Genomic DNA, 111,808 nt, shown 5'->3' with positions numbered 1-111,808 from the left:
GCCGCGGACGGCTTCTGCTCGTCCGAGCAACCGGCGACCGCCAACGCCAACGCGGTCGCCATCGCGACCGACAACGGTCGCATCACCTTGCGCAATCTGATCCCCTCCCAGGCCGGGCTCAGCCTACCGGTGGCAGCCGGAAAACCCGCCGAAAAGTGTTAGCACTCTCCATAGTCGAGTGCTAATCTGGCGGTGCACAGTAAAGCTGCCTGCCAGGGTGGCGGGCTTGCGTTCAGCGATGCAGGAGGTGAGTACTGTGCTTCGCTTCGATCCGTTCAGTGACCTTGATGCCGTGACCAGGGGCTTGCTGACCAGCCAGTCTGGTACCGATCGCAGCCCCCGATTCATGCCGATGGATCTCTACAAGGTCGACGACCACTACGTGCTGACCGCAGATCTGCCGGGTGTCGATCCCGGTTCGGTCGACGTCAGCGTCGACAACGGAACCCTGACACTGACCGCGCACCGTTCGGCGCGCTCCGCGGACTCGGTGCAGTGGTTGGCCAACGAGCGCTTTTTCGGCACCTACCGCCGGCAGTTGTCGCTCGGCGAGGGCATCGACACCACGAAGATCTCGGCCACCTACGAAAACGGTGTGCTCACGGTGACGATCCCGCTGGCCGAACGGGCCAAGCCGCGCCGCATCGAAGTCGCCCATTCCGCGGGCAGCCAGCCCATCGAACCGACGACCGTCGACGCGGGCTGACGCCCACCGGGTTCGCGGGCTCCGGCTCGGCCGTCAGGAATGGCGGCCGAGCCGGAACCTCAAGTTGTTGCGCACCGCAGGCCATTCGATGTCCAGGATGGAGTAGACCACCGTGTCCCGGCGGCTCCCGTCGGGCAGCAGCTGATGGCTGCGCAGGACCCCGTCGAGCTTGGCGCCCAGGCGTTCGATAGCGACCCGGCTGGCCTGGTTGAAGAAATGGGTGCGGAATTCGACTGCGACACAACCCAGTTGGTCGAAGGCGTGGGAGAGCAGCACCAGCTTGGTCTCGGTGTTGACCCCGGTGCGCCGCGCCGACAGCGAATACCAGGTGTGGCCGATCTCGAGACGACGATTGGCGGCGTCGACGTGGAACAGGCTCGACGATCCGACCACCAGCCCGTCGGCGCGCCGCCGGATCACGTAGGTGACGCCCTCGTCGGCGTCTTGCATCGCCAGCATCCGCCTAGCCCACTCCCCCGCGGTGGCGGGGCCGGGCGCGCTGGTGAACCACAGCGCACCGAGCTCGCCGTCGGCTGCGGCGGCGGCAATCTCCGGGACGTGCGAATCGTGCAGCGGCTCAAGTGAAACCCACTGCGGACCGATCAGGGTGACCGCTTCGACGAACCGGCTCATCGCCGCCGGGCCAGGGTGGTGATCAGCGCGAGCGCCGAGGACACCAGTGCCCCGACGGCGCAGACCGCCCCGATGTAGAAGCCGTACCCGGCGCTCACGGTGCCACCGACGTTGAGGTGGTGGTACCAGTAGGTGAGGATGGCGACCAGTACCGAGATCACCAGCGCGACCGCCGCCGCCAGCCGGGGCGACAGATCGCGGGCCACCATCGCGCCCGCCACGACCAGCGCCGAGGACAGCAGCACGATGAGCTGGCCCGCGCCGAAGCGCGGCGGCAATACGATGCTGCCGAGCGTCCCGCCGATGGCGCTGGCGTGTCCACCGCCGTGCACCGACGTGGTCAGCCAGGGCAGCCAGGCGCTGACGGACAGCACGGCCGCGAACAGCGCGACCAACCAGCCCGTACGCAGGTATGCCATGGTTCGACCCTAACCCCCGTCGGCCAGCATGCCCGGGCGCCGCATCGACAACGTCCGGTCCAGCTCGAGACGGGCCAGGAAGTCCCCGCCGTGGCCGACCACGACCGCCGCCGATCAACCGCAGCAGCGTGGCGTCGAGATTCTCGAGCGCGACCGTGCCGTCGGGCCACACGAAATCGAGATCGATCAGGGTGACTGCGGATTCGGTAGGCATGGGTCTCCAGAGTGTTTAGCAGCAGCGGCGACCGAGTGAGCGGCGCTGTGATCCACGGCGGAGACCGTCCTTTCCTGGGGTAGAACGGCCACGCTACTGACGAGCAGAGGTGGCCGGCAACCGATTTATCGGCCGGCAGCCGATCCGGGCCTCGAGCGCTCTGCCCCAGTTGGTTCCAAGCAGGACCAGGACCGCTCCCCCGGCGCCGATCGCCGTCAGCGGGTCGCCGCCCAGAAGAACACCGACGGCCGCAGCCCACAGCGGTTCGGTTCCCAGCAGCAGGCTCACGCGCGTCGGTGAGGTCCGCCGGAGGGCCCAGGTCTGGATGACGAAGGCGAATACCGTGCCTACCACTGCCAGATATCCGGTGAGAAGCCAACAGCGCACATTCCATTGGGCGACAACCTCACCCACCGCGGTCCCGGTGAACCGCGACGCGACCCCGAACACCGACAGGCCGACACCGAGTTGGACCAGCGTGACGCGCGAGGAATCGAGAGTGCGGTTCGCCGACAGCCGCGCGATCACTGTAACGTGCACAGCCCGGGCGGCGGCGGCCGCGACGATCAACAGATCGCCTAGGCACGGCGCGGTCAATCCGCCGGCCTGAGTGAGCAGGACGACGCCGACGACAGCGACACCGGCAGCCGCGTAGAAAGCACCGGGAAGTGCTGTGCGCCAGACAAATTGCGCCAACATCGGTGTCATGATGACGGTCAGCGAAATAATCAGTCCCGCATTGGACGCCGACGTGCGGCTGACACCGAAGGTCTCCAGTGCGAAGACCGCACTGAGGACCGCCCCCGCCAGCAGTCCGAGTTCCAGTTCCTGCCGGGTGATACCCCGTATCCGGGGTGCCACCATGACAGCCAACACCGTTGCCGCGAGGCCGAATCGGACCACCAGGAAGGCGAACACGCCACCCGGTTCGACGACCTCCTTGGCCGCCAGATAGCTCGATCCCCATATGACGGCAACGGCGAGCACCGCGGGATCGACGGATCGGTGGGAACGAATGGCACTGCCCTCTTCTATGACTGTTCGGGCGGACAGAGTCCATGCTCGCCGCCATCACACTCATTAGACAAGCGATACTTTCTGTACGGAATAAGTAGAATCCCTACATGAATGTCGAGCGGCTGCGCCTGCTGCGCGCACTGGCCGAACGGGGAACGGTGCACGCCGCGGCCGACGCCATGTCGCTGACACCGTCGGCCGTCTCGCAGCAGCTGAAGATCCTGCAGCGCGAAGCCGGTGTACCGCTGATCGAACCAGCCGGCCGGCGGGTGCGACTCACCGACGCCGGCGTGGTGCTCGTGGCAAGGGCCGACGAAGTCCTGGCCGCGCTGGATCGCGCGCAGGCGGACATGGACGCCTACCGCAGCACGCCACGGGGCACCGTGCGGGTCGCCATGTTCCCCTCCGGGGCAGCCATGCTGCTCGCGGGTCTGATCACCCGTGCCGCGGCGATCGGTGTCGATGTCGTGGGCCGCGACGTCGACCGACCCGCCGCCGATGCACCGGCGCAGCTCGCCGATTTCGACGTCGTCGTCACCCACCGCGACGATCGCGACGCCGCCCCGTGGGGTCCCCGCATCGATGCCACCACCTTGCTGCGCGAGCCGCTCGACGTCGTGCTCCCCCCGGACCATCGACTCGGTGCCCGCACCCGCGTGCCGCTGCGTGAACTGGCCGGTGAAGCGTGGATCGGCGTGGAGGGCGGCCTGATGGTCGACGACGTGCTGCGATCGCTGGGCGCGACGTCCGGGGTTCATCCGCGGATCGTGCAGCGAGTCAACGACTTCCGTGTGGTCGAAGAACTAGTGCTGGCCGGTGTGGGTATCGCACTGCTACCGCGTCACGTGCTCACCGCACGGGAGCTGACCCGAAGGCCACTCAGCGGGGTCCGCATCGGTCGCCGTATTGAAGCCGTCACCCGCGCCGGGTCCACCAGCCGTCCCGCCGTCGCCGCGGTGGTCGACATCCTGCGGGCGCTCGCCCACGACATCGTCGAGAACGACACTCGGCCGCACTGACCGCCGGCGGGCGCTAGATTGGCGCATCAAGGCCCGCCACGACCACCGAACGAGGACGGCACATGACGGAACTTCCCGACTGGGTTCGCCAGCTGGATCTGCGCCCACACCCCGAAGGGGGCTATTTCCGCGAGACCTGGCGCAGCGAGTCGGTGATCGGCGAGTCGGCGCTGCCGCCGGACTACAACGGTCCGCGCAACGCCGGCACGGCGATCTATTTCGTGTTGATGCCGGGCCAGCAGTCGGCGTGGCACACCGTGCGCAGCGCCGAATTGTGGCTCTATCACCGCGGCAGCCCGTTGTTGCTCGAAGTGGGCAGCGAACGACACAGCGCCACAACACATCTGCTCGGACCCGACATCAGCGCCGGCCAGCGGCCGCAGGTTGTGGTGCCACCGGGGCATTGGCAGCGGGCCAGTCCCCGTGACGACGAGCCGACCCTGGTCAGTTGTGTCGTCGTGCCGGGGTTCGACTTCGCCGACTTCGCCCTGGCCGCCGACTGACCCGGCCGGAGTAGCTAGCCGCCCAGGATCTGCACGGCGGCCGCCACGAGTTCGGCATTGCCCGGCGCCGGGGAACCGTCCGGCATCACCACAGTGTCCTCCAGACCGATGCGGGTCTGCAGGCTCAGCTCACCAGCGTGGCGCAGCAGCGGCCAGCAGCTGTCGTCGAGCCCGTGCAGCAGCACCGGCGCCGGCGATTCCGCCCGGCGGATTCGGGCCAGTAAGTCGTCGGCGGTCGCGGCGTCGCCGTCGGCCTGCAGCTCGATCATCACCCGCAGGCAGTGCGGAGCGACCGCGGAGCGGGCCCACGCCTCGGCGGCCTCGGCGTGGAAGATGCCGACCTCCACTCCGAGTCCGCGGCTGAGCAACAGTTCCGCAAGCTCCTCAGAGCCGGGCTCATGCCAGTTCACCGACGCGAAATCGGGCAGCACCGACCACGACTCGACCGCGCGCAGCCGCTGCTGCGGATCGGGCAGTGCCCAAAACCCGGTGGTCACGCCCAGCGGGAGCCCGGGCACGGCGTGCCGTACGGCGCTGACCGCCGCGCCGACCACGTCCGCTTCCAACGAATCCACGCCGTCGACTGTCTTGGGATGAAGGTGCACCGCCTGCGCTCCGGCACGGTGGGCCGCGGCGGCGGCGTCGGCCAGCTGCTCGGGCGAGACCGGCAGGCCGGGATACTGGTCGGGGGTGCGGGCGCCGTTGATGCACGCTTTGACGTAAGGGATGTTGGACATCCCTCAATCTTCACCCGTCACGGCCGAGCTTTCCGAAGTAGCGTCTCCTCATGCACGGCCACACCATCGTCTGCGGTGATGACGCGCTCGCGATGCGCATTATCGACGAGCTGAACAATGCCGAGCTCAGCGTGGTCACGCTGCAGTCCCCCGACGGCCTGGAGTCGGCCGGGATCGGCACTGCCGACGCGATCATCTGCGCCGACGACGACGATGCGCTGAATTTGGAGATCGCACTGCTCGCTCGGCAGGCCAACCCGCGGGTGCGGGTGGTGACCCGGCTGGCCAACAGCGTGTTGCGCAACGCCATAGCCGACGACGACGGTCCCGGCGCTGTCCTGGACATCGCCGACCTGGCCGCCCCGTCGGTGGTCGAGGCGCTGCTGGAGCGCACCACCCACACGATCACGGCAGCCGGCGTCGACTTCGTGGTCTCCGGGGCAACGGCCAAGCAGGAGGGCACGCTGCGCGAGATGTACGGGGATCTGGCACCGGTCGCCATCATCCGCGGCGAGAGCTCTGAGAACCCCGGTGAAGTGATCGCCTGTCCCGGCCGCGACCAACGCGTGCATCCCGGCGACTGGACCGCCATGATCGGCACCGCTGACGAGCTGACCGAGCGGGGCATCAAGATCGCCAAACCGATTCCGTCGGCGCCGCGGGAACGGCCGCTGGTGATTCGCGTCGCCGATGCGGCCCGTGCCTTCCGCGGCGATCTCAACCCGATGTTCTACAAAGCGCTGGCAGTGTCGGCGTCGCTGTTGGTCGGGTCGACGATCCTGCTGCGCTTCGCTTACAACCAACCCGGAATGAGCTGGGTCGACGCACTGTACTTCTCCGCCGAGACCATCGCCACGGTGGGCTACGGCGACTTCAACTTCCTCAACCAGCCGACGTGGCTTCGGCTCTGGGGCGTGGGGATGATGTTCGCCGGGGTGGCCACCACCGCGATCGTGGTGGCGTTCGTCGCCGACGTGCTGCTGTCGCGCCGGCTGTCGCAGGCGGCCAGCCGGCAGAAGATCCGGCATTTGCACCGCCACGTGGTGATCGTCGGCCTCGGGTCATTCGGCATCCGGGTGGCCGGCGTTCTCAAGGCCGCCGGCCACGACGTCGCGGTGATCGAGCGCAACGAGGACAACCGCTATCTCGCGGCGGCCGCCGAGCTGGAGCTTCCGGTGATCTTCGGCGACGCCACACTGCGCCAGACCCTGGAGGCGGCGCGCCTCGACGACGCCCGCGCCGTCGCGGTGCTGACCCAGGACGACATGGTGAACATCGAAACCGGCATCGTGCTGCGCGAGATGCTCGGCCCGCGCACGGTGCCGGATATGCGTCGCCCCGACGTCCCGATCGTGTTGCGCATCTATGACCGGGCGCTGGGTTCGGCGGTGGGTCACCGGTTCGGCTTCGCCTACGTCCGCTCCACCGTGGACCTGGCCACACCATGGTTCATCGGCGCCGCGATGGGACTGGACGTGCTCGCGACGTTCTCGGTGGGACAGAGCTCGTTCATGGTCGGCGGGGTGCGGGTGCTCCCCGACAGCGAACTCGACGGGATCCGGATGTTCGAACTGTCCACCCAGACCCGGGTGATCGCCATCGAGCGCGACGGCGTACCCCTGCGGCTGCATCCGCGCCGCGACACCCAACTTGTCGCCGGGGACACCGCCTATCTCGTCGGGCCGTACCGGGAGCTGCTGAACACGCTGCGCAAGGGCGAGCGGGCCTCGCAACCGGGCCGGTTCAGCCGGTCGACGCTGGGCTGAACGCCGCACCGCTAGCGCTGACCTACTCTCTTGCTCATGATGCGGGGAAACCGATGAGCGAAAGCCGGGGCCGGGACGACGTGCGCCGCCGCTTCGAGGAGCGCTACCGGCGCCTGGAGGAATCCCGTCGGCTCGCCCCCGTAGCGGCGCTGGTCGCCCGCTTCACCGAGATCGACGGTGGCACACAGGGAGCCGTAGTCTCCACTCAGCTGTTCACCACGGTCATCCCGCTGATCATCATCGGTTTCAGCTACATCTCCGGGTTCGCCGACAACGCCAGCCCGGGCACCATCTTCGTGCGGCAGTTCGCGCTGCAGCATCCGCTCAACGACCGGGTCCGGGAGGCGTTCGGGAACTCGGCCGGGCTGCGGCCGGACTGGACGCTGATCGGCGTCGCCGGGTTCATAATCTGGGGCATCCCGATGGCGTCGACCATCGCGGGGATCTTCGCCAAGGCCTGGCGGCGTGCCCAATACGGTCTGGTTGCCCGGCTTGTCCGCGGCACGGTGTGGTTTGGCTTGTACCTGGTCTCGATCACGCTGCGCGAGCGCATCACCTTCGGCGGGCACGCAACCGGATCGGTTCGGGTGTTGTTGTTCGCGGCGGGCCTGGTGCCGGTGTGGATCTTCTGGTCGCTGACACCGGCGCTGTTGGTGCGCGACGGCGGGCGGGGCTGGACGCATCTGGCGCTGGGTGGGCTGGCCGGCGTTCTGATCGACGGCATCGCCATCCCGCTGGGCGCCCGGCTGCTCTTTCCTTCGCTGTTGCACGACTGGGACGGTTTCGGGCCGATCGGCGTGGCGATGGCGCTGTTGATCTGGTGTGGCGTGGTGGGCACCGGATGGGTGCTCACGGCGTGCATCGGCGCACTGTTGTGGGAACGCTCGGCGCCGTCGGCGATGGTGGTCGAATCGCAGACCGCGAGCGTCAAGGGCTGACCGTCCCGTCGCCAGTCCCGTCGCCAGTCCCGTCGCCACCGGCGGTCCCGCCCTGCGCGAGCAGACACAAAATCGCAGCGAATCAGCGTGTCGGGCATAAGTTTGTGTCTGTTCGCGAGGTAAGGCCGGGGCGCACAAAAGGTGGGCCGGCGGACGAGGGAGAACTCCGTCCGCCGGCCCAAGGCGCGCGTCGTGGGGTGCTAGTGCCGACGCGCGACAATCAGGGGGATGCTGACCGTGTGGGCCAGCGCGGTGCTCACCGAACCGAGCAGCATCCCGGCGAATCCGCCGCGACCATGGCTGCCGACGACCAGCAGCTGGGCGTCGCGGGCTTGCTCGGCCAGATAGCGGGCCGGCTGGTCGCGGACCACCACCCGGTGCACGGTGACGTCGGGGTAGCGCTCGGCCATTCCGGCCAGCCGCTCGGCGAGCACTTCCTCTTCACCCGAGGCGACGGCCGACCAATCGACGCCTGGGACGGCGAACAGGCTGTCGTCGCTCCACGCGTGTACCGCCACCAGGTCGACACCGCGCCGGGAAGCTTCGGCGAAGGCCAGTTCGGTGGCCGCCACCGATGCCGGCGACCCGTCGATACCGACCACCACCGGCAGATGACCGGCCGGAACCTCCCCGTCGTGGACCACCACAACCGGGCAGTGCCCGTGGTGGATCAGGCCGGTGCTGATCGATCCCAGCAGCCCGCGGCGGAACGCGCCCATCCCGCGGCTGCCGACCACGATCAGCTCGGCGTCCTTGGACAGGTCGACCAGGGTCGGGACCGGTGTCGCGTGGTAGACGTCGGCACCGACACGCACCGGGACGCCGGACTCGGCGACGACCTGGTCGACCACCTCGCGGGCATCGGCCAGCACCTGGCGGGCCTGGGTGTCCTGCCACTGCTCGAACTCGACCGGGACCGGCACCAAGACGTTGGTGACGGCCGGAGAGGGGGCCACGTGCACCAGCCGCAGCGCGAGGTTGCGGCTGCCCGCCTCCTGCGCGGCCCAGCGCACCGCGGCGTTGGACGCCGCCGAGCCGTCGACGCCGACGAGAATCTCGCCGAAAGCGCCTGCGGTGTGCCCCATCTGGAGTCCCCTCGGTCCGGTGCCCCGCCAGTCGCGGTGCCGCCTATGACGATCCACCATCGAAGGGGCCCCGCACCAGCGGTCCTGGACCCCGACTCGCACGGCTATGGTCAGGTGTTTTTGGGACCAAAGTCCCTACCGAGCACCTCCGGTTTCACGCTGTACTGCGGTGTGATCAAGGTGTTCCTGGTCGACGACCACGAGGTTGTGCGACGCGGTCTGGCCGAACTCCTGGGCAGCGATCCCGAACTCAGCGTGGTGGGCGAGGCGGGCAGTGTCGCCGAGACCATGTCTCGCATAACCGCGGCCCGCCCGGACGTCGCGGTGCTCGACATCCGGTTGCCCGACGGCAGTGGCATCGACCTGTGCCGTGAATTGCTGGCCGCGCAACCGGAGTTACGCTGCCTGATCCTCACCTCGTTCACCGACGAACAGTCCATGCTCGACGCCATCCTCGCCGGCGCGAGCGGATATGTGGTCAAAGACATCCGCGGCATGGAACTGGCCGAAGCCATCAAAGCGGTCGGTTCGGGAAAGTCGTTGCTGGACAACCGTGCAGCGGCCGCGCTGATGTCACGGCTGCGCAAGGACACCGAGCAGGACGAGCGGCTGCGTGACCTGTCCAGCACGGAGCGGACGCTGCTGCAGTTGCTCGGCGAAGGGCTGACCAACCGTGAGATCGGTCAGCGAATGTTTTTGGCCGAGAAGACAGTGAAGAACTATGTCTCGCGGCTACTGACGAAGCTGGGGCTCAGCGGCCGCACCCAGGCCGCGCTCTTTGCCGCCGAGACGATGCGCCGCACCGATGTTTGATCTCGACGTCCGCGACGGGCTGGTCGATGCGATGCTGGCCATCTCGTCCGGGCTGGAGCTAGAACGCAAGCTACACACCATCGTCCACACCGCAATGGGTTTGGTGCATGCGCGCTACGGTGCCGTGGGCGTGATCGGCACCGAACCACAGCCGGTTCTGGAGCGCTTCGTGTTCGAGGGCATCGACCAGGAGACCGCCGAGAAGATCGGGCCCCTGCCCGCCGGGCACGGCATGCTCGGCGTGTTGTTGAACACCCCGAAAGTCATTCGTGTCGACGACCTTTCGAAGAACCCCGCGTCGATCGGCTTCCCCCCGCATCATCCGCCGATGCGCAGCTTCCTCGGCGTCCCCATCCGGATTCGCGATCAGGTCTATGGCAACCTCTACCTGACCGAGAAGGCCGACGGCGCGACGTTCACCGAGGCCGACGAGGTGTTGGTGCTCGCACTCGCCGGTGCGGCAGGCATCGCGATCGACAATGCGCGCCTCTACCAGGCCGCCAACACCCGGCAGCTGTGGATCGAAGCGACCCGCGATATCAGCACCGACCTGCTGGCCGGCGACGACCCCATCGTCGTGCAGCGGGAGATCGTGGCCAAGGCGACGGCGCTGACCGGTGGCGACTTCAGCTTCTTCGTCACGCCTGGCGATGCGGGTGAACTGGTGGTCACCGCATCGACCCGCGACGAGCTGCTGGGCCGGCGGCTGCCCACCGGCGGCACGACCGTCGGCCTGGCTATCGCCGACTGTGTTCCATTGCGGCTCAGCGACTTTCGCGACCTAAGTGGCGACGGTCTGCCGGCACTTGTGTTGCCGGTGTGCGATCCCGAGACCGCGATCGGCGTCCTGGTATCTGTTGCCGCACCGGGCAGACCATTCACCGAGAACCAGCTGGACATGGCATCGGCGTTCGCCGGTCAGGTGGGTCTGGCCCTGCACCTGGCGACCGCGCAGCGGCGCATGCGAGAGCTCGACGTGCTCACCGATCGCGACCGGATCGCCAGGGACCTGCACGACCATGTGATCCAGCGACTCTTCGCGGTGGGCCTGTCGTTACAGGGGGCGCTGAGCGCCGACCAAGCCGAGGGCAACCGCCGGGTCACCAGCGCCCTGGACGACCTGCAGGACGTGGTCCAAGAGATTCGCACCGCGATCTTCGACTTGCACGGCGGCACCGTCACCCGGCTGCGTCAGCGCATCGAGCAGGCGGTGACCCAGATGACGGTCGATTCCGCGGTGCGTCCTGCGGTGCACATCAACGGGCCGCTGTCGGTGGTCGACGCGGCGCTCGCCGACCACGCCGAAGCGGTAGTGCGCGAGGCGATCAGCAATGTGGTGCGCCACGCGGGTGCCCGCTCGGTCACGGTCTCGGTCGCCGTCGACGACGAGCTCACCATCACCGTCAGCGACGACGGGGTGGGGATCGGCGGGGATATCACCCGCAGCGGGCTGACGAACCTGGCCGGGCGCGCCCGCGAGTGCGGCGGACACTTCGCCATCTCACCGCGCCCGGGGGGCGGCACACGGCTGGTGTGGTCGGCGCCGCTGCCCTGAGACCGGGCCGGCTACGCCGAAATCTCGACAGCCGGCTGTCCAGCAAACAGAGTGCGACAGTAGCGCTCGACGAACAGCGGGACGAACTCCCGGATCCGGGCGTCGTCGAACCGACCGTGGACGCTGTCCACGGTCTCGGCGATGACGTGATCCGGGACATACGGGAACAACTCGGTCAGGCGGCCCACGATCTGCGCGATCTGGCGCTGCTCCTCGGCACGTTCCACGCGGGACATCATCAGCCCAAGTACGCCATCCGCGCAACCATCGGTTCGACGCCGAATGTCGAGAAGCCATCCATACGGTGAACACACAACTGCACCGGCGCAGCAGGTTACACCCGGTCAGCGACCGTTGTCGGGGTCGGATACAGTTCGCCCGTGACACCACCGAGCCATCCGGACGCCGGTTACCGGGCGCCCGACTCCGCGAATCGGCTTCAGGCCGAACACTTGCGGGAGATGCTGCGCGCGCAGTGCGAGCAGCTCGACGCCGACCTCGCCACCTACGGGGCGGCACTGGAGCGTTACCAGCGCCGCGGTGAGCAGACGCAGGCCCGGCGCATCCGCGGAATGATCCGCGGCGCCGAGCGCGAACGCCGGTCGGTGCAGGACCTCATCGCCGGGCTCGAACGCCGGTTCCTCGGCGGCGAGGCGGCGCGCACCGATCAGGCGCGACACCCCTCGGCCGGCCCCGTCCGCCGCGTCGTGCAACGAGCCCACCCCTACCCGACCCCGCGCCGAGTCAGCCAGACCTGAGTCAGCTTGGCGCGAAGACCGTCACGAACCGGTTCAGCGACTCCTGGATGTCGCCGCGCAGTGCCCCGGCTACCAGCATGCCGATCGGGCCGAACAACGCCGGCCCACCTAGGTGGACGTCCATGGTCACCACCGAGGAGTCGGCGTCGCGGTCGTGTGGCCGCACCTTGCCCATCAGCTTGACCTTGACCCCGCCGACACCGACGCCGTTGAGGGTCATCGCCTCCGGCGGTTTGAAGTGGACGATCGTCCACTTGACCCGGTTGGCCATGCCCTTGACCTCGACGATGGACTCCACCACGGTGCCCTTGTCCAGGGTGTCGGGCAGCTTGGAGCGCCACACCCGGTGGATGCTCAGCCAGTCCTTGTAGCGCGACAGGTCGGAGGCGTGCTGCCAGGCCTGCTCGGGAGGCAGCGGAACATCTACCGACACCGAGAGTTTCGCCACCGTCAGCCCTGCTGTTCGCCGGAGTCGGTCCGGTTCGCCTCGACGGCGTTGCGGGCAGCTTCCTGCATCTTGTCGACGGCGCCCGAGTACTTGCCCTGGGTCTTCTCGTCGATGACGTCACCAGCCTTCTCGATGGCCTGCTCCACCTTGTCGGCGTTCTCGGCCAAGACCTGCTTTGTCTTGCCGAGGGCCTTGTCGAGGAATCCCATCACTGTCCCCTCTTTCAGTCGATCATCGGTTCAATTTTGCCCCGTGGCTTCGCTTCGCCACAAAATCCGCGGTTCACCCAGCACCCGGCCCTGCACCCACCAGATGATCTCGATCAGGCCCGCCGCCACCAGCCCCAGCGCCAACCCCACAGCGGTCACCTCGAGGTTGGACGGATCGAGCAGGAACGTCTCGCGGGCCAGCGGTATGGCGAAGATCACGACATAGGCCAGCCCGGATACGGCCACCAGTGCCACCCGCCACCATTGGTAGGGCCGGGCCACGACGGCCAGCACCCACAGCGCTCCCATCAGCAGGGTGATCAGCGCGGCGGTGGAGGCCTGTGTCTGCTCGACGGTCGTCGCGTTGCGGCCGTGGTAGGCGATCAGGTACGAGGAGAACGTCGCAAGGCCGACCACGACACCCGACGGCAGCGCCGAGGTCATGACGCGGCGGACGAACCCGGTACGTGCGCGCTCGCTGTTGGGTGCCAGCGACAGGATGAAGGCGGGGATGCCGATGGTGAACCACGCCGCGATGGTGACGTGGATCGGCTGGAAGGGATACAGCAGCGGTTCGGTGCCGAACAGCTTGTGCGAGAGTCCCGCAAACCCGACCAACAGCGCCAGGAGCACCGAGTAGACGGTCTTGGTGAGGAACAGGTTGGACACTCGCTCGATGTTGCCGATCACCCGCCGGCCCTCCCCGACCACATAGGGCAGAGTGGCGAACTTGTTGTCCAGCAACACGATCTGGGCCACCGCGCGCGATGCCGGGCTGCCCGACCCCATCGCCACCCCGATGTCGGCGTCCTTGAGGGCCAGTACGTCGTTGACGCCGTCGCCGGTCATTGCGACGGTGTGGTCGCGCGACTGCAGCGCGTGCACCATCGCGCGCTTCTGGTCCGGGCGCACCCGGCCGAACGTGGTGTACTCGCCCATCACCTGGGCCAGTTCCTCGGGGTCGGACGGCAATTGTCTGGCGTCCATGGTCTCGCCATCGAGACCCAGCGAACCGGCGACCGCCGCAACCGACACGGCGTTGTCGCCGGAGATCACCTTGACCGAGACCTGCTGGGAAGCAAAGTATTCCAAGGTCTGCCGGGCATCCGGGCGGACCCGTTGCTCGAGCACCACCAGCCCGGCGGGGGTGACCCGTCCTGGCGCCTGCGGACTGTCCACCGGCTCGTCGCTGGCGCCGAGCAACAGCACCCGCAACCCGCGGGCACCGATCTGTTCGGCCTGCGCGGCAATCGGTGAAGCCGCGTCGAGCAGGACATCGGGGGCACCGATGAGCCAGTTGCCGTGCTCGCCGTAGGACATCCCACTCCACTTGGTGGCCGATTTGAACGGTGCAATGGCTGTCGCTGTCCATCCCGGCGCGTCCGGATAGGCCTCCGCGATGGCCTGCATGCTGGCATTGGGTCTGGGGTCGTCAGCGGCCAGCGAGGCCAGCACGTCGGTAAGCCGGTCGGTCTGCTCCGCGCCCACCGCGGTCAGCTCGGACAGGCGCATGCCGTTCTCGGTGAGCGTGCCGGTCTTGTCGGCGCACACCACGTCGACGCGGGCCAGTCCCTCGATGGCGGGTAGTTCCTGGACCAGACACTGCCTGCGGCCCAGGCGAATCACGCCGACGGCGAAGGCGATCGACGTCATCAGGACCAGCCCCTCGGGCACCATCGGCACCAGTGCGCCGACCATCCGCAGCACCGATTGCTGCCACCCGACCGAGGTCGTGAACAGCTGGGTGTAGATAACCAGCAGACCGGTGGGCCACAGCAGGTAGGTGATGAACTGCAGGATCTTGTTGATGCCGCTGCGCAGTTCGGATTTCACCAGGGTGAACTTGCTCGCCTCCTCGGCGAGCCGGGCTGCGTAGGCTTCGCGCCCGACCTTGGTGGCGCGGTAGGCGCCGCTCCCGGCGACCACAAAGCTGCCCGACATCACCGGATCGCCGGCATGCTTGGCGATGGCGTCGGCCTCGCCGGTCAGCAGTGATTCGTCGACTTCGAGGGCGGCTGCCTCGAGCAGCTCCCCGTCTACGACGACCTGGTCGCCGGGGCCGAGTTCGATGACGTCATCGAGCACCACCTCGTTGGGCGCCAAGGCTTTCGTGCCGGACTGCCGTCGCACGGCCGGCTTGGCCTGCCCGACGATGGCGAGGTTGTCCAGGGTCTTCTTGGCCCGCAGCTCCTGGACGATGCCGATGCCGCTGTTGGCGATGATCAGCAGCCCGAACATGCCGTTGATCAGCGAACCGGTGGCCAGCACGATCAGCAGCAGCACGCCGAGGATGGCGTTGATGCGGGTGAACACGTTGGCCCGCACGATCTCCGATACGCTGCGTGACGCCCGGGACGGAACGTCGTTGGCCTTGCCCTGCGCAACGCGGGCGGCTACGTCGGCGTCGGACAGGCCGGTGGCGACATCGACGGTCATCTGGTGAAAGTCCCCATCTTGTCCTCGTCGTAGTACTCCAGGGTCAGCTTCTGGCCGTCGAACGTCGCCGTGGAAACGCTTCCCGGAGGGGAGTTCTCGTTGACGAAACCGAAGGTGAACACATCGCCGTCCCAGTGCGTGAGCGCCACGGTGTCCGGTCGCGGTCCCAGTGAGAGCGTCAGCTTGCCCCCGGACTCGGAGACCGTGGCCGCTCCCCAGTAGTCGTTGCGGTAAGTGCCGGTGTAGGCGGCGAGCGGCTTGGCCGGGGCGGGGGCGGCCGGTGGCGCCTTGCCGACCAGCGCACCGACCGGTCGGTCCATGTCGGCGAATGCGTCACCGTAGAGCTTGCGCCAGTCCTCACGGACCTCGCCGAATTGGACGAGGTCGGCGAACTCCGCGGTGAGGGTCTCGGGGATCCCCGACGGGGTGGCGTTGGTCAGCGCGACGATCGCGACGTCGGCCGAGGGGATGGCGACGAAGTTGGTTCCGGCGCCGAGTTCGAAGGCTCCCGAGTGGCTCAGTTGGACCCGAGCCGCCGAGGTGGTGCCGACGTTGAATCCGTAACCGTAGAAGCCGCTGCGCATCGCGGGTTCGCTCGGCGGGCTGGACACGATCTGCGGTGTGACCGCGGGCAACAGCGCGGCCGGCTCGACGATCTGCCTGCCGTCGTAGGTGCCGTCCGCCAGCACCATGGCCAACCAGTGGGTCAGGTCGTTGACCGAGGAGCTGACGCCGCCCGCGGGGGCCTCGGGATCGGCGTCGCGCCGGTAGAGCGGCTGGTACTTGCCGTCGACGTGGATGTGCCCGAGGGCCTTGTCCGTCCTGGCTTCGTAGTCGGCGAACCGGGAGCTGGTCGAGGTCATCCCCAGCGGCCGGTAGAGCACCTGCTCGCTGAGGTCCTCCCAGGACTGACCGGCCCCAGCGGCGACCGCTTCAGCAGCCGCGGTGATTCCGAAGTTGGTGTAGGCGTATGAGATTCGGAACGGGTTCAGCGGCAGGGCGCGCAGTCGCTGAAGGATGTAGCGCCGGTCGTAGCCCAAATCCTCCAGCTTGTCGCCGGCGTGATCGGGCAGACCGGAGCGGTGCGAGTAGAGGTCGCCGATGGTGACCATCCTGGTGACCGCGGGGTCCGACAGCGCGAACCACGGCAGCTTGTCCACCACCGGGGTGTCCCAGCCGATCGCGTTCTGGCCGACTTGATGGGCGATCACCGTGGCACCGATCGGCTTGGACACCGATGCCAGCTGGAACACCGTGTCCGGATCGACCTTGTTGCCCGGTTCGTCGGCCGGCCTGCTGGTGTCCTTGACTCCGAAGCCTTTGGCGTACACCGTCTTTCCGCCGTGAACGACGGCGACAGCCATGCCCGGAATGCCCGAGGACTTCATCAGCTCGTCGGCGATGCCGTCCAGTTTGGCCACCGCGGCGGCCACCGCGTTGTCCGGCAACGCCAGCGCAGGGACCAGCGGGGGCGGCTGATCCGACGCGGGCTTGGCGGGCCCGGATGTGGTGGCGGTGTGGGTCGCGCTACACCCGGTCAGGACAGCCAGCAGGACGACGATCGCGGCGCTTCTTGCCAGTGCGGACATGACATGCACCGTAGTGCGTCAGAGCTGCCACCAGCGTTCTATTGCCGCCCCGGCGGGGGTCGGGCCGACGACCCGGCCGCCGGGTTTCGGAACGGCGACCGGCACGCTAGCTTCGTCGGCGGCCACCAACAGCCGCTCGACTGGCTCGGCCCACGGATGCGGAGCCAGCCGGAAGGTGCACCAGTGGATCGGGATCAGCAGCCCGGCGTCGGTCACGTCCCGGTGGGCGCGCACCGCCTCTTCGGGATCCATATGGATGTCCGGCCAGGCCTTGTTGTAGGCACCGATGGGCATCAGGGTCAGGTCGAAGGGGCCGTGGTCGGCGCCGATGCGCGCGAAGCTGTGGGTGTAGCCGGTGTCGCCGCCGAAGTACACCCGGTGGCGTGGGCCGAGGATCGCCCAGGACGACCACAGGGTGGTGTCGCGGGACAGGAACCGCCCGGAGAAATGCCTCGCCGGTGTGCACACCAGCCTCAGGTCACCGATCCGGGTCTGCTCGTCCCAGTCCAGCTCAATGATGCGTTCGGCCGGGACCCGCCACTGCCGCAGATGGGCTCCGACGCCCAGCGGGACGACGAAGGGAGCGCGCTGGGTGCGGACCAACGCCAGCACGGTGTCCATGTCGAGGTGGTCGTAGTGGTCGTGGCTGACCACCACCGCGTCCAGCGCGGGCAGGGCCTCCAACGGCTCGGGCACCGGATGCAGCCGCTGCGGGCCGACCGTGCGGGACGGGGAGCAGCGCTCGCTGAAGATCGGATCGGTTAGCACCCGATAGCCGTCGAGCTCGACCAACACCGTCGAATGGCCCAGCCAGCGGACGGCGAGCTCGGCAGCGCCGGCCGGCTCGTGCTGTTCGGCCAGCGGGATGGTTCCCTGCGGGCGGCTGACCGAACGAGACGACAGCATGTCGAACAGGATCAGCCGGTTCTCCTCGGTGTCCAGCCGCAGCGGCGAGGCGGGATCCAGATTGTGGAAGACCCCGTCGCGGTAGTGCGCCGAACCGTCGGCGACCAGCCGGATCGCGCCGGGACCGGCGCCGAGTGAGGCCGGGGTGTCGTGCAGAGCGCGCAGCACCCACCCGCCGGCGGCCAGCGAGGCCGTCCCGGCAGCTAGTCGCAGCGCCGCCCGACCGGAGGGCAGGAGCGAAGCGACCCGGGGAAGGCCGGAGGGCAGGAGCGAAGCGACCCGGGGAAGGCCGGAGGGCAGGAGCGAAGCGACCCGGGGACGACCGGACACAACTCAGGCGCCCTTGAACTTGGCCGGCCGCTTCTCGATGCGCGCCACCTGCGCCTCGATGACGTCCTGGCTGCCCCACGCCTTGTCGAACAGCTCCTTGTGGGTGGGCCACTGCTCCTCGTAGGCGCCGTCGTCGTTGAGCACACGCTTGGAGGCCTGCAGCGACAGCGGCGCCAGGCCCGCGATCTCGGCGGCCCAAGCCTGTGCGTCGGCCACGTCACCGATCCGATTGGCCATCCCCGTCATCAGAGCGGTCTCGGCGTCCAGCTTCTCGGCGGCCAGCAGCATCCCGCGCGCCCGGCCGTAGCCGACCAGCGACGTCAGCCGGCGCACGCTCCAGTTGTCCAACGCCAGGCCGTATCTGGCGATCGGGAACTGGAAGTACGCACCCGGTGCCACCACCCGCAGATCGCAGATCATCGCCAGCTGAACGCCGGCACCGATCGCCGGGCCGTTGATCGCCGCGATGACCGGCACCGGGACCGCGTCGATGGCTTTGTTCAGCGCGATCGCCCGGTCCGGGAAGTCGGCGGCGAAGACGTCGCCGGACAGGTCGGCGCCGGCACAGAACACCGTTCCTTGGCCGGTCAGCACAATGGCGCGGACGTCGTCCTCGGCGGCCTTCTGCACCGCTTCCCGCAACGTGTCGACGAGCTCGGAGTTGAGCGCGTTGCGCCGCTCCGGCCGCTGCAGCTCGATCGTGGTGACATCCCCCACGCGGTTGATACCGATCATGGGCACGAGCCTACTGGCCGGTTAGCCTCGTCTGGTGAGCCGGATCGGGGCGGTGCAGATGCGCGACGCCGCGCTGGACCCGGGATCGTTCCGAAGCTGGGACGACACCCCGCTGACGGTCTCGGCGGACGCTGCCTACACCCGCGAGCTCGAGCGCGCCCGCGCCGCAACCGGTCTCGACGAGGCCGTGCTGACCGGCGAGGGCACCGTGTTCGGCCGACGGGTGGCCGTGGTGGCCTGCGAGTTCGACTTCCTGGCCGGTTCGATCGGGGTGGCCGCCGCCGAGCGCATCACCGCCGCGGTGCAGCGCGCGACGGCCGAGCGCCTGCCGCTGCTGGCCTCGCCGAGCTCGGGCGGCACCCGCATGCAGGAAGGCACGGTGGCGTTCCTGCAGATGGTGAAGATCGCCGCCGCGGTCACCCAGCACAAACGGGCGCATCTGCCGTATCTGGTCTACCTGCGCCACCCCACCACCGGCGGGGTGTTCGCCTCATGGGGTTCGCTGGGGCACATCACCGTCGCCCAGCCAGGCGCCCTGATCGGTTTCCTGGGCCCGCGGGTGTACGAGCAGCTCTACGGTGAACCGTTCCCGCCGGGTGTGCAGACCGCCGAGAACCTGCTGCGGCACGGTGTGATCGACGCGGTGGTCGGCATCGAGGCGCTGCGCCCGACGCTGGACCGGGCATTGACCGTCATCACCGACGCACCGGGCCCACCGCCGGCGGCGGTTCCCGACGAACAGATCCCCGACATTGCGGCGTGGGACTCCGTCATCGCGTCGCGGCGGCCCGACCGGCCCGGCGTGAGCTGGTTGCTGCGCGAAGGTGCCACCGACCGGGTGCTGCTCTCCGGCACCCACGGCGAGGCGGCCAGCACGGTCCTGGCGCTGGCCCGTTTCGGCGGCCAGCCCGCCGTGGTGGTCGGCCAGCGCCGGGTGGTCGGCGGTGTGGTCGGTCCCGCGGCGCTGCGCGAGGCCCGCCGGGGCATGGCGCTGGCCGCCGGGCTGCGACTGCCGCTGGTCCTGGTGATCGACACCGCCGGGCCGGCGCTGTCCGCCGAAGCCGAACAGGACGGGCTGGCCGGCGAGATCGCCCGCTGTCTGTCCGACCTGGTGACCCTGGACACCCCGACGGTGTCGGTGCTGCTCGGCCAGGGCAGCGGCGGCCCGGCGCTGGCGATGGTCCCCGCCGACCGGGTGCTGGCCGCCCAGCACGGCTGGCTGGCACCGCTGCCCCCGGAGGGCGCCAGTGCCATCGTGTTCCGCGACACCGACCACGCCGCCGAACTTGCTGCCGCACAAGGCGTTCGGTCGGTCGAACTGCTGCGCAACGGCATCGTCGACGCCATCGTCCCCGAACACCCCGACGCCGCCGACGAACCGGTGGAGTTCGCGCACCGACTCGCGGCCGTGATCGCCCGGGAGATCCACGACCTGCGGGATATGCCGGCCGAGCGGCGGTACTCGACCCGGCTGGAGCGCTACCGGCGGATCGGCTTGCCTGGTTAGGCATTGCGCCGGAACAGCTCCGCGGGCCGGCCCCCGGTCCGGGTGACCAGGTGGCCGGTGGGCCGCAGCAGCGGCTTCATCAGTCGCCGGAACCGGTCGCGCTGGAGCGGCCTGCCGGCCACCGCCTGGTGGACCTTGTGCAACTCACCGAGGGTGAACTGGCGGCCCAGCAGATGGTCGGGGTCGGGCCGGTCGGCATAGCGCTGCCGCACGTCGCCCAGTGCGCGGGCGATGATCTCGCCGTGTCCATAGCGCAGCCGACCGGGACGGGCGACCGGGACCATCCGGGTCTGAACCGGCATCCGCGAGTCCAGCCGCCGGATCGGTACGACCTCGACATGGGCCACCGACAGTGCCCAGCCGCGGTCGTCGCGCCGGGGGTCGTCGAACACGTGCAGCTGGCGCGGCCGCAGACCGTGCACGCCGGCCGTGGCCCGCAGCGATCGCTCCACGGCGTCGGCCAGCCGTTCACCGGGGTGCAGGAAAGTGCCGGGCAATGCCCAGCCGGGTGCGTCGGCGCGGCGCACCTGCAGAACCAGCAGCTCCGGGTCGTCCGGGTCGAGGGTCAGCAGCGCGGTGTCGACGGCCACGTTCGGCCTTGGATAGTCACTGAGGGGTAGTGCCCCTACATCGCTTGCATCGCTGATTAACTCATCCTTGCGTAAAGCCGGGATCAGCGCACTGCAGCGCGGCGCACACCTGATCGTCGGAGGTCTGGGCGAAGCTCCGGTATCCCTGCCCGACGGCGTGGAAGTGGGCCGGCATCGCGGGGCACACCACCTCGTCGGCGCACTCACGCAGCGCGGCGACGGCATCGCGCGCACCGATCGGCGCGGCGAGCACGACCGTTGCGGCGCCGCGGGCCCGGGCCACCAGACACCCCGCTCGGGCGGTGGCGCCGGTGGCGAACCCGTCGTCGACGATCACCACCACCCGGCCGGTGAGCGGCACGGCGCTCCGCACGCCGCGGTAGCGGCGTACCCGGCGCTGCAGCTCGGCACGTTCGGCGGCTTCGACGCGGGCGATCTCGGATCCGTCGAGCGGCACCTGAGCCAGCACCGCCTCGTTGAGCACCCGGACTCCACCTTCACCGATGGCACCGAAGGCCAGCTCGGGTTGGTCGGGCATACCCAGTTTGCGCACCACCAGGACGTCGAGCGGGGCGCCCAGCGCCGCGGCGACCTCGGCGGCCACCGGCACTCCCCCGCGCGGCAGGCCCAGGACGACGACGTCGCGGCCGCGGTAGGACTGCAGCGAATCGGCCAGCCGGCGGCCCGCCTCGGCGCGATCGACGTAGCGCTGCATGACGTCGAGTATCCGAGAGCGTGGGCCACCGGACCCGCGTTTGGGCATCACACCGAGGAAGGCTCCGCCGCAACAGGGGACTCGGCAGGTCAGGAACGGCTTACTCGCGGCTCTCCAGCCGCGCGACGAACTCGTCCAACGCGTCGGCGAACTCCTCGGCTCTGGATTCGGTCCAGTCGTCGAGGATCTCAGCGATCACCCGAGTGAGGTTGCCGCGCATCCTGGCGACCGCCTTGCGGCCCGACGGGGTCAACTCCAGCAGAGTCGCCCGAGCGTCGGCCGGGTCGGGCGTGCGGGCGACCAGACCAGCGGACTGCAGCCGGGTCGCATACCGGGTCGTGGCCGTGCGGTCCAGGCCGATCATCGATGCGAGCTCAGTCGCACTGATCGGACCGGTACGCCCCACACCGGAGAGCACGGGGTACAAAGTCGCGTCCACCCCTGCGACACCGCCGACCAGTCGGTCGTACAGATGGGTGCGGGTGCCGCGCTGCAACAGCCTTCCCAGAGCCGATTGCACGCGCGCTGCGGCAGACGGGCCAACCATGGGCCGAATGGTACGGGAGAACCCCACCAGGTGCGTGACGATTGCACGCAGTCTTCGGTACTCTGTCATCCTGCGTGCAAACTGCACTCATTGCCCGCGAAGGGCTTGCGCGCCAAAGAAAGCGGAATCATGGACAGAATAACCAGCGCCCGAGACATACTGGCCGACGACATCGACTCCACCGTGCTCGACGGCATGGAGGTACGCAAGGGCACGGTGGCCGCATGGGTCGCCAATGCGAAGCGGTTGGAAACCCTGCAGCCTTCCGAACCGGGCTACCCCGAGTTGGTCGCCCACCTCCGACAGGAGGCGGTGAAGGTGAAAGCGATCGGAGTATTCGACGTGCTGGCGCCCCGTTCGGCACGGCTCGCAGAGGTCATCGAGGGGCTCTGACAGCAGGCCGACCCGCGCAGACGTCAGGCCAGCGACTCCAGCCAGGCCCGGTGCAGGGCGGCGTAGCGGCCCTGCGAGTCGATGAGCTCACCGGGCGGGCCGTCCTCGACGATGCGGCCGTGCTCGAGCACCAACACCCGCTCGGCGATCTCAACCGTGGACAGCCGGTGGGCGATGATCAACGCGGTGCGGTCGGCGAGCACCGTGCGCAGCGCCCGCTGCACCAAACGTTCGCTGGGAATGTCCAGCGAGGAGGTCGCCTCGTCGAGGATCAGCACCACCGGGTCGGCGAGGAACGCCCGCGCGAAGGCGATCAGCTGTCGCTGCCCGGCGGACAGCCGTCCCCCGCGAGTGGCGACATCGGTGTCAAAGCCCTCGGGCAGTGCCGCGATGAACTCGTCGGCCCCCACCGCGGCCGCCGCCGCGTGCACCTCGGCGTCCGATGCCGACGGCCGGCCGAACCGGATGTTGTCGGCGACGGTCCCGGAGAACAGGAAGTTCTCCTGGGTCACCATCACCACGTGGCGGCGCAGGTCGCGCTGTGCGAAGTCACGCAGATCGACGCCGTCGAGGGTGACCGCGCCCGACGTCGGGTCGTAGAACCGGGCGATCAGCTTGGCGATGGTGGTCTTGCCCGCACCGGTGGTGCCGACCAGTGCGATGGTCTGCCCGGCCGGCACGACCAGTGACAGCCCGGGCAACACCGGCCGGCCGGGGGTGTAGCTGAAGTTCACGTCGCGGAAAGCGATCTCGCCGCGAACCTGCTCCAGGTGCGTCGGCCGGGGCGAGTCGGCGATGGCCGGCTTCTCGGCAAGAACGCCGGCGAGCTTCTCCAGCGCCGAGGAAGCCGACTGGAAAGTGTTGAAGAACTGCGAGATCTCCTGCATCGGCTCGAAGAACATCCGCAGGTAGAGCAGAAACGCGGCCAGCGTGCCAATGGTCATCTGCCCGTGCAGCGCCCGGTAGCCGCCGTAGAGCAGCACCAGGCCGGTGGTGAGGTTGCCCACGAGCTTCACCGCGGGCATGAAGATCGCCAGCAGCCGGAACGTCCGCTCGTTGTCGGCACGGTAGCGGTCGGCGACGTCGTCGAAGATCTCCTGGTTGCGCCGCTCGCGGCGGTAGGCCTGCACCGCCTTGATCCCGGTCATGGTCTCGACGAACTGCACGATCACCAGTGCGGCGCTCTCCCGCACCTGGCGGTAGGTCTTGGCCGACTCCGCCGAGAACCACCACACCAAGACGACCAGGATCGGGAAGGCGGCCAGGCACATCAGCCCGAGCCGGACATCGAGGGCGACCAGCAAGATGGCGGTGCCGAACAGCGTCAGCACCGCGGTGATCAGGCTGTCGAACCCGGTCTCCAGCATGTCCTGGATCGCCTCGACGTCGTTGGTCAGCCGGCTGACCACGCGACCCGAGGTGTACCGGTCGTGGAAGGCGACGTCGAGGCGCTGGAAATGCCGGAACACCCGGCGGCGCACTTCCAGCAGCACTCGCTGGCCGATCCGCCCGGACCGGTTGAGGAACAGCAGCCGGCTGATCGCCTGCAGTGCCACCACGCCGCAGAGCGCTGCGACGACGATGACCAGTTCACGCGCCGAACCACCAGCCAGCAGGGGTGGGATCGCGTGGTCGATACCGCGCTGCACCAACAGCGGCACCGACAGCCGCGCCGCGTTTTCCACGACCACGACGAGCGCCAGCAGACCGACCGTCACCCGAAAGGGACGCAGCAACGAGCCGAGCAGTGCGCGGGCCTCGCGGCGACGTGGGACGGCATCGTCGATCGGCAAGTCGTCGGGCTCTTCGTCGAGGCGGCCCCGCCACTCCGTGGTGGTCATCGCCGACGCCCTTCCGAGCCGGCGTAGTCGACCGACCCACGGGCGGCGTCGCGCTCTTCGCACGCCTCCTCGTAGGCGCGGTCCAGCCGCTGCCGCTCGTCGTCGTCCGCCCAGTCGGGCCGCGGCGCGCAGCCGTCGTCCAGTTCGTCGTCGGCGGCCAACAGGTAGCGGTAGCCCGGGACTCCTGCCAACAGTTCGGCGTGGGTGCCGACGTGGGTGATGGTGCCGGCGCCGTCGACGGTATCGAGCAGCGCGACCTTGTCGGCCAACAGAACCGTCGAGGCCCGGTGGGCGACCACCACGGCGGTGACCTCGCCGAGCACCCGCCGCAAGGCAGCCGTGACGGCCGCCTCGGTGTGGACGTCGAGCGCGGACAGGGTGTCGTCGAGCACCAGGATGCGCGGTGCGGCCAGGATGGCGCGGGCCAGCGAAAGCCGTTGACGCTGACCGCCGGACAGGCTCATGCCCTGCTCGCCGATGCGGGTCTGCAGCCCGTAGGGCAGGTCGTAGACGAACTGCGCGGCGGAGATCTCGATGGCCCTGGCGAGATCGTCGTCGGTCGCTTCAGGGCGCCCCAACCGCAGGTTCTCTGCCGCCGACATGGAGAACAGCGTCGGGTCCTCGAAGGCGGTGGCGACGCTCTCCCGTAGCGCGTTCAGTGACAGGTCGCGGATATCGGTGCCGTCGATGCGGATCGCACCCTCGGTGACGTCGTAGAGCCTGGGCAGCAGCGCGGCCAGCACCGACTTTCCCGAACCGGTGGCGCCCACCAGTGCCAGGGTCTCCCCCGGTTCGACGGTGACATTGACGTGGCGCAGCGCAAACGTCTCCGTATCGGGGAAGCGAAAGCCGACGTCCACCAGCTCCAGCCGGCCGACGCGCGGCGCGACCGTGCCGGGCCCATCGGAGATCTCGCGGGGCGCGTCGAAGATCTCGGCGATCCGGTTGGCCGCGGTCATCGATTCCTGGGTCATCGACAGCAGGAAACCGAGCGACGCGATCGGCCAGACCAGCGAGAGCATCATCGTGATGAAGGCCACCAGAGTGCCCAGGGTGACCAGGCCGTGGCCCGCGGCATAGGCGCCGAAACCCAGGACCACGATCAACGTCAGGTTGGGGATGACCTCGAGCAGCGTCCAGAACTTCGCCGACACCGCGACCTTCTGGATCTGCGTGTCGTAGAGCTTGCCGGCCTGCTCGTCGAAGCGGTCGAAGATGTAGTCCTCGCGGCCGAACGACTTCACGGCGCGCAGGCCCAGCGCGGACTCCTCGACGTGGGTCGCGACGTGGCCTGCCTGGTCCTGCGCCTCGCGCGACAACCGGCTGAACGTGCGCTCGAAGTGCAGCACGGTCAGGGTGATCGGCACGATAGAGACCAGCACCACGACACCCAGCGGCCAGTACATGGCCAGCAGGATGATCGTGACCACCGTGATCTGCAGGATGTTGAGGATCAGGAACACCAAACCGAACGACAGCAGACGCCGAATAGTGTTGAGGTCGTTCATGATTCGCGACAACAGCTGACCCGACTGCCAGCGGCCGTGAAAAGACATCGGCAGGATCTGCAGGCGGGCGTAGAGATCCTTGCGGATATCGGCCTCCACCCCCATCGTCGCGCGGGCCACCAGCCAGCGCCGAATCAACCACAACAGCGCCTCGGACACCCCCACCGACATCGCGGCCGCGCCGACCAACCACAACCCGTGCTGGTCTCGATGCCGGACCGGGCCGTCGATGACGGCCTTGGTCATCAACGGGATCGCGACGGTGGCCACCAGGCTGGTGATGGCGACGATGAGCATCGCGATCCAGCGCGCCCGATACGGCATCAGATAGGGCAGCAGCCGCAGCAGATCGGACACCCCGCGGGCATCGCGGCGCGGCGCGGCGATGGCCGGAGCCGGGCGAACACCCGGTTCGGAAGTCATCTCGCCCACCGCGTCAACCCGTCCCTCGCCATCGACCTCTGCCAGAAAGATATGCGGCGGCACCGACAGAACCGGGCCAAGATCAGTCCGGAACGTCAGCGCACGCGACCGCGGTCGACCCCCTGAATCGATGATCGCACGCGAGGCAATCGGTTATCGACCGCCACAGCCCTACGGTAGAAGCTCAACAACGATTGAGGTCAAAGCCTTCCATCGCCGTCGCCGTGTCCGGGTCGGCCTCCCACCCGGACGGCCGTCGATCAGGCAAGATGGGGCCCATGGACAGTGGTTCAGCCGCACCCCGCGTGCTCGTGGTCGACGACGATCCCGACGTTCTCGCATCGCTGGAGCGCGGCCTGCGGCTCTCCGGATTCGAGGTGGCCACCGCCGTCGACGGAGCCGAGGCGCTGCGCTCGGCAACCGAGACGCGGCCCGACGCGATCGTGCTCGACATCAACATGCCGGTGCTCGACGGGGTCAGCGTGGTGACTGCGCTGCGCGCCATGGACAACGACGTGCCGGTGTGCGTGCTCTCGGCCCGCAGCTCGGTGGACGACCGGGTCGCTGGGCTGGAAGCCGGCGCGGACGACTATCTGGTCAAGCCGTTCGTGCTGGCCGAACTGGTCGCGCGTGTCAAGGCGCTGCTGCGCCGGCGCGGGGCGACGGCCACGTTCTCCTCCGAGACCATCCAGGTGGGCCCGCTCGAGGTCGACATCCCGGGCCGCCGAGCCAGGGTCAACGGCGTCGACGTCGACCTGACCAAGCGGGAGTTCGACCTGCTGGCCGTGCTCGCCGAGCACAAGACCGCCGTGCTGAGCCGGGCACAGCTGCTCGAGCTGGTGTGGGGTTACGACTTCGCCGCGGACACCAACGTCGTCGATGTCTTCATCGGCTACCTGCGCCGCAAGCTGGAGGCCGGCGGCGCGCCCCGCCTGCTGCACACCGTGCGCGGTGTGGGCTTCGTACTACGCACCCAATGACCTCCTCGACCGGGTCGTGATGCTGGCGCGGGTCTTCCGCCGCACGCCGTCGCTGCGTACCCGGGTGGCGTTCGCGACGGCCCTCGGGGCGGCCATCGTGGTGACGATCGTCGGCACCATCGTCTGGATCGGCATCACCAACGACCGACTCGAGCGGCTGGACCGCCGGTTGGACGAGGCCGCGGGCTTCGCGGTGCCGTTCGTCCCGCGCGGACTCGACCAGATTCCGCCCTCACCCAACGACCAGGACGTGGTCATCACGGTCCGCCGGGGCGACCAGGTCCGGTCCAATTCGACGGTGGTGCTGCCCAGACTCGACGCCGATTACGCGACCACCTATGTCGACGGTGTGAAATACCGGGTGCGCACGGTGCGGCTCTCCTACCCGGAGGCCACCACGCTGGAAGTCGGGGCGACCTACGACGACACCATCGCCGATACCAACAACCTGCACCGGCGGGTGTTGATGATCTGTGTGTTCGCCATCGGCGCGGCGGGCCTGCTGGGCTGGTTACTGGCCACCTTCGCGGTGCGGCCCTTCCGCCGCCTGGCCGCCCAGACCCGGCAGATCGAGGCAGGCGACAAGGCGCCCGACGTCGACATCGGCGGCGCCACCGAGGCGGTGGAGATCGGTGAGGCACTGAAGGGATTGATCGAGCGGATCTGGACCGAGCAGGACCGCACCAAGGCGGCGCTGGCCTCCGCCCGCGACTTCGCAGCGGTCTCGGCCCACGAACTGCGTACCCCGCTGACCGCCATGCGCACCAACCTCGAGGTGCTGGCCACCATGGACATGACCGACGAGCAGCGCCGCGAGGTCCTCGGCGACGTGGTGCGCACCCAGAGCCGCATCGAAGCCACCCTGACCGCACTGGAACGCCTTGCCCAGGGCGAACTTTCGACCGAGGCCGACCATGTGCCCGTCGACATCACCGAGTTGCTCGACCGAGCTGCGCACGATGCGATGCGGGTCTACCCGGACTTGGAGGTGTCGCTGGCGCCGTCGCCGACGTGCATCATCATCGGCCTGCCCGCCGGGCTGCGGCTCGCGGTGGACAACGCCATCGCCAATGCGGTCAAGCACGGTGGCGCGACGCGGGTGCGGCTTTCGGCGGTCAGCTCCCGCGACGGTGTGCAGATCGCCATCGACGACAACGGCCGGGGCGTACCCGAAGTCGAGCGGACGGCGGTCTTCGAGCGCTTCGCCCGCGGGTCGACGGCATCGCGCTCCGGGTCCGGCCTGGGCCTGGCGCTGGTGGCTCAACAGGCCGAATTACACAGCGGCAGAGCATCATTGGAGACCAGTCCGTTGGGCGGTGCCCGGCTCGTACTGCGTCTACCCCCGCCCGGGCAATAGCCGACGGCGGTTCACTCCCCCGCGGTCGCACCGCAGATCGAATTGCCGCCGTCGATGATCAGCGTGGTCCCGGTGACGTAAGAGGCTCCCGGAGCGGCCAGGAACCCGACGCCGACGGCGACCTCGGCCGCGGTGGCCGAGCGCCCGATCGGCGTGGCGTTGCCGGCCGCCACCTCGGAGGGCAACTGGGCGGCCGTGGCGGTCCATCCCGGCAGCACCAGGTTCGCGGTGATGCCGTTGCGCGCATAGTCGACGGCGAGCGAGCGGGTCATCCCCAGCATTGCGGCCTTTGCGGTGTGGTAGCCCACGTCGCCGCGGTAGGCGGTGAGCGCGCCCGCCGTCGATCCCACGTTGACGATGCGCCCGTAGCCCCGCTCGACCATCCCGGGCAGCGCGGCCCGCGTGACGTAGAACGCGCTGTCGAGGTTGCGCCGCAGCGCCAGCGACCACTCCTCGTCGGTCATCGCCATCAGCGGGTTGGGCGCCTCGGGGCTGTTGACCGACGCCAATCCTGCGTTGTTGACCAGGATGTCGAGCCTGCCAAAGGTGGCCTCGGTGGCCCGCACCAGCCCGGCGGCCGCGTCCCGGTCGAACAGGTCGGCGATGTGCGAACCGGACACGATCCCCTCGGCCTGCAATTCCTGGGCCCGCTCGTACACACGCTCGGTCGTGCCGGTCACCATCACCGCGGCACCCAGCTGACCCAGTAGCCGGGCAGATCCAAAGCCGATACCGAGTTCACTGCTGGCGCCGGTGACCAGGGCCACCTGCCCGGCCAGGGAGAACGCATCGGGCACCGATGTAGGCATTGCGGGTGCTCCCTTCATATTTCACTTCTCGTTTCACGAGATGCCGCCGACAGTAAGGGGCCGCGGCGGCCATTTCTAGGTCAAACGTCCAATACTTGGACGTTCGTACAAGGCGGTAACCGCCATGTCACACGCGCGAAATCAGGCCACTTGAAACTCAGTCGCAACCGTCGGAATGCCGCGAGTGCCAGGAGTTCTCAAGATGAAGTTCACCTCGGGCGTAGCGCCTCTCGTGATCACCGCGCTGTTGGTGGCCAGCACCGCCTGCTCGAGCAAGACCAATGCGCCGACCAACGCCGGGGCGACGGCGTCGACCGTGCGCACCCCGCTGATGTCGGATCCTCCGCCGCTGGACCCCGACACCTTCTACCAGCCCGAGGGCCTGCTGATCATGACCTCGACCTATCAGGGGCTGCTGCAGTACGCGCCGGGGTCGACGAAGATCGCGCCCCTGCTGGCGACCAAGTGGGAGGTCAGTCCGGACGGGTTGACGTACACCTTCACCCTGCGCGACGGCGTCACGTTCGCCGACGGCACACCGTTCGACTCCGCGGCGGCCAAGGCCAGCTTCCAGCGCCGCGTCGACATGGCGGGCGGCCCGGCCTACATGCTCGCCGACGTCAAGGACATGCAGACGCCCGATCCGCACACCTTCGTCGTCACCCTCACCAAACCCGTTGCGCCGTTCCTGGATTACCTAGCCTCGCCCTACGGTCCGCTGATGACAAGCCCCACCGCGGTGGCCCAGCACACCACCGGTAACGACCACGCCTCGGCGTGGCTGGCGGCCCACACCGCCGGGACCGGCCCATACGAACTGACCGAAGCGGTGCCGGCCAGCCACTACACGATGGCGGCGAACAAGAATTACTGGGGCGACGCGCCACAGGTCACCTCGGTGCAGATGCCGGTGATCACGGCCTCGGCGGTACAACGCCTCGAATTGGGCAACGGCGAGCTCGACATGGTGCTGCACGGGCTGTCCAAGGGCGACTATGAGGCACTGGCGGCCGGGCCGAACACCGAGGTATTGCAGGAAAACGCCTTGGTCAAGGCCATTATCATGGTCAATCCGAACTCCGCGGTCTTCGGCCCGCGCGATGCCAGGGCGGCGCTGGCCGCCGCCCTGGACCCGGCCGCGCCGACCACGTCGGCATTCGGCGAGCAGGGCACACCGTCGACACAGTTCTATCCCATCGGAATGCTGCCCGACGGGGCGGTACCCGACAGGCACGACTACGACCCGGCGAAGCTGGCCGCGGTCGGCAAGGGCGGCGGCGCCGTACAGATCGGCTATCCCACCGGCGACAGCAGCCTGCAGGAACTGGCCAACCAGCTACAGGTGATCCTGCAGCAGGCCGGGCTGAAAGCGACGATCCGCGACTTCCCACTGGCCCAGTTCTTCGCCCTGACCGAAAACCCGGACCAGCGACCGGATTTGATGCTGGCATCGATGAACCCCGACGCAGCCCACCCCGACACCTGGTCGCGGATCTACCAATACACGAACGGGCCGGTCAACATCCAGGGCTGCTCGGTGCCCGATGCCGACAAGCTCCTGGACGCGGGAAGTCTCGAGCCCGACCCGGCCAAGTCCCAGGCCCTCTACATCGACGCCGCCACGACGTACCGGGATTCCCTGTGCTGGTTGAACATCGCCGACCTGCACAACACCGTCGCCGCCCGCAAGGGCTACTCCGGCTGGCAGAGCCAGCCGGCCTGGATGTGGGACACCGACTTCTCGACCCTGAAGTTCCACGGTTGACCAGGCCATGACAAGCAGAGCCATGACAAAGGTGTCTGGCACGCAGTCGGCTGAACCACAACGCAACACAGGCAACACCGCCCGTGGCGCCGCGCGGCGAACCGAGATCATCGACGCGGCCATCGAAGTCATGGCCCAAGTCGGCCTGGCCGGACTGTCGATGCGGCTGGTGGCCGCCCAGGCCCAGATCCCGCTCGGTGCGCTGAGCTACTACTTCGGCGACAAGTCCGACCTGATCGCCCAGGCCTTCCAACAACTGTCCGACCGGGAGATCGAGCGCGTCGTGCTGACGGCCAACCTGTTGGAACCGTCGATGACGCCCGAGGCACTGGCCGACCTGATGGCCGACATGATCATCGACGGGTTCAGCGAACCGGCGGGGGCAATCGTCACCCGCTACGAACTGGTCACCGAGGCCAGCCGCGACGAACGGCTGCGGCCGATGTTCGAAGCCTGGTACACGGCAATGGTTCCGGCGCTGAGCCGGTTGTTCCGTGAGCTGGGATCACGTCAGCCAGAGCTCGACGCCCGCACCGTCATGGCGGTGATGGCGGGGCTGGAGATCGACAACCTCTACCGCCCGCTGGGCCCGGTCGACAAGCGGCGCATCCGGGCCACCCTGCGCCACGCGTTCAAGGCCGTCATCGCCCTGCACGCTCACTGACCACCACCGAGAAAGGCAGATCCACTGATGTCCGGCACACCCGTCGGCGCCGTCCCGTCGACCCAGATCCCCCGCTACGCCGGCAAGGGCACCTTCGCCCGAATCGCCGACATCCACGAGGTGACCGACTACGAGATCGCCATCGTGGGCCTGCCGTTCGACGGCGGCACCTCGTACCGGCCCGGCGCCCGGTTCGGGCCGATGGCGGTCCGGCAGGCCGCCCGCACCCTGCGCCCCGGCTTCCACGTCGAACTCGGTGTGGCGCCACTGGAGGAGGTACAGATCGTCGACGCCGGGGACGTGACCATCACCCCGTTCGACATCGACGAGGCGTGCATCCAGATCCAACACGGAGTGCGGCAGATCATCGGCGACCGGGCACGCAAGGTCGTCGCCATCGGCGGCGACCACACCGTCGCGCTGCCCAACCTGCGCGCCCTGCACGCCGTCCACGGGCCGCTCGCCCTGGTCCATTTCGACGCCCATCTGGACACCTGGGACACCTACTTCAACGCGCCGGTCACCCACGGCACCATCTTCCGGCGCGCCTTCGAGGAGGGCTTGCTGGTCGCCGACCACTCAATCCACGTCGGCATCCGCGGCCCGATCTACGACCGGATGGACCTCGAGGACGACGCGCGGATGGGCTTCCGCATCATCCGGGCCGGAGACCTCGACGTCCTCGGGATCGACACCGCGGTCGACATCGTCGCCCGCCGGGTGAGCGATCTGCCCGTGTACTTGTCGATCGACATCGACGTTCTCGACCCCGCCTTCGCCCCGGGCACCGGAACCCCGGAATCGGGCGGTCTGACCTCGCGTGAACTGCTGCGAATGCTGCGGTCGCTGACCGGGATCGACATCGTCGGTGCCGACGTCGTCGAGGTGTCCCCCGCCTACGACCACGCCGAGATCACCTCGATCGCCGCGGCCACCGTGGTGTTCGATCTCGTCAGCCTGATGGTGGCCGACAGGTCCCGCGGCTGACAGCGGGTTAGATGGATACCGCTACGCCGAGCAGCCTTGCCATTGGCCCCAGCGGATCGTCGCCGACACCCGGGCGGCTCTGGGCCGCAACTAACTCGACGACACGCTGTAGCGCCTCGGTTCGACGCTCACGCTCCGGCGGGCAGATAGGTGCGCTGCGCCCACTGGAAGGCCTGCCACGCGGCGACCTCGTCGAGGGTGCCGTGCGCGGTACGGGCCGCCGGTGCCCCGATCGGCTTGGCGTCGCGGGCCTTGACCTGAACCTCGGCGCTGCGCTCCATCATCAGGAAGAAGCCCACCGCCTCGTCGACGCTGGCACCCACCGTCAGCAGGCCGTGGTTGCGCAGGATCGCGCCCCGCGCACCGCCCATGGCCGCCGCGATGCGCTTGCCGCCGTCGGTCGAGGCGATGTTGACCTCCTCGTCGTCGAAGATCTCGTGGTCGTCGAAGAACGCGCACGCCTCCTGGGAAATCGGCGCCAACGGGGTGACCATCGCGGAAAACGGTGTGCCGTAGGGGGTGTGACAGTGGGCGGCGGCGATCACGTCCGGGCGGGCCTCATGCAGCGGGGCGTGGATGAAGTAGGCGGCCTCGTTGATGTACCCACCGCCTTCGACCGTCCCATCGGCACGGACCAGCACCAGATCCTCGGTGGTCATGAACTTGAACGGCACACCGTAGCGGCCCAGCCAGAAGCAGTCGGTCCGTTCTGGGTCGCGAGCCGAGATATGCCCGTCCCCCAACGCACCCCAGCCCATCGCGCCGAAGACGCGGTAGGCCAGCGCCAGCCGGCGCTTGCGGTGTTCGCGCCGCTCGCCGATGTCGGCGATCACCGGCTCGAAGCCGGCCGGGTCGAGGAACACCTCAGGTCCGGAACTGGTACTGGACATCTCGCCCCGCACCTCCCTGGCATCGAAAAATCAGCAGAGCAGTCACTTTTCGTCTGGAGATAGACTATCGAAATCGACGTCATGGCGTGTGGCGAGACGAACGGAGCAACCATGCCGAGCCGTCCGCGCGTGTTGGTCCTCACCGAGCCGGATCCCGAATTGCCGCCGGCGCCGCTGCATCTCGTCCCCGGCGAGATCCACGACGGCGTGGACATCGTCGAGGTCGGCGCCTCACCCACCGACGCGCAACTGGCTGGGGCGCGGGTGCTCTACGTCTGGGATCACCGCTTCGCCGACCTCGGGCCGCTGCTCGACCGGGCCCCGCAGGTGCGCTGGGTGCAAGCGGCATCGGTCGGCGTCAACCGGCTCATCTGCCCGCAGCTGGCAGGCGTCACGCTGACCAATTCCCCCGGCGTCTTCGACGTCCCGATCGCCGAATGGGTGATCGGGGCGGTGCTCAGCCACGTCAAGGGGCTCGCCGCCGGCTGGGCGTTGCAGCGCGAGGCCCGTTGGCAATACCGGCCTACCGGGCGGCTGGCCGGTAGCCGCGCCGCCGTCGTCGGCACCGGCAGCATCGGGCGTACCATCGCGGAGCGGTTGGCCCGCCTGGACGTCGACGTCACGCTCGTTGGCCGAACCGCCCGAACCGACGCCCGCTTCGGCGCCGTTCGCGCCAGTGACGAACTGGTTTCGGTGGCCGCCGACGTGGACCTGTTGGTGCTGGCCGCGCCGCTGACCCCAGCCACCACCGCACTGGTCGGCACCGACGTGCTCGAGGCGCTGGGCCCGCGCGGGTTCCTGGTCAACGTCGGTCGGGGACCGACGGTGGTCGAGTCCGACCTCGTCGACGCGCTGCGCACCGGGATCATCGCGGGCGCGGCACTCGACGTGTTCGACGTCGAACCGCTGCCCGTCGAATCGCCGTTGTGGGCGATGCCGAATGTCCTTGTTTCACCACATATCTCAGGTGATTACGCCGGTTTCGAGGATGACTTGGTGGCCGTCTTCGCCGACAACCTCGCGCGGTGGCTCCGCGGCGAGCCGCTGCGCCACGTGGTGGACCCTACAATCGGCTACGCACGCAGCTGAGCCCGCTTTAGGCGCCGGGCGGTTGCAGCCATTCGATCGGGCGCAGCAGCACGATCTCGGGCACCACACAGCTGCGCGACACCCGAATCGTCATGCGGATCGCCTCGGCGATGTCGCCGGGTGCGATCATCTCGTCGCTGCCGATGCTGTCGCGGTAGTCGTCGGCCATCGGGGTGTCCACCAGGCCCGGGCAGATCGCCGTCGCCTTGATACCCGACGTCGACAACTCGTCGTGCAGCGACTCGGTGAACCCGACGACCGCGAACTTGGTGGCCGAGTACGACGACAGCGTCGCCTCGCCACGCTTGCCCGCGTTCGAGGCGATATTGACCACCTGTACCGATTTGCGCTGCTGCACCGCAGCTTTCAGTAACGGTAGGCATTTACCGGTCAGCAGGATCACCGCACGGATGTTCACCGCGAGCTGCTCGTCGAGGAACTCCGCCGTGATCTCGCCGACCGTCCGGTTGCCCGCCACCCCGGCATTGTTGACCAGCAGGTCCAGCGAACCGTGCCGGGTGGTGTGGTCGGCGACGACGGCGTCGAGGAACGCTTCCTCGGCCAGCGACCCGGCAATCTGGTGGACCGGTGGGCCCGGGGCAGCGGAGATCGTCGCGGCGACGGCGGCCAGCTTGGCCGGATCGCGCCCGATCAGGGTGACCGCGAATCCTTCCTCGTGCAGCATGGCGGCGATGGCCGAACCGATACCGCCTGAGGCTCCGGTGACGATCGCGGTGCGCTCCTCGGTGTTCACCACCGAATTACACACGCCGACGGCCCACCTCGCCAGGTGAGCGAGGTGTCAGCGGGTGGCCAGCAGGTCGATGACGAAGATCAGCGTCTTACCGGACAGCTGATGTCCGGCGCCGGCCGGGCCGTAGGCCTGCTCCGGCGGGATGGTCAGCTGGCGCCGGCCGCCCACGCGCATGCCCGGGATGCCGTCCTGCCAGCCCTGGATCAGGCCGCGCAGCGGAAACGAGATGGACTCGCCGCGGTTCCACGAGCTGTCGAACTCTTCACCGGTGTCATGTTCGACGCCCACGTAGTGGACCTCGACCACGGCGCCGGGCTTGGCCTCGTCGCCCTCGCCGACCACCAGGTCTTCGATGACCAGCCGGTCGGGCGCCGGTCCTTCGGGGAATTCGATCACGGGTTTCGTCGTCACCGGCCCCACATTAGTCGCCCGAGGTTCGGTGATTTCAGCAGTTGGGCTCAGGCGCTGCTGACGGAGCGTTCCACCCGGCCGTCGGTGCCGCGCCGCTCACGCGCGGTGACCGTCGACGTCGTCGCCGTCAGCCGCACCCGGTCGGCCCGGAACAGGTCGTAGGCGTACTCGAACGGGCGGTCGGCGGCGTCGCGGGTGACCCTGGTGATGGCCACCAACGGCCGCCGGTGCGCGATGCCCAGCCAGTCGGCCTCTCGCGGGCTGGCGCTCACCACCTCGATGGTCTCGCTGGAGGTGGCGGGCACCAATCCATAGCGGACGGCGAATAATTCGTACAGCGAGCCGCCCAGCGGCTGCTCCAGCAGATCGACGACATGATCGGCAACAAAGCAGGAGTAGTCGACCGACAACGGCACGCCGTCGGCGAACCGTAACCGGCGGATCGCGAAAATCTCAGCTTGGTCCGGGATTTCGAGGGCCACGGCCTCTACCGGAGTGGCGGGGCGCCGATCGGTGGCCAGCACGCGGGTGGCGCTGGTGTGGCCACCGCTGCGCAGGCGGGCCGGCAGACCGGCCAACTCGGCGGCATTGCGCTGCACCACATCGGCACGCACGAAGGTCCCGCCGTTGCGGCCGGTCCGGCGCTCGAGCACCCCGGCCCGGCTCAGCGGTAGCAGAGCGCTGCGCAGGGTGGCCCGGGAGACCTCGAAGCGTTCGGCCATCTCGCGCTCGGTGCCCAGCCGCGAACCGGGCCGAAGGGCACCCTGGGCCAGCATCGACAGGATGCGCCTACGCACATCCTCGGCGATCGGCCCCCCTTCCGATTCCTCCATCTGACTAGGGGCGCACGGCATCCGGCGACTCGGGGAGCACCTGACCGCCGTCGACGGCGATGGCCTGCCCGGTGATGTAACCGGCCTCGACGGTGGCCAGGAATGCGGCCAGATGCCCAATGTCCTCCGGTTTGCCCAGTGCACCGGCCGGGATCGCACGGGTCATGCCGGCGATGTACTCCTCGCCCATGTCGGCGAGGCCCTCGGTGTAGATGTTGCCGGGCAGCACGGCGTTGACCGTGATGCCGTGCGGCGCCAGTTCGATGGCGGCCGTCCGCATGAAGCCGAGCTGGGCGGCCTTGGATGCCCCGTAGTGCGACCAGCCCGGGAAACCGGTGATCGGCCCGGTGATCGACGAAGTCAGGATCACCCGGCCACGACCCGAGGCTTTCAGTCCGTCCAGGCAGGCCTGCACCGTGAAGATGTTGCCTTTGACGTTGATGTCGAGCACTTCGCCGAGCTGGGCGGGCGTCATGGTGGCCAGCGGCGCCTCCGGGAAGATGCCGGCGTTGGCGCACACGACGTCGATCCCGCCGAACGCCTCGGTGACGGCGGCGGCCAGGTTGGCGCACGACAGCGGATCGGTCACGTCGGTCCGGATGCCCAGCACCGTCCCGGCCCCCAGCGCCTCAAGGTCAGCGACAGCCGCGTCGAGTTCGGCGGCCGAACGGGCCGCGATCGCGACATTGGCGCCCGCGGCGGCGAACACCGACGCGATGCCGCGACCGATGCCCTTGCTGCCCCCGGTCACCACGACCGACGTCGCCTGAAGGTCAAACATGTACAACCCTTTCTGCAGCGGAATGGTTCATACCCGAGATCCGAAGATGGCGTCCTGAAGCCAGGTGCGGTCTTCCAGATAGCGCTCCGCCAGTCGGGCGGTGTTGGGGGCGAAGTCCGCGCCGAGTTCGGCCGCGGCATCGGCGTCGGCGTGCGAGGCGATCCAGGCGGTCAGGTTGATCCGGCGCAGCATTACGAACGACGGAATCAGTGCCAGATCATCGGCAGGCAGCGAACCGGCTTCGAAGTAGCCCGTCAGCCACTCGGCGATGATGCGTTCACCGGCGGGGGTGTCCTCGATGAACGACACCGCCGCGCCCAAGTCGGCCAGATACCACGACCAGCCGCAGTCGTCGAAATCGATGACGGTGATCCCGGAACCGTGCCCGTCCGGGTTCACCATCAAATTGGCCAGCCGCAGGTCGGCGTGCACGAGACCGAAACGGTCTGGGCCGGAACCGAACTCGGTGAGCTTGGCGGCGATGTCGTCGGCGGCGCGCTGGATCCAGGTGCGGTCTGCATCGGTCAGCCCGGGGGCGAGACGCCAGTTCCCCCAGCGTGCCTGCGGCCCGAGGATGGACTCGAGGTCCCAGCGGAACCGGGTGAATCCGGCGGGAATGGTCCAGTTCCTGGCATGCGAGTGCATGATCGCGGTCAGCCGGCCGAGTTCGTCGAACCCGACCGCGTCCGGGTTCTCTTCGGCGGTGCATCCCGCCACGAACGTCACCGCGTCGACGTACAGCGCGTCATCGCCGACCTCGGCCAGCACCACATCCGTCCCATCGGCGGCGGCGAGCAATTCCGGCGTGGCCACCGACGTCTCGGTCCGCAGCGCCCGCATCCAGGCCAGCTCGGAGCGGATGGCCTCCAGCGAGTGGTATCCCGGCCGGTGCACCCGCAACACGATCGGCTCGTGGTCGTCGACCAGATAGGTCGCATTCTCCGACAGACTGAGCAGGCGAAGGGGCGAGTCCACGGAACGGCCGTAGGCGGGAAGGGCGGCGCGCGCGAAGGACTCATGAGTCGGCGGCAGTCCCGGCATGCGGTCAAGTGTGGACCATAACGGGGTATCGAGCAGACCAAATCGGCACATTTAACGTCCACGTTTCGTTGCCGCGTCAGCGGAAACACCACCGAAACATTCGCCCGGTATTCCCTGATTGTTCCTGTTGACCAGGCCATCTGGCGGGGGTAACAATGTCGTCGTCGCATCACAAACCCGGTGTCGACACCGCCCTCGCTCCCCCGGCGCATCCGCGCCACGGGCCAAACCAGACCAAAAACGGCGCGACCCCCAGTTGCGTTCGAGATGGGAATTCACACTATGAGCGACATCATCGACCCGCCGGCCCCGGCGGGCGCCGTTGGCACAGGCGACACCGTCCAGCGGCTCAAGCCCAATGCCGTCGGCCTGATCGGCGTGCTGTTCATGGCGGTCGCCACCGCGGCGCCGATCACCGCCATGGTCGGCAACGTGCCGATCGCGGTCGGCTTCGGCAACGGCGCCTACGCACCGGCCGGTTACTTCGTCGCGACCATCGTGTTGACCTTGTTCGCGATCGGTTACGCCGCGATGAGCAAGCACATCACCGCCACGGGCGCGTTCTACGGCTACATCTCTCACGGATTGGGCCGCATCGTCGGCCTGGGTGCCGGGTTCCTGACCGCAATGGCCTACATGGTGTTCGAGGCCTCCCTGATCGGCATCTTCGCATTCTTCGGTAACGACACGTTCAATACCCTTTTCCACGTGAACATTTCGTGGATCGTGTTCGCCATCGGCATGCTCGTGGTCAATCTCGTGCTGACCTACTTCGACATCAACGTCGCCGCGCGGGTGCTCGGCGTCTTCCTCATCACCGAGATCGTCATGCTCTCGCTGATGGCCTTGTCGGTGTTGTTCACCGGCGGCGGCCCGCAGGGCTGGTCGTGGGGATCGCTCAACCCGCTCAACGCATTCCACAACCTGTCCGGCACCGTCGCCGGCCCCGGCGGCAGTGCCCTGACCGTCGCGGGCTCGGCGGGCATCGGGCTGTTCTTCGCCTTCTGGTCGTGGGTCGGCTTCGAATCCAGCGCCATGTACGGCGAGGAGTCCAAGAACCCGAAGAAGATCATCCCGGTCGCGGTGATCAGCTCGGTGATCGGCATCGGCATCTTCTACGTCATCATCTCCTGGCTGGCTATCGTCGGCACCGGACCGGACAATGCCGTTGCGCTGGCTCAGGATTCGGCTACCGCGGGTGACATCTTCTTCGGTCCGGTCGGCGCCCACCTGGGCACCTGGGCGGTCGACATGTTCAAGATCCTGTTGATGACCGGATCGTTCGCCTGCGGCATGGCGTTCCACAACTGCGCGGCCCGCTACATCTACGCCATCGGCCGGGAGAACGTGATCCCCGGCATGCGCAAGACCCTCGGCGCCACCCACCCCATGCACGGTTCCCCGCACATCGCCGGGCTGGTGCAGACCATCGTGGCCACCGCCATCGTGCTGTTCTTCGCCGTCACCGGCCGGGACCCCTACACCGGGCTCTACGGGCTGATGGCACTGCTGGGCACCACGGCGATCATGATCGTGCAGGCGCTGGCCGCATTCGCGGTGATCGCGTACTTCCACGTCGGCAAGAATCACCCGGAGACGGCCAACTGGTTCCGCACGTTCCTGGCTCCGCTGCTCGGCGGACTGGGCATGCTGTATGTGATCTACCTGCTGGCCAAGAACGCCTCGTTCGCCGCGGGCACGGCGTCCAGCGACTGGGTGTTCGAGTCGATCCCGTGGGTGGTCGGCGTGGTGGGCATCGGCGGCATCGTGCTCGCGGTGGTGCTGAAGTACACCTCGCCGCAACGCTATTCGGAGCTGGGTCGCACGGTCCTCGAGGAGGCGCACGAGCGGTAGCGAACGCAGTCACGGGCCGCATCAACGAGGCGAAAAGGGAGTAGCGCGATGAGTTTCTCGAACATCATGGATTCCAACAGCTACTCCCCGGATCATCCGGTCGATCCCGCCACCGAGTCGTTGATCGCGGCCCGTGACCGCATGCTGGGCCCGGCCTACCGGCTGTTCTACGAGCGGCCGGTGCACCTGGTCCGCGGCGAGGGCACGCGACTCTACGACGCCGACGGCGCGTGCTATCTGGACGCCTACAACAACACCGCCAATGTGGGCCACTGTCACCCGCACGTGGTGCAGGCGGTGAGCCGGCAGCTGGCCACGCTCAACACCCACACCCGCTACCTGCACGGCGGGATCGTCGAGTACAGCGAGCGGCTCCTGGACACGATGCGATCCGGCGGTCCGGCGCAGATCGACCAGGTGATGTACGCCTGCACCGGATCAGAGGTCAACGACCTGGCGCTGCGGGTGGCCGAAATGCACACCGGTGCAACGGGAATCATCGTGACCAGCGATGCCTACCACGGCAACACCGCGGCCGTCACCGCGATCTCCCCGTCCCTCGGCGGGGCGACGGTGCTCGGCGAGCACGTGCGGGCGATCGCGTCGCCGGACAGCTTGCGCACCCCGCCCGGCGAACTCGCCGGCCGGTTCGCAGCCGACGTCGTCGCGGCGATCGAGGACCTGCAGGCCAGCGGCAGCGGCTTCGCCGCGCTGATCGTCGACACCATCTTCTCCTCCGACGGCATCTACCCCGATCCATCGGTGCTGGCGCCCGCGGTCGACGCGGTGCACCGCGCGGGCGGGGTGTTCATCGCCGACGAGGTCCAGCCCGGCTTCGGGCGCACCGGCGAGACGATGTGGGGTTTCGCCCGCCATCGTGTGGTGCCCGACCTGGTGACGATGGGCAAACCGATGGGCAACGGGATGCCGATCGCGGCGATGGCGGCCCGCTCCGAAGTCCTGGCGGCCTTCGCCCGCGAGGTGCCCTACTTCAACACCTTCGGCGGCAATCCCGTCACGGTGGCCGCTGCCGCCGCGGCGCTCGACGTCATCGAGAACGAGAACCTCATGCGCAACGCCAGTGAGGTCGGCGCCCAGCTGCGCACCGAACTGGCCAGCATCAGCGCCGGCGACCCGCGCGTCGGTGACATCCGCGGTGCCGGGCTCTATGTCGGCGTCGAGATGCTCACCGCGGACGGCGCGCCCGACCGGGCCGGGGCCCGGGACCTGGTCAACGCGATGCGGGAGCGGCGGGTGCTGATCTCGGTGTGCGGCCGCGACGGCAATGTGCTCAAGATCCGCCCACCGCTGGTCTTCTCGGGCTCCGACGTCGACTGGTTCTGCACCGAATTCGCCGGGGCGCTGGCTTCGTCGGTGTGACACCCCGGCATCGGGCACACTGGAACCGTGGTTGACCAACGCAAACCGACCGACAACGACACCCTCGCCCGGATCCACGACCTGGTGGCCCGGGAGCGGGAGTTACGCGAACGAGTGGTGCACCGCGAGATCGATCCGTCCGAGGAACAGCACCAGCTGCGGGCAATCGAGACCGAACTCGACCAGTGCTGGGATCTGCTGCGTCAGCGCCGCGCCCTGCGTGAGACCGGGGGCGACCCGAGTGAGGCGCGCGTGCGTCCCGCCAACGAGGTCGAAGGCTACCTCGGCTGATCAGCTGATCAGGCGCGCCAGGATCTCCTGCAGCGTCTGAAGGTCCTGTGCGTCCAGCGCGGCCAGAGCAGCCGGCGCCGGATCGTCGGTCTTGGCCAGCACGGCGATGACGTCTCGGCCGGCGTCGGTCAGCGACACCAGCTTGCAGCGCCGGTTGTCCGGGTGTGGTTCGCGCACCACCAGGCCGCGGGCCTCCAGGTCGTTGACCGCCACCGTCGCGGCGGGGGCGTCGATGGTGGCGGCCTCGGCGACCTCCTTGACCGTCATCGGCTGCTTGTCGAGGCGGCGCAGGATACGAATGCGGCTGAACGGCAAGCCCGTCGCGTCCACCACCGACCGCCGCCACTGGTCCTTGTTGTCCAACACCAGGCCGGACATCGCCCGCCACACCTGGTCGACGAGCGCGTCACCCGACACCGACGGGCTCACTTCGATGGTTCTCGATCAACGGCGCCAGCCGCTGTGCGGACAGCACGGCACGCCGCGAGGTGGATACCACGGCCAGCAGCGTGATCATCAGGCCGAACCCGATGCTGAGTAACCACAGCGGGCGCGCCGCCGCGGTGAAGTCGCCGCCGACGCCGGCCCCAAAACTGGCCAGCGCCGAGCCGGCCACCGAACCACACAGTGCCACACCGATACTCACCCCAACCTGCCTGCTCGTGGACGTCACCGCCGAGGCCGCGCCGGCGCGGTCCCGAGGCATGCCGCTCACCGCGGCGTTGGTGATCGGCGCGTTGACCATACCGAAGCCGATGCCGTACACGGCGAAGATAGCCAGAAGCGCCCACACCGGCGTCGTCGGGGTCAGACGCGTCAACATGACCGAGGCGGTGGTGATCAGCACCCCGGACACCAGCAGCGAGGGACGAGCACCGAAGCGCCCGACCAGTCGTCCGGACAGCGGCGAGAAGAACAGGGCGCCGATCGCGATCGGCAGGTAGATCAGTCCGGCGTGCGCGGCCGAGTAGCCGCGCTCGCCCTGCAGATAGAGCGACATCATGAACAAAAACGCACCCCAGCCGGCGAAGGTGCACACCGCGGTGACCGTCGCCGAGGCGAACGGGATGCTGCGGAAGAAGCGCAAGTCGATGAACGGGTCGTGACGACGGGACTCGTAGCGCAGGAATGCCAGCAGTGCGAGGGCCGCCGCGACGGCGATGGCGATGACGCGCGGATTCGTCCAGCCCAATCCCGGGCCTTCGATAAGCACGAAGACCACACCGAACAAGCCCAGCACCGCGAGCAGCTGACCGACCGGGTCGAGGTCACGCATGGTGGCCGACTTGCTCTCCGGCACGAAGACCGCGGTCAAGACGATCGCTGTCGCGCAGATCGGCAGGTTGATCCAGAACACCGCCCGCCAGCCGATCGCCTGGATGAGGAAGCCACCCACGATGGGACCCAGGGCCATCGAAATACCGACGACCGCACCCCAGAACCCCAGCGCCCGCGCACGCTCGACCCGCCCGACGAAGATCTGCGAAATGATCGACAGTGCAACAGGATTCATCATCGAGCCGCCGATGCCCTGGACGAGCCGGGCGCCGATCAGAGTGTCGATGTCCGGGGCCAGACTGCACAGCAGCGAGCCGACGGCGAACGTGGCCAGGCCGATCTGGAACACCCGCCGCCGCCCGAACCGGTCACCCGTAGCGCCGGACAGCATCAGCAGCGACGCCAGCACCAGGGTGTAGATGTCGATGACCCATTGCATCTGCGCGGGCGAGGCGTGCAGGTCGGCGCGGATGGCCGGGATCGCGACGTTGACGATCGTCGAGTCCATCGACACGATCAGCAGGCTCAGGCAGCACGACGCCAGGATGATCGCCTTGCGGCGCGCACCAAGCTCACCAACCGTTGTATTCACACAACTATTGTGAAACTACAATCGTCCCACGGTCAAGGGGCGGCCCAGCAGGAGTTAGCTAGCGGCCGTCGATCGGCGCGTAGTCGCGTTCGGTGTAGCCGGTGTAGATCTGGCGCGGACGCCCGATCTTGCTGCTGCCCTCGTCGTGCATCTCGCGCCAGTGCGCGATCCAGCCGGGCAGCCGGCCGAGGGCGAACAGCACGGTGAACATCCGGGTTGGGAAGCCCATCGCGCGGTAGATCACACCGGTGTAGTAGTCGACGTTCGGGTAGAGCTTGCGCTCGATGAAGAAGTCATCGGTGAGCGCGATCTCTTCGAGCTGCTTGGCGATGTCGAGCAGCTCGTCGTCGCCGCCGAGCTTGCCCAGGATCTTGTCGGCCTGCTCCTTGACGATGCGCGCCCGCGGGTCGTAGTTCTTGTAGACCCGGTGCCCGAAGCCCATCAGCTTGACGCCGTCTTCGCGGTTCTTGACCTTACGGACGAAGGTCTGCACGTCGTCGTCGCCGGTGCGGATCTTCTCCAGCATCTCGAGCACAGCCTGGTTGGCGCCGCCGTGCAGCGGGCCCCACAGCGCGTTGATGCCGCCGGAGATCGAGGTGAACAGGTTGGCCTGCGACGAGCCGACCAGCCGGACCGTGGACGTCGAGCAGTTCTGCTCGTGGTCGGCATGCAGGATCAGCAGCATGTCGAGCGCGCGGACGATTTCGGGGTCCACCTCGTAGGGCTCGGCGGGCAGGCCGAACGTCATCCGTAGGAAGTTCTCCACCAGCGTCAGCGTGTTGTCCGGGTAGAGGAAGGGCTGACCGACGGACTTCTTGTAGGCGTAGGCAGCGATGGTCGGCAGCTTGGCCAGCAACCGGATCGTCGACAGCTCGACCTGCTTGTTGTCCAGCGGGTCCAGCGAGTCCTGGTAGTAGGCGCTCAGTGCGTTGACCGCGGAGGACAGCACGGGCATCGGGTGCGCGTTGCGCGGGAATCCGTCGAAGAACCGCTTGAGGTCCTCGTGCAGCAGGGTGTGCCGCTGGATCTGGGTGGTGAACGCCTCCAACTGTTCGGTGGTGGGCAGTTCGCCGTAGATGAGCAGGTAGCTCACTTCGATGAAGGTCGACTTCTCCGCGAGCTGCTCGATCGGGTAACCGCGGTAGCGCAGGATTCCGGCATCACCGTCGATGTAGGTGATGGCACTCTTCGTCGATGCGGTGTTGACGAATCCCTGATCGAACGTGGTGTAGCCGGTCTTGGCCAGCAACGACCCCAACGCGATACCGTCCGACCCCTCGGTCGCGTGGACTACGTCGAGGTCCACCTCACCGCCCGGGTACTTCAGGGTGGCGGTCTCGTCTGTTTCGGCCACATGAACCCCTTCTGAGTTCTTCGACGCCTGCGCAGGCTGTCCGTATTAGTGGAAGGTAGTCGTTATTGTGCCGACTCGCCCGCGGGGGTGTGGCCCGGGGTCCGTCCCAACGACCACAGCCTGGTGAAAACCGCGTACGCGGACTCGATTCGGTCGCACAGGACGTCGGCGGTGATCGCTGGCCCACCGGCGGTGCCCAGGTCGTGACAGGCCGCAGTCATGACCACCGCCCAGGTGTCGAACAAGATGCGGACCGCGGGGTGTGCGCTCGGCACGCCCATGCGCCGCGCGGCGACGTCCACCGCAGCCTGGTTATAGCCGTCGACGCGGAACATGAACGGTGCCATGCCGATCGCCGGCGCGGAGTTGACGATGGTCAGCAGCAACCGCATCCGGTCGAATGCCGCGGCACCCGGGCGGCGGTATTCCGCACTGCGGAAGGTCTCCATATGCGCGCGGGCCAGCGCGTCGTAAGGGGTGATCTCCGGCGGCTGGCCACTCAGGGCGGTGGCGACGTCGGCGGCCACCTCGTCGAGCACGGCGACGATCACGGCCTCCTTGCTGGAGAAGTACCGACTGAAGGTCCGAGGGGCCACCTCGGCCGCGGCGGCGATCTGCTCGACGGTGGTGTTCTCGTAGCCCTGTGCGATGCAGAGCTGGATCGCCGCCGCGACCAACGTAGCCCGGGTTCGTTGCTTCTTCAGTTCACGCAAGCCAGGAACGGCAGCGGTCACGACAACGGCCACGGCGGGCCACCCCCCTCGCTTCGCAGCGCCCCGTCAAATGGTCGACGGTAACGCCGGCGCAACCTCGGCGGCGGCGATATCGGTGAATTCACCGTAGGTGCTGTCCAGCCGGTCAGCCATGACGAGCGCGCTGTCGTCGAAATCCTCGGGGGCGATGACAAGTTGCCGCCAGGCCGCGGCGGCGATCCCTTCCCAGACCATCATCGTCAACTCCACCCGCCGATCACGCACGTCGACCCCAAGGCGCGCAGCCACTTCGGCCACCAGCGGCCGAAGCCGCATGGACGCCGTCGCCAGCCGCGGTGCGCTGGCCAAGGCGATGACGTTAAGCATGAGCACGAGCCTGCGCCCGCTCAGACCGGGCACCTCCCCGGACGGGACCCGGCGCAACGCTCGGACGTGGGCGCAGGCGAGCGCGGTCAACGGCGGCGTCGACGGCTCGATGGTGGCCAACTCGCGCAGGGCCGCGTGAACCAGGTCGTCGACCACGGTGATCACCACCGCGTCCTTCGTCGGGAAGTAGCGGCTGAACGTACGGGGCGAGACCTCGGCGGCAGCAGCGATCTGCTCCACGGTGGTGTTGCCGTAGCCGTGTTCGAGGCACAGCGTCACGGCGGCATCGATCAGCATCGCCCGCGTGCGTTGCTTCTTTCGTTCGCGCAGTCCGACGGGCGGCTGCGCGATGACGTCGGCCACACAGCAATCGTAAAGGGAATCCCGCGCAAAGGTCGCCCGCGTGCGGCGCTCAGCTCTTTGCCGGGACGACCCGATACCGGACGAACGCCGGCACCAGCGCCGCGGCCGCCACGACACCGACCACCACGAGCACTCCCCCACCCGCGGCTGCGACCGTGGTGCCGACGGCAGCCGCAGCCGCTCCGTGCACCGCATCGGCTAGCCGCGGGCCGCCGGCGACCACAACCAAGAAGACGCCCTGCAGCCGGCCACGCAGCTCATCGGAGGCCGCCTCTTGCAGGATCGTCGAGCGGAACGCTGCCGACACCATGTCAGCCGCACCGCCAACAGCCAAGAACCCCAACGCAATCCACAGAATGAGCCCGGCCCTCCCCCCGGCCAGACCACCCGCCACCCCGAACCCCGCCATCGCCAGACCCCACACCACGATCGAGGCCACGACCGCCAGGCCCTGACGGCGGACCCGCGCAAACCACCCGGAGAACACCCCGCCGGCGACCGCGCCGACCGACATCGCGGCGGCCAGCATGGCCATCGTCGTTCCCCCGACGACCGGGCCACCGAAACTCTCGTGCGCCATTTGCGGGAACAGCGCCCGCGGCATCCCGCAGATCATCGCGATCAGGTCGACCACGAACGACATCAGCACCACCTTGTTGCCGGCCAGGTAGCGCAAGCCCTCCAGCACGGCGGCGACCCCCCACCGCGAGGCCCCGTCCGCCGACCCGGTGGCCGGCATCGGGGCGATCCGCAACGTAGCCCAGATCGGCGCGAGGCAGGTGAGGGCGTCGATCAGGTACAGCGTGGACAAGTCGATCCAGTGCAACAACACCCCGGCGAGCAGCGGACCGGCGATCGCCCCGAACTGTTGCACGGTCATGTTGAGCGAGTTGGCCGCCGGCAGCTGTTCGATCGGCAGCATGCGTGGGATGGCGGCGGCCAGGGTTGGCGAGTTGATCGCGAAAAAGGCCTGTTGCGCCCCGAGCAGAACCAGCACCACCCACACGTTGTGCAAAGCCATCGCCGCCTGCAACCACAGCAGCACCGACGCCACTGCCAACCCGCAGGAGGCGATGATCAGCAGCAGCCGGCGGTCCATAGCGTCGGCCCATGCACCGCCGAGCAGGCCGAACACCACCAGTGGCACCAGGGCGAAAATCCCCGCCAGCCCGACGTAGGCGGAGTTCTGGGTCAGCACGTACAGCTGTACCGGCACCGCGAAGATCGTGAGGTTGCCGCCGATGACGGTGACGATGGAGGCACCCCACAACCGCCGGAAGTCCGGCGTTCGCAGCGGGGTGGTGTCGGCGAAGAGCCGCCGCCCGGCAGGCGACGTCTTGTCCCGCCGCACGGCTAGGGCTGCAACCGCTCGATGCTGATATCCGATGTCGCCGGCCCGGCGGCTCCAGTACCCGATGTCGCCGGCCCGGCGGCTCCAGTACCCGTGACGCGGATCCGGTTGTGCACCCGGTTCTCCCGGCCCTGCCAGAATTCGACGACATCGGGGGCGATGCGATAACCACCCCAGTGTGGCGGTACCGGAACCTGCTCGTCGCCGGCGAACCGCTCGGTCACCTCGGCCAGCGCCGCCATCAGTTCCGCTCGTGAGCCGATCGGGCGCGACTGCGCCGACGCCCAGGCGCCCAGTTGCGAGCCGCGCGGCCGCTTGGACCAGTACTCGGCGGTCTCCTGAAGCGACACCTTGGTCACCGCGCCGCGGATGTGCACCTGCCGGCCCAGCGCGTACCAGGGAAAGGTCACCGAGGCGTACGGCGTGGCCGCCAGCTCGGTGCCCTTGGCGGAGTCGTAGTTGGTGTAGAAGGTGATTCCGGTCTCGTCCACGCTCTTGCACAACACCGTGCGACTGACGGGTCTTCCCGCGTCTATTCCCGTACCGACGGTGGCCAGCACCATCGCGTTGGGCTCGGCGATCCCGGCGGCCTGTGCGTCGGCGATCCAGCTGTGCAGCAACGCAAGCCAGCCGTCGGCGAGCCAGTCCACGTCCAGGTCGCTGCTGCCGTCCTTCTCGACGGAGCCGTACTCCACTCGCATCGCCGCGAGGCGATCACCTTCGGGAACCACCACGGGACAACCGTACGCCGCGGCGCTGCGAGCTGCGGTTACCGACCGGTAGCGACAGCTCCGACAGCGGATGCAACAATCCAGACATGACGGTGGTACCTGGAGATTTCGTGCCCGGACTGGAAGGCGTGGTGGCGTTCACCACCGAAATCGCCGAGCCCGACAAGGACGGTGGCGCGCTGCGGTATCGCGGTGTCGACATCGAGGACCTGGTGGCCAAGGGGGTGACGTTCGGCGATGTCTGGGCGTTGCTGGTCGACGGCCGATTCGGTGACGGTCTGCCGCCGGCCGAGCCGTTCCCGCTGCCGATCCACACCGGCGACGTGCGCGTCGACGTCCAGGCCGGGCTGGCCATGCTGGCACCGATCTGGGGTTACGCCCCACTGCTGGACATCGACGGCGAGACCGCCCGCGACCATCTGGCCCGCGCATCGGTGATGGCGCTGTCATACGTCGCGCAGTCCGCGCGCGGGATCTACCAGCCCGCCGTGCCGCAGCGTGTCATCGACGAATGTTCGACGGTGACAGAACGATTCATGACCCGCTGGCAGGGTGAGCCGGACCCCCGCCACGTCCAGGCGATCGACGCGTACTGGGTGTCGGCGGCAGAGCACGGGATGAACGCCTCGACGTTCACCGCACGGGTGATCGCCTCCACCGGAGCTGACGTCGCCGCGGCGCTGTCCGGCGCGATCGGCGCGATGAGCGGTCCCCTGCACGGCGGTGCGCCGGCCCGGGTGATCCCGATGATCGACGAGGCCGAACGCACCGGTGACGCCCGTGCCGTGGTCAAGGGCATCCTGGACCGCAAAGAGAAGCTGATGGGGTTCGGCCACCGGGTATACCGGGCCGAGGACCCGCGGGCCCGGGTGCTGCGCGCCACCGCGAAGCGGTTGGCCGCGCCGCGCTACGAGGTGGCCGTCCAGCTCGAGCAGGCGGCCCTGGCCGAGTTGCGCGAGCGCCGGCCGGACCGCGCCATCGAGACCAACGTCGAGTTCTGGGCGGCGGTGATCCTCGACTTCGCCGGGGTCCCGGCCAAGATGATGCCGGCGATGTTCACCTGTGGCCGGACCGCCGGCTGGTGCGCGCACATCATGGAGCAGAAGCAGCTCGGCAAGCTGGTGCGGCCGTCGGCGATCTACGTCGGCCCCGAGCCCCGCGCGGTGGAGTCGGTGCAGGGCTGGAACGACATCACGCACGCGCCCGTCTAGCGACCGATGCCGCCGAGGAACGCCTACATCGGTTGGCGCCCGATCCGGTCGCCGAGGATTCCACCCACTGGCTGAAGCAACACCAAGAAGATCAGGCCGGTCAGTAGAGCCCGCACCACGGTCCTGCCCCGCCTTGGTCGCCTCGATGACCTCCTCGGACAGCGACTCGTCCATGGTGCGCCGCAACCAGAACACCACCACCGCGGCCACACCGCCCACGGCGAACGCGATTCGCCAACCGAATTCGCGCAACTGGTCGTCGCTGAGGGCCGACTGCAGGACCAGCAGCGTCACCTGCGCCAGCACATGCCCACCGACCGACGTCACGTACTGGAACGAGGAGAAGAAGCCGCGCCGCTCTCGCATCGCCGCCTGCGACGGCACCAACGCACTCAGCAGCGAGCACAGCGCCATCAGCGACACGCTGCCCGTCAACGCCGCCCGCCGTCCTCTGCGGTCGGCGTACCGGCCGAAGAACCACGACCCGACAGGGCGCATCACGAAAGTGATCGCGAATATCGCGTACACGTAGACCGTCGCATTCTTCTCGGACTCGTCGAAGAACTGACCCTCGAAATACGTTGCGAACACGGTGTAGACGTAGACGTCATACCACTCGACCAGATTGCCCGATGACACCCGGATGGTGTTCCAGATCGCCCGCCGGGTTTCGGCGGCGCTCGACCAGGGCACTGTCGTGGTGGTCATCGTCGGCCTCCCTGCGTCAGCCCGAACCGGGCTCCAACCGCGGGCAGCAAATCGGCACTGCGGAGGGTGACCACCACGGTTCTTTGTCGGTGCCCGGTGGTTGCATGGCGCGCGAGTGATCAGTTTTGCCAACCCGCGCGGTCTACACCGGTGGCGGCCGGTCGGCCGCATCCCCCGTCCGGACGGCAAGCTGATTCACGCTGCCATCGAGATCAACGGCAGCACCGCTCCGCCGGCGCTGGGTGAGACACCGGTGACCATCCATCTGACGGTCACCGATGTCGACGCGAAGTTCCAACGGGCCCTGGACGCCGGGGCCACCGTGGTGATGCCACACGAGGATCAGTTCTGGGGGGACCGCTACGGCATGGTGCGCGATCCGTTCGGCCACCAGTGGTCGCCGGGCCAGCCGGTGCGCGAGGTCAGCTACGAGGAGATTCAGCACGCCATGGGCCAGTCATGATTCAGTGAGCCAGGATCCCATCCGGGCGTGCAACGCCTACCTCAGCAACCCCGCGAGCAGCCGGCGTGGCAACGTCGGCTGCGGCGCGGCCGCCGCCACCGCGACCATGTCGTCGATATCGGTGAACTTCGCGCGGCGGCGGCCGTCTGCCGCACCGCGAGCGGTCTCGGCGGCGTCGATCGCCCGCCAGCCCGCAGCGTCGACGACATCCGGCTGACGGACGTGGACCAACCGGTCCAGCGCCGCCGGGCGGTCGACCGGGTCGGTGAGTAGTCCGGCGTTGAAGTCGTCGACCAGGTTGGCCACCGTCTGCATCGCACATGACTTGTTGGTGCCGATGAATCCGGTGGGACCGCGCTTGATCCAGCCCGCGACGTAAGCGCCGACGATCGACGCACCGGTGGCGGGATCGATAACGCGGCCACCGTCGTTCGGAACCACCGCGGTCGTCTGGTCGAAGGGCAGCGCGGGAATCGGCGCCCCGCGGTAGCCGATCGAGGTGAGCAGCAGACCCGCCTGTACAGCCACCGACTCCTCGGTGCCGGTGCGGAGAAATTCCACCCCGGTGACACGGTCGGCGCCGAGCACCCGCCGCGGAGTCAGGCGGTAGGCCAACCGGATGCGGGGCCGGGTGCCGGCGCCGGAGGCAACCGGAAGCTTGACCAGGATCTCGAGCTTGGCGGCGGTGACCGGGTCGTCGACGGTGGCCAGGTCCTGTTGGACCCGGTCGTGGTCCTCGGCGTCGAGCACCACCTCGGCCGTCGCGGTCAAGCCGATCAGTTCGGGCAGTGTGAAGGCCGAGTCGGCCGGGCCGCGGCGCGCGGCGACCACCACCTCCCGGACCGCCGAATCCCGCAACGCGCGCAGCGCGGCGACCGAAATGTCGGTGCCGGCAAGCTCGTCGGGGTCAGCGGTCAGGATCCTGGCCACGTCGAGAGCAACGTTGCCATTGCCGACGATGACCACCCGGTCGTGACTCAGATCGACCGGCAGCGCCGCGAAGTCCGGGTGTCCGTTGATCCAGGCCACGGTCTCGGTGGCGGTTCCGCTGCCCGGCAACGCCATTCCGGGGATGTCGAGCCTGCGATCGGTAGGAGCGCCCACGGCGTAGAGCACCGCGTGATGATGCTCGAGCAGCTCTGCGTGCGAAAGATGCTTGCCCACCTCGACATTGAGATAGAACGTGAAGCCGCGCTGGCCGCTGATCCGGTCGAACAGCTGCGTCACTGCCTTGGTGTTCTGGTGATCGGGGGCCACGCCGGCGCGCACCAGACCGTATGGGGTGGGCAGCCTGTCGAAGACGTTGACCCGCACCCCTTTCTGGGTGAGCAGCTCGTCAGCGGCGTACATACCCGCCGGCCCGGATCCGACGACGGCGACGGTGAGGTTCGGCCCGCCGCGACGGAGCTGAGGTGCGGGCAACACCGGGGCCAGCTTCGACGTCGGCGGAAGCTTCACGTCCGCGGGCCGCTCCGGGTAGAACGCCGCGTTGAGTTCGACGAACGGGCGCTGCTCGGCGGTCAGCCGGGTGTCCGGGGCGATCGCGTCGACCGGACAGGCGCTGACGCAGGCTCCGCAGTCGACGCAGGCGACCGGGTCGATGTAGAGCATCTCGGAGGTGGCGAACCCGGGCTCCTCGGGACTGGGGTGGATGCAGTTGACCGGGCAGGCGTACACGCAGGACGCGTCGCCACAGCAGGATTGGGTGATGACGTGAGGCATGGGCGTGGTGGACCTACGCGGCGGTCACGACATGCTGGCGCTGCGGTTCGCTGCGATAGCGGCTGGCCGGTCCGTCGATCTTGCAGATCCGCCACACCAGCTTGGCCAGCGGGTTCATCAGTCCGGTGTCCTCACACAGCATGCGAACGTCGCCGAACATGTCGCGCAGCATCTGCCGCGACTGCGACGAGTCGAAGAAGATGTCCTTGCGCACCGACCGCGGGATGTCGAATTCCTTCCAGAACGCCTTCGGCGGAACGATGATCGCCGAGCACAACACCCGCATCACGACCGGCACGTACAGCGACAGCCAGAACCGCTTGCGCCGCTTCAGGTGTGGCACCCGCTTGCGCAGATACTCGTGTGCGAACGAGATGTGCCTGGCCTCCTCGGCGACATGGATGGCCATCACGCGCTCCATGATCGGGTGCAGCGTCTTACCTTCGCGCAGAACGTTTTTCTGGGTGTGGTCGATGGGCTCCTCGCCGGCGAGAATGCCGAACCAGAACGGGATGGGCAGCGGGCCGGCCACCAACGGGATCGCCGGCTGCAGCCACTTCAGCAGCCGGGGCATGCCCGGGACGTCGGCGCCAATGTGGTTCACCATCTCCTGAAACATCATGGTGTGGTTGCACTCTTCGACCGCCTCGTGCAGACAGTACCGGTACTCCGGCGAGCCGTTCGGCGTCCAGAACGCGTACTCCATCAGGCCCCGGATGAGGATCGACTCGAAGTGCAGACCGACCTTGGCGACATTCGATTGCCGCCACATGCCGATCTCGATCTGCCGCTTCCTGGGCTGCGACTGGTACCAAGGATGCCGTCCGATCGGGTCGGTGGCCGGCAGGATCCAGCGCTCGTCGTCCGGGACGACGGCGAACTCGGGCGAATCCCAGTCGATATCGGTATAGGGGTTGAAGTTGCGCCGCACCGAGCCCTCCGAGAGCGTCATCAGCTTCTCGACGTAGGCGGTGTCGTCCAGCACGTCCATGTTGCGGCGCCAGCGCTTGATCATTTTCGTCCTCGCCATCACAGCCTCCTTGGAGGTTTACATTGGGGCGTCTAATGTCCAAACGGTACCGCAGGTATCACCTAGGTGTCTATACCCATTCGGCGGTTTGCTCAAGCCCTCGACCGACCTCGATTTCAAAACCGGTGGCCCCGACTCCTAGGCTTGAGGCATGGCTGATCAGACCCCGCTCGCGATCCCCGACGCCCTCAAGCCCGGCGACGGACGCTTCGGGTGCGGGCCGTCCAAGGTCCGGCCCGAACAACTGGCGGCGCTGACCACGACAGCGGCGTCGCTGTTCGGCACGTCGCACCGGCAGGCTCCGGTGAAGAACCTGGTCGGCCGCGTACGCGACGGCCTGCGGGAGTTCTTCTCGGTGCCCGACGGCTACGAGATCATCCTGGGCAACGGCGGCGCGACCGCGTTCTGGGACGCCGCCGCCTTCGGTCTCGTCGACAAGAAGTCCCTGCACCTCACCTACGGCGAGTTCTCCGCGAAGTTCGCCTCGGCGGTGGCCGCCAACCCGTTCGTCGGCGACCCGATCGTCATCAAGGCCGACGCCGGCAGCGCCCCCGAACCGCAGTCCGATCCGTCGGTGGACGCAATCGCCTGGGCGCACAACGAAACCTCGACCGGCGTGGCGGTACCGGTGCGCCGACCCGAAGGCTCCGGCGACGCACTGATCCTCATCGACGCCACCTCCGGCGCGGGCGGCCTGCCGGTCGACGTCCGCGACGCCGACGCCTACTACTTCGCGCCGCAGAAGAACTTCGCCAGCGACGGCGGACTGTGGTTCGCCATCGTGTCCCCGGCGGCGCTGGCGCGTATCGAGTCGATCGCCGCCTCCGGGCGCTGGGTGCCCGACTTCCTGTCGCTGCCGATCGCGGTGGACAACAGCCTGAAGAACCAGACCTACAACACTCCCGCGATTGCGACACTGGCGTTGATGGCCGAGCAGGTCGACTGGATGGTCGGCAACGGCGGTCTCGACTGGGCGGTCAAGCGGACCGCCGACTCCTCGCAGCGGCTCTACTCGTGGGCAGAGGCGTCGTCGTACGCCACCCCGTTCGTCGCCGACCCGGCGTTGCGGTCGCAGGTGGTCGGCACTATCGATTTCACCGACGAGGTGGACGCCGCCGCCGTGGCCAAGGTGTTGCGCGCCAACGGCATCGTCGACACCGAGCCCTACCGCAAGCTCGGCCGCAACCAGCTGCGCATCGCGATGTTCCCGGCAATCGAGCCCGAGGACATCACGGCGCTGACCCAGTGTGTGGACTGGGTCGTCGAGCGCCTCTGACCGAGGCCAGAAACAACGGACCGGCCCCTCCAGCGTGTCCTAACCGTTATATTCCGTCGGCTGAGCTAGAGTCCCGACGAAGGAGGTCGACATGCGCGAACTGAGGGTTATCGGGCTTGATGTCGACGGCAAACACATCATCTGCGAAGGTCGCGACCCGGCTGACAAGTTCACCGTGCAGGTAGACGACCGGCTGCGCGCAGCGGTGCGCGGCGATCGGTCACTGGGCCAGGCTCTGAGGGACAAAGAGGTCAAAGGCGTGTTGCGACCCAGAGACATTCAGGCTCGTATCCGTGCGGGCGCATCCGTCGAGCAGCTTGCCGAATCGTCCGGCATGGACATCGCCAAGGTCGAACGCTTCGCCCATCCGGTGTTGCTCGAACGTCAGCGCGCGGCCGAACTGGCCAGTGCCGCGCACCCGATCCTGGCCGACGGACCCGCGGTGATGTCGCTGCTGGAGACCGTCACGGCCGCCCTGGTGGCGCGCGGACTCAATCCCGACGCGACGGAATGGGACGCCTGGCGCACCGAGGACGGCCGGTGGACGGTGCAGATGGCGTGGCAGGCCGGGATGTCGGACAACGTCGCCCACTTCCGGTTCAGCCCGGGAGCGCACGGTGGGACCGTCTCGGCGCTCGATGACGCCGCCAGCGAGCTCATCGACCCCAAGTTCGAACGCCCGCTGCGGCCGGTGGCGCCGGTTGCTCAGCTGGAATTCGAGGAGCCGCAACCCGCGCCCACCCCGGTCGCGGAGAAGCCGGCACCCGCGCCGGCGGCCACTCCCCGCGCCAAGCGGGCCAAAGCGAAGCCCGCGGTCCCCGGCTGGGAGGACGTCCTGCTGGGCGTGCGCTCCAGCGGCGACCGCTGACGCGCTAGAGGTTGGCGGCGGCCAGCGCCAACAGCGTGATCCAGCCGCCGGCCACGCCGACGGCCGAGCCCAGGACGAACCAGCGGCGCACCGGGATCCGGCGCCAGCCCCATACGGTGGGTGCGAGTCCACCCACCGCGATCAGATTCAGGACCACCGCGACCAGCGGATGCACCCGGATCATGCCCAGGCTCAGCACCACGATCGCGGCACCGGTGATCGCCGCGACGAAGGCGGCCACCGTCAGCCCAGTCCCCCACGGCGTCGACTCATCCGGCGTCATGGCTTGAAGATTCTCCTCCCGGGGCGATTCGCTGCCGCCTGGGTTAGCTTAGCCAGCCGTCCGAACCCGTTCGTAGAACGCCAGTGCCGCCGCGGTGGCCACGTTGAGCGAATCGGTGCCCCGCGACATCGGGATCCGGACCCGCACGTCACTGGCTCGCATCACCGTCTCGGTCAGCCCCGGCCCCTCGGCACCGACCAGCACCGCAACCTTGGCGTCGACCAGCCCCTCCATCGCCGTGGCCAGCGTCTGCGCGGCCGGGCTCGGCGTCATGGCAAGCAACCGGAACCCACGCCCGCGTAGCTCCTCGAGGTCGGCCGGCCAGCGCTGCGCCCGGGCGAACGGCACCAGCAGCGCGTGTCCCATCGACACGCGCACCGCCCGCCGGTACAGCGGATCGGCACAGCCACCGCCGAAGACGACCGCGTCCACCCCCAAGCCGGCCGCGTTGCGGAAGATCGACCCGAGGTTCTCGTGGTCGTTGACCCCCTCCAGCACCGCGACTGTGCGAGCGCCCTCGAGCACCTCGGCCGCCGTCAGCTCAGCGGCGCGGCGCGCCACCCCCAGCACACCCCGGTTGAGGTGGAAGCCGACCACGTCGGCCATCACCTCGGCCGAGGCGCGATAGAAATGGGCCCGCACACCGGTCAAGTCGTCGGCCAGCTCGGCCAGCCGACGGTCGGTGCCGAGGAAGGCGTGCGGGGTGAACCGCGACGCCAGCATTCGCTGGACGACCAAGACGCCTTCGGCGATCACCAGGCCCTTACCGGACGGCAGGTCGGGGCGGCGGTCGATGCTGTTGAGATCGCGAAAGTCGTCCACCCGCGGATCGCCGGGGTCGGTGATGTCCACGATCTCGGGACCATCGGACGGCATGGCGGATAGGAAAGCGTTGTCGCTCACGCGTCTTCGTCGACGAGCGCGGTCATCAGGTCGGCGGCGCGCAACAGGACACCGCGATCCTCGTCGTTCAGGCATGCCAACCGCTTGCGCAACCATTCCTGGCTCGCCCGGCGCTCACTGTCGACCAGCTCGGCACCGGCTGGCGAGACGGCGACCAGAACCTGACGCCCGTCGGCGGGATGCGCCGTGCGCACCACCAGACCCAAATCTGCCAGCGACGCCACCACCCGGGTCATCGACGGCGGCCGGACCCGCTCGCGGACGGCCAGTGCGCCGGGCGTCATCGAGCCCTCTTTGGCCAGCGTGGCCAGCGCCGAAAGCTGCGAAAGGGTGACCGGCGACTCCGGCCGGCGGAAGCGCAACTGACGCGCCAACCGCATCACGGCCAGCGAGAGATCACTGGCCAGCCGCAGGTCACCGTCATTCACGAGGCAAACACTACGACACAGCGACGCCGATACCGCTGTGAACCGGGCAACTGTCGACATGCCCGACGGGGTACCGGGCCGATCGGTTAGTTTGGACGGCAATGCCTTCCGAACAGCACCAGCCGAGCCCGTCGCCGGTGGCCGAGCCGCCGGCATTGCCCGCCGTACTGCTCGACCCGCGTCCGGTAGTCGCCGTCGGGGCGGTGCTGTGGGCGCTGGTGACCATTGCGGCGTTCGCCGTGCCGGCGCTGGAATCGTGGCGGCCGATCGCCATCGCCGGCATGGGCACCGGTGTGGTCGGCACCTCGATATTCCTCTGGCAGCGACGAGCCGCCCGGCGGGGCGCACGGGGCGCCCAAAGCGGACTCGAGCCGCGCGCACGATGATTCCTGACGACCCAACCCAAGGAGAGCCGCTATGGCAGCGCCGCTGTTGCAAGCCGAAATCGAGATCAACGCTCCGGTCGCCAAGGTCTGGGGCCTGATCTCCGACCTGGACAACATGCCCCGCTGGAGCCCGCAGTGCAGGCTGATGAAGGCACTGGGTCAGCTGCGTCCGGGCACCCGCACCCTGAACCTGAATCGGCGCAAGAACCTGTTCTGGCCGACGACATCGACGATCACCGAGGTCATCCCGGAGCGCAAGCTCGCCTTCCGGGTCAACGCCAACAACACGGTCTGGGCCTACGAACTCGAACCGACGGCCACCGGTACCCGCGTGGTGGAGACCCGGCACGCTGAGAACGGTGTCAAGGCGGTTTCGACGATGACGGTGAATGCGGTCCTCGGCGGCGTGCCGAACTTCGAGAAAGAACTCGTAGACGGGATGAACACCTCACTGGCCCGCATCAAGGCGGCCGCCGAGGGCTAACCCTCCTCGGCCTGCTCCGCCGGTAGCTGAGCCGGATCGGCAGGCTCGACCGCGGGCGCGGGCTCTTCTGCCGACTCCGCGACGTCCTCCACCACCGCCGCCGCCGGCTCGGTGCTCTCGACTGTGTCGGTGCTTTCCGGCGGCGCGGCGACGGGCACTGCCTCGACGACGTCGAGCACTCCGTCGTCATACGGATCGAAAATCGGCGACCCGGTTCCGGGCGGCGGCGGGGTGTCGGAATGCGCGCCGCAGCCGTACTCGAAGTCGACGACGTGGGCGTCGGCGGCCAGTTCGTTGCAGCAGACACCGAACATCGAGCCGAGCACGCCCGCGAGCGGCACCATGAACCCGCAGTCGCGGCATGCCCGCTTCGTCGCCCGCGCCATCGCGGAACCGGGTCCGTGGTCGCCGTCATGCCAGCGCTGGGCGGCCTCGGCGCGACCCCATTCGCTGAGCACCTGGCGCCGGCCGAATCCGACCTCGTAGGCCACGTCGTCGATGGCCGGGTCGCCGGTGGCGGTGTATCCCGGTGCCAGCCGAGGATCGTCCTTGCCCGGTGCCAGCAGATCACCGGGGCTCAGATCGCCGGGCCTGATCCGCTCCTCCCACGGCAACCACGGCGGCGCCAGCAGCGCAGTCGGGCCGGGAACCAGCACCACCTCGCTGACCGTCGCATGATCGGAGCCGGGATAGGCGGCCAGGACAACTGCCCACTGCCAGCCCTGATAGCCGCTCATCTTGGCCAGGAACCGGTGCGTGGCCGCGGTGTCGTCCTCGAAGCTGACGCCGAGGTAATCGCCCACCGTGTCACCGCTGAACTCCACGATGGCCTGACGCGCCTGGTCCACCGCACCGGTGAGCACGGCGGCAACCGCATCCGACGGCTCGCCGGGACGCGCCGGCGCCACGGGTTCTGCAGAGTCGATCGAGCTGTCCATCGTCACCAATCTTGCCTCACGCCCGGTCCTGGCAGCCACACCGGTCACGTGCGGGCCGCGGATGTCCCCATGGGGGAGAATCATGGCGTGTCTGGAAGCCGGCGTGACCGCTCGAGCGTAGATCCCCGGTTCGGGCGGGATCGCGGCTATTCAGCAGGAACATCCGGGGAACACCCCGGCATGGCCAACTACCCCAGCGACCAGGACGACTACCAGCGTTCCGGCGCCGCCCGACGGCACAATCCGATGCCCAGCGCGAACCGCTACCTGCCGCCGCTCGGCGACGAGGACACTCCCGCCGGCGACCGGTCGGGTCCGCCGCCGGGGTCCCGCGGGGTGGGCGGCGGCGCCGGCGAACGCATCACCGTCACCCGCGCGGCGGCGATGCGCAGCCGTGAGATGGGCTCGCGGATGTATTCGATGGTGCACCGGGCGGCCACCGCCGACGGCGCGGACAAGTCCGGCCTGACCGCCCTGACCTGGCCGGTGATGGCCAACTTCGCGGTGGACTCGGCGATGGCCGTGGCGCTGGCCAACACGTTGTTCTTCGCGGCGGCGTCCGGGGAGAGCAAGAGCAAGGTGGCGCTCTACCTGCTCATCACGATCGCGCCGTTCGCGGTGATCGCGCCGCTGATCGGGCCCGCACTCGACCGCGTCCAGCACGGCAGGCGCGCGGCGCTGGCCATGTCGTTCATGCTGCGCACCGTCCTGGCGCTGGTGCTGATCATGAACTACGACGGGGCCGCGGGCAGCTACCCGTCATGGGTGCTCTACCCCTGCGCGCTGGGAATGATGGTGCTCTCCAAGTCTTTCAGCGTGCTGCGCAGCGCCGTCACTCCCCGCGTCATGCCACCCACCATCGACCTGGTTCGGGTGAACTCGCGGCTGACGGTGTTCGGCCTTATCGGCGGCACCATCGTGGGCGGCGGCATCGCCGCGGGCGTGGAATACGTGTTCACCACGTTGTTCCACCTGCCCGGTGCGTTGTTCGTCGTCGTGTTCGTCACCCTGGCCGGGGCGTCGCTGTCCATGCGGATCCCACGCTGGGTGGAGGTCACCGAGGGCGAGGTACCGGCCACCCTGACCTACCACGGCCGGAGCGGACCGCTGGGCGGCTGGCGGCCCAACGGTTCGGCCAGGACCACCGGCGCCCGGCGACAACCGCTGGGCCGCAATATCATCACCTCGCTGTGGGGCAACTGCACGATCAAGGCAATGGTCGGGTTCCTGTTCCTGTATCCGGCCTTCGTCGCCAAAGCCCACCAGGCCAGCGGATGGGTACAGCTGGGCATGCTGGGCACCATCGGCGCCGCGGCGGGCATCGGTAACTTCGCGGGCAACTTCACCGCGGCCCGCCTCCAGCTCGGCCGGCCCGCGCTGCTGGTCGTCCGCGCCACCGTCGCCGTCACCGCGCTGGCGGTGGTGGCTGCCGTCACCGGCAACCTGATCGCCGCCGCGGTAGCGACGCTGATCACGTCGGGGTCGAGCGCCATCGCCAAGGCGTCGCTGGACGCGTCCTTGCAGGACGACCTGCCCGAGGAATCGCGCGCCTCGGCGTTCGGCCGCTCGGAGTCCTTCCTGCAGTTGGCCTGGGTCATGGGCGGCGCGATCGGAGTTCTGGTCTACACCGAGCTGTGGGTCGGCTTCACCGCGATCAGCTCACTGCTGGTCCTCGGTCTGGCGCAGACCATCGTCAGCTACCGTGGCGACTCGTTGATTCCCGGCTTCGGCGGCAACCGTCCGGTGCTGGCTGAGCAGGAGGGTGTGGCGGTGACCAACCAGTGACCCGGTGGGTTCGATGGCTTCTGGTGGTGGTCGTGGTGGCGGCGTCCGCTGGCGCGGGTGTCGGCGCCTGGCTGCTGACCCGCGACACGGGTAGCCGGCTACCGCAGATCAGCGCGTACTCGCACGGCACGGCGGTCCGGGTCGGCCCCTACGTGTACTGCAACGTGATGAACCTCAACGACTGTCAGAACCCGCGGGATCAGGGCCAGCTGGCAGTCAGCGAGCGCTATCCCGTTCAGCTGTCGGTGCCGACCGCGATCGGGCGGGCCCCATGGCGGCTGCTGCGCGTGTACGAAGACGAGCGCAACTCGACGTCCACCCTGTACCGGCCGAACACCGATCTGGCCGTTACCCTTCCGACTGTCGATCCGCAGCGCGGCCGCCTGACCGGGGTGGTGGTTCAGCTGCTGACGTTGGTGCAGGACCCCGACGGCGAGGTGCGCGACGCTCCGCACGCGGAGTGGTCCGTGCGGTTGGTCTGGCCCTAACCGGCGCCGTGCCCGGCCAGCACCCGCTCGCCCTCACGCGTCGGCCCCGGCGGCGTACCGTCGCCGAACGGCTTGCCGCCCAATACTTCTCGACCGTGCGGGGTCAGCCACCCGGCAAGGTCGGGCCCGTTGGGCACGATGCGGGTGGGGTTGATGTCGGCGTGCACAACGTAGTAGTGCTGCTTGATCTGCACGAAATCGATGGTGTCGCCGAAGCCGGGCGTCTGGAACAGGTCGCGCGCATACGCCCACAGCACCGGCATCTCAGCCAGCTTGCTCCGGTTGCATTTGAAGTGTCCGTGGTACACGGGATCGAAGCGGGCCAGGGTGGTGAACAGCCGGATGTCAGCCTCGGTGATGGTGTTGCCGACGAGGTATCGCCGGTCGGCCAAGCGCTCGGACAGCCAGTCCAGCGCGGTGAACAACCGGCCGTAAGCCCGGTCGTACGACCGCTGTGAACCGGCGAAGCCGCAGCGGTACACGCCGTTGTTGACCTCGGTGTAGATACGCTGGGCCACCTCGTCGATCTCGTCGCGCAGCAGCTCCGGATACAGCTGCGGGGCGCCGTCGCGGTGGTAGGCCGACCACTGCGTGGACAGGTCCAGCGTCATCTGCGCGAAGTCATTGGTGACCACCTGGCCCGTCGCCACCTCGACGATCGCGGGCACCGTGATCCCCTTGGGATAGTTCGGGATACGGGCGAAGTAGGCGTCCTGCAGCCGCGGGATCTTCAGCACCGGGTCCACCCCGCCCGGATCGAGGTCGAACGTCCAGCTGCTCTCGTCGTGCGTCGGTCCGCAGAAGCCGATCGACAGCACGTCCTCCAAGCCGAGCAGTCGGCGCACGATGATCGCGCGGTTGGCCCACGGGCAGGCGCGCGCGACGATCAGCCGGTAGCGACCGGGCTCGACGGGGTAGCCGTCGGCACCGTCGGCGGTGATCCGCGTGGTGATGTATTCGGTATCGCGTTCGAATTCGCCGCCTCCGGCGACATAGGCACCCACAGCCCCAGTGTTACCTAGAGCGGATGTTCATGACGCGGGTCAGGCGTCGAGCTCGCGTGCGACGGCCTTGACCACCTCGGAGACCCGGCGGGCGACCTTGCGGTCGGGGTAGCGCCCCTTGCGCAGCTCCGGCTGAACCGCACCCTCGAGCAGGGTGATCATGTCCTCGACCATGCCGTGCAACTCGTCGGGGGTGTGCTTGCGCTCCACCACGACTGCCTCGCGGCGGGTGCGGGTGAGGCTCGGCGGCGGGTCGATCAGCTTGACGCTCAACGCCTGCGGGCCGCGCCGGCCGGAAGCCAGCCCGAACTCCACGCGCTGACCGGCCTTGAGACCCTCGACACCCTCGGGCAGCGCCGACGCGCGGACATAGACGTCCTCGCCGTCCTCCTGGGACAGGAAGCCGAATCCCTTCTCGGCGTCGTACCACTTAACCTTGCCGGTCGGCACTGGTCTCACCTGCTTGTCTGACGGGTCCCTGACAACATGAAGCGCCCCGCCTATGCGAGACGCATGTCGGCGATCCTACTCGGGAAGATGTCACGCCAGCACCCGAGTTTAGTTCGGTAGGCTGGCCAAACCGCTGGAGGGAACATGCGACTGATCCTGAACGTCATCTGGTTGCTGTTCGGCGGCTTGTGGCTGGCCCTGGGTTACGCGCTGGCCGCGCTTATCTGTTTCGTCCTGATTATCACCATTCCGTTCGGGTTCGCCGCGCTGCGGATCGCAGCCTATGCGCTGTGGCCGTTCGGCAGAACCGTCGTGGACAAGCCTGGCCCACGCCCCGGCGCGCTCGTCGGCAACGTGATCTGGGTGGTGCTGTTCGGGATCTGGCTGGCGATCAGTCATTTGGTGAGTGCGGTGGCGATGGCGATCACGATCGTCGGCATCCCGTTGGCGCTGGCCAACCTCAAGCTGATCCCGATCTCACTCATGCCGCTGGGCAAGGAGATCGTGCCCATCGACCAGGCTGGGGACCGGGCTAGGGTCGCCTTATGACGGTCGTCGGGCTGGGCTTGCCGTCGTTGCGCCGCGATGTCGACCAGCCGCCCGCCGACATGCCGCGCAGCGGACCGCTGGTGGACACGTTCGGCCGGGTGGCGACCGATCTGCGGGTGTCGTTAACCGACCGGTGCAACCTGCGCTGCTCGTACTGCATGCCGGCCGAAGGGCTGGACTGGCTGCCCGGTGAGGACCTGCTCACCCGTGACGAGCTCATCCGGCTGTTGACGCTGGCGGTTACCCGCCTCGGCATCACCAATGTGCGCTTCACCGGGGGTGAGCCCCTTCTCTACCGCGACCTGGAATCCGTCGTCGCGGCCATAGCCGCGCTGGAGCCCCGCCCCGAGATGGCCATGACGACCAACGGTGTGGGGTTGGCCAAGCGCGCCGGGCAGCTTGCCGCCGCGGGCCTGGACCGGGTCAATGTCTCGCTCGACAGCGTCGATGCCGGGCGCTTCGCGGCCATCACCCGTCGCGACCGTCTCTCCGATGTCCTCGACGGGCTTGCGGCGGCGGCCCAGGCCGGCCTCGGGCCGGTCAAGGTCAACGCCGTGCTCGATCCGGTCACCGGCCTCGACGACGCGGTCAAGTTGCTCACGTTCTGCCTGCCGCACGGTTATCAGTTGCGCATCATCGAGCAGATGCCGTTGGACGCCAGTCATCTGTGGCGCCGCGATGCCGCCCTGAGCGCCGGGGCGATCTTCGCCGCGCTGGCCCGGCATTTCGACCTGAGCCCAGACCCCGCACCGCGCGGATCCGCCCCCGCCGAGCTGTGGCGGGTTGACGGTGGCCCGGCCACCGTGGGGATCATCGCGTCGGTGTCGAAAGCCTTCTGCTCGGCCTGCGACCGCACCCGGCTGACGGCCGACGGCCAGATCCGCAGCTGCCTCTTCGCCACGGAGGAGACCGACCTGCGCGCGCTGCTGCGCGGCGGAGCCGACGACGCTGCGATCGAGGCGGCCTGGCGGGCCGCGATGTGGCGCAAGGCGGCCGGGCACGGGATCAACGACCCGGACTTCGTCCAGCCCCAACGGCCGATGAGCGCAATCGGTGGCTGAGGCGGCTGAAGTGGAAGAGGCGACCGGGGCGCCTCCGCCGATCCAGATCACCGTCCGATTCTTCGCGGCGGCCCGCGCCGCCGCAGGCACGGAAACAACTGAGCTCAGTGTGCCGCCCGGCGCCACCGTCGCCGACGCGGTCAACGAGCTGAGTTACCAGAGTGACGAATTGGCACGGGTGTTGCAGCGGTGTTCCTACCTCTGCGACGGGATCGCGGTCCGAAATCGCGCCGCCGAACTGCGCTCCGGCCAGACGCTTGACGTGCTGCCCCCATTCGCCGGCGGTTGATCGTGATTTGCGTCACATAACGATCCGGTAACGAGATGGCCATCGCGTGGTTGACCGCTGGAATTACCTGGGCGAACACATTGTTTTAATGGGCCTTTAGAGCTTTTTTAAGATTTGCCGGTAGGAGAAACGCCCGGTATTGCAAAAGGTGACGGCGCTCCCGACAGCCGTTACCGTCTCTCGAAGGTCAGCCCCCTCAACCAGGGCAGGCCCTCTCCGCTCTTAGCGCCGAACTCCATCCATGGAGCGGGGAGACCAACGAGAACCAATGGATGGAGGCGGGGGACCCAACCGGTCCACCGAGATAGGACCAGGAGCCGTTCACGGTTCCTTGGGGTGAAGCCGATGTCGTTTCCACCCGGAAACGCCCGGCCGGGCGACCTCTCCAGCCCGAACCCGACAGCTGACCTCGCAGGCGCCTCGAAGAGAGGAATACCGCAACATATGAGTGGACGGCATCGCAAGCCCACTTCTTCGTCTATCAGCGTCGCCAAGATCGCGTTCACGGGTGCGGTAATCGGAGGCGGCAGTCTTGCCCTCGCCGGCCAGGCTCAAGCAGCCCCCGACAACGAGTGGGATCAGGTAGCCCGCTGCGAATCCGGCGGCAACTGGGCGATCAACACCGGCAACGGCTACCAGGGTGGGCTGCAGTTCTCCCCCGGTACCTGGGCCTCCCACGGCGGCAACGAGTACGCCCCCGCGGCCCATCTGGCCACCAAGGACGAGCAGATCGCCGTCGCCGAGCGCGTGCTGGCCACCCAGGGCAAGGGCGCCTGGCCGGTGTGTGGACGCGGCCTCTCTGGTGCAACGCCCCGCAACGTGATCAATGAACCGACACCCGATGCTCCGTCGGTCGAGGCCGCGTCGTTCGACGCCCCGGTTCCCGACGCTCCCCCCGCCGATGCACCGCTGCCGGATGCCCCGGCTCCGGCCCCCGAAGACCTTGCCCCGGCTCCGGCCGATCTGCCGCCGGCCCCCGCCCCGGAAGACCTTGCGCCGGCCCCCGCTGATCTGCCCCCCGCTCCGGCCCCCGAGAATCTGCCGCCGGCCCCGCAGGACCTGCCCGCCCCGCCGGCGGACGTGCCGCCCGCTCCGCAGCCCGACATCGTCTCGGTCTCCGACCAGTCCGCCCCGCCGGCCGCCGAGCCGGTCATCGACACGGCGCTGCAGATGCCCGCCCCCGACGCACCGGCCGCGCCGGCCGCGCCGGCCGCGCCGGCCGAGCACACCGTGACCGTGCAGGCCGCGTCAATCCACATGCTGCCCCAGGCCCCGGCCGATCCGGCCGTGACGCCGGTCGTCCCGACGACACCCGCTCCCGCGCCGGCCGACCCGTCCGCTCCCCCGGCCGATGGCACCAACATCGTCGCGGGCGACCAGACCACCCCGCTGCCCGACGGTGTTCCACACCTGTCCAGCCCGGAGAACCTGCCGCCCGGTACCAGCGACCAGCCGGTCGGCCCGGACCAGGGCCCGAACGTCACCTACCTCAAGGAACTCTGGCACGCGATCCAGACCCAGCAGATCAGCCGCGGCGACGCACTGCTGGCCCTGACCCAGCGTCCGCTGAACACGCCGGTCACCAACGACCCGAGCATGGGTACCCCGCCGGCTGACCCGAACGCCGCCCCGCCGGCACCCGCCGATCCGAACGCCCCGGTTCTCGTTCCGGGCGCGCCGGCACCGGCGCCCGCGCCGGCCCAGTAGACCCGGTCTAGGCCGAGTTCACCCACTCGTCGGTACCGTCGGCGAAGAACTGGTGCTTCCACACCGGTAACCGCTCCTTGATGGTGTCGACCAGCCGGGCGCATGTCTCGAACGCCGCCCCACGGTGGTCGGCCGCTACGGCGGCCACCAGGGCGGCGTCACCGATGTGCAGGGTGCCGACCCGGTGGCTGGCCGCCAGCGCCCGCACCCCGGTGGCGTCGGCCGCTACCTCGGCCAGCACTTCGAACAGTGTCTGCTCGGCCAGTGGGTGCGCGGAGTATTCCAGGCGCACCACGTCCCGGCCGCCGTCGTGGTTGCGCACCACCCCAGCGAAGCCGACCACCGCTCCGGCGGCGTCGTTGGCGACGAGATCCTCGTGTTCGGTCAGCGAGATCGCTCCGTCGACCAAGGCGGCCCGCAGAATGCGCGTCATGGGCGGTGATCTCCTCCGGCGAGTTGGTCCAGCGCGTGATCGAGCACGTCGGCGAGCACCGACAGCCCGTCGCGGACGCCGCCCGTCGAGCCGGGAAGGTTGACGACGAGCGTGCGCCGGGCGACGCCACACACCCCCCGCGAGAGCACCGCGGTCGGCACCGCGGGCAGACCTGAGCGGCGGATGGCGTCGGCCAACCCCGGTATCTGGTAGTCCAGGACCCCGAGTGTGGCTTCGGGCGTGGCGTCGGTCGGCGAGATGCCGGTGCCGCCCGACGTGATCACGACATCGGCCTCGTCGGCGATCGCGGCACGCAACGCGTCGGCGACCGCGCTGCCGTCAACGACCACTGCGGCGCCGGGAACGTCGAATCCGCGTTCGGCCAGCCAGGCCACCACGATCGGCCCGCACCGGTCGGAGTAGACACCCGTGGCGGCCCGGGTGGACGCGATCACGACCCGCGCCGAGCGGCTGCGCCGCGGTGCGTTCGCCCCCGGGGTGTCGCTCACGCCGGACGCACCCACACCCCGGTCTTGCCGCCCTCCTTGCGCAGCACCCGGATGTCGTCGAGGCGGGCGGCGGGATCGACGGCCTTGATCATGTCGTAAAGCGTGAGAGCGGCCACGCTGACCGCGGTCAGCGCCTCCATCTCGACGCCAGTCCGGTCGGTGGTGCGCACCGATGCTGTCACGCCGACCTGCGCTGCGCCGACGGCAAAGTCGATGTCCACCCCGGTCAGGGCGAGGTGATGGCACAGCGGAACGAGGTCACTGGTGCGCTTGGCGGCCAGGATGCCCGCCACCCGCGCGGTCGCCAGGGCATCCCCCTTGGGCAACCCGCCGGACGTGATCAGCTCGACCACCTCCGCGGTGGTGTGGACGGTGCCCGCCGCTGTCGCTGTCCGCGTGGTGGCGGCCTTGTCGGTGACGTCGACCATCCGCGCCGCACCGTGCTCGTCGAGGTGCGAGAGGCGGCGCTGCGGTCCGCTGGTCACCGCTACTTGTTGACGACGGTGACCGGGTGCAGATACGGCAGGTCAGCCGACGGCAGCGGGAACGTGACGTCGCCGAAGGGGGACAGTGCACCCACCCGGTCAGCCGCCAATTCACTGACCGCATGGTCCTCGGGATCGCGGGTCGGCCAACCGTTGTCGACGTACCGGGTCTTGGTCTTCTCAGCCACGGCAACATTCTGACACTCCTTGTGCCCGCTCGCGCACATAGGCACCTGTTTTACGCTGGTCAACAATGACCGAACCGCCGATTCCGGGCGTACCGCTGGGCGCCTGGCTGGCCGATCTGCCCGACGACCGGCTGATCCGCCTGCTCGAACTCAGGCCGGATCTCGCCCAGCCCGCCCCCGGCAGCATCGCGGCGCTGGCCGCGCGTGCCGTCGCCCGCCAGTCGGTCAAGGCCGCCACCGACGAACTGGACTTCCTGCGGCTGGCCGTACTCGACGCGCTGCTGGTGCTGCACGCCGACACCACGGCGGTACCGGTGTCCGAACTGCTGGCCCTGATCGGCGAGCGGGCCGACGAGTCATCAGTGCTCTCGGCCTTGGCGGATCTTCGGGACCGGGCGCTGGCGTGGGGCGACACCGCTGTCCGGGTGTCGGCGGAAGCAGCGGCGGGGCTGCCCTGGTATCCGGGACAGGCGGTCCTCGAAGACACCTCCCGCACCGCCGAGGAGATCTCCGCGGCCCTGACGGTGCTCGACGAACCCCAGACCGAGTTGCTCGACCGGTTGCTGATGGGTTCGCCGGTGGGCCGCACCCGCGACGCCGCGCCGGGGGCACCCGCGGATCGGCCGGTGCCGCGGCTGCTCGCGGCCGGGCTGCTGCGCCAACTGGATTCCGAGACGGTCATCCTGCCGCGTCGGGTCGGGCAGGTCTTGCGCGGCGAGGAACCCGGGCCGGTGCATCTGGTGGCACCGGACGCGGTGGTCGCCACCACCACCGTCGCCGATGCCGACGCCACCGCCGCGGGTGCGCTGCTCGATCTGGTTCGGGAGATCGAGCTCGTCATCGAATCCCTTTCCACCGCACCGGTTCCCGAGCTGCGCAGCGGCGGCCTCGGGGTTCGCGAGGCCAAACGGCTGAGCAAGATCACCGGGATCGGCGAACCCCGCCTCGGATTGATCCTCGAGATCGCCGCGGCCGCCGGCCTGATCGCCAGCGGCATGCCCGATCCCGAGCCACAGGATGGGGCCGGCCCGTACTGGACGCCAACCCTGGCCGCCGACCGGTTCCTGGAGACGCCCACCGCGGCACGGTGGTATCTGCTGGCCAGCACCTGGCTGGATCTGCCCGCACGCCCCGGGTTGATCGGCACTCGCGGCCCGGACGGTAAACCCTATGCGGCCCTGTCGGATTCGCTCTACTCGACGGCGGCGCCGCTGGACCGCCGGTTGCTATTGGAGATGCTGGCCGACCTGCCGCCCGGCGCCGGGGTCGACGCTCGACGGGCCTCGCAGGCGCTGACCTGGCGCCGGACACGGTGGGCGGCTCGGCTGCAACCGGAACCCGTCGGCCACCTGCTCGACGAGGCGCAGGCGCTGGGACTGGTCGGCCGTGGCGCATTGAGCACGCCGGCACGCGCGCTGCTGACCACGGGCGAGGATGCCGCCGTCGCCGCGATGGACAAGATCCTGCCCGCACCGATCGATCATTTCCTGGTCCAGGCCGACCTGACCGTCGTCGTGCCCGGCCCGCTTCAGCGCGATCTGGCCGACGAACTGGCGGCGGTGGCCACGGTCGAATCGGCGGGTGCGGCGATGGTCTACCGAGTCAGCGAAGCGTCGGTGCGGCATGCGCTGGACACCGGACGGACCGCCGGCGCACTGCATACGTTCTTCGAACGCCACTCGAAGACCGCTGTGCCACAGGGGCTTACCTATCTGATCAATGACGTCGCGCGTCGGCACGGACAGCTGCGCGTCGGCATGGCCGCCTCCTTCTTGCGCTGTGAAGATCCCACCCTGCTGTCGCACGCGGTCGCCGCACCCGCGACCGAACACCTCGACATGCGGCTGCTGGCGCCGACGGTCGCGGTGTCCCAGGCGCCGATCGCCGAGGTGCTGGCAGCATTGCGGGCGGCCGGTTTCGCCCCGGCTGCCGAAGACTCCTCCGGGGCGATCGTGGATCTGCGCCGGCGCGGTGCCCGGGTTCCCACCCCGGCCCACCGGCGAACCGTCCGCACCCTGAGCCGGCCCAGCGCCGACACCCTCGGCTCTGTGGTCGCCATGCTGCGCCGGGTCGACTCCAGCAGCCCGTTCGCAGGCGTGCGACTGGATCCGGCGGTGGCGATGGCGCTGCTGCAGCAGGCCGCCATCGAGCACACCGACGTGGTGATCGGCTATGTCGACGCCGCCGGGGTGGCCACCCAGCGCGTGGTCCGCCCGCTGATGGTCAACGGCGGTCAACTCATGGCCTGGGATCCCACCCAGGGCCGCCCGCGGGAGTTCGCCGTGCATCGCGTGACGTCGGTGATGTCGGCCGACGCTGGATAATGGGGGCCATGACCCCGACCGAAGAGCTCCAGGAGCGCCGATCGTGACCGACGGTCCGCTGATCGTGCAATCCGACAAGACGGTACTGCTCGAGGTCGATCACGAGCTGGCCGGCGCGGCCAGGGCCGCGATAGCCCCGTTCGCCGAGCTGGAACGCGCCCCCGAGCACGTGCACACCTACCGGATCACGCCGCTGGCGCTGTGGAACGCGCGCGCCGCCGGCCACGATGCCGAGCAGGTGGTGGACGCCCTGGTGTCCTTCTCCCGCTACGCGGTGCCACAACCGTTGCTGGTGGACATCGTCGACACCATGGCCCGCTACGGCCGCCTGCAGCTGATCAAACACCCGGCCCACGGCCTGACCCTGGTCAGCCTGGACCGCGCCGTGCTCGAGGAAGTGCTGCGGAACAAGAAGATCTCCCCCATGCTGGGCGCCCGGCTCGACGATGACACCGTCATCGTGCATCCCAGCGAGCGCGGCCGGGTCAAACAGATGCTGCTCAAGATCGGCTGGCCCGCCGAGGACCTCGCCGGTTACGTCGACGGCGAGGCGCATCCGATCACCCTCGACCAAGCGGGATGGCAGCTGCGCGACTACCAGGAGATGGCCGCCGACTCGTTCTGGGCCGGCGGCTCCGGCGTCGTGGTCCTGCCCTGCGGGGCGGGCAAGACACTGGTCGGCGCCGCCGCGATGGCCAAGGCCGGCGCGACCACGCTGATCCTGGTCACCAACACCGTCGCCGGTCGACAGTGGAAACGCGAACTCATCGCGCGGACCTCGCTGACCGAGGAGGAGATCGGCGAGTACTCCGGTGAGCGCAAGGAGATCCGGCCGGTCACCATCGCGACCTATCAGGTGATCACCCGCCGAACCAAGGGTGAGTACCGGCACCTGGAGCTGTTCGACAGCCGCGACTGGGGCCTGATCATCTACGACGAGGTCCACCTGCTGCCGGCCCCGGTGTTCCGCATGACTGCCGACCTGCAGTCGCGTCGCCGCCTGGGCCTGACCGCCACACTGATCCGCGAGGATGGCCGCGAGGGCGACGTGTTCTCGCTCATCGGCCCCAAACGCTATGACGCACCGTGGAAGGACATCGAGGCGCAGGGCTGGATCGCGCCGGCCGAGTGCATCGAAGTTCGGGTCACGATGACCGACAACGAACGGATGATGTACGCCGTCGCCGAGCCCGAAGAGCGCTACAAACTGTGCTCGACGGCGCATTCGAAGATCGCGGTGGTCAAGTCGATCCTGGCCCGCCACCCCGACGAACCCACCCTGGTGATCGGCGCCTACCTCGACCAGCTCGACGAACTGGGCACCGAACTCGGCGCTCCGGTGATCCAGGGGTCGACCAAAAACGCCGAACGCGAGGAGCTCTTCGAGGCGTTCCGCCGGGGCGAGGTACGCACGCTGGTGGTCTCCAAGGTCGCGAACTTCTCGATCGACCTTCCAGAGGCATCGGTGGCCGTCCAGGTGTCCGGCACGTTCGGCTCACGCCAAGAGGAGGCACAGCGTCTCGGCCGGCTGCTGCGCCCCAAACACGACGGCGGTGGCGCGGTGTTCTACTCCGTGGTCTCCCGCGACAGCCTGGACGCCGAGTACGCCGCCCACCGGCAGCGGTTCCTGGCCGAGCAGGGCTATGGCTACGTCATCAAGGACGCCGACGATCTACTCGGGCCCGCGATCTGAGCATCCGCGTACATCGTTGCCCCTGTGCGTGCTCAGCAATAATCGGCACTGCAGCGGTTAACGCCGCCTGGCGCCAAGTTGACAGATGAAGCACATCATCGCGTGAATTGTGCGACACCGTGGCAGGTATCAGCGAACCCACGGCCGACACGCTAGTCTTCGCCACGGTTGTGATCTGGTGTCGAAAGGGGTCCTGATGAATGCAGCTGGTGTGATCGGGCGGGTCGGTGGGCTGGCGGTTGCTCTCGGCATCGGCGTGGCGTTGCTCGACGGCGCGGCGCTCGCATGGGCCGACAACTCGGGCTCCGACTCGGCACCGCATGCCGGCTCGGCCCGCACGAGCTCGGGCCAGTCCCACACCGCCGCGGGCCCGGCCAAACGCAGTGCAGCAGCGGTGGCGTCGCGACGGGCAAAACCGGCGGCCTCGCCGCTCTCCGCGGTGGCGTCAGTACCCGCGACGGCGGTGTCCGCAACAACAGCGGTGTCCGCAACAACGGCGGATCCGTCGGAGCCGCAGGCCCCCACCACGCCCGCCGATTCTGCTCTCGACGTGGCGGCGCTGGCCTACAGCCGCCGCGACTCCGGTGTCTCGGCCAGGCCCGCCGCCGCCGCAACCGCCGCCGCGACTCAGGACCTCACGTCATCGACACCCGAGTCCTCGGTCCAGACCCTGAGCGCACAGAACACCGCGCTGGTCATGGGGCCCAGCGGCGTTCCGATCCCCAAATTGAGCTACATCATCGACGTCATGAAGCTCTACATCCGCCCGAGCTTCCCCGACGCAGTCCCGGTCCAGCTGGACACACCGGAGGGGCTGTATCCGATCACCGGCGTCAAGAGCCTGCCGCTGAATGTCTCGGTGGACCAGGGGCTGGACATTCTGCGCAAGGCCATCGCGGACCAGGTGCTCGCGGGCAACACCGTCACAGTCTTCGGATACTCCCAGAGCGCCATCATCTCTTCGTTGCTGATGCGCGAACTCGACCCCGGCGCGCCGGTGTCCTTCGTCCTGGTCGGCAACGAGATGAATCCCAATGGGGGCTTCCTGTCGCGATTCCCGGGCCTGAAGCTGCCCAGCCTGGGCTTGGACTTCTACGGTGCGACACCCGAAAACGCCTTCCCGGTGACGAATTACACGCTGGAGTACGACGGCTTCGCCGATTTCCCCCGCTATCCGCTGAATTTCCTCTCGGTACTCAACGCGGGCCTGGGCATCATCTTCGTGCACACCCAGTACGCCAAGCTCAGCCAGGACCAGGTGGATCAGGCGATCGCCCTGCCGACGACCGACCCCACTCAGAAGTACTACATCATCCCCACCGAGAACCTCCCGCTGCTGGAACCGCTGCGGCTGATCCCTGTCATCGGCACCCCGCTGGCCGACCTGCTGCAGCCCGCGCTGAAGGTGATCGTCAACCTCGGTTACGGCGATCCGAAGTACGGCTGGTCAACCGAGGGGTACGCCAATGTCCAGGCGTCGTTCGGGTTCATACCGGACGTGAACTGGGGCGAGGTGGCACAACTGTTCTTCGCCGGCGTGGCGCAGGGCATCGAGGATTTCGTCGCCGACATCAGCCCCGGCGGCGTGATGCAGCAGGAACTGGCAGCGCTGAGGCTTCCCACGGCCGAATCGCTGGCACTACCCGCGCCCGTCGATGTGATCACCGAGATCCAGACGCTGAATTCGCATATCGCCGAGGCGATCTCGAACGCCGCGGCGTCCATCTACGCCGCGGCGCTGCCGACCGCAGACATCGTCAACGCGATCGTCACGATGATCCCGTCCTACGACGTGAACCTCTTCCTGGACGGGATCAAGCAGGCCATCGCCGGCGATCCGCTCAACGGGCTGATCAACGCGATCGGACGGCCGCTGGCCGCGAATGTGGGACTGATCACCACCGCGAGCCTCATCGAGGTACTCGTGGTGCTGCAGGCGATCGAAGGGGTCTTCGGCAAGCAGACCGACGTCTAGCGATCCGCTACAGCGAAACGATTGTCGCCGAGGCGGTTCCGGGCGCACCGTACACCTGAGCCAGCCCCACTCGGGGATTGCCGGGCACCTGCCGCACGCCGGCTTCGCCGCGCAACTGACGGACCAGTTCGTACATCTGCCGCAGACCGGATGCGCCGATCGGCTCACCGTTGGCGATCAGACCACCGTCGGTGTTGATCGGCATGCAGCCGTGAATCTCGGTGGCACCGTCGGCCAGCAGCTTCTCCTGCTCGCCGTCGGCGCACAATCCGGTCTCGGCCATGTGGATGATCTCGGCGCCGGCATCAGTGTCCTGCAACTGGGCGATGTCGACGTCTTCCGGACCGATCCCGGCGGCCTCGTAGGCTGCCCTGGCGGCATAGACCGTCGGGGAGAGATCCTCCTGCAGCGGTGCCGAGGTGGCGTGCACCTCGTATGCGCCGAAGCGACGGGTGCGAATCTCGCTGGCGCGCACATAGACCGGCTTGTCGGCGAACCGGTGCGCGATGTCAGCCCGGCACATGATCACCGCGGCCGCCCCCTCGTCGGGTGTACAGAACATGTACTGGCGCAACGGATAGTTCAGCACCGGCGACGCCATGATCTCCTCGACGGAGATCTCCTTGCGACGGAAGGCATTCGGGTTCAACACGCCGTTGCGCAAGTTCTTGTTGGCCACCCGCGCGAGGGTCCCCTCGGAGATGTTGTGGTCGTGTAGGTATCGATTGGCCTTGATCCCGAAGAACTTGGTGGTGACGAACTGCCCATTCTCGGCGTACCACTGCGGCAGTGCCAGTTTCGCCGGGTCGTCGGTGAAGGCCCCACGCGGGTGCTTGTCCAGACCCACGGCGATACCGATGTCGTACTTGCCCAACCTGATGGTGTCGGCGGTCTGCTGGATCGCGCTGGCGGCGGTGGCACACGCGTTGTAGACATTGGTAAAGGTGATGCCGGTCAGCCCGACGAGCCGGGTCACCGCATCGGGGTTGGACACCTCGTAGCTGCCACCGAAGCCGAACTGGATGTCTTTCCACTCCATGCCGGCGTCGTCGAGTGCCGACACGATCGCCTCGGCGCCCATCTGGATGGCCGTCTTGTCGAATCGGCCGAAAGGGTGCATGCCCACGCCGACGATCGCGACCGAGTTCTCCTGGTTGGCCATGCGGGTCCTCTCGACTCAAACCGGCTGAAACGCGAAGGTGACGATCTCGGTGCCGTCGGCGTCGGTGGTGAAGGGGATCATCGTGAGTTCGACGTCCATGCCCCACGCGAGTTTCGCCGGATCGTTCTCGGTGAGCCGGCCCTCGACACGCACCACGGCGTCGTCGCCGAGGCCGAGCTGCACCAGCCCGACGCCGAACGGCACGAAGTCCTTACCGGTCGGGCCGGCATAGGGCGCGCCGGGAGCGAAGCCCTGGGTGGTCCAGGCCACCAGGGTGCCGCGCCGGGGCAGCTTCACCTCGGCCATACCGTCGGCGCTGCAGCGCGGGCACCGCTCCTGGCGGGGGAAGACGACGGCCGAGCACCTGCCGCAGCGGCTGCCGATCAGCTGGGGGGCGTCGTCCGGCCAGGTGGAGAGCTCCGGAGCCAGGGCTCGTTGCATCGCGGCATCCCTCTGTAGTCCGACGGGTAGCCGGATCGTACAACAGGGTTAGGCGCGAATGAAAAGCCCATTCTCATCTGGGTGCACGTGACTCTCACGCGAAGGCGGGGATCACCTCGCGCTCGAACAGTTCGATGCCCGACCGGTCGTAGGCCGCCTCGGGGAAGTAACAGATCACGTAGCCGCACCCCAGGTCACGAAGGGCCGACAGGCTTTCGATCACCTGGTCCGGTGTGCCCGTCGCCGAGCCCGGCGCGCTGGCCGTCGTCATCATCGCGTCCGCCGCCACGTCGCCACACACGCCGGAAATCCGGTCGCGCACCCGAGCGACACGGCGCTTGACGTCATCGGCGGAGCTGCCGAGGATCGCATTGACATTGGCCGAGCGGACGATGGCATCGAAGTCGGTACCCACCTCGCGGCAGTGCTCGGCGAGCACCTGCGACTTGTGCGCAAAGCCGTCCGGCTCCGACGTGAAGTTGGTGTACTGGGCGTACTTTGCGGCGATCTTCAGCGTCACCTTCTCCCCGCCGCCCGCGATCCAGAGCGGAATGCCGTTCTCCTGCAGGGGCTTCGGCGCGACAATCGCACCGTCGACTTGGTAGTGCCGGCCGTCGAAACTGACCTTGCCGTCGCGCCAGGCGTCCCGCATGATCTGGACACCCTCGTCGAGGCGGCCCAGCCGCACACCGGCGGACGGGAATCCGTAACCGTAGGCGCGCCATTCGTGCTCGTACCACCCGCCGCCGATGCCCATCTGGACGCGGCCGCCCGAGATGATGTCGGTGGTCGCGGCGACTTTAGCCAGGTAGGCAGGGTTGCGGTAACCCATCGCGGTGCACATCTGGCCGAGTTTGATGCGCGAGGTGGTGGCGGCGTAGGCGGCCATCAAGGTCCACGCCTCGTGAGTGGCCTCCTCGGTCGGCATCGGCACGGTGTGGAAGTGGTCGTAGACCCACAGCGAGTCCCACGGTCCGGCATCGGCGTCGCCGGCCAGATCTCGCATTACCTGCCAGTGCTTTTCGGTGGGGATGCCCACCAGATCCAGCCGCCAGCCCTGAGGTATGAAGAGTCCAAATCGCATGCAGCCGACTCTACGGACCGACTCCCTGACCACGTACCGGCATGGGCCGAGGCGCGACACCCTGCCCCCGAAAAGCAATCAGCCCCTCCCTTTCGGGAGGGGCCAACGCTCCCCCTTGCCTCCTCATACCCCTGGCGCAATCCCTATAACACCCTAAAACCTAACTGAGAGCAACCTGAGATGGATTCAATTCAGCAAAAATTTTCTGTTGTCGAGAAAAATTATCGCGCCCGACACCTATCGAGCCCGTGAATCGACAAATGTCGAGTTCAGGAGCCCGTCGACGCAAGCGCGGAATGGCAAACTTGGGAGCGCCGCCGACGCAAGCGGTTAGCGCAGCAACCGTCGAGACCAGCAATATCCGCATACCGGCAACGTCATGTTGCCAGCTTGCGGAGATATCGCGATTACCCCAGCTCATCGCCGATACTCCGACCGGCGTACGAGTTTGCGAACGCGCAAGAGCGAGTGACGGTGGGCAGCTAGCCGCTTGGCGGCGGAACTCGCCGCGATACCCGGGGAACGGCAGCCGCGGCAATGCCGCCGCCGTCGAGTCAATCGCAAACGTCCCCGAAACCTTGCGGTTTCGGGGACGTTTGACGACGATCGCGACGCGGGGGGCTACAGCAGCGAGGCCGGCGGGTTGAAGCGCTCACCGTAGCGAGCGGCCAGTTCCTTGGCGCGAGCCACGAAGGCGGCCTTGCCGATACCGTGCGGGCCCTCGTAGCCGACGATGAACTGTGCCGAACCACCGGTCCACGCGGGGTAACCGATGCCCATGATCGAGCCGATGTTGGCATCCGCGGTCGAGATGAGGACACCTTCGTCGAGACACTTCTGGGTCTCCAGCGCCTCGGCGAACAGCATGCGGTCGATCATGTCCTGCAGCGGGATCTGGACGCTTCCCGCGTTGAACGTCTCGGCCAGGCCCGACCACAGGCCGACCCGCTTGCCGTCGACGTAGGAGTAGAAGCCGGCACCCTTCAACCGCGACGGACGACCGACCTCGATCATCTTCTCCACCACAGCCTCGGCCGGGTGCGGCACGTAGGTGGCACCCGTGGCTTCCGCGGCCTTGCGGGTCTCGGTGGCGATCTTCTGCATCAGCTCCAGGTTCAGTTCGTCGGAGAGCTGCAGCGGCGGGGCCGGGTAGCCGGCCTGCGAGCCGGCCTGTTCGATGCTGGCCGCCGCAACACCCTCACCGAGCATCGCCAGCGCCTCGTTGATGAAGGTGCCGATGACGCGGCTGGTGAAGAAGCCGCGGCTGTCGTTGACCACGATCGGGGTCTTGCCGATGGCCAGGGTGTAGTCGAACACCCGGGCCAGCGCCTCGTCAGAGGTCTTCTCGCCCTTGATGATCTCCACCAGCGGCATCTTGTCGACCGGGGAGAAGAAGTGGATGCCGATGAAGTCTTCCTGGCGCTTGACCCCGGTGGCCAGACCGGTGATGGGCAGCGTCGAGGTGTTGGAACCCAGCAGCGCGTTGGGCTCGACGATGTCCTCGATCTCCTGGAACACCTTGTGCTTGAGGTCCTGGTTCTCGAAGACGGCCTCGATGACGAAGTCGACGCCCTTGAGGTCGGCCGCGTCGGCGGTCGGGGTGATCTTGGAAAGCAGTGCCGCCGACTTCTCTTCGGTGGTCTTGCCGCGCTTGAGCGCCTTGGCCTCCAGGCCTTCGGAGTAGGCCTTGCCCTTCTGGGCGGCTTCGATGGTGACGTCCTTGAGCACCACGTCGTAGCCGGCCCTGGCCGAGACGTAGGCGATCCCGGCACCCATCATGCCCGCGCCGAGCACGCCGATCTTCTTGATCGGCACCGGGGCGATGCCCTCGGGGCGCGAGGCTCCCCCGTTGATGGCCTGCAGGTCCAAGAAGAACGCCTGAATCATGTTCTTGGCGACCTGGCCGGTGACCAACCCGGTGAAGTAGCGGCTCTCGATCCGGCAGGCGGCCTCGAAGTCGACCTGCGCACCCTCGACCGCAGCGGCCAGGATGGCCCGCGGCGCGGGCATCGGGGCTCCCTTGAGCTGCTTGCGCAGCAGTGACGGGAACGACGGCAGGATCGCGGCGAGCGCGGGGCTCGACGGGGTGCCGCCGGGCATCTTGTAGCCCTTGGCATCCCACGGCTGGGTGTTCGCCTCCGGGTTGGCCTTGATCCATGCCTTGGCCGCCGGGACCAATTCTTCGACGCTGGCGACGATTTCATCGACCAAGCCGTTTTCCTTGGCCGCGGCCGGCTTGAAGCGGGTGCCCTGGGAGAGCACGTTGACGAAGGCGTTCTGGATGCCCAACATCCGGACCGTACGCGCGACACCGCCACCGCCGGGCAGCAGGCCCAGGGTGACCTCGGGCAGGCCGACGACGGCACCCTTGACGTCCGCGACGATGCGGTGGTGGGTGGCCAGTGCCAGCTCCAGGCCGCCACCGAGGGCCGCGCCGTTGATGGCGGCCACGACGGGCTTGCCGAAGGTCTCCAGCTTGCGCAGATCGCGCTTGACGGTCTCGACCATGTCGAACGCCTCGGCGGCGTCGGCGGGTCCGAGCTTGATCATGCCCTTGAGATCGCCACCGGCGAAGAAGGTCTTCTTCGCGCTGGTGACCACGACGCCGGTGATCGAATCCTTCTCCTCGATGAGGCGGTCGGTGACCTTACCCATCGATTCGATGTAGTGCTCGTTCATCACGTTGGCCGAACCGGTCGGGTCGTCCAGCGTCAGGGTGACGATGCCGTCGGCATCCTTATCCCAGTGAATGGTGTTCTCTGCCATGATTTTTCAGGCCTCTCAGACTCGCTCGATGATGGTGGCCACGCCCATGCCGCCGCCGACGCACAGCGTGATCAGCGCACGCTTGGCACCGCGACGCTCGAGCTCGTCGACCATGGTTCCGGTGATCATGGCGCCGGTGGCGCCGAGCGGATGGCCCATCGCGATGGCGCCACCGTTGACGTTGAGCTTCTCGCTCGGGATGTTGAGGTCCTTCTGGAACTTCAGCACCACCGACGCGAAAGCCTCGTTGAGCTCGAACAGGTCGATGTCGTCGACGGTCAGCCCGGCGCGGTCGAGCGCCTTGAGGGTCGCCGGCGTGGGACCGGTCAGCATGATCGTGGGATCGGCACCGGTGGTGGCGGTCGCCACGACGCGGGCGCGCGGGGTCAGACCGGAGGCCTTCCCCGCTTTTTCTGATCCGATCAGCACCAGGGCGGCGCCGTCGACGATGCCCGAGCTGTTGCCGCCGGTATGGACGTGGTTGATCTTCTCGACCCAGTGGTACTTCTGCAGGGCGACGTCATCGAAGCCGGCCATCGCGGCCAGGCCCTCGAACGCCGACCTGAGCTTGCCCAGGCTCTCCACGGTGCTCTCAGGACGCATGTGCTCGTCGTGATCGAGGATCACCAGGCCGTTCTGGTCGCGCACCGGGACCACCGACTTGGCGAAGTAACCGCCCGACCATGCCGCGGCCGCGCGCTGCTGCGACTGCGCCGCGTAGGCGTCGACGTCCTCGCGCGAGAAGCCCTCCATCGTCGCGATCAGATCGGCGCCGATGCCCTGCGGGACGATCAGGTTGTCGTAGACGGTGGCAGGGTCGGAGAACATCGCGCCGCCGTCGGATCCCATCGGGACCCGGCTCATGGACTCCACGCCACCGGCGAGCACCAGGTCGTCCCAACCGGAGCGGACCTTTTGGGCGGCGGTGTTGACGGCTTCCAGGCCGGAGGCGCAGAAGCGGTTGAGCTGGACGCCGCCGACGGTGTCGGGCATGCCGGCTTCGATGACCGCCGTGCGGGCGATATCGGCGCCCTGGTCACCGACCGGGGAGACGCAGCCGAGGATGACGTCGCTGATCATGCTCTCGTCGAGGTCCGGGAAGCGGGTCCGGAGCTCGTTGATCAGCCCGACGACCAGGCTGAGCGGCTTGACCTCGGTGAGCGAGCCACCGCGCTGCTTGCCGCGAGGCGTGCGGATGGCCTCGTAGATGAAGGCTTCTTCGGACATGGTTTGTTGCCCCTTCTGTCCTTTTCGGAGTGTGTGGGTCCGGCTCAAGGGAGCCTAGTCCTCTGTAGACGCACCCTAACAGCCTGCTCGGCCAACCTGTTGGTTGGGCGCCTGAGCTGCGCCGACGGTCGGCTCGACGTGCCGGGTCCGTCCCCGGCGCGGGGGCGTCCGGAGACCTAGACTCGGGGCTACATGAGACTGGGAATCGACTTCGGCACCACGCACACGGTCGCGGCGGTGGTCGACAGAGGCAACTACCCCGTCGTGTCCTTCGACGGCGCCGACGCGTGGCCGTCCCTGGTCGCCGGCAGCGCCACCGGCAAGCTGCGCTTCGGCCTGGATGCCGCCGCCGTGCGCCACACGCCGGGCTGGTCGGTGCTGCGGTCGTTCAAACGACTACTCGACGACGCCGGACCGGACACCGAGGTGGAGCTGGCCGGGCACACCTATCCGCTGGCCGACCTGCTGACCGGCTTCCTGACCCAGCTTCGCGGCGACCTGCGCCGCCGCTCCAACGCCGGGCTGCCCAAACGCGAACGCGTCGAAGCCGCCATCAGCGTGCCGGCCAACGCCTCCAGCGCCCAGCGCTTCCTGACCCTGGACGCCTTCACCAAGGCCGGATTCGACGTCGTGGCCCTGCTCAACGAACCGTCGGCGGCAGGTTTCGAGTACGCCCACCGGTACCGCTCGACGATCACCGCCAAGCGGGAGCACGTACTGATCTACGACCTCGGCGGCGGCACCTTCGACGCGTCGCTGCTGAAGATGACCGGCACCCGCAACGACGTGGTGACCAGCCAGGGCATCCGTCATCTCGGCGGCGATGATTTCGACGCGGCCATCCTGGAGCTGGTGCTACGTAGTGCGGGCCTGTCCGGGGTTGACCCCAAAACCCGCGAGGCGCTGCTCGACGAATGCGCGTCGCGCAAGGAGGGCATCGGGCCCAACACCCGTCGCTTCCTCGTCGACCTGTCGATCGTCGGCCGGCCCACGTTCTCCTGCGCGGTCGAAGACGTATACGCGGCGTGCTCGGGCCTGGTCGAGAAGTCCGTCGACGTCCTGTCGCAGGTGCTGACCGACCCGGTGCGCGACGACACGCTGGACCTCTCGGAGGTGGCGGGCATCTACGTCGTCGGGGGCGCTGGCAGCTTCCCTCTGGTGAGCCGGATGCTGCGCACGGCGTTCGGCGACAAGCGGGTGAAACGCTCCCCGCACCCGTTCGCCGCCACCGCGATCGGGCTGGCCGGGTTCCTCGACAAGGAGGCCGGCTACACGCTCTCCGAGCGGCTCACCCGCCACCTCGGGGTGTTCCGCGAGGCGCAGGCCGGAAGCGACGTGGTGTTCGACCCGATCCTTCCTAAGGACACCGTCCTGCCGGCCGAGGGCGAACCCTCGCTGGTGGTCACCCGCACCTACCGCGCGGCGCACAACATCGGCCGGTTCCGCTTCGTGGAGTGCAGCCGCATCGTCGACGGCCGCCCCGACGGGGACGTGACGCCGTACGCGCCGGTGTTGTTTCCCTTCGACCCGGACCTGCACGGCGACCGCCATCTGGCACGGCGCCCGGTGGTCCGCCACGACGAGGGTCCCGATGTCGAGGAGCGCTACGTCATCACCCCCGCCGGCGGGGTCGAGGTCTCGCTGACCACCAAGCCCGACGGCTTCACCCGCCGCTTCCGCCTGGCCAGGGGTGCCGCGTAGCCCACCGGTTAGGCTCGAGCGCTGTGACAGTTCGCGGTCTGCAGCCCTACGCGGTGACCATCTTCGCCGAGATGTCGGCGCTTGCCGCCCGCATCGGCGCCGTCAATCTCGGGCAGGGCTTTCCCGACGAGGACGGCCCCGCCGGCATGCTCGAAGCCGCGCAGAAGGCGATCGCCGATGGGGTCAACCAGTACCCGCCGGGCCTGGGGATCGCACCACTGCGGGAAGCCATTGCCGCACAACGTAAACGGCACTTTGGGGTGGAGTACGACCCGGACACCGAAGTGCTGGTCACCGTCGGGGCCACCGAGGCCATCGCCGCCGCACTCATCGGTCTGGTGGAGCCCGGCTCGGAGGTGCTGCTGATCGAGCCGTTCTACGACTCGTACTCGCCCGCCATCGCGATGGCGGGCTGTCGGCGCGTGGCGGTCCCGCTGGTGCCCGACGGCCGCGGCTTCGCCCTCGACCTGGACGGGTTGCGCGCCGCGGTGACCCCGAAAACCAAGGCGCTGATCGTCAACTCGCCGCACAACCCGACCGGCATGGTGCTCGGCGATGCCGACCTGCGGTCGTTGGCCGCCCTCGCCGTCGAGGCCGACCTGCTGGTGATCACCGACGAGGTCTACGAGCATCTCGTCTACTACTCACCACCTGGCAGGCGACACCGCCCCCTGGCCGCCTACCCCGGCATGGCCGAGCGCACCGTCACCATCTCCAGCGCAGCCAAGATGTTCAACTGCACAGGGTGGAAGATCGGCTGGGCGTGCGGAGCACCCGACCTGATCGCCGGGGTGCGGGCGGCCAAGCAGTACCTCACCTACGTCGGTGGGGCACCGTTCCAGCCGGCGGTGGCCTACGCCCTGAACAACGAGGACGCCTGGGTGAGCCGACTGCGAGACTCCCTGCAGGCCAAGCGCGACAAGCTCGCGGCGGCGCTGACCGAGCTCGGCTTCGGCGTGCACGACAGTGCCGGCACCTACTTCCTGTGCGCCGATCCGCGGCCGCTGGGCTATTCGGACAGCACCGCGTTCTGCGCCGAGCTACCCAGCCTTGCCGGCGTCGCCGCCATCCCGATGTCGGCGTTCTGTGACCCGGACTCCGCGCACGCTGGTTCGTGGAATCACTTGGTGCGCTTCGCATTCTGCAAACGTGACGAGACCCTCGATGAGGCAATCCGCCGGCTCGGCGTGCTACAGGGCGGCCGCCAGCTCCCCTAGCGCGCGGCGGTGCGGCCACTCCGCGCAGTGGTGTCAGCACGAGATCGTCGGCGTCGGCGCTCTGGTAGGACCGCAATTGTCGAGCACCGATTCGGCCGGCCCGACGGCGGCCAGCTCGGCGACGCTATCGACGCCGTGGGCTCACTCCGATCTATTCCGGCCGAGCGCAACCGTTCCCGTCGAGCACATAGCGTCGCAGCCCCTCGGTGGCCGCCTGTAACACGGCCTTCTTGGCGCGTTTGATCAGGAACTGCGGCAACGGCGCCGAGGGCTCCAGGGTGATGTCGAAACGGACCCTCGTCCCCTGGCCTTCGGGGTGCAGCGTGTACTCGCCATGCTGGGCGTGCTGCTGGGGTGTGCGCTCGGCGTCCCACACCACCCAGTGGCGGCCCCAGTGGTATTCGAGAACCTCGTGGTCGACGATGCCGAGTACCTTGACGGTGACCTCGACGCGGCGGGGGCGGCCGTCGTCGTAGCGATCGACGACGTGGACGTGTTTGTGTATCGACGACCACGTCGGGGCCGCCTCGACATTCGCCAACGCGTCGAGGATGACTTCCGGCGCGGCGTCGATCACGATCTCGCGCGACCCCCGTACCGCCACATCGGCAAACGTAACGACCGGAGCCCGCGGCGGGTTGGCTTTGGCCAGTTCTACCAGCCGAGCCGGTCGGTTGGCGTGGTCGCCTGCGGCGGGCTGCCGAGGGGTCCGGTACTGCTACGGGAGAATCGCGGTGCAGGTGCGGCCTGGCGGGTGCCGTCGACGTCGACCAGGGTGCCGCGGGCCAGCAGATGCTCGTTGGACGCGGCCTCAGTCCAGCTGAGCACCGGGGTGACGCAGGCGTCGGTGCCGGCGAAGATCGCGGTCCACTCGGCGCGGGTCTTGCCGGCGAAGCGTTCGGCGAACACCCGCTGCATGCTGGGGTAGCCGGCCCGGTCCAACTGGTCGGGCACCTCGTCGGCAGACAGCCCGAGGCCGGCCAGCAGCTGGGCGAAGAACTGGGGCTCGATCGCACCGACCGCCAGGTAGCCGCCGTCGGCGGTCTCGTAGGTCCGGTAGTAGGGCACCCCACCGTCGAGCAGGAAGGACTCTCGTTCGTCTTTGAGTGTCCCGGTCGCCTTCATGGTCCACATCATCTGGGCCAGCACGCTGACGCCGTCGACCATCGCCGCGTCGACCACCTGACCAGCACCGGACTTTTCGCGCTCGTAGAGGGCGGCGACGATGCCGAGCAACACCAGCATCGACCCGCCGCCGAAGTCGGCGACGAGGTTCAGCGGGGCGACCGGTGGGCGGTCGCGATACCCGATGGCGCTCAGCGCTCCGGTCTGTGACAGGTAGTTGATGTCGTGGCCAGCGGTGGCGGCCAGCGGTCCGTCCTGACCCCAGCCGGTGATGCGGGCGAAGATCAGCCGAGGGTTCACGGCGGCGCAGTCGTCGGGACCGATGCCGAGTCGCTCGCAGGTGCCGGGCCGGAAACAGTCCAGCAGCACATCGGCTTTGGCAGCGAGTTCGAGCAGCCCCGCGGGCTGGGCCTTGACGTCGAGATCGACGATGCGCTTGCCGCGGTGCAGCAGATCGACGTTCTCGGCTGGCATGCTGACCTGGTCGGGCCGGCGCACCCGGACCACGTCGGCGCCGAGGTCGGCCAGGATCATCCCGGCGTGCGGGCCCGGCCCGATACCGCCGAGTTCGATCACTCGCACCCCGGCCAGGGGACCGCTATTCATCACGGGCGCAGGGTAAGTCAGCCGCCGTTCTTCACTTTCAGCACCTGCTTGCGCAGCCCGTCGGTGGCGGTTTCCATCGCACCTTTGATCGTGCGTTTGACGACGAAGCCGGGCAACGGCATGGACAGGTCGATGGCGAGGTCGAAGCGCAGCCTGGTCTTGTCGCCGTCGACCGACAGGGTGTACTTGGCGTCCTGCGAACGCAGCTGACCGGCCTTGACCAACGTCCAGCTCACCGTGTCCTGCGCCCAGGTGTACTCGACGATCTGCTCGTCGGTCAGGCCGGCGGCCTTGATCTTCATCTTCACGGTGCGCGGCCTGCCGTCGTCGTAGGCCTCCAGGACCTCGGCGCTCTGATACTGCGGCGACCAGCTGGGAGCCGACTCGACGTCGGCGATCACGTCGAGGATCTCCTTCGGGCTTGCCTCGATGACGACCTCGCGGGAATCTTTGACTGCCATGGCGTGACCATAGCGAGGGTGACGCCGGCGGGGACCGTATTGGCCATCAGCGTCGCAACCGGATTCACAACCGCGAGTTATCGGACCCGGCGTGCCAACGCTTTTGGCGATGAGCCGAAGGCTTGCCGGAGGGCGGCCGTAATCTCGTCGGCATGACCCGACCAGTCGATCCGTCGGTGCCGCCGAGTGGTACCGGATGCGTGGAATGCGACGCGTCCGGCGGGTGGTGGGTGCACCTGCGCCGCTGCGCGGCCTGCGGTCACATCGGGTGTTGTGACGACTCACTGATGCGGCATGCTGCCGCGCACTGGCGTTCCAGCGGGCATCCGATCATCCGGTCGTTCGAGCCCGGTGAGGACTGGTTCTGGAACTACGACGACGATCGCTACTACGACGGACCGGATCTGGCTCCGCCGGTAAGCCGCCCGTCCGAGGAGACGGTTCCCGGCCCCAGGGGACGGGTGCCCACCGATTGGGCCGAGATCCTGAGCAACCGGGCCGACTGAGTGACCGCGTCGGCGCCGCCGCGACGACGCACGCGGACCCGCGCATAGAGGTCGTCGCCTCCGCTCGGCGGCAGCAGCGCACCGTCGGCGACCACCACGCGCTTCTTGCGCAGCACCGAGCGAGCACAGGCGATGAAGGCCACCGGGGTGGCAGTTCCGTTGACGGCGATCTGGACCGAATCGTCGAAGCGCATCCCGAATTCGGCGGACTCGAAGTGCACGATGTAGCGGACGGTGAACAGCCAGGTGCCGTCGCGACGTCGCTCTCCCCGGACGATCAGGGAGTCGGCACCGATCCTCGCCATGTCTTAGATAGTGCGCCGCCTCCGGGCCGATGCCGGGAAGCACACGCCGGAGCTATCCGGACAGTCCGGCTGCCTGCATCTCCTTGGCGAACTCCACACCCATCTGCTCGGCGAAGGCGTTGACGGCTTTGAGTGGGCGCAGCATCACGGTGAACTCGTCGATCAGGCCGTCGGCGCGGGTATGCAGGAAGTCACAGCCGTTGATTTCCAGCTCACCGACCTTGGCGGTGAACACCAGCGCGTGGTCGGGCGAGCCGTCGCCGCCGATCTCACGCACGTAGGTCAGATCGACGAACACCCGTGACACCGCGCGCAGGATCACGGCCACGGTGTCACGCCCCTGGTAGGGCTTGTGCGCGATCGGGCTGCGGAAGACGACGTCCTCGGTCATCAGGGCGGGCAGGGCATCGAAATCGCCGGCTTCGACGGCGGCGCGGAACGCATGCATGCGGCCAGCATGCCACGGGCACCCCTGCCGGGATGACCGCCGCACGCAACCTGCTCGGAGACGACGCATCCCAGACCACGACAGGTGGGTCGCGGCCCGGGACGCGGTCGGGCCGATCCTGGTCGGATTGTTGCTGGGAGTGCTGGCGGTACTGTTCATCCGGCTCGAATTCGTCAATCCGCGAAAGCTTTTCGTGGTCGCCAGCGTCGACCTGCCGAACTCGACGCCACCCCGCATGAGACCGACCCGAAATAGGAATGCGATCTGCGCCCGGATGTGACAGCGTCGACGACGTGGTTCGTCGCGTCTCTCTTCCCCCGAATGTGGCGCTACGCAGTGCCGCCGACCAGGACTGGCCGGCGATGCGGCGGTTGGCCGCCACCTGCTTCGGGTCGTTTCGCGACCCCGACAGCATCGCCGTATTGCGATCGATGGCCCCAGCGGACAGCGTAGTGCTGGCCTGCGAGGGCACCGACATCGTCGGGATGTCGATGGCGCTGGATCTGGAACTGACCGTGCCCGGCGGCCGGCAGTTGCCGACTGCCGGCGTCACCTGGGTGGCCGTCGCCCCGACGCACCGCCGCCGGGGGCTGCTGCGGGCGATGTTCACCGAACTGCACCAGCGGATGGTGCCGCGGTACCCGATCGCGGGGCTGTTCGCCAGCGAGGCCACCATCTACGAGCGGTTCGGGTACGGGCCGGCCACCGTCGAGGCGACGGTGCAGGTGGAGCGCCGCTCGGCCCGGATGCATCAGCACGTCCCCCACTTCGGCGGTGTCCGGATCGTCGATCCGCGCGAACACCGCGACGCCCTGGCCGACATCTACCACCGGTGGCGCCTACGCAGTCCGGGCGGATTGCACACGCCGACGGTGTTGTGGGACGACGTCCTGGCCGACCGCGAATCAGCCCGGCACGGCGGCAGCGAGCTGTTCACGCTGCTGCACCGCGACGGCTTCGTCATGTACCGCACGCACGCCGCCGAGGCCGGCAAGTCCGTCGCGGTCACCAAGTTCACTGCCGTCACCGACGAGGCCCACATCGCCCTGTGGCAGACGCTGCTGGGGATGGACCTTATGCAGACCATCACCGTCGACACCCACCCCGCCGACCCCCTGCCCTACCTGCTGTCCGATCCGCGCCGGGTCCGCACGGTCGGCACCGAGGATGCGCTGTGGCTGCGGATCCTGGACATTCCCACTGTTCTGGAAGCGCGGCGCTACGCCCATGACGTCTCGATCGTGCTGGAGGTCTGCGACGCAGAGCTGGACGGCGGCGGCCGTTACGCGCTGACTGTCACCGACGGCCGTGCGCGGTGCGTGCCCACCGGTGCCGAACCCGACGTCCGTCTCGACCTTTCCGTGCTGGGCAGCATCTATCTGGGCGGGCACCGGCCTTCGGCATTCGCCACCGCACACCGCATCTGGTGTGAAAACCGCGGCTTGGTAAGCACTTTGGATTTGGCATTCGCCACGGAGGTGCCCGCTCAAGTCGGGTACGGCTTCTGAATGGCGCTACTCGGCGATGATCCCGTCGCGCAGCGACTCCAGCGCCGTTCGGCACAACCGGCCCAGCTCGGCCAGTGAGCGGTCCTCGCCGACCATCCACAGTTCCATCGCCCCGAAGACGGCCGCGGCGATGCAGCGCGCCGTCACGATCACCCGCAGCCGGTCGTCGGGGGTGACCGGTGTGGCGCTCTGGGTGAGTTGCGCGGCGATCGCGTCGGCGAACTCGGCTTCCACCTGCCGGGTGTGCCGGACGATGCGGCCCGGGTCGAGTTCCCTGGCCCGCAGCGACGCGATCTGGGCGACCGCCTCCGGATCGTAGGGCGACGCGTCGATCGCGGACTGCACCGACTCGATGATCGATTCGCCCGGGGACCGGTCCTGCAGCGCCGCGCGGAACCATTCCAGCCCCGCGTCGTAGTCGGCGAACAGCAGATCATGCTTGGAGGTGAAGTGCCGGTAGAAGGTCCGCAGCGACACCCCGGCGTCGGCGGCGATCTGCTCGGCCGAGGTGTCCTCGACGCCCTGGGCGAGAAAGCGAACCAGGGCGGCGCGACGCAGCGCGTCACGGGTGCGCTCGCTGCGCGCCGTCTGAGCAGGTCGGACCACGCAGGTAACGTACCGCACCGCGATTTGGCAAAATTGACGAAACGCGCGGCGGCTTTCACTACAGTTACCAAGCCATGACGCTCCTCATTCACGCCGTGCTGGCCGCCCTGGTCATCGCCTGGATCATCGGGTCCAATTCCGCGATCTTTCGGCGGCCCGCCACCGGCCCGGCCGTCAGCGCGCTGGAGATCCTCTACTACGTGGTCGGTATCGCGTCGGTGATTCTCGGCTGGTACTTCAACATTCAGTTCGTCCACCAGTACGCCGACGGCAGTGGCAACGTGTTCACCGGCGCCGGAAGCTGGTGGCAGTTCATCTCGCTGGGCTATGACAACCCGGCCGCGGCGTCAGCCAGTCAGGACTACACCATCGGCAACGTCATCCTGCTGCCGCTGTTCACCATCGTCGACGGCTATCGGCGTGGCATCAAGCGCCCGTGGCTGTACTTCGTATCCAGCCTGTTCACCAGCTTCGCGTTCGCGTGGGCCTTCTATCTCGCCACGGTGGAACGGCAACGGCTGCAGGAGAAGTCGCGTCAGCCGGCCGGTACCAGCGTGGGATAGTCGGTGTAACCGACCGGCCCCGGTGAGTAGAACGTCGCCACGTCGGGCTCGGTCAGCTCCGCACCCTGGCGCAGCCGTTCGATGAGGTCGGGATTCGCCAGGTAGGCGCGCCCGACGGCGGCCGCGCTGATGACGCCCCAGTCGGCGAGATTCTCGAGCTGGCAGAAGCTCGTCTCGACGTCCCGGCCGGTGTTGAGAACGAACGGTCCCGGCCACATGGCGCGCACCGCTCCGAATTCGGGAGAATCGGGGTTGATCAGCGCGTGCAGGTAGGCCAGTCCGAGCGGGGAAACCCGTTGTAGCAGAGCCTCATACGCCGAGACTGTGTCGACCTCGTGGATGTCACCGGCGGTGTTCCCGGGAGAGATCCGCACGCCGACCCGCCCCGCCCCGATCTCGTCGGCCACCGCCTCGATCACCTCGGCGGCGAGTCGGGCGCGGTTCTGCGGGGTTCCGCCGTAGCGGTCGGTGCGGGTATTGGTGGCATCGGCCAGGAACTGGTGCAGCAGATAGCCGTTGGCCGAGTGGATTTCCACGCCGTCAAGCCCGGCGTCGACGGCCCGGCGGGCAGCGAGCCGGAATTGGGCCACCACGTCGGCGATTTCAGCGGTCTCCAGCGCGCGTGGCACCGGTAGCGGCTGCTTGCCTGCCGGAGTGTGCGCCGACATATCGGCGGCGATCGCCGAGGGCGCCACCGATTCGGCACCGTTGATGTCGGGATGCGCCATCCGGCCGACATGCCAGATCTGCATGTAGATCAGGCCACCCTGGGCATGCACGGCCGCGGCAACCTCGGCCCACTTCTGCTGATGGGCGTCGGTGTAGATGCCCGGAGTGTTGACGTAGGCGCCGTTGCCGACCTGGGAGATCGCGGTGGCCTCGGTGATGATCAGCCCGGCCGAGGCCCGCTGCGCGTAGTACTCCACCTGCAGGTCGCTGGGCGTGCCGTCGGCCTGTGCCCGCGAGCGGGTCAGCGGCGCCATGAACAGCCGGTTGCGCGCGGTGTTCGCCCCGATCGCGATCGGCTGGAACAGAGCTGCATCATCGGTCAGGGTGAACGTCATGCTTGGCTACAAGTGTCGGTAGCCATCTATTCATTCCCGCTCACCCCCGGTCGGTTCGCCGCGCGGCCGTTCGTCACCCAGGAGTCGTTCGGGGTGGTGGTAGGTGTTGGTGCCGCCGTGCAGCATGGGTAGTTCTGGTGGTGGGATCCATGCGGTGGTGCCGTCGGGTTGTTTGCGGGTGGTCCAGCCGCCGGTGTCGACGAGTTGGTTGTCGGGCCCGCAGGCCAGGGTGAGGTCGTCGATGTTGGTGTTGCCGCCGTGTTTCCAGTCGCGGGTGGCGTGGTGAACCTCGCTGTGATAGCCCGGCGCGGGGCAGCCGGGCCGGGTGCAGCCCCGATCTTTGGCGTGCAGGATGATGCGTTGGTCGGCCGAGGCGATGCGTTTGGTGCGGCCCAGCCACAACGCCCGCCCAGTGATTCCGTCGAACAACGCCAGGTAGTGATAGGCGTGGGCGGACAGCCGGATCAGGTCCGGGATCGGGATCAATGTCCCGGCGGCGGTGACGGCGTGACCGGTCTTCGCGTGGAGGTCGTGCAGGGTGGCCGAGACGATGACGGTGACCGGTAGGCCGTTGTGCTGGCCGAACTTCGGATCCCCCAATGCTCCGCGTAGCAGGGCGGTGAGGGCGTCGTGTTGGCGTTGGGCATACCCCCGCGTGTCCCGCGCCGCCCCCTCCTGCGACGGTGCCACGGTCGGGGATTCATCGGCGGGGTTGCACATGCCGGGTGCGGCGTATTTGGCCATCCACGCATCCACCGCCGCCCGCAGCTCGGGATCGGCGACCAGCTTCCCGACGCTCATCCCGTCGACACCTTGCCCGCCACACCACACGAACCCGCGTTTGCGGGCCCGGTCCTCCTCAGAGAACTTCCCGTCGGGGTTGAGCAGCAGCGACAGTTGGTGGGCGACCGTGGCCAACTGATCCGGCCGCAGACTCACCGCATGCTCGGCTAGCGAGCGTTCGGCCTTGTCCCGCTCCGCGAGCGGGACATGGTCGGGCAGGTCGCGGAAGAACTGCTGGATCACTCGCAGATGCTCGCCATCCAACAACCCGTCATGCCAGGCCTGCGAGGTCTGCGGCAACAACGGCGCCACCGGCTCCCCGATCAAGGTCCGCCGGGGGGCCAGCTGCTCGGCATCACGGATCCGGCGTTTGGCCTCGCGCGGGCTGACCCGCAACACATCCGCCACCGCAATACTCACCGGCGGACACCCCTGGAACTGCTCCAGCGTGCCCACCCAGGACAAGGCGACCGCGGCCTGTCGTCGCCGCGCGGTCTCCAACCGCTCCAACACCGCAAACCGTTCCGGCGCCGCCAACGCCTCGACATCGACCGCGCCGATCTCCCCGACCAGGGTGTCGAGATCATCCAACATCACACCGACCGAACGCATGTTCGAAACACTACCTCGCGGCACCGACAAAACCCGGCGCCCCAACACATCTGGGGACCAACAACGAACTGTGGACAACCCACCGGGCCGCCACGGAAGTCAGCCCGCCCGCACCTCTTCCAGGAAAGCCCGCACGGTCTCATCCGAGGTCCCGGCGGGCAGACCCACCATGGCCCGGTCGATGACCCCGTCGCAGCGTTCTGTGAGCGCCACCGCCAGTCGATCGAGCGGTGCGACGACGGCGAACGTCTCGAGAATCTCGTCGTCGATCACGGTGGCCATGGTGTCCCACTGCCCGTCCAGCGACAGGCGATGCAGTTCGGTCTGCAAATCGCCCCAGCCGTGCAGTTCCAACACCTTCCGATACGCGGGCGTCGAGGCGTAGAACGCGATCTGCTTGCGAGTGCCCGCTGCGGCAGCGGTGATCTCGGCCTCGTCGGCACCTGTCACGACGAACACCGGCGCCGACACCTGGAATCCACTTCCGTCGCGGCCCGCCTTGGCCATTCCGCGCTGCAGCGCGGGGATCGTCACGTCCTCGAAGTACCGCTTGGTGGTGAAGGCATGCGCAATCAGACCGTCGGCGACCTCACCGCACTTCTCGGTCATCAGCTCTCCGACGGCGGCGAGGAAGATTTTCGGTGCCCCGTAGGGCTGCGGTTCCGGGGTGAACATCGGCGTCATCAGTCGATGGCTGTAGAAGTCGCCGTCGAAACTCAACCTGGTGCCGTTGCTCCAGCAGTCCCAGATCGCCTGCAGGGCAAGGACGAACTCGCCCATCCGCTGCACCGGATGACTCCACGGCATGCTGAACCGCTTCTCGACGTGCGTCTTGATCTGGGTGCCCAGCCCGAGCAGCAATCGGCCGCGCGAATACTCCTGCAGGTCCCATCCCACGTTGGCAACCGTCATGGGATTGCGAGCGAACGCCACGGCGATACCGGTACCCAGCTCGATCTCGGCAGTGTGTTCCGCGGCGAGGGTGAGCGGCAGGAACGGGTCGTGACTGATCTCCGCGGTCCAGCACCCGCCGTAGCCGAGCCGTTCGGTGTCCCTGGCCGCGTCGGCGACACCGGCAAGCCGGCTCATCACACCGCGGTCGACCTTGAGACGTCCGCCCCGACTCATGACGGCAGAAGCTACAGTACGCAATTCAGTGGGTCAATGCCGCCGTGCCGGCGAGGGCAGATGGGCCACTTTGGCAGCGGTCCTACCGGTTGGCGGGCGACCTCGGATTCGACGAGCCGATCGGTCATCGCCCCCTGGCACGGTAGGCCGCCACGATCGGCTCGAGTTCGTCAGGGGTCGCACCGTGCATGATCAATGCGTCGGCGCCGTAGTCGAACTCCTTGCGGATGCGCTCGACACACTGCTGCGCCGACCCGGTGGCCGACGGCTCCAGCCATTCGCCGGGGATCAACGTGGCGATGTGCTCGATCTGGTCCGCGGTGGCCTTGTGGTCGATGCCGCCGCCGATCGACTGCACCACCGGGTCGGCCCGGAACCGTTCCAGTACAACGGGATCCCAGCCGTTGGTGGACACCAGAAGGTCGCCGTAGCCCTGCAGGTAGGTCGCCAGCCGCGCGACGGTCTTCTTCAGCCGCAGCTCCTCGGGCAGATGGTCACCGACGGTGGCGAAGCAGGACCACACCCGCACGTCGGCGGGGTCGCGTCCGGCCTTCTCGGCGGCCTCCTTGACCGTTTTGACGCTGCGCGACAACGTTTCCGGCGTGAAGTAGGTGTGCAGGATGACGTCGTCGAAGGCGCGTCCACCCAGCTCGAGGGTCTTGGGGCCGAAGGCGACGAGGGCCAGTCTGATGTCCTCGCGGAAGTCGGGATCGAGGAAGAGGATCTGGTAGTTGCCGATCGGCCCGTCGTGGTTGAAGATGATCTCGCCCTGCCACAGCCGACGCATCACCTGGGCGAAGTCCTCCATCTGCGCCGTGGTGACCGCGGGGATGCCGAACGCCGAGTAAATCGCGCCGATACCGCGGCCGATCCCCAGCGTGAAGCGCCCACCCGAGAGACGATGCATTGTGGTGGCCCAGGACCCGGTGATCAGCGGATGGCGCGTGTTGTGATTGGTTGCCGCCGTGGCGATCTGCATCCGGGTGGTGACGGCGCAGGCCGCCCCCACCAACGAGGATGCCTCCTTGACGTTCCAGCGCTCGGAGATGAACGCAGTCCCGAAGCCCAGTTCCTCACCGCGGCGCGCTTCGTCCATCAGTGTCGCGGGGCCTTCCCCGCCGGCGCCCGCCAACAGGTAGTAACCGAGCTCGTCGAGAACTGAGCTACTCCCCATGGCGCTTTGCTCCTGCTGGCCGCGCGTCATCGCCACTCCCCTTGCTTGTAGCCACAGTTCCACACTTCGACGATCCGACCGTCCCGCACCCGGAAGATCTCCATGCTGGCGATGGTCGTCGTCGTACCGTCCTTGAGCCGCATCGGAGACTGGTAGATCACCGTCACATGCTCGCCGTCGGTGGCGGGGAGCACCCGCTTCAACTCGAAGCGGATCTCGTCGAACATCTCCCAGGTGTCGCTGACCCGCCGGACCGCCTCGTCGTGGCGCAGCACATGCACCTCACCCACGTCGTGGCGGATTACGGTGTCGCCCAGCAACTCTGCGGCGAGGGCGAAATCACGCTGGTTCCACACCACCAGGTTGTAGAGCTCGACGACCTCACGGGCACTGCGCGTCACTCGAACTCCTCACCTCGGCGACGGTAATCTATCGCCCACGCGGGAATCGTCCGGTCAGCGCTCTTACCGAGCGGGACACCACTCGGCGCGGCTCACTGGCCGGCGCCGTGCACGAACAGAGAACTAGACCTCGATGACGACCGCGCCACCCTGGCCGCCACCGGCGCACATGGCGGCCACCCCGATGCCGCCGCCGCGGCGGCGCAGCTCGTAGATCAAGGTGGTGATCATCCGTGCGCCGGAGGCCGCGATCGGGTGCCCCAGGCTGCAGCCGCTTCCGGAGAAGTTCACCAGCTCCTCATCGAGGCCGTACCTGCGGCAGGCGGCGATCGGCACCGACGCGAACGCCTCGTTGATCTCCCACAACGCCACATCCGACGGGGTCAACCCGGCGCGGTCGAGCACCTTGGCGATCACCTCGACGCCGCCGAGGCCGGTGTCGCGCGGCGGGACACCGACCGCGGCCCATGCCTTGACCGTCGCCAGCACGTCGAGGCCCTCGCCGTTCGCGTAGGACCGGTCGACCAGCGCGACCGCGGCGCAGGCGTCGTTGGTGCCGCTGGAGTTACCCGCGGTGATCGAGAAGCCCTCGATTTCCGGGTGCAGAACCTTGAGCTGCGCCAGCTTCTCGGCCGTGGTGTCGCGGCGGGGATGCTCGTCGACGCTGAAGTCGGTCACCGAGCCGTCGAGCTGCTGCACCTTTAGCGGCAGGATCTCGTCGAGGAACTTGCCCGCGTCGATGGCGTCGACGGCACGCTGATGCGAGCGCGCGGCCCAGGCGTCCATCTCCTCGCGGGAGATGCCTGCCGCCTGCGCGGTGTTCCAGCCCACTGTGATCGACATGTCGCGGCTCGGAGCATCCGGCGTTTCGACGTGAATCGGCGGCAACCACCGCTCCTCGAACTTCAGTTCGGGGCCGATGATGCGCTGGCTCATGAGCGGCGTCATCGACAGCGACTGCACACCACCGGCGATCAGCACCCGCTCCATGCCCGAACCGATCTGGGCCGAGGCGTTGCCGATGGCGGTCAGGCTGCCCGCGCAGTGCCGGTTGACCGACTGGCCGGGGACATTCGTCAGTCCTGCGGCGTCCGCGGCGTACCGGGCCAGATCGCCGCCGCCGTAGTGCGATTCGGCGAAGATCATGTCGTCGATGGCGCCCGGGTCGACCCCGGCGCGCCGGATGACCTCGGGCAGGACGGCGCCGAGCAACGTCTCCGGCGGAGTATTGACCAGGGTGCCCTTGAACGAACGACCGATCGCGGTCCGGACGGCGCCGACGATGACTGGTTCTGGCATGGCTTCTCCACTCGGGATCGACGCGTCAACAGCGTTACAAAAATAGCAGAGACTGTATCGGTCACGGCACCGGGTCCAGGCCAGTCGTCGGGGACTGGCCCTTTACGCACAACACGACGTTCCGGTGGAATCGGTCCCGTGACGTTGCAACCCCTCGACGAGCAGATCGCGCTCTACCGCGTCGCCGGCGAGCACGCGGTCGATCTGGTGGCCCGCATACCGGCCCACACGTGGGACACGCCGGTGCTGGGAGTGTGGACGGTGCGGACTCTGGTCGGTCACCTGAGCCGTTCCTTCGTCACCGTCGTCGACTACCTCGCGCGACCGGCAGCACAGCGCGATGTCCACACCACCGGGGACTACTACCTCGCGGCCGCGAACGTCGCCGACGCCGGATCGATCCAGGCCCGCGCCGAGCAGGCTGGCCGAGCGCTGGGCGCCGACCCGCCGGCGGAGTTTCGCCGGCTGCGCGATCAGGCGTTGGACGCGCTGGCGAGCGCGGATGACCCCCTGATCACCACGATCGTCGGTGGCATGCTGCTGTCGGATTATCTGCCGACCCGCATCGTCGAGCTGGCGGTGCACAGCCTGGACCTGGCCGCAGGACTCGGGCTCGCCGCGGCGCTGCCGGCCGATGTCTGCACCGTGGCGCTGACCGTGGCCGTGGAGACCGCGGGTCGGCGCGGCGACGGCCAGGAGCTGCTGCTTGCCCTCACCGGACGGGCCGCACTGCCCCCCGGCTTCTCGGTGGTGTGACGGCTACGGTCGGTCCGCGCGCTGCGCGACTCCACGGTTGACGAGGTGTTCGATCAGCGGGGCCGCGCCGGCGGCGAGGTGCTCCGACATCGCCGCGCGGGCGCCGTCGGGGTCGCGGGCCTGCAGTGCGGCCAGGATGCGTTCGTGATCGGCGACCGACCGATCCGGCCAGCCCTCGATCGTCGGGAACACCGATTCCGGTGCGTACCGGGTGATCTGGGACATCAGCTGGGCCAGCTTCGGCGAATCCGCGGCCACGTTGATCGCGCGGTGATACTCGTGGTTGAGTCGGACGGCCCGCACCTCGTCGTCAGCGGCATAGGCGGCATTCAGCTGGTCGTGGATGTCGGTCAGCTCCCGCAGTTGGTCGTCGGTGATGGCCACCGCCGCCCGGGCCGCCAGCTCGCCGCCGACGTGTGCCTGCAGGTTGGACACGTCGACGATGTCGCGGTCGGTGAACGGCAGCACCATGAAGCCACGGCGCGGCAGCTGCTCGAGCAGTCCCTCGCCGCGCAGCTCGAACAAGGCCTCACGGACCGGCGTGACGCTGATACCCAGCTCGGCCGCCAGCTGGTCGAGCCGGATGTACTCACCGGCGGGATAGGTTCCGTTGAAGATCCTGCGACGCACGAAGCGCGCCACGTCTTCCGCCAGTTGCGGGCGCGCGGCGAAATCCGGGGCGCTCATGTCAGATCCGGTAATCGGCCAGCAGCCGCTTGCTGATGATGTTCTTCTGGATCTCGCTGGTACCTTCCCCGATGAGCAGGAACGGCGCGTCGCGCATCAGGCGCTCGATCTCGTATTCCTTGGAATAGCCGTAACCGCCGTGGATCCGGAAGCTCTGCTGGGTCACCTCAGAACAGAACTCGCTGGCCAGATACTTGGCCATGCCGGCGGCCACGTCATTGCGTTCGCCGGAGTCCTTGAGTCGGGCGGCGTTGACCATCATCAGATGTGCCGCTTCGACTTTCGTGGCCATCTCGGCCAGCTCGAACGCAATGGCCTGATGCTCGGCGATCGGCTTGCCGAAGGTGCTGCGCTGCTGGGCGTAGCGGACGGCGAGCTCGAAGGCGCGGATGCCGACCCCGCAGGCCCGCGCCGAGACGTTGACGCGACCGACCTCGACGCCGTCCATCATCTGGAAGAAGCCTTGCCCCGGCTTGGCACCTAGGATGTCATCGGCACTGGCGACGTACCCGTCGAAGATCAGCTCGGTGGTGTCGATGCCCTTGTACCCGAGCTTGTCGATCTTGCCCGGGATCGTCAGGCCCGGAGCGACTTCACCGAAGCCGGACGGCTTTTCGATCAGGAAGGCGGTCAGATTGCGGTGTGGCTTGTCCGCGCCCTCGTCGGTGCGCACCAGAGCCGCGACCAGAGTCGAACTGCCGCCGTTGGTCAGCCACATCTTCTGACCGTCGATGGTGTAGGTGCCGTCACCGTTGGCGCGGGCGCGGGTGCGGATCGCGGCGACGTCGGACCCCAACTCCGGTTCCGACATGGAAAACGCTCCCCTGACCTCGCCGGTGGCCATCCGCGGAAGGAAGCGCCGCTTCTGCTCGTCGGTGCCGTGCTGGCGGATCATGTAGGCCACGATGAAGTGGGTGTTGATCACCCCGGAGACGCTCATCCAGCCGCGGGCCAGTTCCTCGACACACAGCGCGTAGGTGAGCAGCGACTCGCCGATCCCGCCGTACTCCTCCGGCACCATCAGCCCGAACAGGCCCATCTCCCGCATCTGGTCGACGATGGCCTGCGGGTAGGTGTCGGCGTGTTCGAGCTCCTGGGCATTGGGAATAATCTCTTTGTCGACGAATTGCCTTACCGTGGAAATGATCTCGGTCTGCACCTCGGTGAGGCCGAGGGTCTGCGCGAGCCTGGTCATTCGGTCACTCTTTCGAAGACGGCGGCCAGCCCCTGGCCGCCGCCGATGCACATGGTCTCCAGCCCGTAGCGCGCGCCGCGCCGGTGCAGCTCGCGAGCCAGCGTGGCGAGCATACGTCCGCCGGTGGCGCCCACCGGATGACCCAGCGAGATGCCGGATCCGCGCACATTGGTGCGCTCGGAATCGGCGTCGGTGAACTTCCATTCCCGCATGACGGCGAGTGCCTGCGCGGCGAACGCCTCGTTGAGTTCGATCAGGTCGATGTCTCGCAGCTGCAGCCCGGCCCGGTTCAGCGCCACTTCGGTGGCCGGCACCGGACCGATGCCCATCACCTCGGGGCCGACGCCGGCCGAACCCCAGGAGGCCAGCCGCACCAGTGGCCTCAGGCCCAGCTCGGCAGCCTTCTCGGGAGTGGTCACGATACACATCGATGCGGCATCGTTCTGGCCGCTGGAGTTTCCTGCCGTCACAGTCGATTCCGGATCTTGTTTGGCCAGAACGGGTTTGAGTTTGGCCAGCGATTCGACGGACGCATTGGCGCGGGGATGCTCGTCGGTGTCGATCACGTCCTCGCCGCGGCGGGTCGCTACCGTCACCGGGATGATTTCCTCGGCGAGGATGCCGTCCTTCTGCGCGGCGACCGCGCGTTGATGCGAGGCAACGGCCAGCTCGTCCTGTTCGGTTCGGGAGATGCCGTACTGACGGCGCAGGTTCTCGGCGGTTTCGAGCATGCCACCGGGCACCGGATAGAACTTGCCGCCCGCGGTGGTGCGACCGCGCGCCAGACCGTCGTGGATCCGCACTCCGGTGCGCGCGCCACCCCACCGCATATCAGTGGAGTAGAACGCGACGTTGCTCATGCTCTCCGCACCACCGGCGACCACGAGATCGTTGTCACCCGAGGCGACTTGCAGGCAGGCCTGGATGACCGCTTGCAGGCCCGAACCACAGCGCCGGTCGACCTGCATGCCGGGCACGGTCACCGGCAGCCCGGCGTCCAGAGCCACCACGCGCCCGATCGCCGGCGCCTCGCTGTTGGGGTAGCAGTGCCCGAGGATGACGTCCTCGACGGCCGCGGGTGTCACTCCGGTGCGCTCGAGAAGGCCGCGCAGCGCCGCCACGCCGAGGTCCACGGCCGTCAACGAGGCGAACATCCCGCCGTAGCGTCCGATCGGTGTGCGGACCGGCTCGCAGATGACCGCGGTTCGTGTCACAGGTGCCGACCCCCGGTGACCTCGAGGACGGTGCCGGTCATGTACGAGGACAGATCGGAGGCGAGGAACAGCGCCACCTTGGCGACCTCGGCCGGTTCACCGGCGCGCCCCATCGGCACTTCGGCGACCTTGGAGTCCCAGATGCGTTGCGGCATGGCCTCGGTCATCGCCGAGCGGATCAGGCCGGGCTGGATGGCGTTGACCCGCACGCCAAGGTGGGCGAGTTCCTTGGCGGCAGCCTTGGTCATGCCGACGATGCCCGCCTTGGCGGCGGAGTAGTTGGTCTGGCCGATCATGCCGACCTTGCCCGAGATCGAGGACATGTTGACGATCGCGCCGCTGTTCTGTTCGCGCATGATCGACGCGGCCTTCTTCAGCCCGTTCCAGGTGCCCTTCAGATGCACCGAGATCACCTGGTCGAAGTCCTCTTCGGTCATCTTGCGCAGCGTGGCGTCGCGGGTGATGCCGGCGTTGTTCACCATGATGTCGAACCGGCCGAACTCCGCGACCGCGGTGTCGACCAATGCCTCGACGTCGGCATAGGCGGTGACATCGCAGCGAACGGCGCGGGCGACGCCGGGGCCGCCCAGGTTTTCCACCGCGGCCTCGGTGGAATCGAGGTTGAGGTCACCGAGCACCACCCGGGCGCCTTCGGCGACGAAACGCTCCGCAATGGCGTAACCCAGGCCCTGCGCACCGCCGGTGATGACCGCTGTCTGGCCGGTCAGCAAACCCATGTGATCTCCCTGCTCTTCGACGAACCCCGGAACTCGGCAACATCATATTTCATATATGATCGCCCGGAACCGCTGCCCCACGTGAAGGAACCCGATGAGCCCAGCTGCTCCTGTCAGCGACGACGACTTCCGCGAGATCCTGGCCCAGACCCGCGACTTCGTCCGAACGGCCGTGGTGCCGCGGGAGGCGGAGATCCTCGCCGAGGACAAAGTGCCCGACGATCTGCGCGACCACGCCAAGAAGATGGGGTTATTCGGCTACGCCATCCCGCAGGAGTGGGGCGGGCTGGGGCTGAACATCGCCCAGGACGTGGAGCTCGCTCTGGAGCTGGGCTACACCAGCCTGGCGCTGCGGTCGATGTTCGGAACCAACAACGGCATCGCGGGTCAGGTGCTGGTCGGGTTCGGCACCGACGAGCAGAAAGCCCGCTGGCTCGAGCCGATCGCGTCAGGCGAGGTCGTCGCCTCCTTTGCTCTCACCGAACCCGGAGCCGGGTCCAATCCGTCCGGCCTGAAGACGAAAGCCGTTCGCGACGGCGCTAATTGGGTGATCAATGGGCGCAAGCAGTACATCACCAACGCCCCGGTCGCCAACCTGTTCATCGTCTTCGCGCGTACCCGGCCGGCCGACGCCAACGGCGCGGGGATCGCGGTCTTCCTCGTGCCCGCCGACACCCCCGGCGTCGAGATCGGGGTCAAGGACGCCAAGATGGGCCAGGAGGGTGCCTGGACCTCGGACGTGAACTTCACCGACGTGCGCGTGGGTGACGACACCCTGGTCGGAGGCAGCGAGGACATCGGCTACCGGGCGGCGATGACGTCGCTGGCGCGCGGCCGGATCCACATCGCGGCACTCGCCGTGGGAGCCGCGCAGCGCGCACTCGACGAGTCCGTCGCCTACGCGGCGAGCGCCACCCAGGGCGGCACGGCGATCGGGAGTTTCCAACTGGTGCAGGCGATGCTGGCCGACCAGCAGACCGGCGTGATGGCCGGGCGGGCGCTGGTCCGCGACGCCGCGCAGCAGTGGCTGCACGACTGCGACCGGCGCATCGCGCCGTCGGTGGCCAAGCTGTTCTGCACCGAGATGGCCGGGCAGGTGGCCGACCTGGCCGTGCAGGTCCACGGCGGTGCCGGCTACATGCGCGGCATGCCGGTGGAGCGCATCTACCGCGAGGTGCGGCTGCTGCGACTCTACGAGGGCACCAGCGAGATCCAGCGGCTGATCGTCGGCGGCGGGTTGGTCAGGGAAGCGCAGAAGAAGCTGCACGACTGAGGGTGCGGGTCGGGAAGGGCACACCTGGCCGCCGTGCGCGGCAGCGAGTGCGCCACCGGTTGTCCTAACTAACCGGGTGTCCTAACTATTGGTGCTCTCGGCGCCTTCGATTAGCCCGAGGGTGCCGAGATCGCGGATCGCTTGGCATCCTCGGCGCAGCATCGCCGCCATCATGTCGTCGCCGCGGTCGGTCTCCACCGAGAACGCGCACCCGAGCGCGGAGATCAACGGAACCTGCATCATGCCCAGCCGGTAGTCGTGCCAGCAGGTCGCCAGGTCGAAGTCGCAGACGCCGGTGTCCAGCAGGGCCCGGTGGTAGTCGGCGACGAGGTCCTCCTCCACACCGGCCCGCAGCTCCGGTTCCAGGCTGGTCCCGATGAAGTAGGCCAGGTCGCGGCCCGCCACACCGATGCCGAGGGTCTGCCAGTCGACGACGCTGACCCGGTCGCCGTCGAAGAGCAGGTTGTCCAGCCGGTAGTCGCCGTGCAGCAGGGCGAACCGATCCGGCGCGGACAACAGCCACGGCGTCACCAGATCCATTGCCGTTACCAGCGTCTCGACGTCTTCTGCGCTCAGTTTGGTTTCCAGCTTGTCGACGGTGATACCGGCCGCCATCTTCGCGATCTCGCCGACGCCGCGGATGGCGTCCTCGCCGGTGATGGACATGGCCAGGCCCTCGAAGCTCTGCCAGCGCGGATCGCACCACGTGGGACCGTGCAACCCGGCGAGCGCACGGACGGCGAGGCGAGCCTCCACGACACCGCAGCCGGCGATCTGATCACCCTGAACCGCCGGACTCTGGTCGGCCAACAGAAGCGCGTAGTTGGCCCCGTCGCCGTCGATGTCGCAGTGGTAGCACTGCGGGATCGGGATCGTCACCACGTCGGCGACGGACTGGTAGAACGCGCACTCGCTGCGGTAGCCGAGCATCACCCGGTCGCGGACCGCGTCGTCGGCGGCAGGCAGCTTCAGGATGAAGCTGGCGGGCAGTCCGGTCGGGTTCTTCGCATAGCCGACGCTGACCCGGAACGTCGCGCCGGTCTGGCCCGTGCCGACCGGGGCGACGTCGACGGTCTCGACCTCGACCGCGGTGCCGGAACGACGCAGGACTTCGGCCAGCCACGCCGCGGTGACGTCGGAGGGGTGGCGCGGAATCGCGGTAACAGCGCTCATCGGTTTGATCGCCTCCGGTCTGGGTGCGGGTGGCGAAGCACACACCGATCGTGTCGTGCTCGCCTCGATGGCCCGCAGCGTATCGGCGCCCGGGGCGGCCGGACCAGAAAAAGTCCCACTGAAGCGAGTCGGAGAAGAGCGAAGAAGAAACGGCCCGAGCGGGCCGGAGTTCAAGCTGAGTGGCCAGGGCCGGGATCGAACCGGCGACCTTCCGCTTTTCAGGCGGACGGGATAGCCGCTGAACTGCGGTTTATCTGATTTTGTGCGTCGTATGCGCCGCATTGAGCTGCGCTGACGCATCAGGTCTGTCCGACGAACGGACATAAACCGGACACGGTGCTTGCGCTCCTGACCAGGAGCTTCGGCGCTACCTCTTGCGTTGTGGGCGGCGGCGGGGCCTCCGGGGAGCAGGTATCCCGATGCCCAGCATCGCATCATCAGTCGCCGACTCGACACCATCGGCGGGCGGCTCATCGGTACCTGATGGGCCGCCATTCGGGCTCGGTTCCGCGGGTGCCGCGGTGGACAGGAGGTCGCGAGCGCCCGAGGCCGCCAGGCCGCAGGGCGGGAGAGCGCCAGCGGTCGGCCGGACATCGACCGAGGCACCCGACTTCAACTCGGCAGCGGCCGGCGGGCTTGTTATATGTGCCGAAAATGTCCGCGAGTCGGTGGGCGACGGGATCGCGACGGGCGAGCTGCGGGCTATCGACGCGTTGGGCCTTCGGTTCCCGACTCCCGAGATGGTCACCGCGGCAGCGGCCCTGTTCGAACCGGCGGCACCGTGGGCGTCTGGTCCTGCCCGTCGCGGGGCCGAGCCTGAATCGGGACGGTTTCGCATATCCATCGGTCCTGGTGTTGTGCGACTCAGTTGGGCCAATCCTGTTCGTGTCGAGAAGACCGCCGAACGGGCCGTCGCCCATCACCAACGTGACGTTGACGATGCCGAGTTTCGAGTCAGGTCGGATCTGGCAGCCGGGGACGATCATCGGGCCGTCGTGTCTTCGACACGACGGAGTCCTATGGAAAATGACCAGCGTAGTTCCGGCGGTGTCATCACCGAATGGTCCAGGAAATCTCGGTCGTCGATGTGCCGCACCTTCGCCGAACTCGACTACAGCCCACTCGTCGAATCCGGTCGGGTTCCCGCCATGGTCACCCTCACGTATCCCGGCGACTGGGAAACCGTCGCTCCGGACGGAGCCAGCGTGAAGCGGCATATGGTGTTGTGGCGCAAACGCTTTCAACGGGAGTACGGCGAGGCGGCCCGATACATCTGGAAACTGGAGTTCCAGCGGCGCGGCGCTCCGCACATCCATCTGTGGATGGCGCCACCAATGTCGCCAGGACGATCAGGCAGGGGCTTTGCTCAATGGCTGTCCGAGACGTGGGCACATGTCGTCGACCACCCCGACGCTGAACAGAAAGCGCGGCATCTGCTGGCCGGCACCGCCATCGACGTCCGCAATGGCTTGCGGGCGTGCGACCCGAAACGGTTGGCCATCTACTTCACCAAGCACTCATCACCAAACCTGCACGGCGACAAGGAGTATCAGCACATCGTGCCCGACCTGTGGCGGCGGCCCGGGCGCGGGCCAGGTCGGTTCTGGGGCGTTTATGGACTTGAGAAAGCGATTGCGGTGGTCGAGGTGCCCCAGGATGCGTACCTGGCGGCTCGCCGGATCGTGCGGCGGTGGTCACGCAGTCAGGCGGTGTACGGCGATTCGGGTAGCCACTTCCCCACTACCGTGGTGCCGCGCACGGCTACGCGCCTCGTCACCCGAATCGATCGTGGCACCGGCGCTGTCGCATGTCGGAGGGTTCGGCGACGACGAACGCTCTGCAATCAAGGGGGCCTTGCCGGTGGCTACGTGCTGGTCAACAACGGACCCGATTTCGCCGCAGAGATTTCACGCGCCATCGGCGTTGCCAAGCGCCGTACGGCGGCCTCGCCCGATCGACGCTCACCAAGGCCGCAGGAGATGTCCGAGGCAAAGGCCATCGACGTCAGGATAGGTGCGGGGAGATTCAGCCCCTCGAACACCATCCTGACCACGGATACAGTGGCTCCATGCCAACGCGAGCAGAAGACGCGCTGATTACAACTGCGCTTGAGTCCGTCACTGAATCGGGCGTCGGAAGCGGTATCGAAGTTGAGAGCCGTGAAACCGACAGTGACTCGGCACGTATCGAGATACCGTTCGACCCGGATCGTATCGACGTGACGACCCGCACACCGACTATCGATCTCATATTGTCGCGTGCGGCTTCTGGCGCGATAGATCTTGAACCAGACTTCCAAAGAAAAGCCGGAATATGGGACAACCGTCGTCGGAGTAGGCTGATCGAATCGATACTCCTTCGCATTCCACTCCCGACGCTCTACGCCGCGGAGGATCAGGATGAGAACTGGATAATCGTCGACGGTATACAACGTCTGACGTCGATCATTCATTTTTGCAACAGCAAGTTAATCGGCAAGACGCCACTCATGCTCGAAGGTCTAGAGTATCTCCAAGCCTACGAAGGAATGAAATACGAGGACCTCCCGAGCAAGCTGAGGCTACGCATCAGGGAAACAGAGCTGGTGCTGCACGTAATCCGCAAGGGAACCCCAGACCCAGTAAAATTCAATATTTTTGCCAGGATCAATACGGGGGGTATGCCACTATCCAATCAGGAGCTTCGGCACGCATTGATATCCGGCCCGGTGAGAAAACGGCTGCATCACCTCGCAGATAGTCAAGAATTCATTAAGGCTACGACGGGCAGCGTTAAAGATGACCGCATGGCCGACAGGGAAATGGTTCTTCGATATCTCGCTTTCGAGTCGATCGATGTGAAGTCGTATGGGACGCACGATTTCGACGGATTCTTGACGGAGCGGATGCAATTCTTCAATTCCATGTCCGCACGCGAGTTCTCCAAGTATGCCGACACCTTCAAGCAATCGATGTCAGTGTGCCACGCCCTGTTCGGCAAGAATGCCTTTCGCAAGATCCCGGTAGGCAATCAGCCTCGTATGCCAATAAATAAGGCCCTGTTCGAAGCCGAGTCGGTCAGCGTTGCAAAACTAGACAAGCAAACACAAGATAGACTTGCTGACAAGCACAAGAAGTGCATGACGGCCATGTCTGATTTGATGGCCGATCCTATATTTGTGAACTCGATCTCCTCAGGAACTGGTGATATCAAAAAGGTGCGCTATAGATTTGATCGCATAGAGTCGATGTTGCGGAGGCTGGCCAGTGATTAGCGAATTGACCATACGAAATTTCAAGCGATTCCCTCAGGCGAATTTCCAGCTTGGCGACTTTACCTTACTCACCGGGCTAAACGGAGCCGGAAAGAGCACGGTGATCCAAGTACTGAGCTTGATCAGACAGTCCTTAGAATCTAATGCGATCGGACATGGCACGATTGATCTAAACGGAAAATACGTCCAAATCGGCTCAGGGAGAGACGCGCTCTGCGAAGATTTTTCCCCTCTCTACGATGACGAAGAACTTCCGTATATTCAATTCGCTTTAACTTCGGATTCAGGCGCCACCGCGAAGCTCTTAATCGATTATGAGGCAACAGCCGATCACCTGGGAGTTGCAGTAGACGGCCCACTCGATGAGATGCACATTGCAACTGCAAGCTATCAACATGTGCGCGCTGATCGAGTAGGCCCCGAGGTGGTTTCAGCGCACTCCTTCGAACAGACTGTAAGGCAGAGATCGCTGGGCCCGCGCGGCGAGTACGCGGTAGATATGCTCGGATCCGCTAGCGACGACCGCGTACCCACACTCCGTTGCCACGCGTCGGCGCTCAGCGCAAGACTTCTCGACCAGACTAACGCTTGGATGGGCGAAGCGTGTCCCGGAATTTCGTTGGGCGTTCACACCATCCCAAATACGGATGCCGTCCGCCTCGATGTCGGATTCGGTGGCACGGCAGGGCTTTCCTCCTCGAATCGATTTCGCCCGACGAACGTCGGTTTCGGAGTGGCATACGCCCTTCCTGTAGTCATTGCCTGCTTAACCGCACCTGCCGGTTCACTACTCGCAATCGAGAACCCCGAAGCGCATCTTCACCCACGTGGCCAGTCAAAACTCGCTGAGCTTTGTGCAAGAACAGCGAGGGACGGAGTTCAGATGGTCGTGGAGAGCCATAGCGATCATTTCTTAAACGGCCTGCGTCTCGCGAAGAAGGGTGATCGCAATCTCAAAGCTCAGATCTACTACTTCGATACCTCAATTGACGAAGGGTACGTCTCGCTCGAAATCGATGACAGAGGCATGCTTCCCCATTGGCCCGATGGTTTCTTCGATGAATCATCGATCTTGTTGAGCAAAATTATCCGTCCATGATTATTGGCGAAGTAGCAATAAATGAGACTTCTTTCGACGGGGGTCCGAGCGAAGAAATAATTGGACTGGAATTTACCGAGGGACTCAAGGCGATGTTTACACGAGATCGACTGCTATCGGTGCTCAACATAGACGCATTATTTAAGCCGACAAATCGTGAAGTATCCTGTTACGACTCGATTCTCAATCGCCTGAATCGCGACGAGAAAGAGCAATTCCTTCTTATGCTGAACAGATGCCCGAGTGGATGGTCATCACCAGAAAACTGGCCTGGAAAAAGCGACATTGAGGCGAGAATTGGTGGTAAAAGTTCATCGGGCGCAGCGATGGCGATTGCACGAAAGTCGGGGTTGGCCGGCCTGGGGGCTACCGCCTCGCTACGTTCGCCCGTCCTAACCGCTGAGGTTTCTGAGATCGACTTGAATACCGGTGAGATCCGTGAGCATTGCGTCGCGCTGCAACATTGGTATGACACGGCAACCGCTCTCGATTTCCACGACCGAAGATTGGTCGAACTTCAGGGATTGGTCGAGAATGCCGAAGACATTTGGCAATTTAGATCGATCATCTATCCGAGACTTCGATTTCTTAGGGGCTGCAGAGATCAACTCTATGCGGTTGAACCGCTAGCACTCAAACAGGTAGCAGATCGGCTCCGGGAACTGAATGAATCGGCTACCGGCTGGGAGGCTGGCACGCCTGCCCCAGTGTGGAAGAGCAAAGTCACGCCCGAGTACGCAGGACGTGAGAAGTTCTGCCGTTTTCTTGACGACTCTGGAAACGTCAATATCTATGAGATGCACGCCCGTTTCACCCCAGGGGCCGGGCGTATACATTTCCGATTGTTGTATCAGGAGGGGATGATCGAAATTGCGCACATTGGAAAGAAGCTCGGCGAATAGCTCCACGAGTGTCTGGCGCCTATGACGTCAACGCCACCCGCCGAATGGCGTCCGCATTGTTGCTCTTCCTTTCAGCAAAGCGGTGCCAGTTGATGGCAACTCCGCTCGGCTCAAACCATCTAAGCGCCAACGCCCTCCGCGCTAGTTCTTCCAGGCTGTTCACTACAACTTGGCCGCCAGGCTCAATAATCTCGTCACCGCGTATTCGCCACCCATGGTCGTGAGCAATGATCCGCGCAATCTCCGTATGACTCCGCCCAACAAAGGTCGTCAAGCCAGTCTGAACTTCGAAGCCTTCAGGCGCCCACCGCGGCGCTGGTTGCACGAACACACCCCTGCCATGTTCCGAGAACACAAGCCCCTCGTCGCGCAGCTCCTTCAGCGCACGCCTGACTGTCATACGAGCAACCCCAAAATGCTCGGTCAACTCTGCTTCGGAAGGCAAGCGCCCTTCCGGGGGGATGTACCCCCGGTCTATCGCTTCTCGCAGCATGGCGGCAATCTGCCGGTACGGCGGACGATCGTCGGACTGGTCGATCTGACCAAGTGAGAGCACGACAGGACCTTCCACCCAAAACTGCTAGGCAAGCAGTGTATGGGAGCCACTTGGCGGGTTGATGGAATCGTCTCGTCTCGACCTTCCAAGGCCCAGTCCAAGCAACCCTTCTCAGAGAGAAACTCGCATTCTTTGGGCGGCGCATCAGGGCTGGCGCCGCAGATAGCGTTACCGATAAGACCAGGTGAGCGCCATGATCTGCTCGCATCTCAAAGTTTTTTCTTGGCGCGGTGCTATAGGCCCATCTCCCCGATACCGTCATAGACGCAGATAGTCTGCCATGTATTAGACAAGTAGGATCGGAGACAACTATGGCTGTCCCAAAGTGGCTCAGAGTGCCTCATCAGCAGGTCTTCCCCCACTGCGCTTTCTTGGTGTCTGACGTATCGCCAGTCATCGACTACGAGCGGTCGACGAAAGACAACCGCGTTCAAGCACACGACCGAGAGTCCGGCCTTCCCCTGTGGCAGGTCGAAGTGCTCGATGGAGACCTCGCAGCCCCCAAGCGGACACGCACGGTCACGGTTAAGTTCGCTACCACCACACAACCGGAGCGTCCACCCAACATCGATGGAATGCCCTTCACACCAGTCGTATTCGAAGATCTTAGTGTCTTGCCATATGTGGATCGATCCGGCGAGTCTGGGCGGATCGCCTGGTCTTTCCGCGCTTCGGGCATGTCTGCCGCCCAGGCGAAGAGCCCGACACCGCCGGCGAGTCGGGTGTCGGCATGAACCAGTACGACTATCAACCGCCCAGCACCGACCTCATCGACGCCTTCCTGCACATGTTGTTGATCGTCGGAATCTGCATGGCATCGTTCTTCATCGCGCTCGTTGCCGTCACCACCGCATGGATAACGCTCTCCCCTGCGGCCTTTCAGCAGCACCTCGTGCCCTTCGCACGACAAGCCCGGTGGTATCTGTGGACGATTTTCAAGTGGCCCCGGATCGCGAGGGCATGCGGGCTGTCCATCTCAGAGCAAGTGACTCACAAGAACATGCAAGGGAACACGACTACCTCCACCAAATGGACCCGCCCGCAAGTGATTAGCGTCGCCGCATTGGATCACTCGCTACGAATTGTCGTGCGCGTTCGGAGGGGCCAGACGGTCGACGACCTTCAGAAGGCCGTTCCAGCGATACGCGACTCAATCCGTGCGCACTCCGCCCGATCGGTTGTCGTCTCACCGGGGACCGTACGCATGGAGTTCGTTCTCGCGAATATCCTTTCGGAAGCTAGGGCCGCCGCTCTTCACACGTTCACGAACATCGACCGAGTGCAGATGGGGCGCCGTGAGGACGGCACACCCTGGATACTCCAGATCGCTGAACGCCAGACGCTCACCGTCGGGTGCTCGGGGTCAGGCAAGGGATCGATCTTTTGGGGTATCGCAGCAGGCCTGAGCGCCGGAGTAAGGCAAGGGACAGTAAAACTGCTAGCTATCGATCTGAAGTACGGGATCGAAGTTTCCATGGGCGCAGGTCTTTTCACCAGGCTGGCGACCACTGAAGCCGATGCTCTGACGCTTCTACTGTCGGCGGCAACTGAATACTGACCGGAGCGCGGCAAGTGAATTTTGACCAGCTTCCTGGAGATCCTTGGCTCGGGCGAGCCAGGGAGGAAGCGAGTGTTGAGCGTGGAGGACTGGGCAGAGATCCGGCGGTTGCGCCGGTCGGAGCAGTTGTCGATTTCCGAGGTTGCGCGGGTGATGGGCGTAGCCCGCAACACGGTGAAGGCGGCGCTGGCCAGTGATCGGCCGCCGAAGTATCAGCGGGTATCGGCTGGGTCGGTCGCTGACGAGGTTGAGCCGCGGATCCGGGAATTGCTTGCGGCCTATCCGAGGATGCCGGCAACGGTGATCGCCGAGCGGATCGGCTGGCAGTACTCGATCCGCACGCTCAGCGAGCGGGTGCGTGAGTTGCGGCCGGTGTATCTGCCACCAGATCCGGCGTCGCGCACGACCTATCAGGCCGGCGAGATCGCGCAGTGCGACTTGTGGTTTCCTGACGTGTCGATCCCGGTCGGTTGTGGCCAGGTGCGTACGGCCACTGCGTTGCCGGTGATGACGATGGTGTGTGGGTATTCGCGGTGGGCCTCGGCGTTGCTGATTCCCGGCCGCAGCGCCGAGGACCTGTATGCCGCGTGGTGGCAGCATCTTT

At 67.6% G+C, this 111,808-nt stretch carries 111 protein-coding genes, 5 pseudogenes and 1 riboswitch (1 of these 117 cut by a window edge); of the genes and pseudogenes, 48 read left to right on the top strand and 68 right to left on the bottom strand.

The window, feature by feature from the left end:
* Positions 1-83, bottom strand: partial view of an LpqN/LpqT family lipoprotein gene (locus ACXDF8_RS16105; protein WP_457224347.1) — the 5' end (the start) only. 514 nt of this gene lie to the left of the window's left edge; the window shows 83 of its 597 coding nt (coding positions 1-83); it begins with the start codon at positions 81-83; its stop codon lies off the left edge, out of view.
* Positions 84-256: 173 nt separating this feature from the next.
* Between ACXDF8_RS16105 and ACXDF8_RS16100 the strand changes: the two genes are divergently transcribed.
* A complete protein-coding gene (locus ACXDF8_RS16100) occupies positions 257-706 on the top strand; it encodes an Hsp20/alpha crystallin family protein (protein ID WP_457224346.1) in 450 nt (149 codons plus the stop codon).
* A 33-nt stretch (positions 707-739) separates the two neighbouring features.
* Here the strand turns inward: ACXDF8_RS16100 and ACXDF8_RS16095 are convergent, their stop codons facing one another.
* The 3 genes from ACXDF8_RS16095 to ACXDF8_RS16085 form a co-directional block, all read right to left on the bottom strand.
* Positions 740-1,339 carry a GNAT family N-acetyltransferase gene (locus tag ACXDF8_RS16095; protein ID WP_457224269.1) on the bottom strand — a complete coding sequence of 200 codons (600 nt, stop codon included), beginning with the start codon at positions 1,337-1,339 and terminating at the stop codon, positions 740-742.
* Positions 1,336-1,758: a hypothetical protein gene (locus ACXDF8_RS16090; protein WP_457224268.1), complete on the bottom strand. Its 423-nt coding sequence runs from the start codon at positions 1,756-1,758 to the stop codon at positions 1,336-1,338. The genes ACXDF8_RS16095 and ACXDF8_RS16090 overlap by 4 nt, the downstream gene beginning before the upstream one ends.
* A gap of 307 nt (positions 1,759-2,065) precedes the next feature.
* On the bottom strand, positions 2,066-2,959 hold the full coding sequence (locus tag ACXDF8_RS16085) for a DMT family transporter (RefSeq protein WP_457224267.1): 894 nt from the start codon (positions 2,957-2,959) through the stop codon (positions 2,066-2,068).
* Between the two features lie 137 nt (positions 2,960-3,096).
* On the opposite strand from ACXDF8_RS16085, the gene ACXDF8_RS16080 reads away from it, so the two are divergent.
* Entirely contained in the window at positions 3,097-4,008 is a 912-nt protein-coding gene (locus tag ACXDF8_RS16080) for a LysR family transcriptional regulator (protein WP_457224266.1), read from the top strand.
* A 62-nt stretch (positions 4,009-4,070) separates the two neighbouring features.
* Positions 4,071-4,511, top strand: a complete 441-nt coding sequence (locus ACXDF8_RS16075) for a cupin domain-containing protein (RefSeq protein WP_457224265.1) — start codon at positions 4,071-4,073, stop codon at positions 4,509-4,511.
* 14 nt (positions 4,512-4,525) lie between these two features.
* On the opposite strand, the gene ACXDF8_RS16070 is transcribed toward ACXDF8_RS16075, so the two are convergent.
* On the bottom strand, positions 4,526-5,248 hold the full coding sequence (locus ACXDF8_RS16070) for a 3-keto-5-aminohexanoate cleavage protein (protein WP_457224264.1): 723 nt from the start codon (positions 5,246-5,248) through the stop codon (positions 4,526-4,528).
* Between the two features lie 50 nt (positions 5,249-5,298).
* On the opposite strand from ACXDF8_RS16070, the gene ACXDF8_RS16065 reads away from it, so the two are divergent.
* On the top strand, positions 5,299-7,014 hold the full coding sequence (locus ACXDF8_RS16065) for a potassium channel family protein (protein ID WP_457224263.1): 1,716 nt from the start codon (positions 5,299-5,301) through the stop codon (positions 7,012-7,014).
* A 53-nt stretch (positions 7,015-7,067) separates the two neighbouring features.
* On the top strand, positions 7,068-7,952 hold the full coding sequence (locus ACXDF8_RS16060) for a hypothetical protein (protein ID WP_457224262.1): 885 nt from the start codon (positions 7,068-7,070) through the stop codon (positions 7,950-7,952).
* Between the two features lie 200 nt (positions 7,953-8,152).
* On the opposite strand, the gene ACXDF8_RS16055 is transcribed toward ACXDF8_RS16060, so the two are convergent.
* The gene (locus tag ACXDF8_RS16055) at positions 8,153-9,037 is read right to left on the bottom strand and encodes a universal stress protein (protein ID WP_457224261.1); all 885 of its coding nucleotides are present in this window, start codon (positions 9,035-9,037) and stop codon (positions 8,153-8,155) included.
* A gap of 171 nt (positions 9,038-9,208) precedes the next feature.
* Here ACXDF8_RS16055 and ACXDF8_RS16050 point away from each other — a divergent pair, with 171 nt between their 5' ends.
* Together ACXDF8_RS16050 and ACXDF8_RS16045 are read left to right on the top strand one after the other, a co-directional pair.
* On the top strand, positions 9,209-9,850 hold the full coding sequence (locus ACXDF8_RS16050; protein ID WP_457224345.1) for a response regulator: 642 nt from the start codon (positions 9,209-9,211) through the stop codon (positions 9,848-9,850).
* Positions 9,843-11,405, top strand: coding sequence for a GAF domain-containing sensor histidine kinase (locus ACXDF8_RS16045; protein ID WP_457224260.1), 1,563 nt, complete (start codon positions 9,843-9,845; stop codon positions 11,403-11,405). Before ACXDF8_RS16050 ends, ACXDF8_RS16045 begins: the two co-directional genes overlap by 8 nt.
* Before the next feature lie 11 nt (positions 11,406-11,416).
* Here ACXDF8_RS16045 and ACXDF8_RS16040 read toward each other — a convergent pair whose 3' ends face one another.
* Positions 11,417-11,644, bottom strand: coding sequence for a three-helix bundle dimerization domain-containing protein (locus ACXDF8_RS16040; protein ID WP_457224259.1), 228 nt, complete (start codon positions 11,642-11,644; stop codon positions 11,417-11,419).
* Positions 11,645-11,785: 141 nt separating this feature from the next.
* Between ACXDF8_RS16040 and ACXDF8_RS16035 the strand changes: the two genes are divergently transcribed.
* Positions 11,786-12,163 carry a hypothetical protein gene (locus ACXDF8_RS16035; protein WP_457224258.1) on the top strand — a complete coding sequence of 126 codons (378 nt, stop codon included), beginning with the start codon at positions 11,786-11,788 and terminating at the stop codon, positions 12,161-12,163.
* Position 12,164: 1 nt separating this feature from the next.
* Here ACXDF8_RS16035 and ACXDF8_RS16030 read toward each other — a convergent pair whose 3' ends face one another.
* The 6 genes from ACXDF8_RS16030 to ACXDF8_RS16005 form a co-directional block, all read right to left on the bottom strand.
* Positions 12,165-12,611 carry a type II toxin-antitoxin system Rv0910 family toxin gene (locus ACXDF8_RS16030; protein WP_457224257.1) on the bottom strand — a complete coding sequence of 149 codons (447 nt, stop codon included), beginning with the start codon at positions 12,609-12,611 and terminating at the stop codon, positions 12,165-12,167.
* A 2-nt stretch (positions 12,612-12,613) separates the two neighbouring features.
* Positions 12,614-12,820: an antitoxin gene (locus ACXDF8_RS16025; RefSeq protein ID WP_457224256.1), complete on the bottom strand. Its 207-nt coding sequence runs from the start codon at positions 12,818-12,820 to the stop codon at positions 12,614-12,616.
* Positions 12,821-12,850: 30 nt separating this feature from the next.
* Entirely contained in the window at positions 12,851-15,256 is a 2,406-nt protein-coding gene (locus ACXDF8_RS16020) for a cation-translocating P-type ATPase (protein ID WP_457224255.1), read from the bottom strand.
* The gene (locus ACXDF8_RS16015; protein ID WP_457224254.1) at positions 15,253-16,845 is read right to left on the bottom strand and encodes a serine hydrolase; all 1,593 of its coding nucleotides are present in this window, start codon (positions 16,843-16,845) and stop codon (positions 15,253-15,255) included. Before ACXDF8_RS16015 ends, ACXDF8_RS16020 begins: the two co-directional genes overlap by 4 nt.
* An 18-nt stretch (positions 16,846-16,863) precedes the next feature.
* Positions 16,864-17,985, bottom strand: coding sequence for an MBL fold metallo-hydrolase (locus tag ACXDF8_RS16010; protein WP_457224344.1), 1,122 nt, complete (start codon positions 17,983-17,985; stop codon positions 16,864-16,866).
* A gap of 99 nt (positions 17,986-18,084) precedes the next feature.
* Entirely contained in the window at positions 18,085-18,816 is a 732-nt protein-coding gene (locus ACXDF8_RS16005) for an enoyl-CoA hydratase (protein WP_457224253.1), read from the bottom strand.
* Positions 18,817-18,850: 34 nt separating this feature from the next.
* On the opposite strand from ACXDF8_RS16005, the gene ACXDF8_RS16000 reads away from it, so the two are divergent.
* Positions 18,851-20,323, top strand: coding sequence for a carboxyl transferase domain-containing protein (locus ACXDF8_RS16000; RefSeq protein WP_457224252.1), 1,473 nt, complete (start codon positions 18,851-18,853; stop codon positions 20,321-20,323).
* Here the strand turns inward: ACXDF8_RS16000 and ACXDF8_RS15995 are convergent.
* From ACXDF8_RS15995 to ACXDF8_RS15985, 3 genes and pseudogenes are all read right to left on the bottom strand, one after another.
* Entirely contained in the window at positions 20,320-20,913 is a 594-nt protein-coding gene (locus ACXDF8_RS15995; protein ID WP_457224251.1) for an NUDIX hydrolase, read from the bottom strand. The two genes, ACXDF8_RS16000 and ACXDF8_RS15995, sit on opposite strands and share 4 nt — an antisense overlap.
* A 67-nt stretch (positions 20,914-20,980) precedes the next feature.
* Positions 20,981-21,628 (bottom strand): annotated as a pseudogene (locus tag ACXDF8_RS15990) (phosphoribosyltransferase); the annotation flags it as partial.
* Positions 21,629-21,728: 100 nt separating this feature from the next.
* Positions 21,729-22,175 carry a MarR family winged helix-turn-helix transcriptional regulator gene (locus tag ACXDF8_RS15985; RefSeq protein ID WP_457224250.1) on the bottom strand — a complete coding sequence of 149 codons (447 nt, stop codon included), beginning with the start codon at positions 22,173-22,175 and terminating at the stop codon, positions 21,729-21,731.
* A gap of 129 nt (positions 22,176-22,304) precedes the next feature.
* Here ACXDF8_RS15985 and ACXDF8_RS15980 point away from each other — a divergent pair, with 129 nt between their 5' ends.
* On the top strand, positions 22,305-22,568 hold the full coding sequence (locus ACXDF8_RS15980) for a hypothetical protein (protein WP_457224249.1): 264 nt from the start codon (positions 22,305-22,307) through the stop codon (positions 22,566-22,568).
* A gap of 23 nt (positions 22,569-22,591) precedes the next feature.
* Here ACXDF8_RS15980 and ACXDF8_RS15975 read toward each other — a convergent pair whose 3' ends face one another.
* Both ACXDF8_RS15975 and ACXDF8_RS15970 read right to left on the bottom strand, forming a co-directional pair.
* Positions 22,592-24,409, bottom strand: a complete 1,818-nt coding sequence (locus tag ACXDF8_RS15975) for an ABC transporter ATP-binding protein (protein WP_457224248.1) — start codon at positions 24,407-24,409, stop codon at positions 22,592-22,594.
* Positions 24,406-26,340, bottom strand: coding sequence for an ABC transporter ATP-binding protein (locus tag ACXDF8_RS15970; protein WP_457224247.1), 1,935 nt, complete (start codon positions 26,338-26,340; stop codon positions 24,406-24,408). Before ACXDF8_RS15970 ends, ACXDF8_RS15975 begins: the two co-directional genes overlap by 4 nt.
* Positions 26,341-26,609: 269 nt before the next feature.
* Between ACXDF8_RS15970 and prrA the strand changes: the two genes are divergently transcribed.
* Both prrA and ACXDF8_RS15960 read left to right on the top strand, forming a co-directional pair.
* On the top strand, positions 26,610-27,320 hold the full coding sequence (prrA, locus tag ACXDF8_RS15965; RefSeq protein ID WP_457224246.1) for a two-component system response regulator PrrA: 711 nt from the start codon (positions 26,610-26,612) through the stop codon (positions 27,318-27,320).
* 19 nt (positions 27,321-27,339) lie between these two features.
* Positions 27,340-28,677, top strand: a complete 1,338-nt coding sequence (locus ACXDF8_RS15960; RefSeq protein WP_457224343.1) for a HAMP domain-containing sensor histidine kinase — start codon at positions 27,340-27,342, stop codon at positions 28,675-28,677.
* An 11-nt stretch (positions 28,678-28,688) separates the two neighbouring features.
* On the opposite strand, the gene ACXDF8_RS15955 is transcribed toward ACXDF8_RS15960, so the two are convergent.
* The gene (locus ACXDF8_RS15955) at positions 28,689-29,486 is read right to left on the bottom strand and encodes an SDR family NAD(P)-dependent oxidoreductase (protein ID WP_457224245.1); all 798 of its coding nucleotides are present in this window, start codon (positions 29,484-29,486) and stop codon (positions 28,689-28,691) included.
* 202 nt (positions 29,487-29,688) lie between these two features.
* On the opposite strand from ACXDF8_RS15955, the gene ACXDF8_RS15950 reads away from it, so the two are divergent.
* From ACXDF8_RS15950 to speB, 3 genes are read left to right on the top strand one after another with little or no spacing between them, the layout of a single operon-like run.
* Positions 29,689-31,251, top strand: a complete 1,563-nt coding sequence (locus ACXDF8_RS15950) for an ABC transporter substrate-binding protein (RefSeq protein ID WP_457224244.1) — start codon at positions 29,689-29,691, stop codon at positions 31,249-31,251.
* A gap of 22 nt (positions 31,252-31,273) precedes the next feature.
* Positions 31,274-31,915 (top strand): TetR/AcrR family transcriptional regulator, encoded by a 642-nt coding sequence (locus tag ACXDF8_RS15945; protein ID WP_457224243.1) that lies wholly within the window; start codon positions 31,274-31,276, stop codon positions 31,913-31,915.
* Between the two features lie 27 nt (positions 31,916-31,942).
* Positions 31,943-32,902 (top strand): agmatinase, encoded by a 960-nt coding sequence (gene speB / locus ACXDF8_RS15940; RefSeq protein ID WP_457224242.1) that lies wholly within the window; start codon positions 31,943-31,945, stop codon positions 32,900-32,902.
* Positions 32,903-33,030: 128 nt separating this feature from the next.
* Here speB and ACXDF8_RS15935 read toward each other — a convergent pair whose 3' ends face one another.
* On the bottom strand, positions 33,031-33,792 hold the full coding sequence (locus ACXDF8_RS15935) for a class II aldolase/adducin family protein (RefSeq protein WP_457224241.1): 762 nt from the start codon (positions 33,790-33,792) through the stop codon (positions 33,031-33,033).
* A 111-nt stretch (positions 33,793-33,903) separates the two neighbouring features.
* Between ACXDF8_RS15935 and ACXDF8_RS15930 the strand changes: the two genes are divergently transcribed.
* Positions 33,904-34,881 carry a D-2-hydroxyacid dehydrogenase gene (locus ACXDF8_RS15930; RefSeq protein WP_457224240.1) on the top strand — a complete coding sequence of 326 codons (978 nt, stop codon included), beginning with the start codon at positions 33,904-33,906 and terminating at the stop codon, positions 34,879-34,881.
* A 7-nt stretch (positions 34,882-34,888) separates the two neighbouring features.
* On the opposite strand, the gene ACXDF8_RS15925 is transcribed toward ACXDF8_RS15930, so the two are convergent.
* Genes ACXDF8_RS15925 through ACXDF8_RS15905 form a run of 5 tightly spaced genes read right to left on the bottom strand, consistent with a single transcriptional unit; the run spans position 34,889 to position 38,701 of the window.
* Positions 34,889-35,635: an SDR family oxidoreductase gene (locus tag ACXDF8_RS15925; RefSeq protein ID WP_457224239.1), complete on the bottom strand. Its 747-nt coding sequence runs from the start codon at positions 35,633-35,635 to the stop codon at positions 34,889-34,891.
* 48 nt (positions 35,636-35,683) lie between these two features.
* Complete coding sequence (locus ACXDF8_RS15920) at positions 35,684-36,046, bottom strand: FKBP-type peptidyl-prolyl cis-trans isomerase (RefSeq protein WP_457224238.1); 363 nt, start codon at positions 36,044-36,046, stop codon at positions 35,684-35,686.
* Between the two features lie 47 nt (positions 36,047-36,093).
* Positions 36,094-36,879: a GntR family transcriptional regulator gene (locus tag ACXDF8_RS15915; protein ID WP_457224237.1), complete on the bottom strand. Its 786-nt coding sequence runs from the start codon at positions 36,877-36,879 to the stop codon at positions 36,094-36,096.
* A gap of 4 nt (positions 36,880-36,883) precedes the next feature.
* Positions 36,884-37,660 (bottom strand): 3-oxoacyl-ACP reductase FabG, encoded by a 777-nt coding sequence (gene fabG, locus ACXDF8_RS15910; RefSeq protein WP_457224236.1) that lies wholly within the window; start codon positions 37,658-37,660, stop codon positions 36,884-36,886.
* Between the two features lie 27 nt (positions 37,661-37,687).
* Positions 37,688-38,701, bottom strand: a complete 1,014-nt coding sequence (locus ACXDF8_RS15905; RefSeq protein ID WP_457224235.1) for a phosphotransferase enzyme family protein — start codon at positions 38,699-38,701, stop codon at positions 37,688-37,690.
* A 282-nt stretch (positions 38,702-38,983) separates the two neighbouring features.
* Between ACXDF8_RS15905 and ACXDF8_RS15900 the strand changes: the two genes are divergently transcribed.
* The 3 genes from ACXDF8_RS15900 to ACXDF8_RS15890 are packed head-to-tail and all read left to right on the top strand — an operon-like array spanning position 38,984 to position 42,226.
* A complete protein-coding gene (locus ACXDF8_RS15900) occupies positions 38,984-40,555 on the top strand; it encodes an APC family permease (protein ID WP_457224234.1) in 1,572 nt (523 codons plus the stop codon).
* Between the two features lie 48 nt (positions 40,556-40,603).
* Positions 40,604-41,935, top strand: coding sequence for an aspartate aminotransferase family protein (locus tag ACXDF8_RS15895; RefSeq protein WP_457224233.1), 1,332 nt, complete (start codon positions 40,604-40,606; stop codon positions 41,933-41,935).
* A 27-nt stretch (positions 41,936-41,962) separates the two neighbouring features.
* On the top strand, positions 41,963-42,226 hold the full coding sequence (locus ACXDF8_RS15890; RefSeq protein ID WP_457224232.1) for a DUF2630 family protein: 264 nt from the start codon (positions 41,963-41,965) through the stop codon (positions 42,224-42,226).
* On the opposite strand, the gene ACXDF8_RS15885 is transcribed toward ACXDF8_RS15890, so the two are convergent.
* The 7 genes from ACXDF8_RS15885 to pdxH all read right to left on the bottom strand — a co-directional run bounded on the left by ACXDF8_RS15885 (position 42,227) and on the right by pdxH (position 48,944).
* Complete coding sequence (locus ACXDF8_RS15885) at positions 42,227-42,604, bottom strand: MarR family transcriptional regulator (protein ID WP_457224342.1); 378 nt, start codon at positions 42,602-42,604, stop codon at positions 42,227-42,229.
* A 28-nt stretch (positions 42,605-42,632) separates the two neighbouring features.
* Positions 42,633-44,096, bottom strand: coding sequence for an MFS transporter (locus tag ACXDF8_RS15880; protein ID WP_457224231.1), 1,464 nt, complete (start codon positions 44,094-44,096; stop codon positions 42,633-42,635).
* A gap of 58 nt (positions 44,097-44,154) precedes the next feature.
* Entirely contained in the window at positions 44,155-45,450 is a 1,296-nt protein-coding gene (locus tag ACXDF8_RS15875) for a citrate synthase (RefSeq protein WP_457224230.1), read from the bottom strand.
* Positions 45,451-45,512: 62 nt separating this feature from the next.
* The gene (locus tag ACXDF8_RS15870) at positions 45,513-46,196 is read right to left on the bottom strand and encodes a TetR family transcriptional regulator (protein WP_457224229.1); all 684 of its coding nucleotides are present in this window, start codon (positions 46,194-46,196) and stop codon (positions 45,513-45,515) included.
* Between the two features lie 33 nt (positions 46,197-46,229).
* Complete coding sequence (locus tag ACXDF8_RS15865) at positions 46,230-46,892, bottom strand: TetR/AcrR family transcriptional regulator (RefSeq protein ID WP_457224228.1); 663 nt, start codon at positions 46,890-46,892, stop codon at positions 46,230-46,232.
* 49 nt (positions 46,893-46,941) lie between these two features.
* The gene (locus tag ACXDF8_RS15860; RefSeq protein ID WP_457224227.1) at positions 46,942-48,243 is read right to left on the bottom strand and encodes an MFS transporter; all 1,302 of its coding nucleotides are present in this window, start codon (positions 48,241-48,243) and stop codon (positions 46,942-46,944) included.
* 2 nt (positions 48,244-48,245) lie between these two features.
* Positions 48,246-48,944, bottom strand: a complete 699-nt coding sequence (gene pdxH, locus ACXDF8_RS15855) for a pyridoxamine 5'-phosphate oxidase (protein WP_457224341.1) — start codon at positions 48,942-48,944, stop codon at positions 48,246-48,248.
* A 116-nt stretch (positions 48,945-49,060) separates the two neighbouring features.
* Here pdxH and ACXDF8_RS15850 point away from each other — a divergent pair, with 116 nt between their 5' ends.
* Positions 49,061-50,185 (top strand): citrate synthase 2, encoded by a 1,125-nt coding sequence (locus ACXDF8_RS15850; RefSeq protein ID WP_457224226.1) that lies wholly within the window; start codon positions 49,061-49,063, stop codon positions 50,183-50,185.
* A gap of 26 nt (positions 50,186-50,211) precedes the next feature.
* Here ACXDF8_RS15850 and ACXDF8_RS15845 read toward each other — a convergent pair.
* Positions 50,212-50,893 (bottom strand): annotated as a pseudogene (locus ACXDF8_RS15845) (MFS transporter); the annotation flags it as partial.
* Positions 50,894-51,008: 115 nt separating this feature from the next.
* Here ACXDF8_RS15845 and ACXDF8_RS15840 point away from each other — a divergent pair.
* Positions 51,009-51,356, top strand: coding sequence for a VOC family protein (locus ACXDF8_RS15840; RefSeq protein WP_457224225.1), 348 nt, complete (start codon positions 51,009-51,011; stop codon positions 51,354-51,356).
* Positions 51,357-51,392: 36 nt separating this feature from the next.
* On the opposite strand, the gene ACXDF8_RS15835 is transcribed toward ACXDF8_RS15840, so the two are convergent.
* A complete protein-coding gene (locus ACXDF8_RS15835) occupies positions 51,393-53,078 on the bottom strand; it encodes an FAD-dependent oxidoreductase (protein WP_457224224.1) in 1,686 nt (561 codons plus the stop codon).
* 13 nt (positions 53,079-53,091) lie between these two features.
* Positions 53,092-54,108 carry an AurF N-oxygenase family protein gene (locus ACXDF8_RS15830; protein WP_457224223.1) on the bottom strand — a complete coding sequence of 339 codons (1,017 nt, stop codon included), beginning with the start codon at positions 54,106-54,108 and terminating at the stop codon, positions 53,092-53,094.
* Positions 54,109-54,259: 151 nt separating this feature from the next.
* On the opposite strand from ACXDF8_RS15830, the gene serC reads away from it, so the two are divergent.
* Positions 54,260-55,384: a phosphoserine transaminase gene (gene serC / locus ACXDF8_RS15825; RefSeq protein WP_457224222.1), complete on the top strand. Its 1,125-nt coding sequence runs from the start codon at positions 54,260-54,262 to the stop codon at positions 55,382-55,384.
* Positions 55,385-55,475: 91 nt separating this feature from the next.
* Entirely contained in the window at positions 55,476-56,252 is a 777-nt protein-coding gene (gene sepH, locus ACXDF8_RS15820) for a septation protein SepH (protein ID WP_457224221.1), read from the top strand.
* Between the two features lie 4 nt (positions 56,253-56,256).
* Here sepH and ACXDF8_RS15815 read toward each other — a convergent pair whose 3' ends face one another.
* From ACXDF8_RS15815 to ACXDF8_RS15805, 3 genes are read right to left on the bottom strand one after another with little or no spacing between them, the layout of a single operon-like run.
* A complete protein-coding gene (locus ACXDF8_RS15815) occupies positions 56,257-56,535 on the bottom strand; it encodes a DUF2537 domain-containing protein (RefSeq protein ID WP_457224220.1) in 279 nt (92 codons plus the stop codon).
* Positions 56,536-56,583: 48 nt separating this feature from the next.
* On the bottom strand, positions 56,584-57,411 hold the full coding sequence (locus ACXDF8_RS15810) for a TrmH family RNA methyltransferase (RefSeq protein WP_457224340.1): 828 nt from the start codon (positions 57,409-57,411) through the stop codon (positions 56,584-56,586).
* A 23-nt stretch (positions 57,412-57,434) separates the two neighbouring features.
* The gene (locus ACXDF8_RS15805) at positions 57,435-57,866 is read right to left on the bottom strand and encodes an Rv0880 family HTH-type transcriptional regulator (RefSeq protein ID WP_457224219.1); all 432 of its coding nucleotides are present in this window, start codon (positions 57,864-57,866) and stop codon (positions 57,435-57,437) included.
* Between the two features lie 101 nt (positions 57,867-57,967).
* Here ACXDF8_RS15805 and ACXDF8_RS15800 point away from each other — a divergent pair, with 101 nt between their 5' ends.
* Together ACXDF8_RS15800 and ACXDF8_RS15795 are read left to right on the top strand one after the other, a co-directional pair.
* Positions 57,968-58,252, top strand: a complete 285-nt coding sequence (locus tag ACXDF8_RS15800; RefSeq protein WP_457224218.1) for a DUF2530 domain-containing protein — start codon at positions 57,968-57,970, stop codon at positions 58,250-58,252.
* A 31-nt stretch (positions 58,253-58,283) separates the two neighbouring features.
* Positions 58,284-58,736, top strand: coding sequence for an SRPBCC family protein (locus ACXDF8_RS15795; RefSeq protein WP_457224217.1), 453 nt, complete (start codon positions 58,284-58,286; stop codon positions 58,734-58,736).
* On the opposite strand, the gene ACXDF8_RS15790 is transcribed toward ACXDF8_RS15795, so the two are convergent.
* Positions 58,733-59,683: a DUF3027 domain-containing protein gene (locus ACXDF8_RS15790; protein WP_457224339.1), complete on the bottom strand. Its 951-nt coding sequence runs from the start codon at positions 59,681-59,683 to the stop codon at positions 58,733-58,735. The two genes, ACXDF8_RS15795 and ACXDF8_RS15790, sit on opposite strands and share 4 nt — an antisense overlap.
* A 171-nt stretch (positions 59,684-59,854) precedes the next feature.
* Here ACXDF8_RS15790 and ACXDF8_RS15785 point away from each other — a divergent pair, with 171 nt between their 5' ends.
* Both ACXDF8_RS15785 and ACXDF8_RS15780 read left to right on the top strand, forming a co-directional pair.
* Positions 59,855-61,459, top strand: a complete 1,605-nt coding sequence (locus tag ACXDF8_RS15785; protein ID WP_457224216.1) for an MFS transporter — start codon at positions 59,855-59,857, stop codon at positions 61,457-61,459.
* Positions 61,456-61,947 carry a DUF2771 domain-containing protein gene (locus ACXDF8_RS15780; RefSeq protein ID WP_457224215.1) on the top strand — a complete coding sequence of 164 codons (492 nt, stop codon included), beginning with the start codon at positions 61,456-61,458 and terminating at the stop codon, positions 61,945-61,947. Before ACXDF8_RS15785 ends, ACXDF8_RS15780 begins: the two co-directional genes overlap by 4 nt.
* Here ACXDF8_RS15780 and ACXDF8_RS15775 read toward each other — a convergent pair.
* Positions 61,944-62,951 (bottom strand): glutathione S-transferase family protein, encoded by a 1,008-nt coding sequence (locus ACXDF8_RS15775; protein ID WP_457224214.1) that lies wholly within the window; start codon positions 62,949-62,951, stop codon positions 61,944-61,946. The genes ACXDF8_RS15780 and ACXDF8_RS15775 overlap by 4 nt on opposite strands.
* Positions 62,952-62,990: 39 nt before the next feature.
* Complete coding sequence (locus ACXDF8_RS15770; protein WP_457224213.1) at positions 62,991-63,401, bottom strand: cold-shock protein; 411 nt, start codon at positions 63,399-63,401, stop codon at positions 62,991-62,993.
* 144 nt (positions 63,402-63,545) lie between these two features.
* On the opposite strand from ACXDF8_RS15770, the gene ACXDF8_RS15765 reads away from it, so the two are divergent.
* The 4 genes from ACXDF8_RS15765 to ACXDF8_RS15750 all read left to right on the top strand — a co-directional run bounded on the left by ACXDF8_RS15765 (position 63,546) and on the right by ACXDF8_RS15750 (position 67,007).
* Positions 63,546-63,950 (top strand): YccF domain-containing protein, encoded by a 405-nt coding sequence (locus ACXDF8_RS15765; RefSeq protein ID WP_457224212.1) that lies wholly within the window; start codon positions 63,546-63,548, stop codon positions 63,948-63,950.
* A complete protein-coding gene (gene moaA / locus ACXDF8_RS15760) occupies positions 63,947-65,011 on the top strand; it encodes a GTP 3',8-cyclase MoaA (protein ID WP_457224211.1) in 1,065 nt (354 codons plus the stop codon). The genes ACXDF8_RS15765 and moaA overlap by 4 nt, the downstream gene beginning before the upstream one ends.
* Positions 65,004-65,300 (top strand): MoaD/ThiS family protein, encoded by a 297-nt coding sequence (locus ACXDF8_RS15755; protein ID WP_457224210.1) that lies wholly within the window; start codon positions 65,004-65,006, stop codon positions 65,298-65,300. The genes moaA and ACXDF8_RS15755 overlap by 8 nt, the downstream gene beginning before the upstream one ends.
* A 216-nt stretch (positions 65,301-65,516) precedes the next feature.
* A riboswitch (cyclic di-AMP (ydaO/yuaA leader) is annotated at positions 65,517-65,735 on the top strand.
* Between the two features lie 9 nt (positions 65,736-65,744).
* Positions 65,745-67,007, top strand: coding sequence for a transglycosylase family protein (locus tag ACXDF8_RS15750; protein WP_457224209.1), 1,263 nt, complete (start codon positions 65,745-65,747; stop codon positions 67,005-67,007).
* A gap of 7 nt (positions 67,008-67,014) precedes the next feature.
* Here ACXDF8_RS15750 and ACXDF8_RS15745 read toward each other — a convergent pair whose 3' ends face one another.
* The 4 genes from ACXDF8_RS15745 to ACXDF8_RS15730 are packed head-to-tail and all read right to left on the bottom strand — an operon-like array spanning position 67,015 to position 68,622.
* Positions 67,015-67,440, bottom strand: coding sequence for a molybdenum cofactor biosynthesis protein MoaE (locus ACXDF8_RS15745; RefSeq protein WP_457224208.1), 426 nt, complete (start codon positions 67,438-67,440; stop codon positions 67,015-67,017).
* Entirely contained in the window at positions 67,437-67,949 is a 513-nt protein-coding gene (locus tag ACXDF8_RS15740; RefSeq protein WP_457224207.1) for a MogA/MoaB family molybdenum cofactor biosynthesis protein, read from the bottom strand. The genes ACXDF8_RS15745 and ACXDF8_RS15740 overlap by 4 nt, the downstream gene beginning before the upstream one ends.
* A complete protein-coding gene (gene moaC / locus ACXDF8_RS15735; RefSeq protein ID WP_457224338.1) occupies positions 67,946-68,377 on the bottom strand; it encodes a cyclic pyranopterin monophosphate synthase MoaC in 432 nt (143 codons plus the stop codon). The genes ACXDF8_RS15740 and moaC overlap by 4 nt, the downstream gene beginning before the upstream one ends.
* Before the next feature lie 59 nt (positions 68,378-68,436).
* A complete protein-coding gene (locus ACXDF8_RS15730) occupies positions 68,437-68,622 on the bottom strand; it encodes a hypothetical protein (protein ID WP_457224206.1) in 186 nt (61 codons plus the stop codon).
* Between the two features lie 65 nt (positions 68,623-68,687).
* Here ACXDF8_RS15730 and ACXDF8_RS15725 point away from each other — a divergent pair, with 65 nt between their 5' ends.
* The 3 genes from ACXDF8_RS15725 to ACXDF8_RS15715 all read left to right on the top strand — a co-directional run bounded on the left by ACXDF8_RS15725 (position 68,688) and on the right by ACXDF8_RS15715 (position 74,614).
* Positions 68,688-70,946, top strand: coding sequence for a helicase-associated domain-containing protein (locus ACXDF8_RS15725; protein WP_457224205.1), 2,259 nt, complete (start codon positions 68,688-68,690; stop codon positions 70,944-70,946).
* Positions 70,947-70,989: 43 nt separating this feature from the next.
* On the top strand, positions 70,990-72,639 hold the full coding sequence (locus tag ACXDF8_RS15720) for a DNA repair helicase XPB (protein ID WP_457224204.1): 1,650 nt from the start codon (positions 70,990-70,992) through the stop codon (positions 72,637-72,639).
* A 196-nt stretch (positions 72,640-72,835) separates the two neighbouring features.
* Complete coding sequence (locus ACXDF8_RS15715) at positions 72,836-74,614, top strand: PE-PPE domain-containing protein (RefSeq protein WP_457224203.1); 1,779 nt, start codon at positions 72,836-72,838, stop codon at positions 74,612-74,614.
* A gap of 7 nt (positions 74,615-74,621) precedes the next feature.
* Here the strand turns inward: ACXDF8_RS15715 and ACXDF8_RS15710 are convergent, their stop codons facing one another.
* The 5 genes from ACXDF8_RS15710 to ACXDF8_RS15690 form a co-directional block, all read right to left on the bottom strand.
* Positions 74,622-75,776 (bottom strand): thiolase family protein, encoded by a 1,155-nt coding sequence (locus ACXDF8_RS15710; protein WP_457224202.1) that lies wholly within the window; start codon positions 75,774-75,776, stop codon positions 74,622-74,624.
* A 15-nt stretch (positions 75,777-75,791) separates the two neighbouring features.
* Entirely contained in the window at positions 75,792-76,217 is a 426-nt protein-coding gene (locus ACXDF8_RS15705) for a Zn-ribbon domain-containing OB-fold protein (RefSeq protein WP_457224201.1), read from the bottom strand.
* A gap of 94 nt (positions 76,218-76,311) precedes the next feature.
* Positions 76,312-77,301 carry an LLM class F420-dependent oxidoreductase gene (locus ACXDF8_RS15700; protein WP_457224200.1) on the bottom strand — a complete coding sequence of 330 codons (990 nt, stop codon included), beginning with the start codon at positions 77,299-77,301 and terminating at the stop codon, positions 76,312-76,314.
* Between the two features lie 621 nt (positions 77,302-77,922).
* The gene (locus ACXDF8_RS15695; protein WP_457224199.1) at positions 77,923-80,067 is read right to left on the bottom strand and encodes a 3-hydroxyacyl-CoA dehydrogenase NAD-binding domain-containing protein; all 2,145 of its coding nucleotides are present in this window, start codon (positions 80,065-80,067) and stop codon (positions 77,923-77,925) included.
* Positions 80,068-80,082: 15 nt separating this feature from the next.
* Positions 80,083-81,294 (bottom strand): acetyl-CoA C-acetyltransferase, encoded by a 1,212-nt coding sequence (locus tag ACXDF8_RS15690; RefSeq protein ID WP_457224198.1) that lies wholly within the window; start codon positions 81,292-81,294, stop codon positions 80,083-80,085.
* Between the two features lie 192 nt (positions 81,295-81,486).
* On the opposite strand from ACXDF8_RS15690, the gene ACXDF8_RS15685 reads away from it, so the two are divergent.
* Together ACXDF8_RS15685 and ACXDF8_RS15680 are read left to right on the top strand one after the other, a co-directional pair.
* Complete coding sequence (locus ACXDF8_RS15685) at positions 81,487-82,995, top strand: Hsp70 family protein (protein ID WP_457224197.1); 1,509 nt, start codon at positions 81,487-81,489, stop codon at positions 82,993-82,995.
* A gap of 23 nt (positions 82,996-83,018) precedes the next feature.
* On the top strand, positions 83,019-84,212 hold the full coding sequence (locus tag ACXDF8_RS15680) for a pyridoxal phosphate-dependent aminotransferase (RefSeq protein WP_457224196.1): 1,194 nt from the start codon (positions 83,019-83,021) through the stop codon (positions 84,210-84,212).
* A 151-nt stretch (positions 84,213-84,363) separates the two neighbouring features.
* Here ACXDF8_RS15680 and ACXDF8_RS15675 read toward each other — a convergent pair whose 3' ends face one another.
* The 3 genes from ACXDF8_RS15675 to ACXDF8_RS15665 are packed head-to-tail and all read right to left on the bottom strand — an operon-like array spanning position 84,364 to position 86,404.
* Entirely contained in the window at positions 84,364-84,816 is a 453-nt protein-coding gene (locus tag ACXDF8_RS15675) for an SRPBCC family protein (RefSeq protein ID WP_457224195.1), read from the bottom strand.
* 50 nt (positions 84,817-84,866) lie between these two features.
* Positions 84,867-85,946, bottom strand: coding sequence for a CaiB/BaiF CoA transferase family protein (locus ACXDF8_RS15670; protein ID WP_457224194.1), 1,080 nt, complete (start codon positions 85,944-85,946; stop codon positions 84,867-84,869).
* 14 nt (positions 85,947-85,960) lie between these two features.
* Positions 85,961-86,404 (bottom strand): SRPBCC family protein, encoded by a 444-nt coding sequence (locus tag ACXDF8_RS15665; RefSeq protein ID WP_457224193.1) that lies wholly within the window; start codon positions 86,402-86,404, stop codon positions 85,961-85,963.
* A gap of 152 nt (positions 86,405-86,556) precedes the next feature.
* Here ACXDF8_RS15665 and ACXDF8_RS15660 point away from each other — a divergent pair, with 152 nt between their 5' ends.
* The gene (locus ACXDF8_RS15660; protein ID WP_457224192.1) at positions 86,557-86,910 is read left to right on the top strand and encodes a UBP-type zinc finger domain-containing protein; all 354 of its coding nucleotides are present in this window, start codon (positions 86,557-86,559) and stop codon (positions 86,908-86,910) included.
* On the opposite strand, the gene ACXDF8_RS15655 is transcribed toward ACXDF8_RS15660, so the two are convergent.
* Together ACXDF8_RS15655 and ACXDF8_RS15650 are read right to left on the bottom strand one after the other, a co-directional pair.
* Entirely contained in the window at positions 86,793-87,215 is a 423-nt protein-coding gene (locus ACXDF8_RS15655) for a hypothetical protein (protein WP_457224191.1), read from the bottom strand. The two genes, ACXDF8_RS15660 and ACXDF8_RS15655, sit on opposite strands and share 118 nt — an antisense overlap.
* A gap of 52 nt (positions 87,216-87,267) precedes the next feature.
* The gene (locus ACXDF8_RS15650) at positions 87,268-87,663 is read right to left on the bottom strand and encodes a nuclear transport factor 2 family protein (protein ID WP_457224190.1); all 396 of its coding nucleotides are present in this window, start codon (positions 87,661-87,663) and stop codon (positions 87,268-87,270) included.
* Positions 87,664-87,956: 293 nt separating this feature from the next.
* Here ACXDF8_RS15650 and ACXDF8_RS15645 point away from each other — a divergent pair, with 293 nt between their 5' ends.
* The gene (locus tag ACXDF8_RS15645) at positions 87,957-89,171 is read left to right on the top strand and encodes an enhanced intracellular survival protein Eis (protein ID WP_457224189.1); all 1,215 of its coding nucleotides are present in this window, start codon (positions 87,957-87,959) and stop codon (positions 89,169-89,171) included.
* A 6-nt stretch (positions 89,172-89,177) separates the two neighbouring features.
* Here the strand turns inward: ACXDF8_RS15645 and ACXDF8_RS15640 are convergent, their stop codons facing one another.
* A complete protein-coding gene (locus ACXDF8_RS15640) occupies positions 89,178-89,777 on the bottom strand; it encodes a TetR/AcrR family transcriptional regulator (RefSeq protein ID WP_457224188.1) in 600 nt (199 codons plus the stop codon).
* Between the two features lie 74 nt (positions 89,778-89,851).
* Between ACXDF8_RS15640 and ACXDF8_RS15635 the strand changes: the two genes are divergently transcribed.
* The gene (locus tag ACXDF8_RS15635) at positions 89,852-90,340 is read left to right on the top strand and encodes a DUF2834 domain-containing protein (protein ID WP_457224187.1); all 489 of its coding nucleotides are present in this window, start codon (positions 89,852-89,854) and stop codon (positions 90,338-90,340) included.
* Here the strand turns inward: ACXDF8_RS15635 and ACXDF8_RS15630 are convergent.
* The 6 genes from ACXDF8_RS15630 to ACXDF8_RS15605 form a co-directional block, all read right to left on the bottom strand.
* Positions 90,313-91,404, bottom strand: a complete 1,092-nt coding sequence (locus tag ACXDF8_RS15630) for an alkene reductase (RefSeq protein ID WP_457224186.1) — start codon at positions 91,402-91,404, stop codon at positions 90,313-90,315. The genes ACXDF8_RS15635 and ACXDF8_RS15630 overlap by 28 nt on opposite strands.
* 30 nt (positions 91,405-91,434) lie before the next feature.
* On the bottom strand, positions 91,435-92,799 hold the full coding sequence (locus tag ACXDF8_RS15625) for an HNH endonuclease signature motif containing protein (protein WP_457224185.1): 1,365 nt from the start codon (positions 92,797-92,799) through the stop codon (positions 91,435-91,437).
* Between the two features lie 99 nt (positions 92,800-92,898).
* Positions 92,899-93,927 (bottom strand): LLM class F420-dependent oxidoreductase, encoded by a 1,029-nt coding sequence (locus tag ACXDF8_RS15620; protein ID WP_457224184.1) that lies wholly within the window; start codon positions 93,925-93,927, stop codon positions 92,899-92,901.
* Positions 93,928-94,051: 124 nt separating this feature from the next.
* Positions 94,052-95,131, bottom strand: a complete 1,080-nt coding sequence (locus ACXDF8_RS15615; protein ID WP_457224183.1) for a TIGR03857 family LLM class F420-dependent oxidoreductase — start codon at positions 95,129-95,131, stop codon at positions 94,052-94,054.
* A complete protein-coding gene (locus ACXDF8_RS15610; protein ID WP_457224182.1) occupies positions 95,128-95,502 on the bottom strand; it encodes a nuclear transport factor 2 family protein in 375 nt (124 codons plus the stop codon). Before ACXDF8_RS15610 ends, ACXDF8_RS15615 begins: the two co-directional genes overlap by 4 nt.
* A gap of 123 nt (positions 95,503-95,625) precedes the next feature.
* Entirely contained in the window at positions 95,626-96,801 is a 1,176-nt protein-coding gene (locus tag ACXDF8_RS15605; RefSeq protein ID WP_457224181.1) for a thiolase family protein, read from the bottom strand.
* Between the two features lie 138 nt (positions 96,802-96,939).
* Here ACXDF8_RS15605 and ACXDF8_RS15600 point away from each other — a divergent pair, with 138 nt between their 5' ends.
* Positions 96,940-97,557, top strand: a complete 618-nt coding sequence (locus tag ACXDF8_RS15600; RefSeq protein ID WP_457224180.1) for a maleylpyruvate isomerase N-terminal domain-containing protein — start codon at positions 96,940-96,942, stop codon at positions 97,555-97,557.
* 3 nt (positions 97,558-97,560) lie between these two features.
* Here ACXDF8_RS15600 and ACXDF8_RS15595 read toward each other — a convergent pair whose 3' ends face one another.
* From ACXDF8_RS15595 to fabG (ACXDF8_RS15580), 4 genes are read right to left on the bottom strand one after another with little or no spacing between them, the layout of a single operon-like run.
* Complete coding sequence (locus tag ACXDF8_RS15595; RefSeq protein WP_457224179.1) at positions 97,561-98,244, bottom strand: GntR family transcriptional regulator; 684 nt, start codon at positions 98,242-98,244, stop codon at positions 97,561-97,563.
* Position 98,245: 1 nt separating this feature from the next.
* Entirely contained in the window at positions 98,246-99,439 is a 1,194-nt protein-coding gene (locus tag ACXDF8_RS15590) for an acyl-CoA dehydrogenase family protein (protein WP_457224178.1), read from the bottom strand.
* A complete protein-coding gene (locus ACXDF8_RS15585) occupies positions 99,436-100,653 on the bottom strand; it encodes an acetyl-CoA C-acetyltransferase (RefSeq protein ID WP_457224177.1) in 1,218 nt (405 codons plus the stop codon). Before ACXDF8_RS15585 ends, ACXDF8_RS15590 begins: the two co-directional genes overlap by 4 nt.
* Positions 100,650-101,390: a 3-oxoacyl-ACP reductase FabG gene (gene fabG, locus ACXDF8_RS15580; RefSeq protein WP_457224176.1), complete on the bottom strand. Its 741-nt coding sequence runs from the start codon at positions 101,388-101,390 to the stop codon at positions 100,650-100,652. Before fabG (ACXDF8_RS15580) ends, ACXDF8_RS15585 begins: the two co-directional genes overlap by 4 nt.
* Before the next feature lie 94 nt (positions 101,391-101,484).
* Here fabG (ACXDF8_RS15580) and ACXDF8_RS15575 point away from each other — a divergent pair, with 94 nt between their 5' ends.
* On the top strand, positions 101,485-102,663 hold the full coding sequence (locus tag ACXDF8_RS15575; protein ID WP_457224175.1) for an acyl-CoA dehydrogenase family protein: 1,179 nt from the start codon (positions 101,485-101,487) through the stop codon (positions 102,661-102,663).
* Positions 102,664-102,744: 81 nt separating this feature from the next.
* Here the strand turns inward: ACXDF8_RS15575 and ACXDF8_RS15570 are convergent, their stop codons facing one another.
* Entirely contained in the window at positions 102,745-103,836 is a 1,092-nt protein-coding gene (locus ACXDF8_RS15570) for a phosphotransferase family protein (protein WP_457224174.1), read from the bottom strand.
* A gap of 419 nt (positions 103,837-104,255) precedes the next feature.
* Between ACXDF8_RS15570 and ACXDF8_RS15565 the strand changes: the two are divergent.
* From ACXDF8_RS15565 to ACXDF8_RS15550, 4 genes and pseudogenes are all read left to right on the top strand, one after another.
* A pseudogene (locus tag ACXDF8_RS15565) lies at positions 104,256-105,755 on the top strand (rolling circle replication-associated protein); the annotation flags it as partial.
* Between the two features lie 149 nt (positions 105,756-105,904).
* Positions 105,905-107,089 (top strand): DUF262 domain-containing protein, encoded by a 1,185-nt coding sequence (locus ACXDF8_RS15560; protein WP_457224173.1) that lies wholly within the window; start codon positions 105,905-105,907, stop codon positions 107,087-107,089.
* Complete coding sequence (locus ACXDF8_RS15555; RefSeq protein WP_457224172.1) at positions 107,082-108,188, top strand: AAA family ATPase; 1,107 nt, start codon at positions 107,082-107,084, stop codon at positions 108,186-108,188. The genes ACXDF8_RS15560 and ACXDF8_RS15555 overlap by 8 nt, the downstream gene beginning before the upstream one ends.
* A complete protein-coding gene (locus ACXDF8_RS15550) occupies positions 108,185-109,090 on the top strand; it encodes a hypothetical protein (protein ID WP_457224171.1) in 906 nt (301 codons plus the stop codon). The genes ACXDF8_RS15555 and ACXDF8_RS15550 overlap by 4 nt, the downstream gene beginning before the upstream one ends.
* A 310-nt stretch (positions 109,091-109,400) precedes the next feature.
* Here the strand turns inward: ACXDF8_RS15550 and ACXDF8_RS15545 are convergent.
* Positions 109,401-109,646, bottom strand: a pseudogene (locus ACXDF8_RS15545) (GntR family transcriptional regulator); the annotation flags it as partial.
* A gap of 311 nt (positions 109,647-109,957) precedes the next feature.
* Here ACXDF8_RS15545 and ACXDF8_RS15540 point away from each other — a divergent pair.
* The 3 genes and pseudogenes from ACXDF8_RS15540 to ACXDF8_RS15530 form a co-directional block, all read left to right on the top strand.
* A complete protein-coding gene (locus ACXDF8_RS15540) occupies positions 109,958-110,380 on the top strand; it encodes a plasmid replication, integration and excision activator (RefSeq protein ID WP_457224170.1) in 423 nt (140 codons plus the stop codon).
* Positions 110,377-111,204: a hypothetical protein gene (locus tag ACXDF8_RS15535; protein WP_457224169.1), complete on the top strand. Its 828-nt coding sequence runs from the start codon at positions 110,377-110,379 to the stop codon at positions 111,202-111,204. The genes ACXDF8_RS15540 and ACXDF8_RS15535 overlap by 4 nt, the downstream gene beginning before the upstream one ends.
* A gap of 72 nt (positions 111,205-111,276) precedes the next feature.
* Positions 111,277-111,808 (top strand): annotated as a pseudogene (locus ACXDF8_RS15530) (IS21 family transposase); the annotation flags it as partial.

Source organism: Mycolicibacterium sp. CBM1, from assembly GCF_054073305.1.
The sequence above is the reverse complement of the archived record's forward strand: the minus strand, read 5'-3'. Positions and strand labels throughout refer to the sequence as shown.

Bases quoted from the DNA above. Each gene is read 5' to 3' on its own strand.
- ACXDF8_RS15570 (WP_457224174.1), bottom strand. From the start codon at position 103,836: ATGAGCGCTGTTACCGCGATTCCGCGCCACCCCTCCGACGTCACCGCG.
- moaA (WP_457224211.1), top strand. From the start codon at position 63,947: ATGACGGTCGTCGGGCTGGGCTTGCCGTCGTTGCGCCGCGATGTCGAC.
- ACXDF8_RS15615 (WP_457224183.1), bottom strand. From the start codon at position 95,131: ATGACGCGCGGCCAGCAGGAGCAAAGCGCCATGGGGAGTAGCTCAGTT.
- sepH (WP_457224221.1), top strand. From the start codon at position 55,476: ATGCGCGAACTGAGGGTTATCGGGCTTGATGTCGACGGCAAACACATC.
- ACXDF8_RS15935 (WP_457224241.1), bottom strand. From the start codon at position 33,792: ATGTCCAGTACCAGTTCCGGACCTGAGGTGTTCCTCGACCCGGCCGGC.
- ACXDF8_RS16075 (WP_457224265.1), top strand. From the start codon at position 4,071: ATGACGGAACTTCCCGACTGGGTTCGCCAGCTGGATCTGCGCCCACAC.
- moaC (WP_457224338.1), bottom strand. From the start codon at position 68,377: ATGGTCGACGTCACCGACAAGGCCGCCACCACGCGGACAGCGACAGCG.
- ACXDF8_RS15765 (WP_457224212.1), top strand. From the start codon at position 63,546: ATGCGACTGATCCTGAACGTCATCTGGTTGCTGTTCGGCGGCTTGTGG.
- ACXDF8_RS15815 (WP_457224220.1), bottom strand. From the start codon at position 56,535: ATGACGCCGGATGAGTCGACGCCGTGGGGGACTGGGCTGACGGTGGCC.
- ACXDF8_RS16015 (WP_457224254.1), bottom strand. From the start codon at position 16,845: ATGTCCGCACTGGCAAGAAGCGCCGCGATCGTCGTCCTGCTGGCTGTC.
- pdxH (WP_457224341.1), bottom strand. From the start codon at position 48,944: ATGCGAGTGGAGTACGGCTCCGTCGAGAAGGACGGCAGCAGCGACCTG.
- ACXDF8_RS16070 (WP_457224264.1), bottom strand. From the start codon at position 5,248: ATGTCCAACATCCCTTACGTCAAAGCGTGCATCAACGGCGCCCGCACC.
- prrA (WP_457224246.1), top strand. From the start codon at position 26,610: ATGGGGCCCATGGACAGTGGTTCAGCCGCACCCCGCGTGCTCGTGGTC.
- ACXDF8_RS15620 (WP_457224184.1), bottom strand. From the start codon at position 93,927: ATGAGTCGGGGCGGACGTCTCAAGGTCGACCGCGGTGTGATGAGCCGG.
- ACXDF8_RS15945 (WP_457224243.1), top strand. From the start codon at position 31,274: ATGACAAAGGTGTCTGGCACGCAGTCGGCTGAACCACAACGCAACACA.
- ACXDF8_RS15830 (WP_457224223.1), bottom strand. From the start codon at position 54,108: ATGGCGAGGACGAAAATGATCAAGCGCTGGCGCCGCAACATGGACGTG.
- ACXDF8_RS15695 (WP_457224199.1), bottom strand. From the start codon at position 80,067: ATGGCAGAGAACACCATTCACTGGGATAAGGATGCCGACGGCATCGTC.
- ACXDF8_RS15975 (WP_457224248.1), bottom strand. From the start codon at position 24,409: ATGACCACCACGGAGTGGCGGGGCCGCCTCGACGAAGAGCCCGACGAC.
- ACXDF8_RS15630 (WP_457224186.1), bottom strand. From the start codon at position 91,404: ATGACGTTCACCCTGACCGATGATGCAGCTCTGTTCCAGCCGATCGCG.
- ACXDF8_RS15915 (WP_457224237.1), bottom strand. From the start codon at position 36,879: ATGGAGGAATCGGAAGGGGGGCCGATCGCCGAGGATGTGCGTAGGCGC.
- serC (WP_457224222.1), top strand. From the start codon at position 54,260: ATGGCTGATCAGACCCCGCTCGCGATCCCCGACGCCCTCAAGCCCGGC.
- ACXDF8_RS16060 (WP_457224262.1), top strand. From the start codon at position 7,068: ATGAGCGAAAGCCGGGGCCGGGACGACGTGCGCCGCCGCTTCGAGGAG.
- ACXDF8_RS15905 (WP_457224235.1), bottom strand. From the start codon at position 38,701: ATGCCGGGACTGCCGCCGACTCATGAGTCCTTCGCGCGCGCCGCCCTT.
- ACXDF8_RS16025 (WP_457224256.1), bottom strand. From the start codon at position 12,820: ATGGGATTCCTCGACAAGGCCCTCGGCAAGACAAAGCAGGTCTTGGCC.
- ACXDF8_RS15605 (WP_457224181.1), bottom strand. From the start codon at position 96,801: ATGCCAGAACCAGTCATCGTCGGCGCCGTCCGGACCGCGATCGGTCGT.
- ACXDF8_RS15850 (WP_457224226.1), top strand. From the start codon at position 49,061: ATGACGGTGGTACCTGGAGATTTCGTGCCCGGACTGGAAGGCGTGGTG.
- ACXDF8_RS15590 (WP_457224178.1), bottom strand. From the start codon at position 99,439: ATGACCAGGCTCGCGCAGACCCTCGGCCTCACCGAGGTGCAGACCGAG.
- ACXDF8_RS15725 (WP_457224205.1), top strand. From the start codon at position 68,688: ATGACCGAACCGCCGATTCCGGGCGTACCGCTGGGCGCCTGGCTGGCC.
- ACXDF8_RS15700 (WP_457224200.1), bottom strand. From the start codon at position 77,301: ATGCGATTTGGACTCTTCATACCTCAGGGCTGGCGGCTGGATCTGGTG.
- ACXDF8_RS15800 (WP_457224218.1), top strand. From the start codon at position 57,968: ATGCCTTCCGAACAGCACCAGCCGAGCCCGTCGCCGGTGGCCGAGCCG.
- speB (WP_457224242.1), top strand. From the start codon at position 31,943: ATGTCCGGCACACCCGTCGGCGCCGTCCCGTCGACCCAGATCCCCCGC.
- ACXDF8_RS15835 (WP_457224224.1), bottom strand. From the start codon at position 53,078: ATGCCTCACGTCATCACCCAATCCTGCTGTGGCGACGCGTCCTGCGTG.
- ACXDF8_RS15970 (WP_457224247.1), bottom strand. From the start codon at position 26,340: ATGACTTCCGAACCGGGTGTTCGCCCGGCTCCGGCCATCGCCGCGCCG.
- ACXDF8_RS15785 (WP_457224216.1), top strand. From the start codon at position 59,855: ATGGCCAACTACCCCAGCGACCAGGACGACTACCAGCGTTCCGGCGCC.
- ACXDF8_RS15745 (WP_457224208.1), bottom strand. From the start codon at position 67,440: ATGACGCGCATTCTGCGGGCCGCCTTGGTCGACGGAGCGATCTCGCTG.
- ACXDF8_RS15535 (WP_457224169.1), top strand. From the start codon at position 110,377: ATGAACCAGTACGACTATCAACCGCCCAGCACCGACCTCATCGACGCC.
- ACXDF8_RS15650 (WP_457224190.1), bottom strand. From the start codon at position 87,663: ATGCATGCGTTCCGCGCCGCCGTCGAAGCCGGCGATTTCGATGCCCTG.
- ACXDF8_RS15685 (WP_457224197.1), top strand. From the start codon at position 81,487: ATGAGACTGGGAATCGACTTCGGCACCACGCACACGGTCGCGGCGGTG.
- ACXDF8_RS15795 (WP_457224217.1), top strand. From the start codon at position 58,284: ATGGCAGCGCCGCTGTTGCAAGCCGAAATCGAGATCAACGCTCCGGTC.
- ACXDF8_RS15655 (WP_457224191.1), bottom strand. From the start codon at position 87,215: ATGGCGAGGATCGGTGCCGACTCCCTGATCGTCCGGGGAGAGCGACGT.
- ACXDF8_RS15960 (WP_457224343.1), top strand. From the start codon at position 27,340: ATGCTGGCGCGGGTCTTCCGCCGCACGCCGTCGCTGCGTACCCGGGTG.
- ACXDF8_RS15550 (WP_457224171.1), top strand. From the start codon at position 108,185: ATGATTATTGGCGAAGTAGCAATAAATGAGACTTCTTTCGACGGGGGT.
- ACXDF8_RS15575 (WP_457224175.1), top strand. From the start codon at position 101,485: ATGAGCCCAGCTGCTCCTGTCAGCGACGACGACTTCCGCGAGATCCTG.
- ACXDF8_RS15690 (WP_457224198.1), bottom strand. From the start codon at position 81,294: ATGTCCGAAGAAGCCTTCATCTACGAGGCCATCCGCACGCCTCGCGGC.
- ACXDF8_RS15625 (WP_457224185.1), bottom strand. From the start codon at position 92,799: ATGCGTTCGGTCGGTGTGATGTTGGATGATCTCGACACCCTGGTCGGG.
- ACXDF8_RS15955 (WP_457224245.1), bottom strand. From the start codon at position 29,486: ATGCCTACATCGGTGCCCGATGCGTTCTCCCTGGCCGGGCAGGTGGCC.
- ACXDF8_RS16095 (WP_457224269.1), bottom strand. From the start codon at position 1,339: ATGAGCCGGTTCGTCGAAGCGGTCACCCTGATCGGTCCGCAGTGGGTT.
- ACXDF8_RS16055 (WP_457224261.1), bottom strand. From the start codon at position 9,037: ATGGGGCACACCGCAGGCGCTTTCGGCGAGATTCTCGTCGGCGTCGAC.
- ACXDF8_RS15540 (WP_457224170.1), top strand. From the start codon at position 109,958: ATGGCTGTCCCAAAGTGGCTCAGAGTGCCTCATCAGCAGGTCTTCCCC.
- ACXDF8_RS16090 (WP_457224268.1), bottom strand. From the start codon at position 1,758: ATGGCATACCTGCGTACGGGCTGGTTGGTCGCGCTGTTCGCGGCCGTG.
- ACXDF8_RS15980 (WP_457224249.1), top strand. From the start codon at position 22,305: ATGGACAGAATAACCAGCGCCCGAGACATACTGGCCGACGACATCGAC.
- ACXDF8_RS15705 (WP_457224201.1), bottom strand. From the start codon at position 76,217: ATGCAACGAGCCCTGGCTCCGGAGCTCTCCACCTGGCCGGACGACGCC.
- ACXDF8_RS15885 (WP_457224342.1), bottom strand. From the start codon at position 42,604: ATGTCCGGCCTGGTGTTGGACAACAAGGACCAGTGGCGGCGGTCGGTG.
- ACXDF8_RS15810 (WP_457224340.1), bottom strand. From the start codon at position 57,411: ATGCCGTCCGATGGTCCCGAGATCGTGGACATCACCGACCCCGGCGAT.
- fabG (WP_457224236.1), bottom strand. From the start codon at position 37,660: ATGTTTGACCTTCAGGCGACGTCGGTCGTGGTGACCGGGGGCAGCAAG.
- ACXDF8_RS15660 (WP_457224192.1), top strand. From the start codon at position 86,557: ATGACCCGACCAGTCGATCCGTCGGTGCCGCCGAGTGGTACCGGATGC.
- ACXDF8_RS16080 (WP_457224266.1), top strand. From the start codon at position 3,097: ATGAATGTCGAGCGGCTGCGCCTGCTGCGCGCACTGGCCGAACGGGGA.
- ACXDF8_RS15950 (WP_457224244.1), top strand. From the start codon at position 29,689: ATGAAGTTCACCTCGGGCGTAGCGCCTCTCGTGATCACCGCGCTGTTG.
- fabG (WP_457224176.1), bottom strand. From the start codon at position 101,390: ATGGGTTTGCTGACCGGCCAGACAGCGGTCATCACCGGCGGTGCGCAG.
- ACXDF8_RS15715 (WP_457224203.1), top strand. From the start codon at position 72,836: ATGAATGCAGCTGGTGTGATCGGGCGGGTCGGTGGGCTGGCGGTTGCT.
- ACXDF8_RS15665 (WP_457224193.1), bottom strand. From the start codon at position 86,404: ATGGCAGTCAAAGATTCCCGCGAGGTCGTCATCGAGGCAAGCCCGAAG.
- ACXDF8_RS16045 (WP_457224260.1), top strand. From the start codon at position 9,843: ATGTTTGATCTCGACGTCCGCGACGGGCTGGTCGATGCGATGCTGGCC.
- ACXDF8_RS15985 (WP_457224250.1), bottom strand. From the start codon at position 22,175: ATGGTTGGCCCGTCTGCCGCAGCGCGCGTGCAATCGGCTCTGGGAAGG.
- ACXDF8_RS16005 (WP_457224253.1), bottom strand. From the start codon at position 18,816: ATGATCGGTATCAACCGCGTGGGGGATGTCACCACGATCGAGCTGCAG.
- ACXDF8_RS15595 (WP_457224179.1), bottom strand. From the start codon at position 98,244: ATGAGCGCCCCGGATTTCGCCGCGCGCCCGCAACTGGCGGAAGACGTG.
- ACXDF8_RS16040 (WP_457224259.1), bottom strand. From the start codon at position 11,644: ATGATGTCCCGCGTGGAACGTGCCGAGGAGCAGCGCCAGATCGCGCAG.
- ACXDF8_RS15900 (WP_457224234.1), top strand. From the start codon at position 38,984: ATGAGCGACATCATCGACCCGCCGGCCCCGGCGGGCGCCGTTGGCACA.
- ACXDF8_RS16065 (WP_457224263.1), top strand. From the start codon at position 5,299: ATGCACGGCCACACCATCGTCTGCGGTGATGACGCGCTCGCGATGCGC.
- ACXDF8_RS15930 (WP_457224240.1), top strand. From the start codon at position 33,904: ATGCCGAGCCGTCCGCGCGTGTTGGTCCTCACCGAGCCGGATCCCGAA.
- ACXDF8_RS15560 (WP_457224173.1), top strand. From the start codon at position 105,905: ATGCCAACGCGAGCAGAAGACGCGCTGATTACAACTGCGCTTGAGTCC.
- ACXDF8_RS16020 (WP_457224255.1), bottom strand. From the start codon at position 15,256: ATGACCGTCGATGTCGCCACCGGCCTGTCCGACGCCGACGTAGCCGCC.
- ACXDF8_RS15750 (WP_457224209.1), top strand. From the start codon at position 65,745: ATGAGTGGACGGCATCGCAAGCCCACTTCTTCGTCTATCAGCGTCGCC.
- ACXDF8_RS15895 (WP_457224233.1), top strand. From the start codon at position 40,604: ATGAGTTTCTCGAACATCATGGATTCCAACAGCTACTCCCCGGATCAT.
- ACXDF8_RS15710 (WP_457224202.1), bottom strand. From the start codon at position 75,776: ATGGCCAACCAGGAGAACTCGGTCGCGATCGTCGGCGTGGGCATGCAC.
- ACXDF8_RS15635 (WP_457224187.1), top strand. From the start codon at position 89,852: ATGACGCTCCTCATTCACGCCGTGCTGGCCGCCCTGGTCATCGCCTGG.